Genomic DNA, 88,652 nt, shown 5'->3' on the forward strand with positions numbered 1-88,652 from the left:
GGTTCTTGCTCTTCTTGGTCACTGTTGTTTCGGTCATTGGACGTTATTTCCGTTATCGTCTCATGACCTCGACACACTAAAAATCTGACAGGCTCGCTGCGGCAGTTCGGTCAGCACGTGCAGCAGATAGGCATGCGGCTCGACGCCACAGGCTCGACACGTGAGCATCAAGCTGTAGATCATCGCGCTCGCTTTCGCGCCGTCGACCGTATCGCTGAAGAGCCACGATTTTCTCGCGGTGGCAAACGGCCTGATGTCCCGCTCTTATCCACGTAACCGAATTATGCAGAGTCCTACTTTCTGCGCCTTGCCGTCAGTCGTGCGTCCGACCGCCCTGGGGCCGGACGTCTCTCTTGAGGAGCTTCAGCAACGCAATACGTTCATGCTGTACGGTTAATGAGGGCGACCCACCAAGCAAGCATAATTACAGTCCGTCAAGAAAGTCGAGAATGTCTTTCGGCGGACAAAACCGGTGCTGTTTGAATTGCGGTGCTTGAATGGAGTTCAGTGCCCGCTGTTTCATGGCGAGATCGGCTTCGATGTACATATGGGTGGTGGCGGTACTTTCATGGCCAAGCCACAAGGCAATCAACGTGACGTCTACACCAGACTGAAGCATATGCATGGCCGTGGCGTGTCGCCAATGTCGTTGAAGACATTGAGCAGAGATTTTTTTGGTTGGCGGTCGCGGCAACCAGCGCATCGCCATGTCGTCGGACCTGATCCGCGACCGGTAATCAAAAAAATGTTTGTGCTAAACCGCTCCACAGGCGGTGGCCGCTATGGGCATTGAATGACCGCCGCAGTAATTTGTGATGTCTTGCAGGGGCGACCACACACGGACTTCCGGAGAGAGTGGGAAGCATCACGTGTAAAGGAAGCGGGAATGTGCGGGTGAATTGGCAAATCACCCGCCATTTTGGAGTACGCTGGTGCGCGAGCAGATCGAAGGCACGAGTGCAGCCGCGTTGGCCTCGTCAGGAAAGGCGAACGTGTACGGAAACAGGTGCGGTGGCAACTAGCGCGCATGGGTGGGACCTGGCGGGGCTCGTGGAAGGCTGCCGGGTATGTCTTCGATGCGGAGCATGTGTCCCTTGCCACATACGGGACAGTCGCGCAGTGACTTTCCGGTGAGTCGCTGGTAGCGGTCACGGTAGTCTTCCCGGGGCTCGGCTGCGGCAGCGGCGGGAGCCTCGATACCGAGCATCTGCCTGCAGGTGGCGAGCTTGTCGGCACGGTGGCAGTTGGCGAGCCACCCGTAGCTGCGAATGCGCTTGAAGCCGTCAGGCAGCACATGCAGCAGGAAACGACGGATGAACTCGTCGGCCGTGAGCGTCATGGTCCTTTGTCTGGACTCGTGCCGGTAGTCCTTCCAGCGGAACTGCACGGTGTGCCCGTCGAAGGCGAGCAGCCGGTTGTTGGAGATGGCGACGCGGTGGGTGTAGCGGCCCAGGTAATCGAGCACGTGTTCGGCACCGCCAAAGGGTGGCTTGGCGTAGACCACCCACTCCGCCCGTGCCGCGGGTGCAAGCCAGGTTGCGAATTCGACGGGATCGCTCAGGGATTCGAACTGACCGTGCAGGCGCAGCCCGCCGGCGTCATAAGCGCGGCGCAGCTGTTCGAGAAACAGGCGGCGAAAGAGCCGTGACAGGACCCGCACGGACAGGAAGAAGCCGGGACTGCAGGCGATCCAGCGCTCGCCGTCCGGGGAGATGCCGCCGCCCGGCACAACACAATGCACATGAGGGTGATGCTGCAGATTCTGTCCCCACGTATGCAGGATCGTGAGGAAGCCGATCTCGGCGCCCAGGTGCTTCGGATCGGCGGCGATCGTGCGCAACGTTTCGGCGCTGGCGCGAAACAGCAGATCGTAGAGCGTCCTCTTGTTCTGGAACGCGAGAGCGGCGATGGATTCGGGAAGCGTGAAGACGACATGGAAATACTCGGTCGAGGGGAGGAGCTCCCCATGCCGGCGTTCGAGCCATTGCGCGCGGGCGAGTGACTGGCACTTCGGGCAGTGCCGGTTACGACACGAGTCGTAACTGATGCGCTGATGGCCGCATGCATCGCACTGCTCGAGATGGGCGCCAAGCGCTGCGGTACGACACAGCTCGATGGCACTCATCACGCGTCGCTGTACACGACTGAGCCCCTCGGCATGGGATAGCCGAAAACTGGGCCCACACTGGCGGAAAATGTCCGCCACTTCGAGCGCCGGCCGCATGACTGCGCTCAGAAGTACTCGGGCGCAGGTGGCGGGGATGGAATGGGTGCAGGGTGCGGCAGCAGATCGAAGGGACTGGTGGTGGCGCACACAGTGCTGGTGGCCAACTTCAGGTACCGGGACGTTGTCGAAAGGGACCTATGGCCCATCAGCAGCTGGATCCGGCGCACGTCAGTACCGGCTTCCAGCAGATGCGTGGCGAACGCGTGTCGCAAAGAATGGGGTGTCACGGGTTTGGTGATGCCGCTGCGCTTGCGTGCAAGCCCGCATGCGTCGCCCACGGCATGGCGGGTAATGGCCCGCCCCGGAATGCTGCCTGGAAAGAGCCATTCCTTCGGATGGGCGTCCTGCCAGTACAGCCTCAGGATCTCGAGTAGCCTCGGCGAGAGCATTACATGCCATCCTTATGGTTCTTCCCCTGGTTCACACGAATAACCATGCGCTTGCTGTCGATATCGGTGACCTTCAGATGCACGACTTCCGACACCCGCAGTCCGGCGGCGTACGCGGTCATCAGGATGGTGCGGTGCTTGAGACTGGCGATCGACTCGAAGAAGGTGGTGATCTCCTCCAGGCTGAGGACGACTGGCAGTCGGAACGGCGTCCTCGGCAAGGGAAAGTCCTCGTCACTCCAGTCGCGTTTGAGCGTCACGCGGTAAAGAAAACGCAGTGCACCGATCGTTGCGCCGAGACTGGCGGGTGCCAGCTTGCGCTCTTCGAGGAGGTAGACGAGCCAGGCCCGGATCTCGTCGGGACCCAGCAGTTCGGGCGAGCGGCGGAAGTGCCGGGCGAAACTGCGTACCTGAATCAGATAGGACTTCTGGGTATTATCCGCAAGGTTGCGGATCTGCATGTCATGCAGCATGCGTTGGCGCAGTGGTGTCATGGCGAGCCTCCTGGAAGCAGTGGGTGGAATGCCCAACCGGGCGTTCACATACTGCTCCTGGCGACACCGCTCACCACCTCGCTGGGGTTCAGCGTCAGACAACCCTCTTCATGAAACGCCAGCCATAGACCTGTGCCCACCTCCCCCTACCGCGTCAGCGGTTTAGTACTATACGGAATATGTGATTTGGCTCATATCCCTTATTCCGAGTCGCTGTTCAAGACCCTGGAAGACCGGCCCGCTTACCCGCTCAAGGCGTTCGACACCTTGTTTGCAGCACGCGCCTGGGTGGGCGCACTTGTGCGTTGGTACAACCACGAACATCGTCACAGTGCGATCCGGTTTGTGACGCCGGCGCAGCGTCATGCCAACCTCGACCAGGACATTCTTGATCGACGCGTAGCGCTCTACGAGAGCGCCCGGCAGCGCAACCCGCTTCGATGGAAGGGACGCACGCGCAACTGGCAGCGTGTAGATGCCGTGCGTCTGAACCCGGATAGCATTGACAACCAGGGTGTCGCCCCGCAACGCCCTAACCAGGAGAGAAAGGCCGCCTGAAAATTTACTCGTTGAGGCGACAACTAGCTTGAAAATTTCCGGTCATGCAGCCAGAGTGCAGTCCCAGTCAAACGCGTTCGGTCGAGACAACGTCCCTGATAAGGTCCATGCCGACAAGGGCTACGACTACACTCGTTGCAGGCAGGCCGGTTTCGGCAAGCTGCAATCCGGTTCGAGCGAAGTCTCGATACCCACGTGGAATTGCTCTCATTCGCTTGCGCCATCATCTGCTCGAGATTCCTCGATCAGTTTTGTTGGAGACACCAAATGCCAGACGATCAAACGGGGATTCCGAGACTCCAAAGAACGAGAGCGATGGGTTGTCTGTCATTAGCTGATATGCGCGTCGGAGCGTCGGGAATCCGTCAGAGATTCCGAATGTAACCTTCGCCTCATCCGACGCAGGGCATGCGCCTACAAGCAATTTCACCTCGTCGAACTGTACTCCTTGTCCACGCAGCACCTCGCCAACCGACTTTCCCTCAAGTTCGTCAACTATTTTATCGCCAAAACAAAGTGGCACGTAAAGAACGTCATGAATGGTCGGCATTCCGTCGACCGCTATCATACTTCTCACACAGCGCATAGTTTCGTTTGGCGTGTCAAACTCGCGTAAAATCGGAATGGCGATTTTCCCTCGTGTCACCGAGGCTGCTGTAACCGATCGTTCAAGAGTATATCGCGACTCATCTTTGAAATTCGAAAATAAAAAGTCCTCAATATCAAAAACAAATCGTCGACTCTCTCGCACAAAAGTTCCACGCCCGGGCACCGCGTCGACGACGCCGGCGGACTGGAGATCGCACAATGCGCGTGCTATGGTTATCAAACTTACGCCGAATTCTTTTGCAAGTTCGGAAGCTGACGGCAAACGATCCCCCATCTCATATTGATGCTCCGCAACTCGCCGCTTTATCTCTTTTCGAATCCTTTCGTGCAATGCCCCAGCTATCGTCGTTCCAGGCATTCAGCTGTCCCCCAGAATGCGCAATACGGACCGCGAGTGCGGTCAAGGTCGGCCACTCCATTCGCGGAACACCTAGTCAACCATGCAGGAAGAATGAGGCGCTCTGTCGCATCCATGTGACGTGGCACTTCACGCGGCAAACCAATTAGAATTTCAACATTTACTAAAGACTCGTTCATTTAACATGTCTCTTCTGCTACTGGCGACCTGTCGGGCGCCGAATTCGACGAAATAGCGCGCATTTCTCTCACCCAACCTTATATTCGAGAATGTTTTGAATACCAATTGGGCCGCAGTATGTACCGCCTGTGTCTTGGAAGCCAGAGCTAAGATAAGCGCTTCTGGCTAGCACGTTGCGCGCATTGACGGCAAGCATGAGTCGGTCGATGGATGGTCGGTTCGACGCGATCCACCGAGCAGCCAGTTTGGTTGCTGCCTTACCGTATCCATTGCCTTGATATGATCGACCGATACGCAGGCTGTGCAACGTCACGACATTTGACGGTGCCCAATCCGGCAACGCGGCCTTTTCACGGAGGACAAAAAAACCAACTATTTCGTTCCGGGCCGCAATTGAAAACGGGTGCTCGAACTCGAGGTTTCGGCTGGTCTTTAGCTCCGAAAACACCACGTACAACGGATCCACAAACTGACTTTGCTCATGCTCCAGTGCGAGATGGGCGACGGTGCCCCCGTCAAAGCGAGATAATGCTATCAGCCTCGTTTCACCTGCTTCGATGACAGCAGTAGTAGCCTCTCGAGACACTCCCTCTGGAGTACGTCTGCCTGCGTGCAGGAACGTCGACTGTTGGCGGGACTCGCTACAGATCGGAGACGACTTTTCAATAAGGCCAGAAAGAACCTCATCGAGGGTTCGCCTCCCCCAAGCGTAGCGCGACCAGCCACTCAATTTCTGTGTTGGCACCACAACCGTTGGTTCTTGCCGAATTTGCTCGGACCAGCCGCCTATGGATGAGAGCCTGTTCTTTTCATTGTCGTAGACGGTTTCGACATAGCGGCTCCCCTCGTCGGGGAAAATCGCCAAGACCTTCTTGCCAGGGTTCTTACGTGCCCACCAATCGGCCACTTTATATGCTGCACCACTGGTTGGGCCCATAAACAGAGCGTGTTCACGATGTAATCGACGAGTTGCATCAAGCACCTCTGCGGCCGTCAGCCAATGAACCTCATCAAACTGACGGTGATCTAAGCTGCCAGGAACAATTTCGCCGCCTAGCCCGCTGCCATCCTCTAGATCTCCACCGGGCTGCCCAAACAAAACAGAATTTGGAGTATCGATACCAATGACATGCAATTCATGGAATTGTTCTCTTAGAAATCTAGCTGTACCGCACATTGACCAATCTGATTCAATGGCAACTACCAAACAGTCAAGCTTTCCCACTCTGTCGATTAGCAAGTCCGCGAATTTCCTATAAGCGAGTGAATTGACCGAGTCGGAGTATTGTGACGGCCAAAATCCGTCGGGGAGCTCCTTCAGATACTGGGCCAGCCTGTTTAACCGGGCCTGCAGAAGTCGCCCGCGGGTCGCTGGTTCATTGACAATGTCTACATGCGCACCAAGCTCGATAAGGCGCCTTTTAAGATGTGGATCAATCGTCCAGTCGCTTATCAATATGAGTTTGTAACCATATTTCTCAGCCAACATCGCCAACGCAAGACCGAAAGTACCAGAAGGAGACTCGCAGATGGTGGTGCACGGCTTCAACAGTCCCTGCTCCGCGGCCCATTCCAGCATGAACCGTGTCGGCAAAAGTTTCATAAAGAAAAAACTGGCGCCGGATAGGTTGTCGCTCAACTCAACGATTCGAGGATTTTCAAAATCCTCCTGATTGTGCGCTACAGTTCCATTAGACATTTCTTTCCCAGAGTACGCTCATTCAGTATTAAAGTCAAAATATAGCCGATCGTGCTTTTCCGAAAGGAGTTTTTTGGATTCCACTCGCTTATAAATCAAGCATCAATCAAAAATCGCTCCACAATGGGCAATCTGTAATCCGGCCGCACCGTGCCGAATGCCAATTTTATAAAAGTCGTGCAGTTGCGCCTTGGGAAGTAATTTTTCGCTAAGCCGAATGCTTACCGTCGAATCGCGACCAAGTAACGTACTATCGGACAGTTCGACCGCCGTGCGTAACAGAGCTCGGAGCAAGCGAAACGTTCGAACTCCATAGGACGGTGGCAAAGCATAGAAACCACACCACAATGCATCAAACCAATCTTCTCTTCAAAGTCCCGTGGAGCAACTCCTGCGAAATCCAATGGCTTTGCCCGTTTCCGTATTCTGTGGAGGCGACGTACGCCCTCGCTTTGGGCGCGCCGCGACGCTTCAAGGCGTGAATCGGCCGTATCTCGCACGGACGAGAGTCGGTGACCGGTCGCCACGGCACGCTTCAGTAAGTTGAGAGTCGCAAGAGGCGCGCCATGTACCGAGCGGCTAGCAGGAAACCCAAGCTGGGCTCCGTAACGTCGCAAATGCGACGAAGCAGACGGAGGACGTGGCGGTTGTCCGACAATCATCCCGACAAGGCTTCCGATCAACCTGGATGGCGATGCCGTTTCGCGCCACAGATATATACCGTATGTATGTGCGGATGTGCCGCGTGCCCCAAACGGACGCGAGCCGCTTACGGAGTGCACCGGTCGAATACTGCCATCCATGCGACTCCATAGCGGTACCGGCCCAACGCTGCAACAGCGATGCCGATTATAAGGTTTCTTAATATGGCACGATACATGCAGCCGTTTATCCGAGAACACATTACTAACCGAGGTGAAGCCATTGTCGTCCGCAAAATTAATTTCTAGTTACACCGTAGTCAAAGTGCCTGTGCCGCAACTTCGACCAAGCGAGAACATTAATCCCGGCCGTGCTAGCACGCTAACCAAAATGATCGCCGAAAGCGGGCGGTGGACCGAGCCCATTCTGGTCGAACACCGCCATCTTGTTGTCATGGATGGCCATCATCGCCATTTTTGCGCCAAGGCACTAAGCCTATCGTATATTCCGTGCATCCTGCTTTCCTACGATGATCCAAATTTGGACGTGACCTACTGGTCCGATCCTGCGCCCGTTGCTGTCGACCAAATCATCCAGGCTGGCCTCTCCGGGAATCTGATGAGCTTCAAGACCACTCGACACAGGGTAAAGATCCCACTGCCAAGCTGCTCAATCGAGCTAGATGACCTGAGATGAGGGACCACCCATGATCCAAGAATACTTTGTCGACAGACCGGAACCCCTATTCAGCAAGTGGATGCGCGATTTGCTGAACGGCCAATCCGAACCAAGGCTTGGGTCGACGGGTTCCAACCGCCGTTGCGTATCGTATATCCAGACCAACCCACCAAAAACTACCTCCAATAGCGGAACGAATTGCGCGAAAGCTATAGGAACAGTCACGTCCAGTTTGCGCCTAAGGCATGCAAGTCCAATTCGTTCCTGCGAGCAGCCGCAGTGGCTGGCGCCGGGGCTGACGCCTCATCGACCGAGGGAGATAATTTCGGCCGTTGTGAACTTGACTTCCGCGGAGCGTATGTCAATGACCGGTCCTGCAAAGTCCAATTATGAAAACAGTCTCCGCATATGTCATAAAGTGACGATTCACGTCGACCGCATCGGAGATGCTAAACGCATTCCCGTATTGACCGGCAAGGTTGGAACTGCCCGTTCGTTTGAATCCGTCCCGAAGGCGAACCAAGCTCGCGGTTTGGAATGTCCGCGGATTAACGGCCTGACGCCCGGTGGCATCGACATCGGCAAGGGATGCCAGATGTGCTTGTTCATGAACTCGGGACGGAGCGAAACACCCAGCTGCAGTGACCCAAACCGCGCATACCGAGTCGTCAGATCAAAGCTTTCTGCAGTACCACCTGCTCCCGGTCCTACTGTAGCCAGGACGACCACTTCTCGACCCGTGTGTGATCTGTGCCTTCGATGTGACCGACGTCGGGAATCTTGGAGGCAGTCGATTCGCAGAGGTTCTTGATGGCATGGTTCGGAAACTTGGTTTGGTGGCGGTTTCGTGCCTGTTCTGCGGCGAAGAAGCGAGCGGTGCCGCCATAAGACGCATCACTTTCTTGCCGGACGCAGTTGTCTGGAATCCGACATCATTCCGTGGCGCGGGCTGGCAATCTGGGGTGGCGTTGCCCCGAGCGATCTCGTCAGCTTCACGACACCGCCGACTATCAATGGATTCGAATGAAAATTCGTTTCACCAGATTCTCGTACTAAAAAAGGATAACCGCTTTCCGCCTCTTTTGAATTTTGAGTGGGTAGGTTTGGCGGGTGAAGGACGGACGTAAGGCCGGCGAAGCGAATCCTTGAGGCGCCCAGAATTGATAAGCTGAGCCGTGGCTGGTTGCGGCAGAATGCGGCAACCAGCCACGCAAGACAAAGCAACCATGACGAATCAACTGTTCGAATCCGCTCTTGGAATAACCGCGCCCTGGTACGTTCAAGGCGTTGACTTTGATGCCGCCCAGCATCAACTCACCATTGCCGTGGACTTCGTCGCGGGCACCCGGTTTGCCTATGCTGGAGTTGCCGGTGAGCATGCTGTCCACGACACGCAAATCAAGCGTCTGCGTCACCTGAATTTCTTTCAACACGAGTGCTTCCTGGAAGTGCGGGTGCCGCGTGTGCGCTTGCCCGATGGCTCCGTGCGGTTGGTCGAACCTGACTGGGTCGGTCAACTCAGCGGCTTTACGCTGCTGTTCGAGGCACTTGTACTGATGCTCGCCCAGCAGATGCCGTTTGCCGCTGTCGCGCGTGCCGTCAACCTGTCGTGGCATCGAGTACACACCATCTGTTCGCGGTATGTGGAGCTGGCACTCGCGGCGGCTGACCTGTCTGAGGTGACGGCAGTGGCGATTGACGAAACCTCGTATCGGCGCGGTCATGAGTATCTGACGCTGGTAGCCGATATGCAGGCGCGGCGGGTCGTGTTCGCCACGACCGGCAAGGATGCCAGCACGATTGAACGCTTTGCGGCCTATCTGGGCGAACACCGTGGCACGTCCGAACAAATCTGCTCAGTCAGCATCGACATGTCGCCGGCTTTCATCAAAGGCGTCAATGAACATCTGCCCGACGCGCGAGTGACCTTCGACAAGTTTCACGTCGTTGCTCACGCGTCCAAGGCGCTCGACACGGTGCGCAGGCAGCAACAGAAGGTCGACCCGCAACTCAAAGGCTTGCGCTGGACGCTGCTCAAAGACGCGAACAAACTGAATCTCGCCCAACTGACCGACCTCGAGGCGCTCGTCAGTCAGTACACCACCAAGCGCACGGCCCGGGCGTGGCTGTACCGAGAGCAGCTGCGCGACATTCTCGAGCGCAAGCAAATCAATGTCGTGTCGGCGATGTTGCACCAGTGGTGTACGAATGTCATGCGCTCGAAGGTCGAACCGATGAAGGACGTCGCGCGACTGATTCGCCGACACTTCGAGGGCATTGTTGCCTGGACTCAGACGCGCCAGACCAACGGCTTCATCGAAGCCATCAACGGCCTGTTTCAGGCCGCCAAACGCAAAGCACGCGGGTACGCTCGCTTCGAAACCATGCGTACTGTCCTGTTCCTCATCGCCGGGAAACTCGACTTATCGCGCTTTAACGAGCATGCCCGTTGAGCCCCGTTACCCACTCCGTTTTCAAAAGAGTCCGCTTCCGGCATCCGGTCGGATGGCATTTAGTAGTCGACAAAAACTTCCTCAAAGGGAGGATAAACAGATGATCGTTAATAGCATCCTTGATACTATCGGAAACACGCCGCTGCTGTTCATCTCTTTACGCGGCGGTGAGATCGATCTCTATCTCAAACTGGAAATGTTTAACCCAACTGGCTCTATGAAGGACCGCATGGCGCTAAGCATGATCAACAGCCGCCCAAATGAGGCCGTTGTTGACATTGTGGAATCCTCATCAGGAAATACGGCGAGTGCGTTGGCCATGATCTCAGCGGTACGCGGAATCAACTTCACCGCATTGATGGACTCCCATGCTAGCCCCGATAAGATCCTTACCGTGCGTGCATTGGGCAGCAACGTCCGGACGGTTGGCAGTGGCGATGGTGCCCTAGCCACGGACGTACGTGACCGAGAAGCTATGCGAATGTCGGCGGAAGAGGACGCCTACTGGACTGAACAACACAACAATCCGGCTAACTCTGCCGGTTACGTCGGGCTAGCCGCTGAATTGCTCGACGATCTCGGCCCAACAATTTCGCATCTTGTGTGCGCTATCGGTACCGGTGGGTCGCTTTGCGGTACTGCGCGTCACCTGAGGCGGCATATTCCTAGCATCCAAGTAATTGGTGTTGAACCAGCTGGAAGTGTCATTTTTGGCGGTCAGGGTGCGCAATACCACCAATCGGGCACTGGCACGCCTGAAGGCGCGGAAGTGGGCGTGGTGATTGACTACAACGTAATAGATTCGGGTCGAAAAGTGAGAGACGACATGGCCTTCTCGATTTGCCATCATTTGGCCCAGCGGCATGGCTTACTGGTCGGCGGATCGACCGGGGGGGCGATCTACGAGGCGCTTAGCGTGGCTCGCGAAGCACCGATAGGATCGCGCATCGTAACACTAGCGTGCGACAGTGGCACGAAGTACTTGGACACTATTTTCAATCAGGATTGGCTGTCAACTCACGATATTCAAATAATCGACGTTGAGAAGCACTTTGCAGATCTTTTCGCGGACGCGCCATCTTCACCGTAGTCCTAAACTGCAATAGCCTAGACTAAATCTGACAGTGGTCGGTTTCTGGTGCTGTTGCGCGTGGGCGCGGAGGACGTAGTCCGAAGCGGCGACGCGCGCGGCGAACCGCATGGAGTCCACCATGACTCAGGAACAGAAAGTCATCCGCGCCAAGGTCGGCATGCTCGAACTGGCGTGGCAACTGGGCAATGTCAGTCAGGCATGCCGGGTACCTGAACTGGTACAAGTGCGTTTCATACTGCCCAACCTCGCTATGTTATTGATAAATCTAGAGAGCCCTCGTTGGTATTGTGGAGTGTCCGCGCCGTGCGCGAGCCCGCCCGACGAGTTCCGTAACTGCGTCCCCGGTCAGCGGAGCGCGATTGAAGATCCACGGCCCGTTGGGGGTTCTGGTGCAGATAGGCGGTGCAGACGAGACTTTGTTATAAATAGGCTACCTAATCAAACAGACAGGACGGCCTCCCAGACTGCGGGCGCAGCGGTATCTTTGAGGCCGAGCTTCGCGAGACTGAATTGGCCTTTGCGAATACGATGTACCAACTCAATACCTGAGAGAGTGATCGCTGCGTTCCTGAAACGTTTGAAACCAAGCATGACTTTCGTCCGGGACTTGACGTTGCGGTGGTCCTGCTCGACCAGATTATTGAGATATTTTGAGGATCGGACCTTCGTGTCCTCAGGCAGCAAGCCATCGGCCTTCATCTCGCGCACGGCGCGGTGCGAGGCCGCATAGCCGTCAAGCGTGATGGTCTTCGGTGGCTGGCCTTGATGTTTGATCGCCTTCCTGAAAAAGGCTTTTGCTGCCTCCACGTCGCGCTTTGCACGGAGCATGAAGTCAACCGTCAGGCCAGCGCGATCAACCGCTCGATAAAGGTAAACCACTTACCACGAATCTTCAGGTAGGTCTCATCGACACGCCACGACTGGCCAGTGGGCCTGCCAAAGCGGTTCCACCGTTTGACGAACTCCGGCGCAAAGTGCCGCACCCAACGCAGGATCGTCGTGTGCGCCAGCGCCACGCCCCGTTCCGCCATCATTTCGACCAGATCGCGCAGGCTAAGCTTGTAGCGCAGGTACCAGCGAACACACAGAATGATCACATCGCGGTCAAAGTGGCGGCCGGCGAACAGTTCGTCCAGCCCCTTCAGCTTGCTCATCGTCGGTTCTCAATTCGTTCAGCCCCACACCTTAACCGATTCGCCCCCGCGCCATTTGCACCGGAGCCAGCTCAGGCGCCCGCCCGGCGCTGCGGTACTGCCTTTGATGTTCGGCGCGGTCGCCAGAGAGATCTGACAGTTAGTTGCGTCTAGTCCTCTTTTGCCGATCGACAACGGCGAGATCTTCCCCGGATCGGGCAGGGCATCCACCACATTCGTAGCATGGTTTATTAGGCCGACGACCTGCGGAATTCGAGAATTGCGCTTTCCATTCGCAAGCGGCAAGCCCCTGCGCGGCATCGAATCCGTCATCGGCAGATCAATGCCGTCATCAAGCAGTAGCGCATTGATGAGGGACCCGAGATGAGCCTTGCGCGCCTATGTAGGCGCAAACGCCGTTGGGTCCATCGTCGACCGCCCGTCGCGCGTTGGGCCTTTTCGTACGCCGCCACCGCTTGTCGTGAGCGGGTCATCAAAAAGGGGGCGATTACAGATCACCCGCCGCATTCTGAGCCACGTTCTACCGTGGGGCCTCCAGCGGATCCCGCACCACGGTTTGTGGAGTGCACGTAGGCAGCAGCCCCAATTCGTCGTTTTCCTGCAACTGCCCGACGCGCCACCAATACCGCCCAATGTCCGCGTCGATCGCGTGACGGACTACCGCAACTGCCAGGGATCACTCACCAAGCAGGTCTTCGCGCGACTGATCGCTAATGCCCGTTGGAAAGTAGTGAAAAGAAACAGTGATTAAGAACCGACACTTATTGCTCGATTGCCCCGACACTTATTCGACTTTGCATGACTGTTGATGTGGACAAGGTTGCCCGACGACGCGCGCGAACACCGCAATACTGCGGATTTCTGCGTTTGGATGTGCTGGATACGCGCTCACCGTGCCAGTCGGCCGCTGCACGGCCCATCCGGACGTGCCCGTTCCTCGCGGCAAGCGGGTCGTCAGAGAAAACACGTGAAGATAGAACTATCGGGGAGGTACCAGCTGCTGGCGCGCAAGCCTGAAACAAGCGTCACGGTCGAGGGAAGGATTGTTCTGCTTGATCTGGCCGGCCCGGATCTGAACCTGGCGCTCGAACTCGGCGGCAAGACCGGCGTCTCCGTCATCCGGCGCCGACCGCGCCGGGTCGGGGCATTTTGACACGCGATTTTTCAGGCTTTCGAGCCACAATTGGCCACGCGCATTTTCGCGCGTGTTGCGACGGCACTGTTTGGCGTCAGCGGCTGTACGCAGTTGCTGGCGCAGCGCAGCCTTGCTGCGCTCGTGCCGCAACCACTTGGCGAGGCCGAATGCGCCAAACAGTGCTTCCGATAGATATCTGATTGCGGCAAGCCCTTTAAAGCTACCGTCCTCCCCGCGCTCGCAGCGTGATCGCGCCGAGGTCAACCCCGCTGCCTGCAGGTCACGCGTCGCGCGCTCCGCACGACGCATATCAAGCCCGGCTTGCCCGGCGAGAAAGCGCAGCGTCACGTTCTGCATCCCGCGTCCCACTGACGGGACACCTACGCGCATGGTCACCAGATCGAGGTATTTGAGACTCGCGCGCAGCAGCTGCACGCAGGCAACGCTTCGTTCAGTCCGTTGCTGGCGTGTCGAGCCGTTTGCCCGGTTCAGACTCGGCAACCAGTCATCCGGCGCGTCGAGATAGCGTCCAAGGCGGTGCATGAGTTCGGTCAGCACACGTGGAATCCCGCCCGCCCCTGTCCTCGGAGGGGTGGGTAGCCCGGGCGGGAGTGCCGCGACCCGACGAGCATGCAGGTGACCGGACATTCCGGGGCAGATGCAGCGTAGGATCAGAAAACCGGGCAGCGAAACGCCCTTCGCCGGCGTCGCCTCATCGAGCGCAGTGTCGCAGACATTGCGTCAGGAACGGAAAGGCACCGTCTGGCCCCTTTGGGAAGTCGTCGATTCATGGGTCACTCATCTTTTGCGATCAAACGCTCACCGACGACGCTTGACACCGAATGAGTAATTGCTAGAATCGACTTCAGTCACTGAAGTTGATGCATCTAGCACTCTTTTCGGTGCTGGCTGTCGTCAAGAACTACCCTCGCTGCCAGGCGAGGGTTTTTCTTTTGTGAGTTCCGATTTGTCGTGCGCTATGCACTCCTGCTGAACATAGAAATAATTTCCGGTCGATGCGGAGTCAGCAAGCCGCTTCTCACCTTGCAGTCTCCTGTTTCGATGACGATGCGCCCGCGGACGCATAGACTTCGTCCAAAGCATCGGCTGGACGGCCTAACGGTTTCGTAGCCTGACCCAACGACGGCGGCGGCAACTCCGGCATCTCTTCGCCGGCACGCCAGATCCATGACGGCATATCGCTGTTGTCGAGCAAGCTCGACAAAGCATCCTCGTCTTCCTGTTCCACGCCGGGCGGCTGCACATACAGCGCAACGGGCTTCGGTAACACATCAGCCAGCACCGCGCAGGCGAGCGGCTTGTTTTCCTCCAGGTTGTAACGAAGGCCCTTTACGAAGCGGCGCTTGTGCGCCGTGAGCGCATCGAGCATCAGCTTGTCGTAAGCGTGCTCGAATGGAATCCAGTTGGACGACACGACCATGAGGGCCAGCGTCTCGATCGTTGCGATCCCGGTCGGACTTAGCCCGAACGTTGCAATTAACACGAGGTGCGCCTCCTCAATGCTGTCCCACAGCGCCAGTTCATTCGCAAAACGCTTCTGCAGTCGCCGATGCAGATCCTCACTCAGCATGAACGGAAAGTCAGGAAGGTGTTTTGCGACGATCTTGAAGCCATAGCGCGACTCCACAATCTCCTTCACTTCTCCGATCGCGATCATCAGTTTGCGGGCTTTCCTGTTGATGGCCAGCTCTGCCATGTGAGCGATGCGGCGCTGTGCAATGCCTTCCGCATGCTCCAGCGAGAACGACTCTGGCACATACAGTGACCGCCCCAGCGGCTCCCCCCTGGACACCTTGCCGGCCGCAGCCTGCAGCAGAAATTTGCGCACGACGTACCATCTGCGCTTGCCCTCCATCGCCGGATACCAGCGATTCAGCCCAGCTTCTTCCCAGAGGTAGTGCAAGGTGCCGCGCAACGTCAGCTTTGCGCCGTCTGTGCGAACCGTGTCGGCCGCTACGCCTGAAGGTGCCGCCGCCGTTTTACCACCGGACTTCGACAGGCTGAAATCGAGCCTGAGCGTGGTAATACCGTCCTCGATGTTCTCCCGAATAGCCTCACCTTTCACCTCGCCCAGTCCGGAGAGTTCCGCCGGCGGCTCGTAGGACGCACAGTCCGGCGCATGTGCACCTCCCGTATTCGGCATGCGCTTGATCACATAGTGTGCGCCGACTTTTGCGACATACATCGGGACGCCGACCGGCGTACACATGCACAGTGGCCGAACCTTCTCGCCGTGCGCATCGGCAAGATACGTCTGCAGGTCGCCGGCATCAGCCGCAACAATCACGTCGTCGAATCGAAACTCGCTCATGGCGTTACCTCTGTCGATGTCTCTACGACTGCGTTGAAGGAAGGGGCGCGCCGATGATGATTGCATTCGCCCAGGGTTCACCCTGCGAAGCAGGCGCTGGATTAACAGCTTCGGGAACAGCGGTTGACGGAAGAACGTCGCGCCGGAGTGCCTCGATGTAAGCAGGCACACGCACCGGATAGTCGCGCGCGCCGAACCGGATCTTTGCAAGAGGCCAATCCTTGCCGTATTTCAGGTAGCCGTTCAGGTCGGGCAGGTTCGATATCTGCGACGACGTGACGACATGCTCCGACTCTCGCCGGCGCTCGCGCGTATTGATACGCAGCTGTCCCTGCACGCCGATCGGATGGCGCTCCACTTCGTGCGTGCCGATCATCTCGGACATGCGTCTGGTCGTCAGGGCATTGGCGCCGCCCATCGCAAGCAGGCTGCGGAAGCACGACAGCACAGCCTTCGCGGGAAGTTCGCCCAGCTGCATGTCCATCTGGACGAGATCCTGAACACCTCCAACCACACACAGTCCATGTTTGCGCCCCTTCGAGACCGCAGCCTCGAAACTGTAGAGGCGGCCGAGCGAGGCGAGTTCGTCCTTGTATACCCACAGTCGCCGGTCGAAAGTCGGCGCTTCGCTGAGGATCATCGCGTAGATCAGATCGAGCCAAACCGGGATCGTCGGACCCAGCGCCGTGCGCTGATCCTCGCGCCACGTAAGCCAGATGTTCCCGCCGTTTTCATTGCCCATCCAGCGCCGGATTGAGAAATCGCCATCGGGAATGCGCCGCAGTGGCCGGATGTACCTGTTCAGCGTAAAGATGATGCTGGCCGTCGCCCGGTCTGCATCTTTCGCGAAGAACCCCACCGAATCCGTGTCTTCGAGATACTTCTGCAACACAGGGCGCTGCTCACGCACAAGCAGATCCGTCAGCGTCACCATGTCGCGCATGTCGTCCTGGTCAAGCTTGTTCATCGTGTCAGCGAGCACTGCACGCGCATACCCTGCCCATTCTTCGGCCTGATCCCCGTTCTGAGGCGGAATCGCCGAATGCGCGAGGCGTTCGAAGTCGAAGCCGTGATCGACCTCGTTGAACAGCGACCAGCCGACGCATCGAGCGTCGTACGGGTTGATCACCACATCGCCAGGCAGATAGAAACGCGACATGAGCGAACCGTTCGGATCGACCACCACCATGCGGTCACCACGGTGCAGTGCCGACGCGACCAGGCCATTGATTGCCTGACTCTTCCCGGTGCCGGGCGCGCCCACGATGATCAGGTTCTGCGTTTCCAGATCCGTCGGCATCTCGACACCACACACCGCGACTGGCGCGCGCGGTGCATCGCCATGCTTCACGGCCTGTTTGCGGTACTGGTTGTTATGTCGCGTGATCCGGTTGCTCAGCTGATGCCGGTTTTCCATCTTCGTGCCACGGATAAATCTGGCGTACCGGTAGCCTTCAAAGCCGTTGAACAGGTATTCATGGCACGCCCATGCGGCACCCGCTGCAAGAGCCACACCCGGCACAGCACCCCAGAAAAGCAGAGGATCACGCACGGCCGCCATGAAGCCATTGATGATTCCGGCCGGGAACGGAAACGGCGAATGACCTGCCAGGGTGAAGGACACGCAAAGGCCAAGAACGAGCGCGAGCACCGCGCCCGTCCACTGCATCATCACGATTTCGTGCTTTTGCATGATCAGCCGATCCCGTGCCCTTCACGTTGCTTTCCCGGCCTGACGGCCTCCTTGGCCCGTTCCGAGACTGCCTGCTTGCCATCGCGCGTAAAGCCGGCCGACTCGCGCAGGTTCCCGAAGAACTCGGCGCGACGCTCAATCTTTTCATGCGCATTTAACTCCGCAAATTTCTTACGCGGGCCCGTCTCTGCACGCACGACGCGGGCACCTTCCGCCTGCTGCGTCTTGCCAGCGTCAACCGAATTGCCGGCATCAGGAGCGCCCCGGTCGGCGGCGTCCTTCGTTTTGTTACGACCAGGTTTCCTGAAACCCGCAACCCCGTCGACGGACTTCTTGGCCTCCGGTGTCTGGCCGCTATTCTCAACTGGCGCAGCTGACGGCGTTCGCTTGCCGGCTCCCATTTCGATGACATTCGACTTTTGCGCCGCCGGCTTCTCCGCGGCCTTCGCTGCTACCTTCTCGACCGGCGCCGTGCTCTTCCCACTGCCGCGCGAGAAGAACGCATTGCGCGCAGCTTCGATCGCGGCCTTGTCAGGCGTCCCCACTGCAGGCGCCCTGCCCGCGTTGGCTTCCCTCATTTCGCGCAGCATTTCAAGTGTGGCTTTGGCCTGTTCCGCACTGACCCCCGAGGTCTTCGCGACCGTATCGACAGTCGCCGCAAATTTAGCCGGATCTTTCAGGGTCTCCAGCGACGTATCAATACTGATGCTCTCTCTCTCGCCCGCCGCTACTTCGACGGTGCGGTCTGCGGTCTTCTGCGCGGCCTGCTCCGCGACGGGCTGGGCTGCGGTCTTCTCCGGTCCCTCGATCGCACGGCGCGCCTGCGCCCGCAATGCCTGCTCCTGCGCATCGAGCTTGATCTCGGCAAGCTCCAGCTCACGATTGCGGGCTTCCAGCGATTTCGCCCAGCCATCGAGCGTCTTGGGGTAGGTGTGCGTGGCGCCCTTGGCGTCGACGCGCGCCTGCGCTTTCGCGAACATGTCGGCAACTTCCTGCCGGCTCCACTCACGCTGCACATTCAGATCCCTGTTCGCGTGCAGGATCTCGGCGGTCTTCTTCGCGTCGATCAACGCCAGCTTGTTCAGACCCGACAGAAGCGACGCCCGATCGGTAATCTGCTCGGCCCGCTGTGCCTGCTCGACTTCTTTTTCGGCTAACGCCTGCTCGAGCGCACCCCGCATCGCGGCCGTGTCGATCAGATCACCTTCCTTCAGGCCGAAGCGTGTCTTGAGCGCCTTGGCATCCGTCGCGAGCTGCCTGTCTTCACGGCGCTGCTGGTCCTCGCGCTCGACCGCCTGCGCGACTGCGTGCGGCTCCCTTTTCAGCCAGTCCTGCCGGTATGCAAGATTCTTCTGACGCGCCTCGAGGCTCGCGCGACGCTGCGCAAGCGCCTGTTCCTGCTCCGCAAGCTGTTGCTGACGCTCCTTGTCGCTAAACCGCAATACGGTGTCTTCAAACATAAAAACCTCCGTCAGTTCGACGCCTGCCCGGACCAGGGGCGCCCTTGGTTAAACCGGCTTTGCCAGTGCTGCTGATACGCCCGTGCGACCACCGGCACATGCCACATCACCACAGCGTTTTCGCTGTTGTACCTGGCCGCCGACGTCGTGTAATTGAAGCTGCCCGTCTCGACCGATTCACCGTCGATCACCATGAATTTGTCGTGATGAATGGGATAGATATCGATCGTGCGCACAGGAACACCTGCGCCGGATAGCAGGTTGAGCGCCATGCGACCTTTGCCGCTGCGATCCTCAACGAGATTGCTTTTCTCATCCGCGACCACGGCCACATCGACGCCTCGCCCGTGCGCGGCGATCAACGCGCGAACTATCGCTGACGACGTGAAGCTATAGGCCGCGATGCGGATCGAGTGGCGTGCCGAACAGATGGCATCGAGCACCAGCCGCCCGGCGGAACCCTCCGGCGAAAAGCCCGTGTCGATCGCAGGACCGTCAGGGGCTATACATGCGGCCTGGGCATTGCTCGAGTAGGTCAGAAGGGGAAAGGCAAGAACCGCCAGGGCCGACGTGACGGCTGCACATCTGAGAGAACGATAGAGTCTGCTCATCCTCGCCCTCACCGGCCCTGACCCAATAACTCGACGTGCTTTGCGACGGCGACGTCAACACTACGAAAATTGCCATGCGTCTCGCCACCGTGCCAGAGCATGTGTCGAGGCTTACCCTGGATAATGCAGCTGGCAATCCGCCATCCGGTTGGATGAACCGGTTCATACGGACCCACCCGTGTCCAACCATGCGCTGCCGCGTAAGTCATCCCCGTCACCCAACTAGTAATGAATGCGTGTCTGGAACTGGCCGGCCTCGTACACGTCGACCGCATTCGGCGACTGCGGCGGTTGCCAGACGATGTGGTCATACACCGTGACGGTGACGGAATCGCCGTCGTCTCCGCCACCGTCACGCCCGCTTCGCCCATCTCGCCTGCTCACAGCGGATGCATCACCCGAGGGATCGCCGTACACCTGATACGCACCGACCTGGCTGCCTACACAGGCCTGCGACCCGTAATACGCGTTATCGCTGCTGAGATCCGCCACGGAAGGCCTCGGCGTTCCGACCAGTGCGAAACCACTCGTGCCACTATATGGACGAGCTCCGGCCTTGCGTTGCCCTTCGGCCACCCAGGCGCCGGCCGCCGCGGCCGTCGTGCCCGCAGGGCATGGATCGTACGGCGTGTTGTCCTGACGGACGGTCATGTCCGAGTCTTTACATTGCGGCCAGCCGCGCCCGTGGCGGAGATCGTTCATCAGATGATCCATTGCCGGCCCGCAGGTGGCGGGTGCCCACGGCCCGCCATTCGATGACGGGTTGCCCAGGCAGATCACAATGCGGCATCCGTAGTCGTCGTCGGCACGGGCCATACTGGCGTGACCGCCTGAAGCGAGAATCGACATGACCAGCATCAGCCTGCTTCCGTTTTTCATCGTCATACCCCACCTCCTTCCCAGGTAAGCGCCCTGCGTCCGACCCTCATCTATCGCCAGGCACCCCACGTGTTGCGCACGGCCAGACCCAGCAAACAGAACGGCGACGCGGCCACCGCACCCAACCACATCAAGACAAGCGCGGGCGGCAGCAGGACCCAGCCACTGCCCTCGCGCACCAGTCGCGCGATCAGATAAAAGGACATTGGCACCATGAGCGCCGCGAACTGCCCTCCGGCCCCAGGCTGGTGACGCCACCATTGCGACGCCGCCACGGCCGCCGTGACGGCATAGCCGTCCAGCACCAGGGCCGCAGCGAGCAGCCGATACCGGTTACTGATCATCAACGGCTCCGGTTGCCCGCACTGCCTTGCGCGTATCGCTCGCCTGGCCGTTGACCTGTCCATTGGGCTGCCCGTCTTCATCGTCCTCCCCGTAGGTCGTGAACCAGTCGTCTTTGGCCGCAGACCTTGCGGCGCGCCCCGGCCGTGCCGCCGCGCGTCGTGCGGCTCCGCCTGCAGGACGAACGTCGGGAACAACCTCGATCGGCTGCGCCTCCTGCACATCGGAGGCCGGGACGGCAGCCGCCACCTTTTGTGCATAGGCGGCGCCCCGAGTCAGATCGCCGGTGTAATAACAGGACAGCGCCGCACGTACCGCGCCATCAGCCTGCGCAAATTGCGGCTTCGCGCGGGCATAGCACGCCTTAAGAATCGCGGCGCCGGTCCTGAGGTTCGTGCAGGGCTCGAAAATGCTCTCTGCGGTCTGTCCGTAACGCTCCAGAGTGTGTACGTTGACCTGCACCAGTCCCATGCTGTAATTCCAGCCGCCGGCGTCAAGCGCCTTGACGGTGGCCAGGGCTTCCAGAAGGTTCTTTGGCTGTCGCGCAAGATGTCCACCGACGACGCCGATCGCGAACGGATTGCCGCTGCTCTCAACGGTGGCCACACGACCCAGCAGCGCGTGATGAACGTCAGCGGCGCACTCCTGGGCCAGCGATACAAAGGACGCCGGAACCGATGAAGACGCGGCCTGCGTATCCGCTTGTGACGCCTGAGCGGACAGCAGCATCAGGCTTAGCGACAGAGGTGCAACAAGCGATTTAATGGGCGACATAGAGCACCTTGCTGATTCCCCGCACCCCATCGTCATAGCGATGCATCTGCACCACGACGTCGATGAGACTGCGGGCATAGTCAATAATCTCGGCGCGCTGCAAGGTCGAACCAAAGCGCATGACCATCTGCGCTAGCCGTTCGAACATGTGCTCGGGGCTCGTTGCGTGCAGCGTCGTCATCCAGCCACCGTGACCGGAATTGAGCATTTCGAGTGCGACGTATGCTTCAGCGCCGCGCAGTTCGCCCGGGATCACGCGATCAGGCGACAGCCGCAATGCCCCTTCCATCAATTCAACTGGCGTTACCTGTGTCGTACCCTGATTACCACGCGAATACACCAGGTGCACCGCGTTCTGTTGCGGCGGCCTCAGCTCGAGCGCATCTTGAATGGTGACGATCCGTTCATGCGGCGAGATCTCCTTGAGGAGCATGTTGATGAGCTCGGTCTTGCCGGCGAAAGTCGGCGCGCTCACCACGATGTTCTTTTTCGTCTGGACTGCGAGCCGCAGGAAGGCGGGCCAATCGCCGTCGCGATACAGCATTGACAGCTTCCTCGCCGTGTCCTCAGAATCGGGCAATGGTTCATTGACCCGATCGAAGGCTCCCGTGTCGATGTAGTGCTGCATCGTCAGATCGAGCGTCGACGGTTTGCGAATCGCGATCGCGATCGTGCCGGGCGGCACAGCGGGCGGCTGAACCACCTGAATCCGGAAGTCGCGATTGCCTGCTCCCGTCAGCTCCGAGGGGATCGAGGCCGCAAGCAGCGGGCGCCTCGCGTCCGTCTCCTGGTCCGAGTGATGCGCGACCAGCTCGGCGAAGTCCCGCAACGTGCTCTCAGTCAGAACGGGGGTGTCTACGCGTTCCATGAAACGCTTGCCCCGCCTGGACACCCATACGGCGCCGGGCCCATTGACCACGATCTCCGAGACATCGGCGTCATCGAAGAGTGGCCGGATGGACGCAGTGCGATTAAAAAATGCCGGCACGATCGACATGTCAGCGCCCCCGGATGCGTTCGGCGCGAGCCACCGCGCCGGCCTGCTGAACGGCGGGACGATCCAGACACACCTGCGCATCGAAACATTGGCGGGCAACGGCCTTCAGCTTCGCCTGTGCGAGCATCAGATACCGTCCGCCATCCCGGGTGAAGTCCCTGAAGATCTGTGCCTGCAACGCGTCGGCAACCGCGTCGTCCAGCTGGCGGCGCAGTTCGTTAGCGGCGGCTTCACATTGAACGTGCGAGAGATCCGTTGCCATCAATCCTCCTCGGAACCTGGCTTGCAATAGTCGGAGAAGTCCAGCTCATGCTCCACCTGAATGCGAACGCGCGTGCCCTGGTCATTCCTGAGCGTCGGCGGGATGTTGACGTAACCGCCCAGTAACTGCTGCGACGACTGGGCCATCGACGACTGAACGTTCTCACGGTACATCGAAGATGAGTTATTGCGGTCCGAGGACGACACCCCATAATTCGATGCACCGGCGCCAAGGATTGCCAGCGCCGCGCTCATGCCGAGAATCTGGCCAACGTGGTTATCAACGTCGGCATCGATGCCAGCCGATCCGAGCTGATCGGCAACCGGAGAGTCCACACGGATCTTGACGCCGTCCGGACGCAAGGCGACGGCGCTCGCAATGAAGGTTCGCTCCTGCCCCTTGCGCACGGACGAATTGGGTTTGCCTGTAATGCGCGTGCCCCACGGCAGCAGTGGAATCCGGCCCTTCTCCCCAAAAGCGTCCCGATCCAGCATGATCGTGATTGAGCCTGGCAGGTCGGAGATAATTCGGGGCAGCAGGTGGCCTTCAAGGATGGCCCCCGGCTCCATCCTGCATTGCAGGTTCTCGATCTTTTGCGCCTTCACAGTCGAATCGTCGGCGTTCGCAACACCGCGCGCGAAAGCCGAATTCGGATCGGTCGGCCCGTCGCCGCCAGAACGACGGCCGAGGCCAGCCTCACCTTGCTGAGCATCAGCGGAAGCGGCACCTGCATCGTCCGAACCATCGCCTCCCGTGTCTGAACCAAACAGACCCGACTTCATCCGCGCCTCGCGCATTGCCTCGGCTTTTCTGCGAGCCTGCTCAGCCGCTGCGGCCGCCTGACGTTGACGCTCCGCAGCCCATCGCGCTTCGTCCGGATCAACGCCCGAGCTTGCCGCCGGTGCCGACGCAGCTGCCGCCATCGACGCGGGAAGTTTCTGCCGGCCAGCATCCAGCGGCGCGGCCTTCGTCGTGTCTTCGTCAATCTTCGGCTTGTCGGAACTGCCCGACGGCGCCGGCGCGTCATGCTTTATCGCGTAGAACCCACCGGCACACAGCAGGAACAGAATCACGCCGGCGACCGTAAAGAAGGTCTGGCGCCGGCCGCGCGCAGGATCGGCCGCGAGCGACGTCTGCCGCAGCGCGTCAGCTGCGCGCCGGCGCTCGTTCAGGCTGTCGCCTCCATCGCCCGGCTCGCCTCCTGGCCGCCCGTTGCCACGAGGCAGATCATTCGGGTTATCAGGCGTATTCAATTTCCGCCTCCCCAGGGTGAACGCTGCGCCTGCGTCGCCATACCCTGTTGCGACCGGATCACGCACAAGGTGCGATCGCCATCACGCAGCGTGAACTTGTCGGCCATCTGCTCGACCACCAGGTACGGCCCTTCCCTGCGCATGGGTGCAAGCGCCTCGGTACCGTCCCGGTCCACTACGTAGATGCTCGGCTTGGGCTTGCCGATCGTGGTCAGAAAGTAAGTGAACTGCCCGTCGTCAAACACGCGCTGCAGCCCGAACGAACTCTCGTCACCCGACACCTGATAATTCCTGTTGACCATGCGGGGTTGCGAATAGGTTGTGTCGGAAACACCGCCAGAATCGTCGCTCCATACGTCGCTTCCGTCAGCCGGATAGATGAAGCGGACCGCATAGGTCGCGCGCTCCGGATTCTTCGAACTGGACAGGCGGAAGTAATAGACGTGATTGCTGGTCGTGACCGTCAGATTGGTTCTTGCATCAGGCTCGACCGGTTTGAGCACAAGATGATTGCGAAACTTCAGGACCTGCCAGCCAATTGAATCGCCGATCGCCTTGTTAAGGATCTTCTCCCCAGGCGCGAATTCGATCGTCGTCGCGTATCCATAGACACCGGTGATTTCGTAGACCTGGTTCGGATCGAACTGAAGCTGGCATACCCGGTTGTCCGTGATCACGCAGCGTGGATTTTTCGCCGCCTGTGCATTCACACCCACAAAGGCGCACGCAATCCCAATTGACCATCCCAGCATGCCGTGGCGAATCGCTTTCATGTCGTTCCCTCTCCTGGTTAGTACGCCGAGGGCGTCACGAAATGCACGATATGCGCGGCGCGCAACGCATCGTCGATCGACGCTATCTGCAGGTGATAAGTGCCGCGCGTCGTCGTGACGTTCAGTCCCATCTTTTCGCCCGGCCGGTCTGCCGTCACCTGCAGCGTGTCGCCCGTTCGTTGAACATGAAAGACCGGGGCCGTGCTTTGCGCGATGGCCTTGATGTGTTCGTCGCGCGGAAAGTCAATCGCCAGCAAGGTCCTGTCAGCAACCGTCAGGTCGTAGATCTGGTCCGGCATGTACGGCAGGCGCTGCACGTTGCCCTCCGTACCCCGCAGGACAGGATCAGCAGCGGTTACTGCATGAGCCACGGCCGACAGCGCCGCCGCTACCGCCACTGCCGTCAAGGCGCTCCTGACTGTTCGCATCTCAACCTCCAGATGGGGCCGGCGCTCCCGGCTCTGTGTTCGGCTCGAAGCCGGTCACCATGAATCCCGTCCCGTTGATGTAGCGGTTCTGCGGCGTCAGTGCCTGCTTCACGAAGTCGTAGCGGAACAGCACATGCCAGTACACCGTCCTGTTGTCGCCGTTCCCGTCGTTGCAGGTCGTGAACGTTGCTTCTGCCTTGTGATCATCCCTGTCGAGAATCCGCACGCGAACGTCCTTGACCCGGCGCACCGTCGTTTCGGCGATGCTGTAGTACGGGTTGTCCCTGTTCTTCGCGTCCATCTCGTGGTTGAAGCTATCCGCCACGTTCGATGCCGAATGCAGCCTGACGTAATCAATATGGTCCTGACGAAACGCGCGATCGAGCGTGTAGCGTTCCGTCACGTATCGGGCAAGTTCGCTTTCGATCACGGCATCTTTCGAACTGAGCACCGCAGGTGTGCCGATCTCGCTTTTTGCGACGTGGTTGTGCGCGTCAAGGGTGAGCACCACGGGCGGCACATACGCCTGATTGGCCTTGTCGTAGGCCAGCGAAGCCAGTGCGAGGCCCGCGATCGGCCACGCCACCAACGCAAGCAGATAGGCACGATTCCGGGATAAGCGAATCGCCTCATAGGATTCGGCTGGCGGTGCGTCAGGCGCTGGCACCTTGAGTACCCTGGATGATTTCTGGATCATCGCGCTCACCATTGACCTCCCTCAGATGTGCCGCTCGATGGCGCTGTGCCGCCTGGGCCGCCCGGTTGACCGGCACCCGATGGGCTCGACATGCCTGAAGGGCTCGTAGCGCCGCCCGAGGACAACGCCCGCTCGATTCGCGCAAGCTGGGTGCCGTGAGCAGTCTGGGTGTTGCTGATACTGGTCAGTGCAGTCGCCGCGCCTGGATTCGCGCCGGCGCTGCCTCGCCCACCACCGGAAAACTTCGACATGATCTGGGACATCATGAAGCCGCCGATCATGTCCGCCATGCCGCTGCCGGCGGCGCCGCTCGATGTCAGGGCGGACGCGAGGGGGCGAATCGTAAAGGCCATGAAAAGTGTGATGGCGCCGGCGATGACGATGGCGGCGAAAGCATCGTTGGCCGTCATCGCATTGGGATCCATCTTCGAGACAAACTGGTCGGTGATATCAAAGCTGAATTTCACGATGACACCGAGCAGGATGCCGACCAGTGCGAACTTCGCCATCGCCGCGAACCAGCTCATGCCGAATCCGCGCGTGCTGCTCCACATCAACGTTGGCACGAGCAGCGGAAAGAGCAGCATCGTGACCGCAAAGCCCATGTCTGAACCGACCTTCAGAACAAGCGCGACCAGGACCATCGCTGTATTGACCATCTGCAACACGAGCCCAAGAAGCACGATGCCAATCTTGAGCATCGACTGCTTCATCATCTGGCCAGATGCATCGGAAAACTTGTTGTAGTCGTTCTCCAGATACTGTGTCATCGACTGCCCGCCCATCAGCGAACTTACGGTGTCGTCGCGCAGCTCCTGGAATGAATGAAAAATCTGTCCGGCAAGCCCGCCCCAATTCAATGCCGCGAACACGAACATGATCGTCAGAAGCATTCTGACGAGAGGCCACACGTCCGCTGGATCCCGTCCGGAATGAACCCGGATTACCTTCACTGCCACCCAGATCATCGCGAGGTAGAGCGCCGGTTGCGTAACTGCGTGCCCCAGCACCGGGTAATTGGTGGACAGAAACGCTTCCGTTCGCGATGGGATGCTGTCGAACAATGTCTGAATGAATTGATCTACCGGATCAGCCATGTCACTTCCCCGGGCCAAAAAATATCTGCTTGGAGGCCTCCGCGGCGGCGTTGCAGTCGCGTGCTTCCGGGGTGTCAGCAAAGGGACTAATGCCGCGGTTTGTGCAATCGTCTTCGCGCGCTTTCATCTCAGCGCGATGCGCAAGGTAATACGCTTCCGTCTTCGGCTCGAACGCCGGCACAGTCTGCGCAGGGGGTTCGACAGTGCCGCCTCCCGTGCTGCTCGTATGCACGACGTACACGATCAACCCGCCGCTTCCAACAACTGCGACTGCGAGAAGGAACCAACTGAGTTTGCCTGTCCACGTCATATGCCTGTCTCCAGTTTCTTCACCCGTGAGCCAGCAGGCCCACGGCGCGCTGTCACGCCTGCTTCCCGATAGAATGAAAATCGCAGGCGCACGGTGACTTCGATATCGCGCCGGAATGTGCACAACCAGCCAGACACGCAGCGCCGGCGAACAGGAGGTAAAAAACGATACGTCGCATGTCACGCCTCACTTCGAAACGTTGCTGAAAAACTTCTCGCGCTCTGCGGTGGCCTGGTTACTCTCGTTGAGCTGGTTCGCCGTCAGATTCGCGTTGATGGCCTGCAATTTCGTCTGCGCGGACTGCGCCATGCCCAGCTCCGCCGACATGCGGTTCTGCAGATCGGCAGCGTCCTTGACGTTCTGCGTCGTGTCGACCTGCTGCGACAGGTTCTGGAAATTACGCAGGTGCGTTTGCGCCTCGTCGTACAGCGACTCTCCGCCAGCCAGTGCTGAGCGAACCGAGTCGGTACTCATCCTGTAGTTCGCGCCCTCGCTCTTGTCCGCGAAGTCATCGGGTGACATCGTGTTCATCACCTTTTCATACGTCGCCTGCCGGCTGCCGTAGATGCCACTCTTCTGCTGCGATACAACGTCCTGCCAGCTGCCAGGAACAATTGACGACGCGTCAATTGCATCGCTCAACCCCTGCCCGCCGCGCCCGTATGAACCGGTTACCGCGCCGTATTGCTGCTTGAGCGTGTCGTATTCCTGCTTGAGCTGGGCCAGCTGCGCGGCCAGCGCGGTCCACGTCCCGGCGTCACCGACGGGAACGCCCGTTGCAAACGCTGACGTCGATATGGCCATCGCCGCGGTGGCCGCCACAAATGCACCTTTCATCTCTGCACCTCCGTTTCCTGTTGCACGGTCGACACCCGGACGAAAACGCGCAAAGCATCACGCTGCAGGTCGTCGAGTTCGTTATCCGCCACCACGCGATGGTCAGCGATCGTCTCGCCGTAAAGTCGCGCCAGCGCACATCCCACGGCGCTGCCGGCAAACCCGGCATCCGATGACGCGCGCACACGCCACCAGTGGATCGCCCCTTCGATTTCACCGAGCGTGAACTGCATGCCGCCGCTCCTGGTTGTCCATCCAGTACATCCTGAAGCCTCGCGCCCACGACCATGCATACACAAAACAAAGCGCGAGTACGCCGTACTGCTGCGATTCCCACGCCATCCAGAACCAAAACGGTTGCCCTGCAAGTCCACAGATGCAGGCCCACTTCCGCCAGTGTTCGCGCCGGTCCTGCGACAGGAAAACGCTCGCGGCACCAAGTACGCCGATTGCAATCTGTCCGATCACAGGGTCACCTCCACGTCTCAGGTCAAACGTTGTGCGTCCGTTCAGCGAGCGCCCGCGCCATGAACACCGGAACCCACCGGCTCGGGTCCGTTGTGCCCAACTCGGCGCGAACACGATTCATCAGTTCAACCGACCTGTCATTCGACGACAGCACGGCAACGAGCTCAGGCATGTCCGACATATCAAACGAGGCGCGCACACTGACTCCGTTGCCCTTCTTGATAAGCACCTTGAACTCCTCCGGCACGGCGCGCTCGATAAACTCGAACTCGCTCTGCGAAAAGTCGAGGTTATCGATGTAGTCCCGTCGATCGGCCTTGTCGTTCGCCAGATAGAAACTCGTCACCGCCTGGTTCTTCACAGCCGCCACGGGTCGATAGAGCGCGCTGGGCTCCGGCGTAATGAAGAGCGTCGCACAGTTGCGCCGGCGGAATGTTTCCCGGTATGTTTCGATCTTCTGTTGCCAGAATGCGTTACGGATCAGCATCTGGGCTTCGTCCCACACGATGATTGCGGGTGATCCATCGAGCGACTGTTCGATACGATGCGTCAGATAGTTGAGCAGGACAGGAAGCTCCGGCTTCGCTTCCTTATCCTTCATCAGTTCCCGCATCTCATACCGGTAGTGACGGTGCGTTGTCACGTCGAGCGTGTCATGCTCGTTATCGAACACTGCGGCATTCGCGCCACCGCTGTGCCATACCGCAATCGCCTGGTACAGGGCTGAATTCTTCGCGCCGAACCGCCAGGCGAGATTCCGCAGGCGCCGGTCTTCGAATCTGGTCAAGTGGTCGTTGAAGTTGTCATTGACCGCCGTCGCAATGCGTTCGATATCATCGACAGTAAGCACATAGCCGTAGCACGTCGCCATCATCTGCAGCAGCTCGCGCAGCATCGCGCGGTTCTGTTCGATGTCGGGCATCTTGCAGGGATTGCCAAGGGATCGTGACAGGCTGAGTACGATGTCGGCGCCGCCCATCGCCTGCATGAACACGGTGCTCCCGTTCTCCCGGTCGAACCAGTGCACCCGCGGCTCGAACTTGTCGGCCTGGCTGGTGATCGTCGCGACAAGCAACGTTTTACCGGTCCCCGTTTTCGCGCCGAAGTTGCCGTGCGCGGGCACCATTCCTGGGCGCTCCTCATGCAGATTGAGGAAGTACCCGGTCTGCCCTTCCGTCGGCAGGACCATGAGGCATTCGCCCCAGAGGTTTCCGTCGAAACGCCCTTGCGGAAAGCTGTGCAGCGATGCAAAGCAGGCGAACTCGATCGTCTCGATCTTGCCGACGCGGCCGTTATGACGCTTCGTGGCGCCCGGTATCTGCGACCAAACGGCACGCTCCATGCCGGTCGTCTCGACAACCGGTTTCACGCCCCAGCTCTTGAAACACTCGCCGGTTTTTCCCACGGCATCGTCCAGCGCTTCGAGCGCCTTCAATGCGGCCGCCTGCGAGCGCCCTTCTACCGGCACGTGAACGAGGACACTCATGTGATGCGTGCCGAGCACGGCCTTGTTGGCCGCCTGCCGCATGCGCAGCGCGGTAATTTCCGCCGACATGCTGGCGGTCGTCCGGTCATGCGACAGCCGGGCCTCACTGGTCGACGTCGCCATGCTGGCGTCAAGCTTGTCGATCGGGAAAAACTTCTGCGTAACGATCAGTTCGGCGGGCAGCCGCTGGAACCGGTCAGCCATCCCGGCGACCGCGCCATCGGGCCAGCGCGACATGGCGAGCACCTGTCCGATGCGTCGATGGTTGATCCCGTTGACCTCAAAAACGTCTTTCCCCAGGATCGGATTGCGGCCGAAGTGCAGATACGAACTTGCAATCGCCTGGGCCAGGTTATATGAATCAACAAGCACGGGGCCGTCTTCCTGCGTGAGCAGATAACGCAGGAAACGCGCCATCTCACAGCAGGGTCCGATGTCCGTTTCGACGCGGCCCAGCCGGCGAGGCGCGTAGTGCGCCAGCGATTTCATCAGTGAGTTGACCTTCTCTTCGAGGTCACGTACCTGCCGCGACTCCGTTTCAAGCTTGTCGTTGGCGCCGGAGGGATTGAACGCATTGAATACGCGATCGAGCTGCCCCACTACTCCGCTGTAGTGCCGGTAGCGCACGATGGCGATATAGATTTCGTGCTGATACAACGACCGCGTCTGGAAACGCGCCTTCAGCTTTTCATTGAGGAAATTCGGAAACCAGTTCGAATACTTGCCGGCGGGCCACCGGTTGGCCTTGCGCCGGATCTCGTACACGTAGATGCCCACGTTGCTGTCAGCGATCGACTCCAGCGCAGTGTTCCGCTGATGCTTGTACGCATCGACGCCGATGTCATCCAGCATTTCCGCGTAGAGCCCCTGCAGACGCACAATCTGCACCAGTCCGCTGTCGAGCGTGCGCAACGTATGGGCGTTGTAGTACGCGTTCAGGCCGAACGGAAGTTCGCGCGAGGCGTGCAGATCGGCCGCATCATCCTTGTCTGCCTCGCTCCGCTGAACGAATGGCGACGCGCCGAAATGACGATCAAGAAAGTCACCGAGGGGCATAGGTCTTCGCTCCGCCCCAGTATTTGAGGCTACGTGGCTTCGCCGTCGCGCCAAAACTCTGATACGCGACCGAGAACGCGAACATATCTTTCGCGGTGATCAGATAGGCGCCGATGACCAGGAAGGGCACGGCGAGCATCACCGGCCACCATTTGAGGAACATGAAGACAACCGCGGGCAATACGAACGAGCCGAGGAACAGCTCAGCCAGGCAGCCCCATATCATCCAGGGTTGCACCATGCCTTTCGGGATTTCGTGAACTTCACGCATGACCTCACCTTAGATCTGCGAGGAAGCGACCGATGCCGCATAGCGGACGATGGAAGGGACCGCGAAGAATACAAATGAGCAGATAACTGCGATTACGGCACCCTTCATCGGAATCCAACCCTTCGGCACCCCGAGCACGCAGATGCCGAGAATCGCCATGAAGACATAGGGACCCGCGTCGACGAACAGCCAGCTAACGAAATCGCGAACCAGGCCAGTGCCGGTGCTGTAGTCCATCGCATAGGCAAATTCAGGGAAAGTAACTGCGCACAGCAGAGTAATCAGCAATGACATGCGCCGCGATGTGCTCGCTTCGACACTGCAGAAAACCGCCTGCGCGTCGCGCGTCTTCGCGCAAATGAAGGACAACAGGCTCTTCGCAACACCCTTACCCGCAACGGCATCTGCCATATCAAGCCTCTTCAGTGATTCGTGGTTAGGCGGATACCGCGCCTTAACTCCTACCTCCGCGCGTCATCCAATGGGATGAAGATTACCTACTGCGTCACTTTACTAGCCATATAGCGCGTGTCAAGTCATGTTTTGCAAAGAATTACTCAAACATTGCGTGTCAGGTCAGTTATGGATAAAGTCAGCAACCAAAGGAGGGTATCGAGATATGCCTGATAACGACATTCAGACGGATTCAATGGCCATTGCCAGCCGCGTTCGCAATTTGATGGAGCGGCACGGCGTCACAAAACGGGCCCAGGCAAGCGAGCTAAGCCGGATACTTAATCTCAGCTTCTCGGCTGCGAGCCGCAAGATGAAAGGCCAATTGCCGTGGGATCTGAAGCAACTCGGGGCGGTTGCTACGCACTTCGGTGAAACGCCGAGCGTTCTGGTGGAAAGCAACGAAGGTTTTGAAGATTCGATTGCGGGAGAAGGGATGCTGATGGTGAGCCCGCGCCCGCTGCCCTGCTCAGTGTGGATTGGCGCCGAGCTGAGCGGTGATCGATCAGCCGATCTGGTAGCGATCCAGTCGGGCAACGCATGGAATATCTACCCGGCCGAAATTGCTCCGGCCGGCCGGATCTTCAATGTGCTGTCGGTCGAAATACGCCCCAACCTGCCGCATCTTGAGAAGCCGGCTATCGCGGTCCTCGACGACGATACTGAAACGCAGGCGGCCAACAACGTTTGTGACTATCTCAACGACCACGGCTTGAACGCCACGCCGTTTTACGATCTGGCCAGCTTTCGCGAGAGCCTGAAGAGCAATGCGTTCGACGCTTTTATAATCGACTGGCTCGTCAACGATGACACCGCCGAGGCCGCGATTCTCGATATCCGGAAGGCGGAGAATGCAACGGCGCCGATTTACCTGCTGACCGGGCAGTTGCAAAGCGGGAAAGCCCGCGTTGATGACATCGCTAGGGTGATTAAGCAGTTTGGCTGCAAGTGGATCGAAAAACCGGTCCGTATGCCCATCTTATTTTCGGAAATCTCTCACGAGCTGAGCCGCTCATCGAGCTAATCGCGAAGGTGCAGCGCCCAGTTGCTCGCAATCAACTTCTGATACGCGCGGTCGACAATCTCAAGATCGCCGGCTCGCCCACTTGCCTGGATTCCCTGAATTTCCGGAAGAGGAAGGTTTATAGCTTTGCACGACGGATAGTCGCGCACGCGCAACTCAGACGCGATCGTAGTGAAAAATGCCACTGTCGGCACGTCAAATCCAGCTGCGATGTGAACGGCGGCCGTGTCAGACGTCACAACAAAGCGGGCATTTTTCACCCATGCAAGAAAGGTGGCCGTGTCCGTCGATAGGCTCTTAATGTCTGTGTAGTGCTGGTGGTCGACCTTGCCGAAGCCAAGTACGGGAACGTGAAACCTTTCCCACAGCCGATTTACAGCCTCGGCTCGAAACGAGTGCGGAATGCTGCGCACAGGCGTGCTGGCTGTCGGACAGAGCAACGTATATTCCTTCGATGACCCCTCCGCGCCCAACGCCGGCAGAGCTACACGCTGAAGCCAGTCATTCGACTTGTGGTCCGGGTCAACGTCAGCCGGTGTGATCCCGAGCGCCCACAGGAAAAAATCTATCATGGGCATCGCCGAGAAGTTCGGCCAGAACAGATGGTTACCCAGATCGACCCGGAGTTCATCGTCGGGCAGAGAATCGATATCGACTGGAAGATCCAAAACAGCCCCAAAGATCGGCGCCGCCAGTTCGTATAGCTGCCTGACGTACGCAGGGGCGCAACTCGGACGGTAGATAACAAAGGAAATTTCCGGGTGCCGCCTCTTGATCGCCGCTAGCGCCGTTAGTCCAATAATCGAGTCCCCCAGCGTGACGCCCATTCCGTTGATGACATGAACATGCGTTAAACGCGAGTAGTCGACTTCAAACGGTGCAACGTTTGCATTCTTGATTGCCTGCACGGCAGAAAGCGCGCGAAAGCCTTCTGCCGCCACGTCGGATACCTCAAGGTCATAGGAGGCAACAATCTCACCATCGCGCGATAGCAGGGAACCCGCATTCGTAAGCGCCGATACCTCATCTAGGATAGTCATTGATCAATCACGTTCGGTTGAATTCAGTGTGGCTTGTCAGCTGCAAGCGCATCCAGTAGCGCCTGCTTTAATACCGAGTTTCGCACAGGCTTGTGCAGGTGTTGGGTGAAGAGTTCGGCTCCACCGTCTTTCAGCAGCTCCCTGGAAAACGCACTGATGCCGATGATAGGAACATCCCTATTCGGTCCCGGCGTCGCTCGCACCTTTCGAGCGACGGCAATCCCGTCTTCGCCTGGCATCTGCACATCCAGCAATACTGCGTCATACGTAGCCTCACTCAATGCAGCCAAAGCTTCGCCCGCGTCGGCAGCAACATCCACATGCGCGCCAAACGATGACAGCACATCCGCAAATGACTCTCTTGCAGATTCCTGGTCATCTACGATAAGTACCCTCTTCCGTTCGATGATCGCCGTAACTTGCAGCTCTGTTCCATCGGCCTCTGTAGCAGCCGCGGCTGCCTTGACGGGCAGCGACACTGAGACTTTCGTTCCGCGCCCCGGTTCAGTGTCGATGTTGATCGATCCGCCGAGCAGATCGACCAGCCCCTTGACGATCGCGAGGCCAATGCCTGCGCCGTCGTGTTTCCTCGTATTGGACTGGTCCAGTTGCGTGAAAGGCTGAAAGAGCTGACTAGCGGACGCCGCAGGTATGCCGGGCCCGGTGTCTTCAACGGTGATGTCCAGGACGGCCCCATCCCTGGACGGCGTCACGTCGAGACGCACAAGAATTCGACCGGCATCCGTATACCGGACCGCATTTGATAACAGGTTTCCAACTATTTGCCTGATGCGATCGGGGTCCGACAGATACCAGCCATCACCATTGTTGACCAGCGCGACGACCTCCAACCCCTTGCTCCTGGCAGACGTCGTCACGTCGTCAATCATCGATCCAATAACGTCGGCGGGTTGAAATTCCCGCTCCCTCAACGTGAGGCCTCCGGCGTCCAGTCGAGCGAAGTCGGTAAGATCTTTCATCTGTGTTTCTAGCCTACTTGCAGCCACCGCCAGCCGCTTGATCAACGTCGCGTCTCTTTCGGCAAATCGCCGATCCAAAAGGGTATCGGCCACACTAACGATACTTTGCAGAGGCGTCCGCAGTTCGTGCCCGATCATTCCGAGGAATGCATTTTTGGCGCGTACCGCGTCCTGTTCTGCTTTCATCGCGGCGTGTTGCTGGCGCGCCAGCCGTTTGCGATCGACGCCCAGTGTCAAGGCGAGGACAGCCGCTCCCGCCAAGAGTAGCAACAGCAGCAGGCTGCTCAGGAAAAAAAGGTGCCGCTTTTCGATCAGGTCGTCGTAGACGGTATCACGCCGGGCTATCTCGGCCTCACTCACGTGATCCGTGATGACTGCCATAGGGTCGTCTATTTGTCCCAGACGAAGCGACAGGTCCACAGCCTTGCCAGGATCTTGCGGTAGCTGTTCGATAGCAGGCTTCGCCTTCTCGATCACAGCACCTATTTGGACGATCGCATCTCGAAAGGAAACATTACCGCTGAAAATCTGGGTGGAATCGGATGGTGCGGCCAACACGGCGTATTTCGACTGCAGCACATCGAAGCGCAGTTGCACCGATCGGTAATCCGATCGGCCTGCGCCGTACAGGAGAAGGGTGTTTTTTGCCTTGTTGACCGCGATTTCCAGTTGTGCCACGGGCCAGTAGTAATTCTCTTGAGGACCAGTCAGCGCCTTGAGACTCGCTGGCGACAGGAGCAGCGAATACGCGAAATAGAGCCATACCCCGGATACGGACAGTAGGAGAGCGATCGCGACGCCGAGGACTCTTTTGACACCAAGTCGGCGAAGGAAAATCATTCAACGACAATCTTATAAATTTGCCACACAAATCGAGCCTCGATCGACGCCCGGTTCAGGTCCTCCTGATGGTCATCGCGCGGATAGATCAGCATCAGCGGCCCAAAACCCTTGGGTTCCAGGGCCTTCCCATCCCGCTCATACGCCATGACCACTCCGTACTGCACGGCGTCGCTCACGGGAATATCGTGGCGGTAGTCATCTAAAGCGTAGACGTGCAGTACCTTTCCTTGCACGCCGACCTTTTCGAGGATGCTCTGCAGTGTCGGACCGCGCCATGTACAGACGGGCGTCCAGTTGGTGGAGGTTTTGATCGTCTTGCTGCCGAGCGCGAGCAGATCCTTCCGTTTGAAATGATATGTATGCGTTGCCGGATCGGTGAAATTCTTGATGTTTCCACTGACGTCGAGAGAGAAATCCATCTCCTGGGCGTAAGCAGATGACATGCACACAAGCGCCAGCGTTGCTATGATCGGTCGCAGCGTTCTCAATGTTCGCTCCGGTTACGGTATTCTTCGAACTTCCGGTCAGAAAATCATTTTCTCTTAGTGACGACCGCAGGTCGAAGCAAATTTACTTTTTTCAAGTATGACAAACGATAAACCTTCTACCGTCGCGCGCCTAACCGACCTCCTTCAGGCGCTCCACCGGTGCCAGGAAGTTATCCAGTCCGGTAGCCTCGCGACAGATGGCGCGCAGAAATCATCGATGCTTTCGCGTATCGATGAACTCGCGCGTGAGGCGCACTCGCTCTGGCCGCAGGGCACTGAGGACGCCGATCCCGAGTTTCTGGAAATCATGCGCGTAAAGCAGGCGATCCAGAATCTGGTAGTCAATTGCCGAGCGTCGCTCGCATCCTGATTTGGGGCCGGATGATTCAGGTCAAGAACCTATAATACCGTACGGCTGAAACGCGAGTCATCCCACAGCGCATTGGTTACCGCGCCGTCACGCTCGGGGACAGCTGTATCCCGACGTCCGATCAGAACATTCGATAACCGCTACCAGCGGCAGGCTCGCCGCGGAACATTTCCTTATGAAGTATTTCTCGATCGCTCTCGCCTGCAGCCTCCTGTCTGTGGGCGCCGTGCAAGCCGATCAATTCATGCCGCTGATCATTAACGGCAAAGTTTCCAACGTCAACGATCCGGCCACGCATGGCTACCGCTTTTCGCAAGCAGAATTGATGTCAACGGCTTCCGCGACCATCGTTACTTCGACAAACTGGACGAAGAGGGAATCGTTTTCCGGCCCTCTGCTCTCCGCGCTTTTGAAGCGCGTCGGGGCCGGGGGTTCAATGTTGTCAGTCTGTGCGGTTGACGATTACTGTCACGATGTGCCCGTAGCAGATGCTGAGAAATACGGGGTTATCCTCGCGCTGACAGCTGATGGCAAGCCGCTGCCTCCTTCGACCTTTGGACCGGCTTGGCTTATCTATCCTCGCGACAAATACCCTGGCGAACTAAACACTGCAACCTACGATGCACGCTTCGTCTGGCAAGTCACCCGGATAACCGTTAAATGAACCCGGCGCCCGGTGTTCGTCGGGGCAATCGTGTCCTCGCATTTCTGTTGCCTTGCGTTCTGGTCGCGGCTGCTGGATGGACATACGCGTTGTACGACCTGTTGCTCTCGCCTAGCAGCATCATCTCTACACTGGGTCCGCAGGAGAATCATTACTGGACAGTTGCAAGGTTCCAGATCGCGGCACTCAACACTGAACAGCAGGTGCTCCTTTACGAGCGGGGCACCGCACCAGACTTCGATGCCGTCACAGCGAAATTCAATGTACTGCGCTCCCGCTATGCGCTAATGGCGCATCGCTCCGAAGCCGCAGATATGCTCGCCGGGCTGCCTTCGTTCCAACCGGCCATGGAGCGACTCGGCACCGCGTTGAGACAGATGGAGCCACTTCTGCTGCAGCTGCATACCGATCGCCGCTCGGCCGATGAGCTTATCCCGTTGTTCGAAAATATGAAGGTGGATAGTGGGCAGCTGGCATACGAAATCGGCGATCTCGAAGTCGCCCACCGCGATAGCGTCTACGGGGACTTCGTCCGCAAACGCAGAAACATCTTTATCGCCAGCGTTGGTGTCGCCGTGCTGGCTTCGATGATGGGTGTACTCGCCGTCGTCTATGACAGGAGACGCCGCGCGTTTGTCGCACAGCAATCCGCTGCTCTTGCGGCGGAGCAGCGAGCGAACCATGCGGCAGCCGAAGCCATCGGCGCAAAGAACGCTTTTCTCGGCGCGGTAGGGCATGAGTTGCGAACTCCGCTTCAGTCCATCACGTCATCCATCGAGTTGCTGGTCGCCAGCAACCCCGATGAGGCGAATGCACGGGTAATGAGCCGTCTTGACCGCGCCGCGAGACAGCTCGAATCACAGATGCGTGACCTGACCGACTACGCTCGGCTTGATTCGGGAAAACTGGCGCTTTGTCCGGCGCGTTTCGATGCGGCCGAGGTTCTCTACAGTGTCTGTGACGATATGTTGCCGCTGGCCACGGGCAAGGGGCTAGAGCTCACAGTCGGTGCCGACGTAGAGGCGGATGAGTACATGGCGGATGCGGCGCGCCTGCGTCAGATCATTGTTAATCTCATTTCGAATGCGATCAAATACACTAACAAGGGAACAATTGATGTTGCAATGACATCGAGATCTAAATGGGACCACTCCGTCCTGCATATCAGGGTGAGCGATAGCGGTGTAGGCATCCCGGCTGATCGCATTGACGACGTATTCAATGCCTTTACACAGATCAGGCCCGAAGGCGCCGCCCGTCAAGATGGTGTAGGCATGGGTCTCACCATCGTCAAGGGTCTAGTTGACCTGATGGGTGGAGAGATCAGCGTGACAAGCGAATTCGGGCGCGGAACAGTATTTTCCGCATCGCTCCCGGTCGCGCATGTCGAGCACCAAGCCCCTACGACGCCTGCTCGCATGCGGCCGATGAGTGCAGCAGGAAAGCCGCGCCGCGCCATGGTTGTCGACGATCAGGAATTCGCGCGTGAAGCCATTCGTGATTTGCTGGTAGCGCTGAATTACGAATGTGCTGTTGCCTCCAATGGTATCGAGGCAATGATCAATCTTGCGACCATCCGCCAAGACGTTCTTCTGTTTGACATCCAGATGCCCAGCATGGACGGCCCCGAGCTTGCACGTAAACTTCGAACGACGCCGGGCCCCAATCAGCATACTCCGATCGTATGGATCAGCGCTATGCCGCGGGAGACGATTACGCCGTCAGACGCTGAGAGTTTCCGTCACTACCTGATGAAGCCTGTGCGCGTCGATCGTTTGAGATCGACGCTCGAGGATGTGCTTCGGTCCAGCGCGGTCGACCTACTCTGAAAAGGAGGTCGGAACCCGTGGATGTCAACGAGTTAGGCCGCGGACTGATTTAGAAAGTAGCGCTGGGTGAATGCTCCAGGCGACAGGTAGTCTACTCGCGCCTGCGCGTGTTGCCGGTTGCCGGTGGCAGAACCTCTTGAAGTATTCGCTGCTCTCGCAGCCGTTGACTCACGGCGACGAGACGATGACGCAGATGTCGTTACTCAGTCGCCACGATTGGCTGATCGTCTTTTACAGTGATCTGGTTGAGCGTCGGGTCCGCAGTATGCACGGCAATGATGTTCAAGCGACCGGCCGGAAAAACACGGTAGCCGAGGCCTACAAGAAATTTCTCGATTGCCACCCTATCGGATTTGAGAATTTCGACGATCATGATCGGACGGTGCTTCGCCAGCATCGACCGGCCACCGTCCAACACCTCGAGCTCCATTCCTTCGATATCCAGCTTCAGCAGGTCCAGACGCTCTAAACAAAGGGAATCGAGGCTCATCATCGGAATGATATTGCAGGACGCGGCATCGTAGGCAATGTGCTGTCCGATGAATTCGTTGTCAGGCTTCGGACGCAGTTCCAGACTGCCGAAGCTCGCCGGCGTGAAATAGTCCGGCTGCGGTACAACCAGTTCCCCGCACTGCGCGCCGAGAGCGGCAAGCCTCACGCGCGCATTCATGCAGTTATTCAACGCCACGTTCCCCGCCAAGGCGTAGTACAAAGCCTCTTGGGCTTCGAAGCCTAGAACGTGCCCCCAGCCGTACATGTGTCGCGCCCACTCAATCGTATGCACGCCGATATTGGCCCCTCCATCTATCGCGACAACATCGTTACCGAAATGTTTGCGACGGCAGTCGAGCAATGCCAGCACCAAGCTTACTTCGCTCTCGTCAAAGCTTGAAGTGTCGAATATCTGGAAGCCAACCCCGTAGGGGCGGCTACTGGAGTCAATGTGATGGTCATTGCGATTCACAATCATGCTCCCATGATTCGATGCAGCCAGAACGAAGGCAATGGGGCGGAGTGGCAAGGGCATGACTTGTGATCCTGAAAATGTTCTCGTGATGAGGCGCTGATCTGGTGGCAACATTATCGCGGTGCCGTCAGGACTTGCGCTTACGTACGCCAGCTGTGGGCGTTTGCGTTCGAAGCGCCGCACTCACTTGGGCTACCGTTCTCTGACGTCTTCGGTCGCCATTGGGAAACGCCGACGCGCGAATTCAGTCTGGCGCGCGTTGGCTGTGTACACCTGTTTGTTGGCGAGTCGCAAGGTTTCGTGCCGGTCGCACAAGATCAGTCCACATCAGAAGCGCGAGCAGTTCCAACGCTGCGCCTGTCCAGTTCGGCCCGTGTCCGCTCCAGTTCATGCGCGATTAGTTTCTCATCTGGCAGCACGGTCTGGTACTCCGCTGCGAGAATTTTGTTCGACAGGTTGTCGAGCGCATAGTGCGCTTCGGCAGCGCCCTTCTCCGCACACAGAATCAGACCTACTGGCGGGTTTTCACCAGGCTTCATCCAGTGTTCACGTGCGTAGTTCAGATAGAGGTGCATCTGTCCGGCATCCGCGTAGCTGAATCGGCCCACCTTCAGGTCGATCACCACGAGACATCTGAGTCGCCGGTGAAAAAACAGCAGATCCACCCTGAACCAAGCGTCGTCGATCCGCAACCGTCGCTGTCGACCGAGAAAGGCGAAGTCGTCACCAAGCTCCAACAGGAAGTCAGTCAGATGACGGATCAGGCCGTCTTCGAGGTCGGATTCCGAGTACTCGTCCTTCAGGTCCAGAAACTCCAGCACGAACGGATCCCGAATGGCCTGTTCAGGCGTAGGAGCGTCGTCAGCATCGGCCTGCCCTGCCTTTCGCAGCATCGCCGCCTTGTTGTGCGAGAGGGCGACGCGCTCGTAGAACTGACTGCCGATCTGCCGATCAAGCTGCCGGACTGACCAGCCGCAGCGCAGCGCTTCGGCTTCGTAGAAGCTGCGGGCCGCGGGATTCCTGAGCGACAGCAGGCGCACGTAGGCCGACCAAGGCAAGGGAAACGCCTGTGCCACGGCGGTCAGGTCAGGAGAGTTCCGCGCAGGTGATTCAGAAAAGTGTCGTCCGGCAGAAATTGCAGACAGTGTCGGGACTATTTTTGAGGACGGGGATTTTGCAGACAGCGTCTGCAAAATCTGCTCCGCCGGTCTGCTCAGATAAAACGCGCGCATCTGCGAAAGGTTGCGCCAGCCGAAACCTCGCCCGAACCTCTGGGACAGATCGGCGCCGAGTCGCTTGATCAGTGCTTCGCCGTAAGCGGCCCGGCCCTCACCACCCTGCTCGAATTCCACGATGCGTCGGCCAATCTCCCAATAGGTTGCCGTCATCAACGCGTTGATACTGCGGGCTGTCGCTTCGCGCGTGGACTCCACCACGTCAGCAATTTCGCGTTGCAGGCCCGCATAAACGGCTGCCGCGATGTCGGACTTCGTCATGACGCGTTCACCGCCTCCCTGAACATCTTGCAGGCCGTGAACTTGGCCGTCTTCGCAGCTGGAATCTGGATTGCTTTGCCGCTTGCCGGCCTACGCCCCACGCGCGGGGCGCGCTCACCACTCGAGAACGAACCGAAACCGATCAGTTGCACGATTCCGCTCCCTGCCACCGCAGTGGTCACCGCATCGATAAGCGAGTCGATCGCCATCTTGCTTTCACTTTTCGCGGCGACGACCGTATCAACCAGTTCCTGCTCAGTCATCGTTTATGCCTTTCGAGTCGTAATGGACCGTTCCCGCGGACCGCAGCCGCCGGTTACGCCCACCCTACCGCATGGCGCCGCATCCGCGCAAACGGGACGCTTCCTTTAACCCCAGATATCCCACAGGCTGCCGGTGATTCAAAAAGGTCGTGAGCGCGGACCGCTTCGAAACGCGCAGATGTCCATGCTGACACTCACGCCGATGAGCGAGACGAATTCATGCGCCCAAATACGAATTGCCCCAGGTACCAAACCAATTCCGTATTCGCAACGATGTCCTCCTCCACTACAGCTGCGGCCTCGAGCTTCATACGACGCAGCATCAGCTTGCCCTCCCTCGACGCAACCCACGCGCGGACCAGTTCCTTGCGGGTTTTGGCGTCCGCCGCGTTGAAGTGTTCGCGGCCCTTACGCGACTCCTCATTCATGCGTGCACGGACTTCTTCTTCGCGCGAAGCGAGGCTGCGTGCGACCGAACTCTGGGTTTCGGCTTTTACGACATCCGCTTCAGTTTCTTCGGTAAGTAGCTTCGCCTGAACCTCGACCATCTTGCGCTCGGCTTCAGACATCTTCCAGTTATCGCGTAGGGCTCGCATCAGGTAGCCGGCGGGACTCCGTTTTATCTGTCCACGATTGAGCTTGAATCGCGTGTATTCGACAGCCTGCTGGATGTGCGCATCGGTCCAGACTTCGCGGTTCTCGGAAATCTCGCTGAACTGCTTGGTAGACAGGTTGAATTCTTCGTTGAGAATTTTGTACAGATGACTGGCGTCAGCCAAGCTGGCCAGCGCAGCGTCGGCGGTATCCTTGCGCTTGAGCAGGAACCTTATACGGTCGATTTTTTTCGACGTGCTGGACTCGGTCCTGGTCTCGTAGGACAGCTCGATGTCCGACACCTCATTGATTTCACGCACAGCTGGTTCTAGCCAGTCGCGCTTGAAGTATTTAAAGATGGCAGCGTTCGCTCCCATTCTGCCGGGCCAATTTCGCATGTCTTCCAGCGGTATCCATTCCGTTCGGCCATTTGGGACACTGGGGAGGACCTGGTCATAGATCGCGCGCGCTAGGCTGCGTGTAAAAGCCGTCGATATGCGTAGGCTCAACCAGTGGGATTTTTTTGGGTCACGGATTTGCGGGACCAGCCGAGGGTGCACGTCGAATCGAATGCGCCCCCTGTGGAAGCCGACCATGCCCATCAACTGGACTGATACCCACAGATCGTTTTCGGTGGGGTCCCGATCGATCGGTGTATCGGTAACCTGGATTTTCGCGTCTTGAGCTTCTTCCGCGATAGTGCGCAAGTGCTTGAGATTGCGGCTGTCATAGCGCATTAACCACTTGAAGTAGTTCAGCTCAACGTCGTACTGGTCTCGTGCTTCCTGCTCCTGGGCGACAATGAAATACGCGGCGTCAAGAAAGCGCCGCGCTGGCAGCCCCATGTTAACGACTTGGGTGAAGAAGTTGTTACGCTGGTATCCGATTTCACGATTGGCTTCGCTGATGGGCAAGCCCAAGTCGAACATGTCCTCGAACAGCGCGAGCGCCATCTGTCGCGGTGTCACCTTCGACTTGCCTTCCTCCGGATTGTCCTCCGCCGCCATATTCTCATCCGCTCTTCATTTTCGCTTTCGGAAATGTAGCATTCGTGGGTGAGCTGTCAACACATACAACCTCACCATCATCCGATCGTACTGGCTGTCTGCCGGCTTCGCTCATCTGCCATGCACAATGAACCTCACCCCAGCACAATCAACCTCACCACGATGAACCGTATTTCCCCTCAAACCCTTGCCCCGAGTGATTGGAGTTAGATCCTGCGCGACTATGCACAACTAACCTCACCTTGGTACGCGCGAGCGAATCTCGCACATCTAACCTCACCTTCGTGTGGAACCGGCCTCACCTTGCCCACACAACGAAACTCACCTTCGTGCACATCCGACCTCACCTTTGTCACAACGAACCTCACCTTTTGAAGGTTAAGTGTTTGAAAATAAACTAAGTCACATGCCTCTGTTGGTTTGTTGGGTTGTTTGATTTTTAGAAAAAGCAAACCAACCCGTTACCAGGAGGTAACTTGGCGAGCGTCCCTTAAGGTGAGGTTGATTGTGCGAAGCAGCAGTTTCGCTCCAGCTTGTGTTCCGCTTCAGCAGAAACACGTTTTAGATCCGCAAAGAAGCATCCGATTGAAGGTGAGGTCCATTGTGCAAGCCTGTGCACAGACACCAGTATAAAAACCTCTGCTCGTGCGAGGCGGTGAAAATTGGAGAGGAAGGTGAGGTCAATTGTGCTGCGTGAGAAAGCTCGTAACGCGCCGATGTGTTCGTAGCACAATGAACCTCACCATTTGCCGTATTTTTGTGCAAAGGCCGTTTGGGGGGCGATCCTTCTTTCAGAATTAGCACAAGCGACCTCACCATGAACGACCGTCTGGCGACCGGCTCGGGAATAACAGTGCCCAATCGACGAGAATGCGGCAGAGTGACAGCGGTCGGGGAAGAGCAGGAAATGCCTCCTCTAAGTTTGTCGGCCGTACTCCAGTCAACCGGAAACGTGCAATCACGTGCGATTTTTCAGAAAGTCTTCACGAAAACAGTCATTTATAGAGTAAATTTCATGTAATTCATGTATTCTGAGGTTCATCGAAATTTACGGACAAACCTCAGAATGGTGAAAACGAGCCAACTTCCCGCTGTAGACCGAACGGTCCCTCTTGAGCAGATTAGCCAGTTCGCTGAAAAGGTCTCAATTTTTACGGATGAGCTGCGTAACACCATTCTTGCACCTCGCCCGCGAAAAGCTGCTCCTGTTTTCAAAACAGGGGAAATTGCTGAGATGTGCAACATCTCTCATTCCCAGGTCCAATACCTCGCAACCAAGAGCGACGGAGAGTTGCCGGCAGGTACTGCTGCCGGTACCGGTAGGACCCGCACATTCACTCTGGAGGAAGCACGCCTTTGGGTCCAGAAAGTCTCCGACATCTATCAGACTCCACTCGTTACGGGAACGCGTGAACCGGAAGGGAAAATCGTCATTACCGCCCAATTGAAGGGCGGCTCGGCCAAGACAACCACAACTATGTGTCTCGCACAAGGGCTGACGTTGCGCGGGCGCAAGGTGCTTGTCATCGACCTCGACCCTCAGGCCTCGCTTTCCGAACTATGCGGCTTGTACGCGGAAAAGGATGTGACGCCGGACGACACCGTGTTGCCGTATATCTACGATCAGGACGTCGAGGGTGGCCTGGAAACAAGGGTTCAGTCGACTTACTGGGATGGGCTTGACGTGATCCCTGCTCACACCGAATTGATTGGTGCGGAGTTCCATCTGCCGGCGATGCAGAAGATGCGGCCTGGCTTCCGGTTCTGGACGGTGCTTCGGCAAGGTCTCGAGCCATTGCGCAAGCGCTACGACTACATCCTCATGGACACGTCGCCTTCGCTGTCCTACCTCAACCTGAATGCACTGTTGGCGGCGGATGCCATGGTCATGCCGATGGTTCCCGAAAATCTGGACTTCATCAGCTCGCTATCGTTCTGGCGACTGTTTTCAGATGTATCCAAGAGTTTCATCAAGTATGAGCAGGACAAGAAGTACGACTTTATTTCGCTCATGCTTTCGAGGGTCGACTACGGGCGCACCTCGTCCGCACCTATCGTGCGCGCATGGGCACAGAGCGCATACGAGAGTTGGCTGCATTCGATTGAAGTGCCGGCCAGTTCAGTGATGAGCACAGGAGCGCTGGCATTTTCGACGGTATTCGACGTAAGCAGTACCCATAGTGCGGCCAAGTCGTTGCAGCGTGTACGACAGCCCCTTGTCGATTACTGCCGATGGGTGGACGAAATCTATGCAGAAAAATGGAGGAACGCGCAATGAGCAACATGCGAGAGCAGCTGCTGGCCAAGACGTCCGGTATCCGGACGACCTCATCTATCAAGGAAGAAGAGGTCAAGCGTAGCAACCGAACGCAGACGGCACCGGGCCTTGCGGGTGCGCTTGCGGTAGCGCAACTACGTGTCCAAGAGCTGGAGTCCACTGGCGCCGCGTCGCAATTGTCTGTGTCTGACATCGTACCGAACCCCTGGCAGCCGCGGAGAGTATTCAACGAGGCAAAGCTGTCGGAACTGGCCGAGTCCATTCGCGAAGTCGGGCTTATGCAGCCGATCGTGGTCCGCCGAGCCGACGATATCTATCAGATTGTGGCGGGCGAACGTCGGTGGCGCGCACATAAGATGGTGGGACTCGATGCCATCAAGGCTGTCGTGGTGGAGTGCTCCGACGAAGACATGGCTGTGCTAGCCCTAGTGGAAAATGTTAGTCGTGACGACCTATCCGACTATGAAGTTGCAATGTCCATGCGGCAGACGGAGAAGGAGTTTCCTGACCGTAAACGGATGGCCGAGGCCCTAGGTATGTCCCGCAGCGGGCTGTACCAATTCCTCTCGTTTGAAAATCTGCCGGACTTCATCAGGAAGGACCTCGACATACAGCCGCGGCTGCTTGGCGGGACTGCTGCTCAAGCGATTGTTGCGGCCATCAAGAAACACGGCGAAGACGGTGTTAGCGCAGCAATGGAACTCTGGCCGCTGGTTGTGAAGGGCGACATGGACCAGGGGAAGGTGGCCGCGGCGATTAAGGCGTTGGCAACTCGCCGAACGACAACGTCGAATTCTGCACGCGAGCGGAGCATCGACAAGTTTTTCTCTGGCAAGGAACACGCCGGTTCCATTACCAAGGACATCAGTGGTATCACGGTGAAGATTAAGGCCGGCGCGCTCACCGACGCGCAGGAGACGCAGATTCGGGAGCTTATCAGCCAGATGTTCCACGCTCATCCGAAAACAAACTGAGGAGCGCTTCACCCTTAAGCCCGCCTTGCGCGGGCTTTTTTTCGTCCAGCCGTTCCCAAAGTGTCTAGAGTCTAGACACACCGCTGGCTGGGTCGCTATCCTTCCAAGAGCATGCGTGTCTAGACTCTAGACACGAGATTGGGCAGCGGTTAGCGGCTTCATGCGGCCACCTCGATGCCCGTCCAGAGTCTAGAGACGCAGGAGAATCGCGGTCGAAATCTCAGCAGTTCACGGCTCCTGAAGCGACGATCGAGGTGGACGAGGTGTGAACATGTCTAGACTCTAGACACGCATCCGATGGAATCAGACAGGCAGGAGCTAAGCTGCTATAGAGCAGCGTGGCACGGAAGTCAGCGCTGGCGCCACAGCCTGTCAATTTGAATGCGAAAAGACTGGAACTCGGACGCTCTTCGTGCCAGACCCAAAGCCCGCGACAAGCATTCATCTCAACGGCAAGTAAGCATCCCTGTTCACCTTCGGCCTGAAAAATCGCTACTTGTTAAGCAAAACTAGCTCTAATAACAGGCGTCAGATGCGAGAAGATGTATCAGTGCGAACATCCATTACAACATGTACGTCCGGTGCCCTTGCACCTTTTGACGGACGAAACCTCGCCTCACGGCAGCCCCTACGGTCGAGGCGAACCACACCGTAGGGGTCACCAATGTGACTAGTATCTCCGCGGCGCGCGCGACCATCTTCCTGATGTTGTTCCATGTCATGGTATTTCCTCTTGCAATTGCGCCCCTCGCCTGTGTGGTCCACAGAGGCGTGATCGTTTGGCGACGTGTCTATATCTCGGCGTGCTCAAGTGGCATTGCGCTAGAACTCCCCTACTTCCTCTCGCCGCCGCCGCTACCTGACAGATCACCTCACACTGGGTCTATACGCCAATCAACTTCCTCTCGAAGCACGGCCGATTTCAGTCATCAGGTACAGGCCGGGCAGATTGCTGCCCAACAGGCGAGGCGCCAGCAGCGGGACGCTTCCGCGGTGTTCAGCGCACTGGCTAGTTGCGCGGGGGACGGTTTCTTCGACGGAAGCGGTGAGCGCCGGATCGTGATCGGCGAGGGCATCCCGGAAATGACAGTTCGTGACTGCCCTGCGTGCCAGCCGTATTCGCAGCGCTGATCATCGCGATGAGGAGACCTTGATCGGCGCGACGGCACCCGGCAGTCTCGCAAACGCGCCGAACGTTAGCGTGTCACGCGCGTACGGGCCAGTTGCGTCGCCAGCGCGCGTCTCAGTGGTTCGTCGTCGACGTACTGGCGAAAGGTACGCAGATCACTGTGGCCCATGTTCTCGAGCGCCGCAGAGGCGTCCAGACCATCGCGGACCGCCTGCGCGAGCCCTTTGGCGTAGGTATGGCGCAGCCAGTGCGTGGATGCGCGTTCAAACCGGTCGGCGTCGACGCGCCGGCCGTGAGCGCGTGCGTAGGCGAGTGCCTCGCTGCACAGCCCAGTGACCAGTTTCCAGATCGCAGTGCGGCTGCGGACGCCCTTGAGTTCACCCCAGCGGGAGCGTCGCACCGACAGCAGCAGCGGCAGGTCTTCGTCCGGCAGCGGCACAGGTGGCAGGCCAAACGCGATCCGGTAGGCTTGCAGCGACAGTGAAATCTCGTCGCATGGTACCCAACGGGCCTTGCCGCCCTTGCCGCGCTCGACGCGCAGCAGCCACTGGAAGGGCGGGGCGTCCGGAAACTCGCGGCGCAGTGCCTGCGGCACCGGTTCGATGCGTACATGGCCCATCCGGCATTGCACCACCTCGGTGGTGCGCAGGCCGGTCCGTTCAAACAGGTCCACCGCGAACAGGTCGCGCGCATTCGTCAGGCGCGCCTCGCGGCCGGACTCGGCGCCCGAGCGGGCAGCAATCGTCTCGCGCAGCAGCGCCGTGTCGTCCGGGGACAGAAAACGCGCCTGCTTTTCCGGCTCGCGCCGGCCGACCTTCGGCAGCCCGGTGGCCGGATTCAGTTGCAGGTAGCCGACGTCGCGCAGCCAGTCGAACAGCGATGTGACGATTTTCTGGGTCTGGCCGGCCGAGCGGTCGCTGAGTGGTCGGAGAAAAGGTCGCCAGCCGGGTGAGCCGCGCCGTACGCCAGGCTTGCGAATCGCCCACGGGGCCGGCGCCTGCAGGAAGCCGATGTAGGCGGAAAACTCATCCAGCCCCCAGCACGAGATCGGCGTGCCGGTCTGTCGCGCAAACCAGAACAGACGCTCGGCCTCGGTGCGGTACTGCGCAAGTGTGGTTGTGGCAAGCCGCCCGCGACCGGTCGCCTTGGCCGCAAGCCAGCGGCCGACCACCTCCTCGTCGGACAGGCACGGCGGCAGGATCGGGCTCTCGAGCCGATTGGGCCGGTGGCCGACGACCGCCTGCGGAACGTTGGCCGGGACGACGGAGTCCGGCTCGATGCGGCCCACCGCGTTCATCGGAATCCTCCTGCGCGAACATGAGTGCCGCGCACGACGCAACTAACGGTCTGCGCGCAATCCGCCCGCCCTTGCCCGCTCGCGCGGGCGAACGGCGATTTGTAGGGGAGGGCGGTCGGTTCGGACCGCGGGACACAAGCGCTCACGACGCGTCCTCCGGCGTGGTGGCGGTGACATACACCTGCAGCGAGTTCGCCAACGGCGGACTGCAGAGAATCCCGAAGAAGCCGCACACGTTGTACGGATGCACGAGAAAACGCCGCGGCCGTTCGTTTGACGGCAGTGTCACGTCAAGCATCCGGCCGAGCGTGGTCAGCACGACCGAGTGGGCGACGAAGCGATAGGGGCGGTGCGTGTCCGGATCGCCCTCGGCATCGAGCAGCCAGCCGCGCAGAACCAAGTCGCCCCGGTGATCGTTCACCCAGCGGTCGGCATTGTCGTGACACTGGTTCGGCACTGGATGGAAACCGAGCAGCTGGTCGCCGCACAGCATCGGAAAATCCGCCTGCTCCGTAGCCAGCCTGGCGAGCAGGGCGGCGCCCAGCGCGTCGAACGGATTGCCGGGCGGGGTGGTGCGTAGGAGAGGGGTCACGGCGATTCCCCGCTCGCGGGCGCCGCGCTGACGTTGTCGTCAAGCTCGAGTGGCAGCTGTCGGTCGTCGGTGGCCTCGACCTCGATGGAGGCGAGTGCTTCGGAGTTCAGGGACGTAATGCAGGCATTCGCGGCGAGCTGCTTCTGCTGCAGGGTTGTCAGCAATGCAGTTCCCCGGCCAATGTTGTCTCGCGCGTAGCGTCTGCCTTTCAGCCACTTGATGTTCAGGTTCGCAATGAAGAGCCCCGACGTGACCGCGGCAATCGCCGAGCTGATGGCCGCGCCGGAGTCACCGCGGACCGTACCCCAGCCGTTTTTGAACACAGTCACGCCGTGGTCGATCAGCGGCAGGCACAGGTCGATAATCGCGAACACGTTGTCCGTTGCACCTTCGAGCATGGCGTTGATCTGCCGGGACAGGGCGCCTTTCGCTTCCGGTGTGGTTGCGCTTTCCCGCTCGCCGATGAGCCGGATGACCTCTTCGAATTCGCGCGCATCCTTTTCGAACAGCACGCGCAACAGGGGATCGATCTCGACCATGCGGTCGCGGATGTGGCGCAGCGTCGCTTCCGCAGAGCGGCAGCTTTCCTTTTCGAGGCTCTTGAGACACACCGTGCAGATCAGCTTCACGGCGAGCAGCCCCATCATGGCGGCCGCGCTTCCGGAGCCGGGCGACGCCCTGCCGGAGCCGAATGCGTCGAGCAGTTGATTGGCCGACTGGGCCAGCAGTGTCGGTCGTCGGTTGAAGTAATAGAAACAGCACCGTCGGAAGCGCGACCGTCCTATTTATATGGCTTCGGCGGCACCTTGCTTCCAGATTTGCCTGCGGTCGAAACGAAGCAAAAGTTCGAAATCGCAAACAGTCGAAGTAAATGTTATAAAGTTAGGACTATTAAATGCCGGTTGCCGAGCGATGACCTCGACTCGCGCCTCCGCCCGCATTGCTCCAGACGGCTCGCGGGCCCGTGAAACATTGGTGAACAAAAGATGTATCCGCCAGATCGCCGTCGATCAAGGCTTTGCCGGGCGATCGCGTGAAAATGTTTCACGGAAAAATCGGCATACCGCCACCTGGACGCGTTTAGTTGCGGACTTTCCGGCGAGCACAAGCTATGCGGCGGGAGTCGTCACACCGAACGTATGATTCATTACGTAAAGTGTAGTATCCGTACATCAATGCTTTTTGCACCTTCCGGGATATAGGAGGGTCCGCGCGCTGCCGGCAGCGCGAGTGCGCGCGCTATCGGCGGGGCGGGGCGTCGACTCACTCCTTCTCGCTTTCCCTCGTTTTTGTACTACAACTCCATAGTCGTCTCAGGAAACTGGGGGCCGCAATGGCCAACCCGCGGTACGTCTGTCCGGTCGACGATGCGCGTCCCTACGGAGTGCATCGCTACGATGTCTATGGCCTGAAGATTGACCGTCGCCTGACACTGTTCGGCCATCGAGCGTTGAACGCGTGGCTGCAGCTTGAGTTCGATCCCGATATCGTCAGCTATTGCGAACGCCCGCTGCGTGCTCGTGGTGCGTTCCCGGCTCGTCGGATAGATTTCTGGGCGAAAGCCAATGACACCGAGCGCCTCGTCATCCTGCTTCGGACTTCGGAACTGCAATGGGCCACGATGCCCCCGCGCTGGTTCGCGGCGTTCGAAGCGTGGGCCGCGAAGTCCCGAATGGAGGTTTGTCTTGTCGAGCCGGAAGAAGCTGCGACAGGTGAGGTACTGCGTCGCAATCAGGCCGCCATACTTCACCACGTTGCGGCAGGGCACGCTTTCGTCTCGGAGAGGATGAAGCAGCACGCGCTTGACTCGAGCGGGGGAGGCGCGAGCCTGCTTGAGCTCGAAGGCAGACTGTGCCCCCAAGACCCCGTGCTGGCACGGACTGTCGCATTCATGCTGGTCCTCGACGGTCGCCTACGCTGTCCAACTCTTGCCCTTGAGCCAATCGGTCGACATACCCTGCTGGTGCGCGGATGAAGATGATGGCCTTCGGCGACCTTCGCTTCGACCGGCAATCGATACCAGAGGAATTGAGCGATATTGCGAAGTGGCCATCCGCAGATGACAGCGGCTTGTCCAGTGCCGATCGTGATCTGCTGCGAAGGCGCATTCAGGCGATAACGCTCTTTATTGACCGGCAGACGTCGTTGCGCGAAATCGGTCGCTTGACTGGAGTACGGTTCAACGACCTCTACAGGCTGTTCGAGCGGTGCACTGCGGTCCATGACGACGGAAGGATTTTCGGTGTGCGCGCGCTGATCCCCTACAGCCATATTCGCGGGTACCAGCGCACGGCCGTTGTCGTTCTTTCCCGCGATGGTGTCCGAGGCGGGGCGACCGGGGCGTTCGCACAACTGTTGCAACGATATCCGGTGATCTCGCAATGGATCGAGCGCAAAGTCGACGAGCGTGGCCGAAAGAACGGCGGACGACGCGAGGTACTGAGAAGTCTCCGGCGTCTGCATCGCGACTTTCTCGACCAGTGTCGGCGGTCAGGTGTCGGCGCAAACGACTATCCGTTTAACCAGCAGCATCTCGGCGAGCGTTCGCTGGCGACTCACATTCGACGCCTCGCAGACCGGCATTTTGATGGGTCGGCGCAGGCAGCCGGCGCAGCACAGATCGGCCATCCCTGGAACGATACTGGCGAACATGTGCGCAAGTCCGCTGCCCGGCCATTTGATGTTGTCGAATTCGACGGTCACAGGATCGACCTGCGCATCACGCTAAGAATCGATGACCCGCTCGGCTTCGAAACCCTTCTCGCGCTTCACCGGATCTGGATCCTGATTCTGCTTGATGTCGCGACGCGTGCAGTGATCGGCTACAGCCTTGCGTTAGGTAGGGAATACAACAAGGACGATATTGCTGAAGCGTTGCAGGCGACCCTGAAGCCGCACGAAACGCGGGCGTACCGCATTCCCGGCCTGCGCGTGCGCGCAGGCGGCGGGTTCCCCTCAGAAACCATCCCCGCGACTGCGTGGGCGTGCTGGAGCACCTTGCGATTCGACGCTGCAAAGGCGCATTTCGCGAAGGCGACGCTTGATCGACTGACTGGCGTGGTCGGCTGCTGGACCGATAACGGGCCGCTTTGCGAAAAAAATGAGCGGGCGTTCGTCGAGCGGTTCTTTGACCACATCGCGTCTCACTTTGCGCATCGGCTGCCCGGAACAACGGGACGGGCGCCGCAGGCGGTGGAACGCGCGCTCAATGACGTGGGCGGGAATTTGTCGTTGCTGATGAGCCTTGATGAACTCGAAGATGTCATTGATGTGGTGCTCGCCGATTACAATGGCGAGCCGCACACCGGCCTGGGTGGTCGCACACCGCTCGAGGCGATGCGTTTTCTTCTTGAACGCGGTTCCGGTCTCATCCAGACCTTACCCATTGCCCGCCGCAGCACATTGTGCCTGCTGCAGGAGGCTCGGGTCGTCACGATACGCGGCAGTGCGAAGCGGGGCGTGCGTCCGCACATCAACTTCGAGTATGTACGCTACTCCAACAGTGTCCTCTCAAGTAATGCATCGCTGATCGGTCAGCAATTGCGTGTCTACTTCAATGTGAAGGACATCCGGCATATCCATGCCTTTTTCATGGATGGTTCTGAAGTGGGCATGCTGACCGCAGTACGGCCATGGTGTTTTTCCCAGCACTCGTTGCGTGTGCGACAGGAGATCTTCAGGCTCGTCCATCAGCGCAAGATGGCGTACCGGGATGGAGAAGACCCGGTCGAGGCGTGGTTCGCCTACAAGAAGTCCGAAGCGACCCATCACCAGCGCAGTGCAAACGATCTTGCCCGCATGCTTACGGATCGGGCGAAGTCACACACGACGGGAACGGCTTTCTCCGCCCCCCCATCACCGGACACGCTGCCGCAACCTTTGGCGACTGAGAGGCAAAGGCAATCACGTATCGCCCGGCCAGCGCTCCGACTGACGCAGATCTTCACGTTTTCCTGACGGCATGCTTCTCTCGACGACGCGTCCTCTTGCGCCCGACGCCCATCCGCTGCTGAACAGGGGCTACATGGTGCCGACGCCGTCGATCGGCGCGATGTACATGTGTATTCTCCGTTGCATCCGGCGTGGCGTATCCGGCGCCATGATCTACGGGCATACCCGTTGGGGGAAAACGTACGCGATCCGGTATTGCGAGCGCCTGCTGCGCGACGAGTTACCCCGAGTCGCGATCTTCCATCTGGGCATGCCGCAAAACCCAAGCCGTTCAGAAAGCCTGTTTTTCGGGATGCTTCTGGCGGCCGCCCGGCATGAACGTCCCGATAGTGGCTCGGCCCTGCAGCGACGTTTCCGTCTTTACAACAGGTTGACCGAAATCGTGGAGCGTGCATCGGGCAAGTCGCTTGTCGTGTTCGTTGACGAGGCCCAACGTCTTGAACTCGAACACTATGAGTGGCTGCGCGACGTGCAGGACGAGATGGAGCGCCGGGGCATCCGGATGTACACGTTCCTGGTGGGTCAGCCGAGCATCCTGAATCGCAAGACTTCATTCCGACAGAGCATCGATACATCGCAGATCGTGTCGCGGTTCATGATCGAGGAGATGCGCTTCCAGGGCTTCCAGTCCGCCGCTGATCTCGAAGTATCGCTCAGCGCGTACGACGAGTCGGTGTTTCCGGAAGGAAGCGACTGGACGTTCACCAGGTTTTTCCTGCAGCATGCGTACGACTCAGGCTTCCGGCTCGGACACCAGAGTGAACTGGTTTGGGAAGCGTTCGGTCAGGCGCACAGGAACGCGCGCTTCGACTTCACGATGGAACTGCCGATGGAATATGTCGCCCGTGCGGTGGAAATCGTGCTTGGCGATAACCTGGAACATGATGCGCCGGGATTCGCGCTTAGTCCGGCGTTGTGGGCGCTGGCCGTGGAGGAGTCGGATTATGCCGCGGCGCTGGAGGATCTGCGCATCGTGTTCGTTGACAGCCCGGCCGGTCCATGAAACGGCGCTTCGAGATCCTGCTACCACTCGCCAATGAAACCTCGTCGGCGGAATGGTGCTGGCGGGACGACTGGAATGTATCCGGACAGTCAGCCTTCATGCTGCTCGCCAAATTCCAGCAGCTCAACAGCCTGTCATGTACAGCGGTCGCGATGATGTTCCTGCGTAACCCTGGTACAACGGGACTTCAGCGTGATGTCGATTTACACGATGCGGAGAAGTTCGATCTCGTTCAGATGTCGAACCTGATGCACATGTCCCTATCGGATGTCGCCGCTGCCTTTCCGCCACGCTTTCAACGGACCGGTGCGACGCGCGGTCCGTCACTGCGCTGGTGTACGCAGTGCGCGTCGAAAGGTGTCCACCTTACCGCATTCCAGTTCAGCGGCTGCAATACGTGTCCTCTTCACGGTTGCGCCCTTCGTGATCGCTGTGCGCAATGTGGGGAGGCGATGGCCGTGTATCGCCTGCGGGCCAGCCTTTTTCGTGCGCCGTTCAGTTGTCCGTCGTGCGGACATGATTGGGCGCCGGCGCTTCGTAGGCTTGACGACCACGCTTTACGATTGTCTTCCGCCTATCGGCAGAGCCTGGCACAGGGTCTCTGCCGGGGCTGGTTTGGACGCCGGTCTCCAAACGTAGTGCGACTGTTGCGATTGCCCGGTCAAACCGCGGAACGGCTTTCATGGCTCGCTTCAGCGCCGCATTGTGGGAGCCGCCTGGATACCGGTGGGGACTTCTGCGAGCGGCTCATTCGGGACGATACAGACGCCAGCCTGCATGTACTGGCACGATATTACGACCGTGACGGCGCGTCCGGGAGCGGCGCGCCTCGCTCACATCCCGGCGAGGACATTACGATCGACGCGCTCGCCTGCTATAAGGCGATAAAGCGGTACGTCGTTCGCTGTGTCGGAGGCGGGCATCGCTCCTGTTCTGTCAGCGCAGCCCGCCATTTGACCTGGTGCCTTGATGCCAGAACAACGACACTATTCTGTCCGGTTGCGCACGCGATGCTCAGATGGCGAACAAAATGGGAAGGCGTTCGCATTCCATCCCATCTGTTAGCTCGGAGTGAACACGGGCCGCTGGGAATTCTGGCCTGGCTCTCGCTTCTTGCGCCAGTCGGCCTCGCACATTGGAGCACGGCGGCAGATCGCTGGGTAATTCTCCATGCGCTCGCTCGCGCGTGTCTTGACAGCTTTTTTTGCTATCTGCGTGAAGCCGACGACGTCACCGGCAGATCGAGGCCTGTGTGGATGCCGTTTCCCGTGGTGGACTTTCCGGAACGGGAATGGGTGGTGCTGGACCGGGATTCGGAAGGGAAGGCCGAGCCTCTACGATTAGTCGTCGCCCGTGGTCGAACGGACCGCATCGTTAAAAAAGCACAGCCACAGCTCAATGGCGAACATCACCGGCAGCGGCATCTGTGCGTGCTGAATGAAAACTTGGCGCCATCAGAACGGCTGACGCCCACGGGGCGCAGGCGCGATGTGAGTTCTGATAGCGACCTTGCAGTGACCGACCCCTTGCGTGTGCATCGTAGTGGCGACATCAGTGTTACTGCGATGGTGGTCGCAGTCCTGTTGGCATCAGATACCGAATAGGGCAGGCGGGGAGACTGCCTGGACGCCGTGCCTTTTTTTGCTTCCAGGGCGGAGAGATGAGCGCTGGAGCAATCGGTCGCTGAGATCGACACCGATTGCCGGCTCGGGGAGCGGTACCAATCATACTGAACAATCTGCACGCCGACCGTATTGGCATTGCACGGCAGTCATAATTAAGGATTCCGAATTATTTGCATGGTCGTTCGTGCTTACACGGATAGTCCAGATAGTCGGCCCCAAGCCTATCCTTTCCGCAGCGGCACGCACAGAGGTCCGGCCGGAGCCGTCTCGCTTTACCGTGAAACTGCTGTCCGGCCCGAAATCCGCACTTCACCAGTCCAGACGATGCTTCTCTTCTGTCTCGCGGTGACGGGTATCGTCGTCGCTATGAAGATAGATGCTCGTCGTCGAAATCGATGCATGTCCAAGGTTGTCTCGCACGAGTCGCAGATCGAGGTTGCCGTCGGCCATGTGCGACCCGGCACTGTGCCTCAGCCAGTGTGCGGATGCGCGCTCGAGATGCGTAGCACGCGCGGCATAGTCTTCACCGCGAAGCCTTAATTTGTCCGCTGCGCCAGCAAAGATGCCTTTGATGATCGAGTGCAGCGCGGCCCGCGTGAGAGGCTTCATGGATTTGCCGAGCGGCAACACCAGCGGCGTGTCCTCGCGCGAGGACGGGAGCGGTGCGAGCCCGCGCGCGCGCCTATAGCGCGCGAGTTCGACCATCATCTCGACGGAGGCGGGGACGAGTCGCTCCTTGTCACCTTTGCCAAGCACCTCCAGCCACCACCGTTCGCGCCCCTCGTTGTCACGCCGGCAAAAAAACTTGCCCATCGTGTTGCCACCGACCTCCGAAATCCGCAGGCCGCCCAGGTAGAGCAAAGTAAAGAGCCATCGAGCGCGCCAGTAACGTTCCTGTTCCCGATCGCTATCACGGGGCAGGCCGTCGATATAGACCTTGACCTCCTGCCAGAGGTCGCGTTCGAGGTATCGGGTGATGCGAGGCGCCAGACGACGGGACCGCTGGCGCGATAGCGACAGCGGGTTGCCGGCCAGGTAGCCAGCTTCGACCAGCCACGCAAACAGCGCATTGAGGATCACCATCGCCTGGCGCTGGCTTGAGATTGCCAGCGGCCCGTAAAACGGCCGCCAGCGCGGATCGTGACGCGGGAACTTGCGCCCGCCATCCGACACCCAGCGCGAACACGGTTGTGGATCCTCCAGGAACAGCCTGTAGGCGAGCAGGTCCTCGTGCGTGAGCGATGACAAAGGCTTGCCCAGCTGTACGATGGACCACAACAGGAGCCGCTCGGCTTCCTTCCGGTAGTTTTCGAAAGTGGTCTTCGTATCGACGACACGGGCGAGCCACGCACGTATCGCGCTCAGGTCGTCTGCTGCGGTGATCTGCTTACGACCGTTCGCCCGGTTGACGCCGTGGCGACCGTCAAGGTCGGGCGGCAGGTCGAGCGCGTCGAGCGGGCGCGGAGCGATCAGGGTCGTCGTCATGGTCTGAACGTGGATCGGGTGGGAGCACAGGTCACCGCAATTGTCGCACGCGCGGAAGAGCCTTTGACACTACAGCCATAATGTCCAAAAATCGAAACGTAGCATCGAGCCGTCAGTGGGCAGCGTGAGCGACTCCTACGATAACGCACTGGCTGAAACGATCAACGGCTTGTACAAGGCAGACGTGATCCATCGCCTCGGACCGTGGCGCAATCTGCAGGCCGTTGAAATCGCGACGCTCGAATGTGCGGACTGGTTCAACAATCGTCGACTCTTCGGTCCCATCGGCAACATTCCACCTGCCGAGGCAGAAGCCGCTTATGATTCAAAACTTGCTTGGTCCGCCATCGGGGCGTGACTCAGGCCGTTTATAGGCATGCAGTCTGTCTCGCCGCCGTCCACACCACCAACGTCTCGAAGGACACCGGAGCTTGACCAGTGACGCATTAAAACCCGCTTGTCAAAATGGGGAAGTCCTTATAGGCGGTTCAAGTTTGCCACCAATTTTGACGTCAACTGATATAAGCGTCGAGTTGCTTCTGATCCATGTTGGCGAGGAACACGCGGCCGCTGGACGTGCAGTGTAAAGGCGTACGATGCCCTTTCTGGAAATTGAGTGTCAGAGGCGAGTTGCCGATTGCGCTATCGACGTAGACCACCTCCGAGCCGCGCATGACGCCAAGACTCACGGTCTCCGAAGTCCGCCTTGAAAGCTCCATGAGAAGTGCGTGGACGGGGCCGTGCGAAAACGCAGTGGTGAGTACGTTGGTCGCGAGTTCCAGCAATCGCGGACCAACCTGATAGCGCCCGCGTTCGATGCCGTGCTCGAGAAAGCCGAGTTCCTCAAGATTGCTCACGAGACGGTGAGCCGTCGTCTTCGGGATGCCGAGTGCAGTGATGATATCCACGGTCGACACACGTCCCAGTTGAGCCGTCATCTCGATGATGTGGAAAGCTCTCTCGGTAGGGGAGACCTCGGGTTCTGCCATTTTCGGAACGGGGATTTCAACCTTGCGCATGGCTGCCTTACGCCGTTTGCCAGACGTCGACGCCTGGTACGAGACTGGCTAATGTGAGGATAGGGACGCGTAAGGATACATGAATCAACTGGGTCACGTAGAACGTATTAAATCTGTCTCTATTGCGTAATTAAAAGTGTCACTTTGCGTTGGCGACGCTTTAACGCAACTAACCGTCAGCCGGCACAGGGCGTTTCAACTGCTTCGCTATAAACCGTTTGGCAAAAGGGAGGTGCAGCCCGCCACCCCGCGGCCGGCACCGAAATGCGACTATTACCCGTTCGACCCACGCGAGGCATCACTGCGTAGTCGTAGAAGCACTCGATCCTGGAGCGCGAGGCGGTCCCGCCGTCGCATCGCCGGCACCGTTGAACGGACCGGGAGGAGCCCATAGCAGAAATGTGAACGACACCAGACGCAGCGAAATGGCGCTTCGATCACACTGCTTGGTGCGCGACAATTGGAAAGTCCGCTCGTGTTGCCTCACGGGATAATGTTACTCCCGGCTAATTGTCATCGACGAATCGTTTGTTGGTGAAGGCTGGCGCTGCGTAGCAGCGTCAGCCTTCACCACTTCAACGTCGGCGCCGCTGAGTATTCGGGTCACCAGTTCCCTCGCTCGATCTGCGCGCCACACTTTTACCCGGCGCTGCAGGGTGCGCAGCTGAGCGCCGGAATACAGGGTGGGAGCCATCGCGGTGAGGCGCTGATATAGCTGCTTTCCTGTAATGCTCGGCTCGTTTTCGAGCCATTCCAGTATCTTGGGCCAGGCATGTTCGAACGGATCTTCGCGAGTACGCCAGTCATGTGGGACGCGCGCTTTGCGGTGATGCGTCGGTCTTATCTCGCCGGCCTGCCACGCTGTGCCTAGACTCGACAGGAATTCCGAGAGCGGGACTTCGCCTGTCGTCGCCGGCGCGGGCAGACCACCGGAAGCGCTGCATTGCGCGACCCGCTGTTGTGCTTCGCGAATCCGATGCAACAAATCCAATGGATCGAGCCGACGGAACCGCGCGCGAAGGCTACGTTTAGTCGCCTCGGGAATAGATGCGGACTGCAGGACGCGCTCAAGCGGCGTCAACGGAACTTCATAGCACTTCGTTACCTTGGCGCCGTGACGAGTCTTCGATTTCAATTTGAATGACGGCTGAAAGAAGTTGATGTACAGCCGTGACACTTGATAAAGAGAGGCAAGCGCTTCAGTGGCTTCAAGACCTCGTAACTTGCCGTAGCCCACGAGACGACGCACGACGGAGCCATTCTTCTGCTCAACCCATGCCTGATCGTTCTTTTTATAAGCACGAGAACGGGTCAGCTCGATCCCGGTTGCTTTGCAGAAGTCAAAGACAGAAGCGTTCATGAAGGCGCTATCGTTATCACAATCCAGGCCGCGTAGCGGAAACGGCAAGGCACCGCGAACCTGTTCGACGTGCTCAAGAACGAACGACGCGCTGCGAAACGGCATAGCGAGACACTCCGTCCAACCTGTGGCGATATCTGTCATCACGAAACTGTGTACAAACTCACCGTCAATCTTGGTGCCTCCGCAATGCTCAACGAAATCGACCTCCAGAAAACCGGGCAGCGGGTTATTCCAATCGGTGAAGGTTCGAATGGGCACTGCGCGGCGAATCGCATTGCCAATTCCACCAGCTCGGCGGCGCTGGCCGCTGAAAGCTTGCTCGCGCACATCTCGCAGAAGCCGATCAATGGTAGCGGCGCTGATCTGCTTGAGCCGCTGGCGCAAGTCCTTCGATAGCGATAGATGCCCATGCCGTGTCATCGAGTCGATCAACGTAGGGATGAGCGCTTTCAGCCGCTTGCCGCAGATCCGATCGGCGGCCTCCCATAGCAGGATCAGTGCGGCATGAACGTCATCGTCATAGCGTCGCTGTGGGCCGGGCTTCGTCTTCGCCGGCTGCTGCTCCCGGCAAAGCACTCGGATTGCGTGCTTACGATGATAGCCCGTCAATTCAACGAACTCGTCCAGGATCTGCCGCTTGTCGTTCCGTTCAGAACGGCGGTACCGTTCGCCGACTGCCTCGATCAATTCCCGCCTTGTTGTCATTCTGAGCCTCGTCATAAGTCGCTCCCGCCAGCCGTCTGACAGGTAGCAAAATACTTGAGGCAACGAGCCTAGCTCGGTAACAAAAAACCTGAGTCAATGCGCCGGCCATCATAGTTGTCGCGCAATCGGACGTTGTAGTTGACGTTATCCACTGCTGTTGATCATGAACGGACTTTGCCGACTGCATTGCGGACAGCGAGTGCGAAGTCTTTCCTGATGGGCTGCACACCAATCTTCCTCCGCAAGTTGATGCAGCACACTATGGTAGCCGTGAGCCGCACACTGTCGGCAATACCTGAAAGCCGCGTGGTACCGGTCGCCCGGCGTCCTGTCGAGCAACGATGTGCGCAACACGGGCTCGGGCAGACGCAGCAGCCGGCGAAGTTGAGTGAGAGCGAGCGCGCTTCGCAGCGGGACCACCCCTGCGAGTGGATCAGCGTCGGGGCACATCAGGCGCATCAGTACATCGCCTGGCAGGGCATTGGCGCACGCAAATTTCCACAGAATCGAAACGAGCGATTCGCCCGGCAGGAGCCAATCGATCCTGAACTCGCAGTCCGCTGGCCTTCCGGACCGCCATTCGTCAAAGGTCAGAATCGGATAGCGCAGCGTCTGATGTGCCTTACAACTACGCTGTTGCGAGCACGCGTCCGGTTGCATGGCGGGACTGGATATAGCCGCAATGATGAACAGCGTGGGTCCACAAAGCCGGCTCCGGGCAGTAACCCGGCGCATCCTTGATTTCGCTTTCCTTGAGGACAATCTCGACGGCGCGGACGAACGACTCCATCGGCAAATCGAGGTTGCCGGGAAGCTCGCCTTGTGATGTGCGGCCTCGAACGTCTGCCACAGCTGACGGGCGTCGCTCACCAGGCGATAGCCGGCGTCAAACGCCTCTGGCAAGTAAAAGCGTGTGAAGCTCCAGGGCGTGCCGTCGGGGTAGGCCGTCTGATCGTACCCATTCAGGCATGTCGCGACGTCCTGGGCATTGCGGATGCCATAGAACGCGAGTTCGTCGACCATGAGGCGCGCGACGATCTGCGTCTTGCCCGCAAGCTGCAATGCGGTCTTCTGCGCGAGTAGTTCTTCCTGCCCGACGAGAAACGTGAAGAGCTTGATCTGCTGGCGATCAAGTACGTCATGCACGTCTCGCAACCACTCGTATTCATTTTCATTGAACCTCTGGGCCTCGTCGAGGAACATGAACACAGCATTGCTTCCCGAGCGCGCGGCTGCCTCGCGAATACGCAATGACAGGCGCGAACGTTTGGCCGAACTGGTGCCGGCGTTGGGTGCGTGATCGCCCGCCGCCTCCAGCAGAGTCGCGAAGAAGGGCCCCTCTGCATGCCGCGGCTTGTGCTCGCACTGCGCATGATAAGTTGTTATCTTTGGGTACTGACGCGCGAGGAGCAGCCGCACGTATTCAATGGCCCGCGTTTTGCCAACCCGCGATGGCCCATAGATGAGCGCGCCCATGATGCGATAGCGCAGGCAGCGCGTGACGAGCTCATAGAACGCCTCGATCGCAGGGGTGGCAAGGCGATAGTTGCCGGTGACGAGTGGGTGCAGCGATGGATCGACCGGACGCGGAATCTGAAGCGACATGACACACCTCGCAGCTAGAACAGCGGAGTTAAAAGACCTGACCAGTACCGATCGAAAGCTTTCGCGGGCGAACCAGGGTGCATTGCTTAAAATCGTTGACCGTGGTCGCTTGCGTATCCATCCCTGGCGCTGTGTCCGAGATGACGGAATCTGTCCCGGGCGGGCGGGGCGGACCGACGGGAGTACGCACAGTCGGTGCCGATCTGAGCAATTGCGCCGCATGAGCGAGTTCCGTCGCAGCCTTGCGGGTCTTCTTCGCCTGTCTCATCTTCTCGTCGACGTAGGCTTCAATCGGGTTGAGGCCGAGGCTGGCGTTGCGTCGCCGACTGCCCGATTGTTTGAGAATCTGCTGACGCAGCTTGAGGTTGTGCGGCACCACACGCCACGCGCCTTGCACCTCGAGTACACCGAGCTCCATGCCGTCGGAGAGGAAAGCGCGCACGGAGCGCAGGTCGTCGGCGTTCATGTAGATCAGCAGATGCTGACCGATGAGGTGCGCACTCGTTGCAAGAACACTGTTGGTGTAGCGCACGCCATACAGGTTGATGTGCGGGCGCACGCCCTGTTGAAGGTAGGCCCGCACGCGGCACTGCCGTGCCGACTGCATCAGGCAGAGCGTCCTGCGCTGGTGTTCGGCCAGCCAGACGAGCATCATTTCGCGGCCGCGCACGAGGTACTCCATCGCTTCAAGCGGAGTCGCGTTGTTGAGTCCGCGGTGCGGTGTGCCGTTGTAGCTCGAGATGGCGTACTCAACGAGTTCCGCCAGTTCATCAAGGGAGGCGTAGAGACGCAGATCGCCTTTGGGATCCGACAGCGCCCGGCGAAGGTCGCGTATATGAGAACCCGTGTATCCCGGCAACCGTGAAGACAGCCGACTGGCAATCGTGCCGAAAAAGCGTTCAATATAGGGCCGCTCGTCCGGGCAGTGTTTCGGTCCGGCATCAGCGAGGCAGCCGACGAATTCGCACAACGCCGTCATCGTTTCGTCGGCGAGGTTGGCCTTCGCGTTGTCGAGCCTGATCCACTCCCAGGTCACGTAGCCCAGTTCAGGCATCTTCCCTGACGGAAAGCCGTCCTGCGGTCCATAGGTGAGGCCTGGTATTGTGAACGTTCGCGGGCAGTGAGGCGTCAATGCATTCTCGATAGTCTTGATGACGTCGTAGCGGCTGTATTCTGTGGCTAATGCTATGTGATACCCAATCACGGCACGCGTGCAAATGTCGATGATCACCAGCAGCCAGACTCTTTCCATCTCGAATTCATGCGCGAAACCCAGCGGATCACGTACCACCACCTTGAGGCGTACGTCCAGCCGGTGACCGTCGAACTCGACGACCTGATATGGTCGGACCGCTGCGGGTGGACCGGAGTCGTCAACACGCGGCAGGCCTTTGAGATGCGTGGCGCCGGCGGAGTGTGCAGCGGCCCCGAAGCTTCGCAGCAGCTCCGCCTTCACCCGTCGCGAAAGCGAGCGGATCGCATGGTCGGCCGTGTTCAGCGGGTAGTCGGCCGCCGTCAACCCGACTGACCGGCATTGCCGCAGGAAATTGTCGTGTAGAGACTGCAGGCCGCGCAGACGCGTGCGCAGGTGCCCGTCGGTATGGACCTGCTCGAGCCACACCTTGCGTTGCTTTACCTGAAGCAGCAGCCACCCTGTCAACGTCGGGTAGCGTTCGAGAAGCTGGGCGAGCGCGCCAGCTGCCCCGCGGCTGCCACACTCGCCGCGCACCTGCACATCACGCACTCGCGCATATTCCGCGATGCGCACGTAGTGGATGAGCGCGCGGAAGCCGAAGGGGCGGCCGTCAGGGTGAACTGTCTGGGCGCGCTCAAGCCAGCGGTACAACTGCCGCCGATTGAAGTGAGTCGAAACTTCGATGGCCCTGATCGGCTCGCCGGCGATGTAGCGCAGTATGGCTTGCCGCCGCGCCTCGAACTTGCGGCGGACCGGTTCGTCAAGCTCGGTATGGGCGACAGCGGGCCAGGCGTTGACATCAATCGTCTGCAACTCCGGCTTGCGGCGACTCATGATGACGCCTCCAACGCTACGAAGGAAGTGAGCAGTGACAGTGGTTGCGTCTGAAGTGCCGACGCGGTGACGTGACCGCTGTGCAGCAGGCCGAACAAGGCAGCGCGAACGATCACCGGGTCGCTCGTCACGAACTCGCGCTCAATATCGAGCAGTCGGCGTGGCTCCTCCACGAATTGCACGATGACCGGCGGTAACGTTGCCGGAACAACGCCCCGGTTCGCAACGAGGTATGGGAGGATGCGCTGCCAGTTGTCCGTCCACGCACGGGCCGCAGCGAGTTCAGCCGATGCGACCAGCCTGACTTCTGCGGTGCCAGCGTCAACCTTAGCGTGTGATGCGTCCAAATCGGATCCCCAAAGCAGTTCGCTTAGTACAACCAACTCCTCGCGATCAACGTAGCGCACCCAGAAATCAGCGAGATGACGGTCTTCGTTGATCAGCACGTAGCCAGGTCGCTCGCAGAAGGTGATCACCTTCGGGTTTGCCTCGAACAATAACCATTGTTCAAGCAACGCACGACGGTAGAACATGACCCGGCGCGCGAGCTTGGGGCTGAATGCTTCGAATCGGTGTGCGCCGCGTGGACGACCAAGCGCGACCGGCCCGGTCGCGTGAAGGGTATCCGCCATGAGATCGGCCTCCTACCGACGGGATCTGAAGTGTAGGAGGCGAGTTGGCAAATTTAATACGGACATACGTGAGTTGACACTTTCATGCCGATTCAAAGGGCAATAAAAGTGTCAACATGCGCGCGTTCTTGCCCCCGGTTGCTGGGGAGGGCCGGTGACAGATTTATTACGTCCTACGACTGCCTGCAATACCGGAAGACCGTGTGATACCGCTCATGCACAGTCGAATCGATCAACGATGCATCCAATACCTTTCTGGGTAGCCTCGCCAGGTGGCGCAGGAGCGCAATATCGATAGCGTCCGGCCGTGGTGCGACGCCGTCACGCGGATCAACATCGGGGCTCATCATACGGAGGAGCACATCCCCAGGCAGCGCGTTGGCGCATGCGAACTTCCACAGAATCGAAACGAGGGACTCACCCGGCATCAACCATGCGATGTTGAAGTCACTGCCCAGCGCGAGCCGCGCGGTTTCTACGAGCGGCTGTACATCTACGTGCACAGCGATCGTGCGCGCAAGCGTCGCTACTGTGATTACTTAGAAGTGCGTAACATCGGCCGTTCGTGCGGTCCGGGATAACGAAATGCTGCCTGAATAGGCGCTCGGACTCACATAACCCTTCCTCGGTAAAGACCACCGACTTCGTCTTGTTGACCGGGTCGCAGATGAGGCCCTTTTCGTAAAGGCGATTCAGCACCTCCCAGTCGAAGCCCTTCCAGGCGCGGTACTGATCGTGCAGCGTCAAGTAGAGAAGTGCCAAGGCGACTTCGTCGATTGCGTCGGTATCGATATTCATGACATTCATCCTGCGGCCTTCTGAACCCGCACACAAAACCGCTCGAGACTAGCCAGGATCCCGTCGGCACGCGCTCTGATGAAGGGTTGGGGTTTGGCGTTGTAGACGTCAAGGTATTGCCGGATTGCATCTTCGAGCCGGCGCGTCGAACCAGGCGTGCCGCGACGAAGACACCTTTCGGTAAGCGTAGCGAACCACCGTTCGACCTGGTTGAGCCACCGCAATAGCCGCGCCGACATGCATGTTTCCATTGTCCTGGGTGCACCGGGGTGTGGCGCGTGAAACAGTCCGTCCACACGGTCAGCGACAATTCGCGCGCGACGTTTAGAGACAGTATGCAGGGTAAGTTGCAGTTTCGCCGCGACCGTCTTGTTTTCCATCCCTTCAGCACAGGCCAGCACGATACGCGCTCGCAACGTCAGCGCCTTCCCGTTTGGGCCGTCCGCTTCCGCTCATCACCCGTCCTCGTGTCCGTGCCACACATAGCACTTTATTGCGCGGCGAAAATAATTCAATGAATTTGTAACTCACCACATTACGCCAGCGTCGTCCCCCGGATAAGGTCTGCTCGGGTAGCACGGACTATCGCGGAGAGAAGACGGAAGGCGAGAGACTCGCGACGCCAGAATCGCCGATCGCGGAGAAGACCTCGTTAGAATAGTCGCACTGTCACACATACATTTTCAGACGACATGAGTTCAAGGCGAGGCGGGCCAGGTGTTCCGCGACCACGAAAACATCTCACGAAAGCGATGTTATTGCCGATGGACCAGGCGTCGGTTCGGGAGCAATCGTTGACCTCCCATCTTGCGCTTGTTGCCTGCCGCGACGGTCATGGCAACGGACACCTGTTTAATGAACTGATGCGAACCGTGTACCTCGCATGGTTTCTCCAGGAGGACGGTTACGGAAACGAACCGGTCCGACGCTTCAAGACTGCGGAACATGCCGTGGAGGCCGCCCTGGAACTGGCCCATGCAGCAAACGAGTGGGTGCTCGCTAAAGACGCCGTTCCCATTTTTGAGAGCCTGCTGGCTTTGCGCGATGCGCAACTCGCCACCGCACCCCTCCACAAAATAATCAGCGCAGAACGCCGCCTCCGGCAATTCCTCGCCGGCACTGCCAGCTCGCCTGTTCCAGACGCAGATCCGGAGCAATTTTCATAGCAACCTTTGTCGGGACAGTGCGAAAAGACTGTAGGTGTAAAGTAAGGATACCTGATCGTTGATGGCCGTCTTCATCTCGGAGTGCGGTGAGCATGTTTTCTAACCTTGTCGCGGTCGATGAGGCGCTCGATGCACACTTGCCGCGTAAGCGCAGGTGCTCCGGACGCGTTCCGCGCTCAAAACAGCGCCCGACCATACGTTCGAGGAGCAGGGCACAAAGCTCGACCTGGCACGCGGACGGATCCGGCAGATCGAAAGCAGGTGGTCTGAAAACGGATGCTCCCGGGTCGGGTCGACAAGCTCAGGCAATTTCTCGACCATTGAGCTACGGTCCACCGTCGTTCAGGAACAGGGCGATTCCTCGCGCACCGGGGCCAGGCTATCCCGATGCGCTTCACGCGTCATTGCAGAATCTGTCGTAGCACGCTACCGCCGACTCACAGGAGCACTGCCTGCTGCAAAAGCTGCAGCGCCTTCAGTTCGTCCAGTCGACCCGTGCGCGCCTTACCTGCCAGCGTCTTGATCAATGCTTCCGCGATCGGCGCGATACCCTGAAGATTCTCAAGGCTGGTCACGGAAGCAGGGAGCGGGATGGGGGATTGCTGCGGGGTTTCAGCGGCTGGAAGCGACTCAAGGCTTGCCAGTGTAGCTGCCGGCGCGTCGCCATTACCTTCTTCTGCTGGGCGCCCCACAAGCACCCCCGGAGCGTCGCTGTCATGATCCTGCTGGCTGACCGCTACCGGTTGTTTCTCTGCTGTGATCCCGGGCGAAACAGGTGAGGCGCTTTCCGGCCCGATCCGGACGCCCGCTCGTGCGCGCCCCGTGCGCGCCTTCGCATCGGCATGCTTCGCTGGCACGCCATCCGTCGTCGCGGCCGCGTGCGGCTCGTTCTGTTCAACGGAGGCACGGCCGCGCGAAGCGGGCGTGAGCAAACGCGACACCGACTCCGGAATTTCGGCTTCGGAGCGCGGCGTGTCCAGCCAGCCAGCGGGCAAACAAAGTCGCTCCGTGAAACGGTTTGCTTCGACACTGTCCAGTCGTTTCTTGCCATATAGCCGATGGGCCATGTTGGATCCGCTCATCGCCATGACTACACCCAGTCTTGCTTTCGATCCGATGCGACCCGTAAGAACATGGAGGTTGGTGCGTCGAATGTTTTCCAGCTCTTCGCTGTCGTCTAGTGCCAGGGGTCGCTGTTGGGTTGTTGCAGCCGATATCCGCTGTTTCGAGGGCAAGCTTTTTTTTGGTGCATGAGGGGCAGACGGTTCGGCCATCCGGCTTCGACTGTCCCTGACGGCCTTGGGCGACCCGCCCGTTGCTTTCTTCGGCATTTGCGCTTCCTCGGACAAACTGGTTTCAGGATCGGATTGCTGGTCGCCGCTCAGGGCGAAATCCGGTTCAGGTGTTTCCGACACTGCTTCCGGTTCGTCGTCGGTTTGAATGAAGTCGAGCGGTGATTTCAGGCGGGCGATGGTTTCGGGCGCAAGCGCTGGATTGGGCTGGTCAAAAAAGCCGTGAGGCAACCCAAGCGTGGTTTCCATGTGAAAGGCGGTCTCGGGCGTGAATCTCTCGCCCTTCGTGAGTTCGGCCACCCGCGCCATGTTCGATCCCAGTCCCAGGGCGATATTCTCTGCGCCCACCGTATCGACCAGAAACTGGAACGACCGTGTCTTGAAAATGGAGGCCGTCTGGGCAGGGTCCCGGGCAGGTGCATTGACGTATGGTTGTCTCGGCCGGGTGGACGGAGATTTTTTTGGGTGACGAGGCTGGCGCTGGCCGCTGTCCCGGGATCCCGCATATCGTCCGCGGGGTTGACTCATAAAGTAGGGCTCCTGCGATGATTGGCGTGCTGACTTTTGAATTATAAATGAGGCGATGCTGGCATTTGGCGCGTCAACGACGGTCTGCCGCGAAAATATACGCGGGAGCCGGGCCACAACACGACACTGCGCCCACGTCCCGATCTTCCAGTCTCAGTCTGATTGCGCCCGACCTGTGAGGCATCGCATCGTCTGCCTTCCGCCGGTCACCGGAAACCGTCGCATATCAGGGAGGCGATGGAAGATTGATTCGTCGGCTCTCTCACATTCAGCGCAAAGGCTCCCACCGACGGTTGATCCGTCCGCGGTCAGGGGATGGGTCAGTTGCACAGCAAGCCGCGCAAAAGCCCAGCTGGTTCTTCAGGCTCGAATGGTTCGAATTGCCAGGCATATTTGCGCTCATACCGTCGGTGACGCATTTGCCCGCCGCCATCCGACGCGCCAGGGAAGCTCACACGCGCCTCGCTGAATCGTATCGCTGGTATCGATCGGGAAAGCCTGCTCGCCGATTGACGCCGAGATCCCGTCCCCTTTCATTTCGCGCAGACCTGCGTTCAAACCATGCGCGCCCTCGCATCAGGAGGAGACTCTTCTCCGTAATGTCGGCGTATCCATTGACGGGAAAGTCTGTGGAGTGCCGGATGTCGCCAATCCCTGACGCAAGTCCCAAGGGAGAGGCCGCCGATAGTGACAGTGCCTGTGTCATCACGAAGGCGCCCGGCGGAGCGTGAGGTTCTGACTAGGTATGGATCTGAACGCTTCAGTCCGGGCGCCGGCAGACGCGGCACCAGTTTGCCTGCGGGCGCATAGGTGCGGCCATCTCAAAGCGGTTTCACCTCTTAACCTCGTCCTCCGGCTCGTCTCGCAGGCGGTGGGACTGCTTCACCGCAGCGCTGCCAGACGGCGTTGGCAACGCATGTCATCTCCACCGCGTCGATAACTTTGTATAGCCTTCGTGCGGTCCGGCATACCGCTCCGGTCTTCTGCACCCCACGCGCCCTCCCAGAACAGCCCGAGATTGTGAGCTGAGGCCTTGTGCCCCAGTTTGATGGCCTGCTCGTAAAGCGAGAGCGCGTGGCTCACGTCGGCCTGCATGCCCCGCCCGAGTCGGGCGCTATCGGCCAGCGCGGCGGCAGCCATGCCGCGAAGATGACCGTCCGCGGTCTCATCCTTCATCACATCTTCGAAAATCACATTACCCTTCTCAAGGTCCGCCTCGCCTCCCGTTGGTGTGACGAGAGAAATGGCCATTGCCATTCGCCAGGCCGGATGCCGGTTTGTGCCGATGCGCTCCAGTAGCCGGCGGCCCAGGTCCGGCGCGCGACTGAGCGTGCTGGTGAGAAGCGCATTTGCGATGGCGGCGATCGACTCGGCTGACAGGAAGCCAGTCTTGTTTGCTGCAATGACGTGACGGGAAAACTTTTCGACGTCGAGGGTGGGGTCGGCGCGGCGCAACTGATGCCATTCGCGCTCGATTGTTCCTACCCAACTTTGCATTTGCATGGTGAGCGATCCTTTGGTGAAGAATGCACCTGATTCTAGCTCACCTTTTGTGGATTGCAACTTTCAGAGTTCGAGCATCCCGTGGCATGTGTTCACCGGATGGAGGGCTGCCACCGTCGCCACGTCCTGGCGAGATGATGATTTTGAATAAAGCTTCGATCTTTTTGCTGTGATCCAGCGCGGTGCTTAGTCGTGCACAGGGTCACGAAGCGTTTGCAGGCATTGACGCCTCCTGCAACATCAAGGCGGTGGCGCAGACTGTAGTGGATGATCAGGCATAGATAGCGGCGCTATTCATATCGCGACTTGTGGCAAGATCCGAACCGGATGGCAGATACGGCTTCGCGAGGCCATAGGCAGAAATGTTCGCCGGCCTGTTTCGCACGACGTTGGAGAAGGAGAGTGTTACACGATGGCTGATGCATTTGAACTCGTTGCCCTGGCGCTGCCCGGCGACGTCGCCCCCGAGTCACTGCCCGCCACCGTCCGCCAGTTCGTCGCGGATTGCTGGCCCGGTATGCGCCGCAGCCAGTTAATCGCCCGCGCGCGACGCCTTTCACTGCGGCCGTCGCTGCGCGCCTGTCGCCCGGGTGCGCCGGGAGACATCGGACACTTTGCACTTACGCTCACGGCGGGCATGCAGACCGTGTCCCTGATCGCGCATTTGCGCCGTGTCGCCCAGCGGCGCGGGTCCGCGCGCAGTCGCAAGGCGGCTAACGCTTCGCGACCGCCCGCCCGTGATCCGCGTCAGGCATCACTGTTCTGAACGGGGCGTCAAACCAGACGACCCGCATCGAACTGAGTGTCACGCAGCTGCGCGCCACCATGAGTGCGGTTGGGGCTGTGGCGCAATGACCTATCACCGAATTCTGCACCATGCCGCGGTACGTTCGGGCGTCAGCCGACGACGAGGCACGTCGACGATCCAGACTGGGGACGCCGTCCGCAACCCGTCAAAAGGCAATTGTTTGCCGGAGTTCGCCGTTCGTTGAGAGGATCGCCTTGGCTCCATACTGCCCCATGAGGATGCCCCCGTTGCAAGCTTCGTCCTGTCTTCACGAATAGAGGCTGTTTTGCCCGTCAGATTGCGTAACGGCGGGTTTCAGAATAGGCGTATTCTTTCACGCGTCACGAAAGAACAGGCGTGATCGGGGTAGTGAGGAGAAGAGTGCGGCCCCGCGGCTTCGATATGGCCGCGGGGAATGCGCCGACTGTTTGCTCAGCCACGAAACTCGACAACCGGCGGTGCGTGCTGGCGCGCTTCATTGCGAACCGGAAACCGGTATTGCCGTCTTCTCGCGACCCATCGAGGGGTTCCTCGACAAGAGCAAACGGTTGGCCGGCGGCGTCGAACGAAAGTTCTCCATTTCCTGGCGAAGCGGTGACACATTTCCGACGGGCTACCCTAAAGCGGCCGCAATGCTCCGGAACCTGACGGACGCGCTACGCGCGCAACTCGGCCATAGCCGCCGCTGACGCGACCGTCGGTCAACGGCGGCTATGGTCGGCTTTGCTGACGTCGGACGCGCGACTAGTTCGAACGGCAGTTTTGCTCCCGTTTGGAGGACAACAAGCGATCAATCCAGTCATACGAGTTTGCGCTGGTGCGACGGCCGTTACAGGGCGTTACCGCTATCAACACCCACCCAACCGTAAGCGCTTTGGTATACGTAAGAAATTACTAGGACTTACGCGAAAAGCCACGCCTGAGCGCGGAAACGAATTATTACGAAGCCACGTAAACCATCGCGAAGCCAAAGTTCGTAATGTCGAGGGCATGCCGAAACGCCCGACCCGCCTAGATTACTGCCAGTACCTGCTGGTGAGTCCGATGAACCACGCGCTGACGAACTTCGCCGACCATGTTGAAGAGATGAGCCAAGATGCCATCAACCGGTTTTTGCGTAACGAGAAGATGACGCCGCGTCTCGTATGGGACAACGTGCGTGAACAGATCGCGGCTCACAAGGAAGGTTGCATCGCGTTCGACGACACGATCATCAATAAGGATTTCTCCCACAAAATCGAGTTGGTCCGACGTTAATACAGCGGCAATGCTCACGGTCTGATCAAGGGCATCGGCATGGTGAACTGCGTGTACGTGAATCCGTTGACGCAGGAGCATTGGATCATCGACTATCGCCTCTACGATCCGGACGGCGACGGCAAAACCAAGCTGGATCACGTGCGCGACATGCTGATTAACCTGGTTCATCATACACGCCTGCCGTTCCGGCGTATTCTGATGGATACCTGGTATGCCACGCGCGATCTGATGCTGTTCATCGAGTCGCTGGAGAAGATCTACTATTGCCCGCTGCGCGCCAATCGGCAGGTGGACGACTTCGGTGCGAAATCGCCGTACCGGCGCGTTGATTCACTGGAGTGGGATGCGGACTCTCTCGCGCACGGCAAAACCATCATGATCAAAGGCTTTCCCAAACATCACAAAGTGAAGCTGTTCCGGGTTGAGGTGTCGACACACCGCACGGACTGGGTCGTCACCAACGGCCTCACTCAGGATTCTTCTCAGGCCACACAAGACGCGTGCGGCCTACGCTGGAAGATCGAGCAGTTTCATCGCGAGGCCTAACAACTGACCGGGATCGAGCGCTGCCAATGCCTCAAAGCGCGTATCCAGCGCAATCACATTGCCTGCGTCGTACTGGTGTGGATTCGTCTCGCTGAGATTGCCAGGCAAACCTGCCGCACCCTCTATCAGGTCAAACACCAGATGCTCGACGAATTCCACCGTCAGCAGCTCAAAAATCCGACCGTTCGAATTCAATTTGCGTAAGTCCTAATTACTCTCCATCAATTACGCTAACAGGATATCTGGCGTCACCCGCTCACATACCCGGCAGCCGCCACCGATAGGACTGGGCGGTACAGTTCCGATCAGCAGAACTCGAACAGGTTTGCGCGGACGTACGTGTCGCGAAGGCCGGCACGCAGACATATCTCTTGCCGTTTTATCTCTGGACGGCGCCGTTGAAGAAAGCGGTTGTACCTGAAAGGCGCGCAGCCGAGTAAATCGCCAATGCTAGCCATGCACAGCATGAAATGTCCCTTTTGGCCGCTCGCGCCGCGCGACTGACATACGATCCGGTTGAAGAATGTGCGGCAGCACACGAATCTCATGGAATTCGTCGAGACTAAAAATAGGGCTTTTCTTGGTTTTGAGTCGAGCACCGCCTATAAATAGTATATTTGCCGGTCGCCCGCCAGGCGGCTTGAGGGAGGGAAAAGAAGGAATCAACCGCGAATAAGAAAAGACGCGGCATTTGTTTTTTCCGGTTCGGAAGCCGTTTCTGCGCTGTGTTCGTAGCGGCGTTGCGCTATGTACCTCGCATGTCCGGACCTCGCGGCGGCCGGCCTGCACCGACCGTTTGCGAGAGACAAGTCGTCACCGCGTCGCGAAGGTGTTGTCTAGCGGGCATAGTGCGTTAACTGGGCCATGGCGTTATCGGTCCGGTTTTTGGACAAGGAAATGGTGGCAATCGGGCACCGAGAGTTTTGAATATCTTACGCGAATCAAAAAGGAGATCACGATGAGCGCTGACACTCAGGGAGTGGCGAGAGTTGCGATGACGACGGTCGAACCTGGTAGGATTGAATCAGGTACCCTTTTCTGGTTGCAAAGTATCATTCCTGCGATGAAACAGGCGGCGGGATTCCGTCACATCTATGTACTCGGAGATCACAAGACGAATCGGGTAATGACTATAAGTATTTGGGACACCGAAGCGGATGCAGTCGCGTGGGATAATAGCGAAATTCAGAAATCACTTCGTGGTGGCCTCTCCAGTCATGTCAGCGATCTACCAGTCCCCGAAATGTTTCAGATCAAGCTCGAGGCGTGATCTAACAAGAGCGCGACGCTTTGGGTGTATGAGGATCCCATGACTTGTCGTCGCGTAGCGGTGTTGATTCATGGAGAGTGGGTGAACTCTCGTTGTTGGGAACACCTTATAAACACGCTTAAGGCTAGGGGCATTGCCTGCATCACACCTGACTGGCCGTACAAGGACAGTGAAGTCGGGTTACTCCGCACGGAACCCGACCCGCGGCTCGCCACGCTCGGGATAGACGACATTGTCGAGCACTATGCACGGCACGTTCGTGAATGCGATGAGCCTCCTCTTCTGATAGGGCACTCCGTCGGCGGACTTATCGCTCAGATACTGCTGGATCGCGACTTGGGATGTGGCGCAATCGCGCTCTGTCCGATACCGCCCCGCGGTATCCGGTCACTGCGCGGGCTTGTCGTACCCACAGGGACGCGGATCTTTGGGCACCGATTTGCGCGGCTGAGAACCTATCGAATGGACTACGCGGGGTGGCAGAAGGACTTCGTCGCGCAGTTGTCAGCGAACGAACAGCAAGCATCCTTCGAACGATCCGTTATCTCCGAGTCCGGCCGTGTCTTGTCCCGATTGAGCATGTCATATGTAACGGGACTCCCCGACGTATCGCTTCGCGCGCTCGAGCGTGCGCCATTACTACTTGTGGCGGGCTCCGTGGATCGTCTTACCCCAATCGCCATCGTCGAGGCCAATCAGCGGGCCTATAGGGTGCCCGCTGAACTTTGCGTGCTTGAGGGACGTGGCCATTGGGTACTCGCAGAGCAAGATGCGAGCGAGGTCGCTCGACTGATCGAGCGCTTCGCAGTCCCGCTTCGGGACGCGTCGCCACGGCGGCTTGCTCTCCAGCCGCTACCGCGATCTAGACGCCTCCGAGTCGCGATCGTGGGAGCGGGGCCCGCAGGACTGGCGAATGGGGCGGCTCTTGCACAGCGCGGCGTTGAGACTGTAATCTTCGAGCGAGCAACCAATGTCGGCCAGTGCTGGCGAAGCCACTACCATCGGTTGCGTTTGCATACGACGCGAGCGCTGTCCGGGCTTGCGGGATTACCTATTCCACGAGCTTGGGGCCAGTGGGTTGCAGCAAACGACTTTGCTAGATACCTTCAACGTTACGCGCGGCACCACGGGCTCCACATCGTCGCAGAGACGACGGTATCTGGTGTTCATCGAGAAGGAAAGATCTGGCGCGTCGACACCGATCAGGGGTCGTGGCATGCCGATCGAGTCATTTTGGCCACGGGTCTTAACCGCACGCCTTACCTGCCGGAATGGGCGCAGCAGGGTCGCTTTCGCGGCGTCGTAATGCACTCCAGCGAATACCGCGATCCTGCGGCATTTCGCGGACTCGATGTTCTAGTGGTCGGCGCAGGTAACTCGGGCGCCGAAATCGCAGCCGATCTCGCGTTCGGCGGTGCTTCGCGGGTGCGTATTGCTGTGCGCGACCGGTCCAACATTCTCCCGCGCTCGCTTTTTGGAGTGCCCGTCCAGGTCGCGAGCGTGCTTCTTGGAATAATGCCCGCTTCGGGGTTGGACGTTCTGGTCCGTTGTCTGCAGCGAATTTGCTTCGGCGACTTAACCTGGCTAGGACTCCCGCGGCCGTCGCGTGGACTGTTCACGCAGATCACGCGAGATCAGACTGCGCCGGTAGTCGACGTCGGCTTGATCGCGGCGATGGCTGAGGGGCAGGTTGAGGCGGTGGCGGCGGTGACGTCGATCGACGGGGATGTGGTTAAAGTCGCGCACGGCCCCGCAATCGAGCCGGACGTCGTGATCGCAGCAACCGGTTTCCGTCCCGGGCTTTCCGAGCTGCTCGGTCCGGCGCTCGCGCTCGACGAGCGAGGCCTGCCGCGGCTCTCGGCTGCAGCGGAAGCGCTCGACGCACCCGGGCTTTACTTTGCAGGGTATCTAGTTTCTCCCGAAGGCGTCCTGCGGGCCATTGCTCGTCAATCGGAGCAGATCGCTGACGCCATTGCCAACCTCGAGCGGAGCGCCGATGTCGAGAAATCCTGAACCTCTGGCTATCGTCGGTCTGGGCTGCCGTTTTCCGGGCGGTTCAGACGGCCCCGAAGCGTTTTGGCAAATGCTCTGCGATGGAATCGACGCGATCTGCGACGTCCCCACCGATCGTTGGGATATCCGTAAGTTCTATGACCCGGATCCCGCTTCGCCAGGGCGTATGTGCACCCGCCAAGGCGGCTTCCTGCGGGAGTCGATCTGGGACTTCGACGCGGCGTTTTTTGGTATATCGCCACGCGAGGCAGCGGTGATGGATCCGCAACAACGACTCCTACTTGAGACAACTTGGGATGCTTTCGAGCACGCCGGTCTGGCGCTCGAGGAAGCGCAGCGGCGGCGTATGGGTGTCTACGTCGGAGCGTTCTGTTTTGACAACGCACTCCAACAGATGGGTGTACTCAGTCGCGACTCGATCTCCTCCAACTCGGCGGCCAGCGCCTCTATGGTAATGCTGTCCAATCGCATCTCGCACGTCTTCGATCTACAGGGCCCATCCTTCACTGTCGACACCGCGTGTTCGTCGTCGCTCGTCGCCGCGCATCTCGGGTGCCGATCGCTATGGGATGGCGAGTGCGACATCGCCGTGATTGCCGGTGTGAATATCATGTTGAGGCCGGAATCGACGATCATCGAAGCCAAGGGCGGATTCTTAGCTCGCGACGCCCGTTGTCGGGCCTTCGACTCTGCTGCCAGTGGCTACGCGAGGGGCGAAGGTGCCGGGGTGGTGGTCGTGCGACCGCTTTCGGTTGCGCTAGCTGCCGGGGACCGCATCATAGCACTCGTCCGCGGGAGCGGCATAAATCAAGATGGCAGGACCCCGGGCATAACAGTGCCGAACGGCACTGCCCAGGAAAATTTGATCGGCGAGGTCTGCGCTTACGCCGGAATCGATCCAGGAGAAATTGGGTATGTCGAGGCGCACGGGACGGGCACACAGGTTGGCGATCCTATAGAGGCCAACGCAATCGGCCACGCGATTGGCCAGCGTAAACGTGACGAGCCTGTATGGGTTGGATCCGTAAAGACAATTATCGGTCATTTAGAAGCGGGCGCCGGCGTCGCCGGGATGATGAAAGCTGCCCTATGCCTCGCGCATCAGCAGGTCCCGCCTCATTTGCACTTGGTAAACTCAAACGCGAAAATAGATTTTTCCGCGCTCGGCTTACGCGTACCGAACCGACTTGAAAAACTTTCCCCGATTCTTGGCCGATTTGCAGCGATAAACTCATTCGGCTATGGAGGCACCAACGCCCACATGATCCTCGAGCGTGCCCCGGCAATCGAGGCGAAACGGGTGAACTCAGGCGTGGGGCCGTGGCTGCTGCCACTATCGGCGCGCGCCAACGGCGCCCGGGACGAGTTCGCATTGGCTTTAGCTCAGCAAGTCATTAGCAGTCCCGACGTGGATCTAGCGGCTTTCGGCCATGCCCTTGGGGTGAGGCGCCCCCATCACGATCATCGCGTAGTCGTCATTGCACGTAACCGCGATCACTTCGTTGAACAACTTCGTCGGCTCCCCAAGGGTGGTCGCGACCCCGCGCTTCGCGTTGGTCAAGTCGTTGGAAGCGCACGGCTGGTCTGGGTATTCGCAGGAATGGGCGCGCAGTGGTGGGGAATGGGCCGGGGCCTATTCCGCGACTCTTCGGTATTCCGCGAGGCGATTGTAGCCTGTGACGCGGCGTGGCGTCGTACCGGCGGCGTTGACGAACTGCAGGCGATGTTCAATCCTGCTATAGAGTTGTCAGCAACCTTTGGCGATCCGATGCTTGAGCCTCGACATGCGCAGCCCGCCAATCTCGCACTGCAGGTGGGTGTAACGACGGTCCTCCGCTCCCTTGGGATGGAAGCCGACGCAATCGTCGGGCACAGCGTAGGAGAAATCGGCGCTGCGTGGGCGGCGGGAGTATTTACTCTCGATGACGCCTTCACACTGATCTATCACCGCTCGCGTCTACAGCAAGAGCATTTGGGGCGCGGGACGATGTTGTTCATAGCTCTCCAGGCCGCGACGGCGCGTCAAAAGATCCTCGAGCTTGCGCCCGATGTCGAGATTGCCGCTTTTAACGACGAGGAGTCGGTTACGCTAGGCGGCGCCGCGGAGCAACTTCGCCGCATCTCCGCGTGGGCGGACGAGAACTCCGTCAGGGCGCAGATGATACAGGTCGGCGTTGCATACCACACGCGACAGATGGAGCCGATGCACGAGCGGTTCATGGCGGCGCTGAGCGGACTCCGGGCCGCCCCACCGTGCTCGCCCCTTTATTCAACCGTTACCGGCAGGCGGGTTTATGGCGGGGAACTCACCGCGGAGTACTGGTGGCGAAACGTCCGCGAGCCAGTGCTGCTTACTGACGCGCTCGAGCAGTTGCGACGGGACGGCTGCACGGCGTTCCTTGAAGTTGGACCCCATGCGGCATTGACAGGGTCGATCATCCGCAGCGTTCCAGGAGCACACGCGTGGCCGAGCCAGCGGCGCGGCAGCGAAGAGTTACCGACCCTCTTGGCGGGCGTCGGTGACTGCTACTGCGCTGGTGTCGCGCTTGACTGGCGGCAGATGTATCCACACCACGCTCCGGAACTTCGCGCACCTCGCTACCCGTTTCAACGGCAGACCCTGTGGCGCGAGACACCCGAATCCCGAGCTGATCGATTGGTCGAAGAGTTTCACCCGCTACTCCACCAACGGCTGGCGGGGCCGCAGCCAGTCTGGAAGACTACACTGAACGAACGCTTCTTGCCATGGCTGCCCGATCACAAAGTCTTGGGCGTGACGATCTTTCCAGGCGCAGGATATGCGGTAGCGGCGCTCGCAGCCGCGGACCAATGCGAGCGCGGTAATTCGGTCGAGGATCTGACCTTCCACCGCGCGCTCTATCCTCAATCGCAAACGGAGTTGCGGATCGAGCTCGATCCGCGCGACGGTTACATCACGTTGAATGCGCTGGCACCGGAAGAGGACGCGAGGTGGCAGATGCATGCCACCGGGAGACTTCCGGAAGGTCGGTTCGCCGCTGGCACGCCCTTAGACGTAGCAGCCATTCGTGCGCGCTGTGCGGTTGACGTGGACGTCACTGCACTGTACCGCCAGCTTGCAATTCTGGGTCTGCAATACGGCCCGCGTTTCCAGTGCATCCGCTCCATCCGAGCCGGTGTCGACGAGGCTCTTGTTGAGCTTTACTGTGACGATCCCGATAGCGGGCAATATCCGCTACACCCAGCGCTGCTTGATGCCGCGTTTCATGCGGCGCTCGCGATCTCGTCCGGAGAAGCTCCGGTGGGCACATACGTGCCGGTGCACATCCGAGCGGTAAGGCAGCACGCGCCCACCCGCGCGACAATATTCGCCCAAGTGAAGGTGATGCAGCGGCACACTTCAAGCCTCCTGTGCGATATCCGACTTGTCGACAGCGAAGGCGCGGCTGTGGCAGAGGTTGAGGGCGTTAGGTTTCAGCAGCTCGCGACGGAGCAGCAAGACACTGAAACGAGCGCGCCGCTCTACGCCTGGAGTTGGGAGCAAGTCGCCACTCGGGAGTCATCGCCGCCGACGGACGAGCAGTGGCTACTGATCTCAGGGCGCCCCAACCTCGCAGCGAGCCTCAGCGCCGCTGCCCGCGACCTTGCTGGACTCAGTCTCGCCGTGGTGGCAGAGGGAGAGGCCAGTGCACGCCTGTGTGATTCCACCTCATGGACAGGTGTAGTCGACCTCCGCGCTTTTGATCTCGATGTTGCGGGCGACCCCACCGGCGAATTGGCGTGCAACGCGCTCCTTCAGCTCGTACGAGAAGTCGCTTCGTCCGGATTGGCCATGCCGCCGCGACTTGTCATCGTCACCCGAGGTGCTGTCCCGGTTGGCTCTCAATTGGTTGAACCTGCGGCCGGCGCGCTGTGGGCGCTCGGGCGCGTGGCAATGACCGAGCGACCGGAACTTCGCGTCAAGCTCATCGATGTCGACGAGCACAAATTGGATGCCAACCGGTTGCTTGCTGAAACACGCGAAGTTGACGAGGAGGAGGTCGCCCTGCGCGCCGCGACCCGTTATGTCCCGCGCCTCGACCGCTGGCGACCTAAGCCGGCAAAACCCACCACTACTTCGCTCAACATGCCGCTGCGGCTTAAGCTCGGCACGCCCGGTGTGATCGACAGCTTGCACTGGATCCCCGATAGTCGACACCCGCCGGAACAGGGCCAAGTTGAAATCAGGGTTCACTCCGCGTCCCTTAATTTCAAGGACTTGCTGAAAGCACTCAACATGCTTTCAGCAAGTTATGTCGAGAAAACATTCATCGGCAATCACATCGGTATGGAATGCGCTGGCACAGTCGTCGCTGTCGGCGAGGGAGTGGACGATTACAAGCCCGGCGATCAAGTCATCGTGATTGATACTGGAGGCTGTTTCCGCACCTACCGCACTGTTTCGACTTGCTACATGGCGCACAAGCCGGCATCTCTTAGCTTCGCCGCGGCACCCTCACTGATCGCGTATGTTACGCCTTATTACGCGATGCACTATCTCGCCCATGTGCAACAAGGTGAGACCGTGCTAATCCACTCGGCCTCGGGTGGTGTTGGGCAGGCAGGCATACAGATCGCCCGTTCGCTCGGTGCCAAGATAATAGCCACGGCCGGCTCCGACGCCAAGCGGGAGTTCCTGCGCACTCTGGGCGTCGAGCACGTGCTTGATTCTCGCAGTCTAGAGTTCGTGAAAGGTGTCCGTGCTATTACCGGCGGTAGCGGCGTCGACGTAGTCCTCAATTCGCTGTCTGGCGAAGCCGCGCGGCAGAGTCTCGGGCTTTTGGCACCGTATGGCCGCTTCCTTGAGATCGGCAAGAAGGACATCGGCATAGGTAACACACTGGGTCTTGCGGACTTCGAACGCAGTCTGATGTACGTGGCCATCGACACTGATCGAATGGGTCGCGAACGACCGGCCCTGTTCCGTAAACTGATAAACGAGGTCATCGCGATGATCGCCGGTGGCAAGTTCGGCCCTGTTACGACAGAAGGTTTCGCCGCGAGCGAGATACAAGAGGCATTTCGGACAATGGCGCGCGCGCGCCACATCGGGAAAATCAGTATCGACCTTGAGTCGGGTGAGACGCCAGTTTTGTGCGACCACGGTGTCGTTATCGACCCAAACCGGACTTGGTTAGTCACGGGAGGCCTCGGTGGATTCGGCCTGAAGACCGCCGAATGGTTAGTGGAACAAGGTTGTCGGGCGCTGGTGCTCATCGGACGCAGCGGCGCGAGTCGGCCCGAAGCACATGTCGCTATTGAACGCATGCGCGCGGGAGGCGCCGTCGTAGAGGCACTCGCACTCGACATAGCCGATCGGACGGCGGTGGACGCGTTGCTGGCCCGATTTTCTGCGTGCTCTCAGCCATTGCAGGGAATCGTTCACGCGGCGACTATTTTGGATGACGGTCCGATTGAGTCTCTTGACCCAAATCGGCTCGCCGCCGTGATGGGCCCGAAGGCGCGCGGCGCATGGAACCTGCACGAGGCGAGTAAGAGTACCGCAGTCGAGGCGTTTGTAATGTTCTCCTCGATCGCCACGTACATCGGCAACGCTGGCCAAGCGTCTTATATAGCTGCCAATGGGTTCCTCGACGCCCTAGCTTGGCACCGGCGTGCACTTGGTCTCCCGGCACTCACGGTCAACTGGGGGGCGATCGGGGACGTCGGGCTTGTGGCCCGCAGTCAAGCTACCGCTGCCTACCTCGATAGAATTGGCGTCCTTACAATAAATTCCGCCAATTGCGTTGAGGTTCTCGGCACCCTGCTCCGACACGACGCAGTGCAGGTCGGTGTGGCCCAGATGAACTGGGAGCGCTGGGCTGATTCATCCGTCCACGTAGCCAGCTCACCACGCTTCAGCAAAGTCGTTGCAGCTGGCCGGGGCTCAACTGCGGAGCATCCAGCCATTAAGGAGTTGCGTTCGCTGAACAATGAAGAGCGCCTCGCGCGTGTGCAGTCGCGGATCCGTGACCAGTTGGGACGCGTCACGCATCAAGACTGTGAGCTCATTGACGTTAACATGAGCCTAGACAATATGGGAGTTGATTCACTGATGGGGGTTGAGCTAACCCTCAATCTCCGGAGAGAGCTTGGTGTGGATCTATCCATTCTACCCCTAATTATGCGGGAATTGACCGTGTCGACGTTGGCCGGACACGTGCTCGCGTCGCTCTCCGCGGATGGATCACAAGCCATCGTTGGCGCCTCCCCCCCGAGCGATGAGCCAAACTTAAATGTCGACACGATGTCGGAGGCTGAGCTAGACAGATTGCTCGCCGCGGGAGGTGATGCATGACCGATGACCTCGGGAGCCTTTCGATCGACGAGAAACGTCGACGCGTGCGTGAGAAGCTTCGCAAACAGGCCAAGGTCAGTACTCAGCCTACGGCAAACGGATTCGACCTCACTGCCTTGCCTGAGTATGCGCGCCTCACTTACGATTTGGCCGCTACCAGCACGAGCATTGAGCACGCCGAGTCGCGGCGGTTTTCGAGCTGGCTCGACGACATCCAGGCCGACGACGCCTATTCATTTGAGGTCCCCAGGCTCGGAGGTCAGACGCCCGAGGTCGAGGTAGAACGCACGAATGGTCTGCGGCTGCGCCTGCTCAACTGCGGCAGCTACAACTATCTAGGGTACTCGATGCACCCCGCGGTGATCGAAGCGGCGAAGGCGGCCCTAGATCGGTACGGCATCGGCGCGGCAAGCTCGCCCATCCTCAGCGGTACCCTTGCACTCCACCGCGAACTCGAACAGTCCTTGCTTGATTTCTATGGGCTTGTCGACCATGGGGTGTCGATTTTTTCGTCCGGTTACGGCGCCAATATGGGAACTATCCCCGCCTTTATCAAGCAAGGACACTATGTCATTCTCGATCGATCGGCGCACATGTCGATCCAGGAAGGGGCGCAGCTGTCTAAGGCTCGGATCCTCTACTTTCGCCACAACGATCCCGAAAACCTCAACGCGGTACTCACAAGCATCGCCCCAGAGCGTGTAAGAAAGTTGGTCTGCACCGAGGGATTGTTCAGCGCCGATGGAGACTTCGGCCGCCTCCGTGAAATTGTTGCCGTTTGCAAGCGTCATGGCGCAGCAGTTATGGTGGACGAGGCACATTCAATTCTTGTCGCCGGCCAGCGAGGCCGCGGCGTTTGCGAGGCAGAAGAGGTACTCAACGAAGTCGATCTCATCGTCATCACCTTCAGCAAGGGTTTTGGCGGCATTGGCGGGGCGCTGATCGCCCGTCGCGAGTTGGCCCGCTACGTCAACTGGTATGCGAAGGACCGCATGTTCTCCTGTGCACTCGACCCGGCCGTCACGGGCGGAATGATCAAGGTTCTCGAATTGGCCCGTTCGGACGATGGGACCGCGCGGCGCAAGCGCATCCATGAAAATGCGAAGCTACTGCGCGAGCTCCTTTGTCCCTATGTCGATATAGGCGATACCGAGAGTTGGATCGTGCCGGTTTTCTATCGCCACGGCGAATTGACGTTCGTCCTAAACGATTTCCTCCAGCGCCGAGGGCTAGACAGCAGCATCATGCAGTTTCCGGCCGTCCCAAAGGGTGAGGCGCGTGTTCGCCTGTTCGTAACATCGGAGCACACCGGCGAACAACTACGCCGAGTGGCGCGAATTATTCGCGAGGCGGCTGAACACTTCGAATTCACACGCGGGAACGCCCGATGAGCACCAATATCAGCCTTGCCGGTATGAGTCTGACGGCGGAATACGTGATCGACGAACACGTCAATTACATATTCGAAATCGATACGGCGCGAGTTCGCAATTATCTGCCGACCTACCTGTGCTCGAAAGAACCGCGGCACGGCGTCTCATTAATCAACATCGGCTACATGAAGTTCGATGCCACGCAGATCGGCGGACTGGCAGAGACCATCGAACTGACACTCTCTATCGTTGTTGATCCGGACCTGTCGCTGGAGATGGCAGTGCCGCGAATTTCCGTCTATGACATTACAATCGCATCTAATTGCCCGACCTTCCTTGCACATGAGGATCGGCTACAAAGGCTCAATGGAATTTATTTGCCTGGGCTTTCGCGCTCACTCCGCGGCCCTGGTGACCTGGAAGTCTGGGATGAAGACGGAACTATTCTTGAATTCCGAAATCCGAGCCCAAATCCAATCTACAAGTACGAGTACGTTACCGGACAATACGTCTCCGCTCATCCGTCAGGCCTATATCACGGCGTTTTTTCGTGGGAGGGTGTCGGCTGTGAGCAGCAGGTTGAAGGCGACTGCGGCGGCTCGCTTCCGCATCGCTTCTACCATGATCTAGACGTCGGATCGTTCGGCAACTGTTATATGCAGATGTTCCTTCCCGATGCAGGCCAGGCACTTTTCAGTAGCTTCTATCCGCGGAGGCTCCGTTGAGACATGTCTACGATGCTATCGTAATCGGTGCGGGTCCGACCGGCTCGGTTGTCTCGCTGGAGATGGCCCGAGCCGGGCTTAACGTGGTGGTCTTGGAAAAGGGCCATCACCCGCGGCACCGTATCGGAGAGTCGTTTATGCCTCGTGCTCTCCAGATAATCCGCGAACTCGGTCTTGAAGGCGAGCTGCGCAGGCTGCCACACATCCGTAAGTTTGGCGCGGAGTTTCTTCTTGGCCACGAGGTCGAAGGTTTCATCGCTCGCTTCAAGGAGGCTTGGCCAATCGGGGAGCTCGAGGCTTTCAACCTCGAGCGGGCACCATTCGACGAGATGCTGTGCCGCGTCGCCAGAGACGCCGGGGCCGAGATCCGATTCGGGGAATCGGTCGAAAGAATCGATCGTCTTGAAGACGGCGACGTAGTCGTGACAAGCACTGCGGGTGAACTTCGCGGCAAGTGGTTGGTCGACTGCAGCGGTCAGGCGACTGTACTCGGTCGGCATCTAAAGACGCGCAAGATCACCCAAGGTTTGAACCGGGTTGCGTATTTTGCGATCGCTTCAGGCGTTTCGCGGAGGCCCTATCCTGACGACGGCTCGGTAATTGGCGTTATACACGAAGACGGGTGGTTCTGGGTCATACCGCTTGATGCCAAACGCACCAGCGTCGGAGTCGTCCTTGACCGTGACGTTTCTACGAAGATCGGAGTCAGCGCGAATAAGTTGTTGCAATGGGCTATCCAGCGCAGTCCGCAGATGACGGAGCGCTGTCGCAACGCGGTGTTCCCCGAGAAGAACGACGTTATCGCCAATTTCACTTATACCTGTGCGCCCTGGGCTGGATCCGGTTACTTTATGGTCGGGGACGCAGCGACCTTCCTCGATCCGATCTTCTCAACCGGAGTCACGCTGGGAATGGAGAGTGCCCGTCACGCCGCACAACTGATCACTTCTCTGGTCCGCGGGCAAGTGGCGGCCGCAAGTGCGCGTAAGGCGTATATATCGCGTGTCGAAAAGGTCACAGGCATCTTTTTCGGCTTGGTCAATGCGTTCTATGATCACGAATTTCGCGACCTATTCCTTTCTGGTCGCAACCCCCTGAATATACGTCGGGCAATTCTCACGCTACTCGCTGGCCATGCATTTGAGGCACCGCTGTTCCTGCGGTGGCGCCTTTCGTTGCTGTATGTATTAGTTTGGGTGCATCGCTATGTGCCGCTCGTCGAGCGAAAACAGCAACAAGCGCTTTTGGACACGGAATCGAAAACCTAATCGCGCCTCGTCAGCGCGCGAGCCTCCGGACTAGCAACATCCGAGCTTGGGAATGGCGAGTTCATCCATGACCTTCTTGTCCGGCCGAAGTATCGCAACAAGGGCTACGCGACATGTGCCCTACATGCAGCGGAAGCGTGGGCGAGCGCGTTGGGTATGCTACCCATCGACCTTGGACACGACACGGGTGCTCATCGTCTTTACGAGAAAGCTAGATATCAGGCGACGCGTATCCGTATGACGAAGGCGCTTTCTTAGATGCCGTAATAGTAAATGACCCCTCTGCCAACGTCCGCCGTCGAGAAAGTGGATTCGCCTCTACGAGAATACGCATCCGCCGACAGTGAAACCTGACGCTCGCGATCGCAGCGGTCTGGTCCGGACGGCAGAAAAGTAACCTAAAACTGCCTCACTGGCGGCGACACACGAACGTCAACTATGGCCGATCAATTGTCCTCGAGCGGCGTTACCGAGCGTCTGCTCGACTTTGATACCCGCCTGCGCCTCAGCAGGAACCGGCAGGGGTGGACCGCACCGCCGAGGCAGCGTATTTGACCGAAGTATTCGTTATCGCCCGGCACTGGCTGCAGGTCGCGTCCTCGCAGAACGCAGCGAGATCAACGCGAATGCCCTGCACACGAAAGATTCTCCGCACGGAGGTTCGTCGCTACCGCTTACCTACGCGGGCGGCGACGCCGACCGGTCACGCTACGCTTCAATCCGCGAGTCGGATCGCAGGACCTTGCCGCTCGTCAGGTCTCGACGTGTTTCAACGTCTCCGGTATCGGGCGGTGGTCGGGCATTGCGGTCAATCATGTTTGAGCGCCGAAACCCTGCGCAACTATCGGCTCTGTCGAATGAAGGGACTTCCCCGTCCCGAGGCTGCGGCGGAAGCCGCGAATCGGCATCCACGTGCCATGATGAAGTCTCAACCTTCATCAACACCATAGGAGGGGAAGTCCATGTCCATTGTCACCGTCGGAATTGATCTCGCCAAGAACGTCTTTGCGGTTCACGGAGTGGATGAAGCCGGCAAGGCGAAATTAATCAAACCGCGTGTTCCACGCGATCAACTGGTCACGCTGATTGCCCAGTTACCGCCTTGTCTCATTGGCATGGAAGCCTGCTCGGGTGCACATCACTGGGCGCGGATGTTCCAGCAGTACGCCCACACGGTAAAGCTGATGGCACCGAAACTCGTGGCACCGTACCGGACGTCAGGCAAGCGCGGAAAAAACGATGCAGCCGATGCAGCGGCCATCTGCGAAGCGGTCACACGTCCGAGCATGCGTTTTGTGCCACTGAAGGACGAACATCAGCAGGCCACGCTGTGCCTGCATCGAACACGGCAGGGTTTCATCGAGGAGCGCACAGCAATCTACAACCGCATACGAGGCCTACTCTCTGAGTTCGGCGTAGTCCTGCCGCAAAGTCCGGTGCGCTTGCGAAGAGAAATAACGGCCCATCTTGAGGTCTTGCCTGGCTGGGCCAGACGTTGCGTTAACGATCTGCTCGAGCACGCGAGCCTCCTTGAGGACCGGCTGGTCGAATATGACCGGGCGATCGGCGAAATCGCGCGCGAAGACGAGCGCAGCAAACGACTCATGCAGCTGCGCGGCATCGGCCCGACCACGGCGAGCGCACTACTTGCAAGCCTTGGTGCCGGACATGATTTCCGGAACGGTCGCCAGGTGGCCGCGTGGATCGGACTGACGCCGGGACAGCACAGCAGCGGCGGGAAACAGCGACTGGGCAGTATCACGAAGGCAGGCGACGCCTATCTGCGCAGCCTGCTGGTGCTGGGTGCTCGCTCCGTCATCGCCAATCTCGGCGAGAAACAGGATCGGTTCAGCCGGTGGGTGCGCAGCCTGGTGGAGCGCCCTAACGCGCGTCCGTCGCGATCGCGGCGAAGAATGCCAGGATGGCATGGGCGAGCCTGAAATACGGCGATGATTTTAGGTACGAACCGACTGCCGCGTGAACACATCGCAACACAACACCTTCGACGACCAACAACATCCATCATGAGCAAATAGAGATCACTTTGCACTGCCAGCGGTGATGTGAAGCGGGTTGGGCAAGCACGGGGTATATCTGGCTTATCGCGTGGGATTGCATTCCCGAATGTCGAATGAGATCCCCGTGCGCGTCTTTCATCAGGGTCCGGGCAATCATGCCCAACATGACCGTTTGTAGCATCGCAGTCCTTCACCTTTTCACGTCGCAACGGCAATGCAGCACGTCACAACACGTAGGCGCGATTGAGCTTGTGCTCAGCGGGGAAGTCCTTGTAGCGATAAGGATGGCAGGATGAGAAAGTGCCGATATGATAAGGATGACTTAGATGACCAGCGAATAGAATTGCTCTGCAGCAGTCAACTGGATCCCAGCGGGTTTCATCTGCCCC

69 protein-coding genes and 6 pseudogenes are annotated in these 88,652 nt (G+C 59.0%); 27 read left to right on the forward strand and 48 right to left on the reverse strand.

All coding sequences use genetic code 11. From position 1 onward, the window contains the following. Positions 1-60: 60 nt before the first annotated feature. From B0G75_RS35170 to B0G75_RS41645, 5 genes and pseudogenes are all read right to left on the reverse strand, one after another. Positions 61-264: pseudogene (locus B0G75_RS35170) on the reverse strand (transposase domain-containing protein); the annotation flags it as partial. 160 nt (positions 265-424) lie between these two features. After that, on the reverse strand, positions 425-709 hold the full coding sequence (locus B0G75_RS35175; protein ID WP_106285465.1) for a tyrosine-type recombinase/integrase: 285 nt from the start codon (positions 707-709) through the stop codon (positions 425-427). A 309-nt stretch (positions 710-1,018) separates the two neighbouring features. Then, positions 1,019-2,224: an IS91 family transposase gene (locus B0G75_RS35180; protein ID WP_106285466.1), complete on the reverse strand. Its 1,206-nt coding sequence runs from the start codon at positions 2,222-2,224 to the stop codon at positions 1,019-1,021. 8 nt (positions 2,225-2,232) lie between these two features. Then, the gene (locus tag B0G75_RS41640) at positions 2,233-2,616 is read right to left on the reverse strand and encodes a tyrosine-type recombinase/integrase (RefSeq protein WP_258194092.1); all 384 of its coding nucleotides are present in this window, start codon (positions 2,614-2,616) and stop codon (positions 2,233-2,235) included. Continuing rightward, positions 2,616-3,110, reverse strand: a complete 495-nt coding sequence (locus tag B0G75_RS41645) for a site-specific integrase (RefSeq protein ID WP_258194093.1) — start codon at positions 3,108-3,110, stop codon at positions 2,616-2,618. The genes B0G75_RS41640 and B0G75_RS41645 overlap by 1 nt, the downstream gene beginning before the upstream one ends. Before the next feature lie 198 nt (positions 3,111-3,308). On the opposite strand from B0G75_RS41645, the pseudogene B0G75_RS35190 reads away from it, so the two are divergent. Beyond that, positions 3,309-3,668: pseudogene (locus tag B0G75_RS35190) on the forward strand (integrase core domain-containing protein); the annotation flags it as partial. A 223-nt stretch (positions 3,669-3,891) separates the two neighbouring features. On the opposite strand, the gene B0G75_RS35200 reads toward B0G75_RS35190, so the two are convergent. Next, positions 3,892-4,635 carry a GntR family transcriptional regulator gene (locus tag B0G75_RS35200; protein ID WP_106285468.1) on the reverse strand — a complete coding sequence of 248 codons (744 nt, stop codon included), beginning with the start codon at positions 4,633-4,635 and terminating at the stop codon, positions 3,892-3,894. 247 nt (positions 4,636-4,882) lie between these two features. Then, positions 4,883-6,514, reverse strand: a complete 1,632-nt coding sequence (locus B0G75_RS35205) for a pyridoxal-phosphate dependent enzyme (RefSeq protein ID WP_106285469.1) — start codon at positions 6,512-6,514, stop codon at positions 4,883-4,885. Between the two features lie 972 nt (positions 6,515-7,486). On the opposite strand from B0G75_RS35205, the gene B0G75_RS42105 reads away from it, so the two are divergent. The 3 genes from B0G75_RS42105 (at position 7,487) to B0G75_RS35220 (ending at position 11,377) form a co-directional block, all read left to right on the forward strand. After that, positions 7,487-7,852, forward strand: a complete 366-nt coding sequence (locus tag B0G75_RS42105) for a ParB N-terminal domain-containing protein (protein WP_374956943.1) — start codon at positions 7,487-7,489, stop codon at positions 7,850-7,852. A gap of 1,208 nt (positions 7,853-9,060) precedes the next feature. Then, positions 9,061-10,287: an ISL3 family transposase gene (locus B0G75_RS35215; protein ID WP_106285471.1), complete on the forward strand. Its 1,227-nt coding sequence runs from the start codon at positions 9,061-9,063 to the stop codon at positions 10,285-10,287. A 100-nt stretch (positions 10,288-10,387) separates the two neighbouring features. Continuing rightward, positions 10,388-11,377 carry a PLP-dependent cysteine synthase family protein gene (locus tag B0G75_RS35220; RefSeq protein WP_106285472.1) on the forward strand — a complete coding sequence of 330 codons (990 nt, stop codon included), beginning with the start codon at positions 10,388-10,390 and terminating at the stop codon, positions 11,375-11,377. Positions 11,378-11,818: 441 nt separating this feature from the next. On the opposite strand, the gene B0G75_RS35225 is transcribed toward B0G75_RS35220, so the two are convergent. The 21 genes from B0G75_RS35225 to B0G75_RS40915 all read right to left on the reverse strand — a co-directional run bounded on the left by B0G75_RS35225 (position 11,819) and on the right by B0G75_RS40915 (position 32,106). Then, positions 11,819-12,525 (reverse strand): IS6 family transposase gene (locus B0G75_RS35225; protein WP_374956944.1). Its coding sequence is split into 2 segments (ribosomal slippage): positions 11,819-12,255 and positions 12,255-12,525, totalling 708 coding nucleotides; the frame shifts between segments, so codons are not numbered across the junction. Positions 12,526-13,513: 988 nt separating this feature from the next. Beyond that, a complete protein-coding gene (locus B0G75_RS35230) occupies positions 13,514-14,227 on the reverse strand; it encodes a hypothetical protein (protein WP_258194097.1) in 714 nt (237 codons plus the stop codon). A gap of 481 nt (positions 14,228-14,708) precedes the next feature. After that, complete coding sequence (locus B0G75_RS35235; protein ID WP_106285474.1) at positions 14,709-16,001, reverse strand: DUF1173 domain-containing protein; 1,293 nt, start codon at positions 15,999-16,001, stop codon at positions 14,709-14,711. Positions 16,002-16,023: 22 nt separating this feature from the next. Beyond that, positions 16,024-17,694, reverse strand: a complete 1,671-nt coding sequence (locus B0G75_RS35240) for a type IV secretion system DNA-binding domain-containing protein (protein WP_106314418.1) — start codon at positions 17,692-17,694, stop codon at positions 16,024-16,026. Positions 17,695-17,696: 2 nt separating this feature from the next. Further along, on the reverse strand, positions 17,697-19,154 hold the full coding sequence (locus B0G75_RS35245) for a hypothetical protein (RefSeq protein WP_106314419.1): 1,458 nt from the start codon (positions 19,152-19,154) through the stop codon (positions 17,697-17,699). 11 nt (positions 19,155-19,165) lie between these two features. Next, the gene (locus B0G75_RS35250) at positions 19,166-19,765 is read right to left on the reverse strand and encodes a phospholipase D family protein (protein WP_106285477.1); all 600 of its coding nucleotides are present in this window, start codon (positions 19,763-19,765) and stop codon (positions 19,166-19,168) included. A 222-nt stretch (positions 19,766-19,987) separates the two neighbouring features. Then, positions 19,988-20,650, reverse strand: a complete 663-nt coding sequence (locus B0G75_RS35255; RefSeq protein WP_106285478.1) for a hypothetical protein — start codon at positions 20,648-20,650, stop codon at positions 19,988-19,990. 44 nt (positions 20,651-20,694) lie between these two features. Further along, positions 20,695-20,988: a hypothetical protein gene (locus B0G75_RS35260; protein ID WP_106285479.1), complete on the reverse strand. Its 294-nt coding sequence runs from the start codon at positions 20,986-20,988 to the stop codon at positions 20,695-20,697. After that, on the reverse strand, positions 20,978-21,760 hold the full coding sequence (locus tag B0G75_RS35265; RefSeq protein ID WP_106285480.1) for a lytic transglycosylase domain-containing protein: 783 nt from the start codon (positions 21,758-21,760) through the stop codon (positions 20,978-20,980). The genes B0G75_RS35260 and B0G75_RS35265 overlap by 11 nt, the downstream gene beginning before the upstream one ends. Then, positions 21,747-22,757 (reverse strand): P-type DNA transfer ATPase VirB11, encoded by a 1,011-nt coding sequence (gene virB11, locus B0G75_RS35270; RefSeq protein ID WP_106285481.1) that lies wholly within the window; start codon positions 22,755-22,757, stop codon positions 21,747-21,749. The genes B0G75_RS35265 and virB11 overlap by 14 nt, the downstream gene beginning before the upstream one ends. A 1-nt stretch (position 22,758) precedes the next feature. Beyond that, positions 22,759-23,019 (reverse strand): hypothetical protein, encoded by a 261-nt coding sequence (locus tag B0G75_RS35275; protein WP_106285482.1) that lies wholly within the window; start codon positions 23,017-23,019, stop codon positions 22,759-22,761. Then, positions 23,019-24,272, reverse strand: coding sequence for a TrbI/VirB10 family protein (locus B0G75_RS35280; protein WP_106314420.1), 1,254 nt, complete (start codon positions 24,270-24,272; stop codon positions 23,019-23,021). Before B0G75_RS35280 ends, B0G75_RS35275 begins: the two co-directional genes overlap by 1 nt. Beyond that, the gene (locus B0G75_RS35285) at positions 24,269-25,045 is read right to left on the reverse strand and encodes a TrbG/VirB9 family P-type conjugative transfer protein (protein ID WP_106285484.1); all 777 of its coding nucleotides are present in this window, start codon (positions 25,043-25,045) and stop codon (positions 24,269-24,271) included. Before B0G75_RS35285 ends, B0G75_RS35280 begins: the two co-directional genes overlap by 4 nt. Before the next feature lie 17 nt (positions 25,046-25,062). Further along, positions 25,063-25,473 carry a TrbG/VirB9 family P-type conjugative transfer protein gene (locus tag B0G75_RS35290; protein WP_106285485.1) on the reverse strand — a complete coding sequence of 137 codons (411 nt, stop codon included), beginning with the start codon at positions 25,471-25,473 and terminating at the stop codon, positions 25,063-25,065. Position 25,474: 1 nt separating this feature from the next. Next, positions 25,475-26,170: a type IV secretion system protein gene (locus tag B0G75_RS35295; protein ID WP_258194100.1), complete on the reverse strand. Its 696-nt coding sequence runs from the start codon at positions 26,168-26,170 to the stop codon at positions 25,475-25,477. A gap of 5 nt (positions 26,171-26,175) precedes the next feature. Further along, on the reverse strand, positions 26,176-27,267 hold the full coding sequence (locus B0G75_RS35300; protein ID WP_106285487.1) for a type IV secretion system protein: 1,092 nt from the start codon (positions 27,265-27,267) through the stop codon (positions 26,176-26,178). A 496-nt stretch (positions 27,268-27,763) separates the two neighbouring features. Beyond that, positions 27,764-28,399 carry a type IV secretion system protein gene (locus tag B0G75_RS35310; RefSeq protein WP_308705947.1) on the reverse strand — a complete coding sequence of 212 codons (636 nt, stop codon included), beginning with the start codon at positions 28,397-28,399 and terminating at the stop codon, positions 27,764-27,766. A gap of 11 nt (positions 28,400-28,410) precedes the next feature. Next, positions 28,411-28,647, reverse strand: coding sequence for a DUF3717 domain-containing protein (locus B0G75_RS35315; protein WP_106285490.1), 237 nt, complete (start codon positions 28,645-28,647; stop codon positions 28,411-28,413). A gap of 257 nt (positions 28,648-28,904) precedes the next feature. Next, positions 28,905-31,424 (reverse strand): hypothetical protein, encoded by a 2,520-nt coding sequence (locus tag B0G75_RS35325; RefSeq protein WP_106285492.1) that lies wholly within the window; start codon positions 31,422-31,424, stop codon positions 28,905-28,907. Next, positions 31,411-31,695, reverse strand: coding sequence for a VirB3 family type IV secretion system protein (locus B0G75_RS35330; RefSeq protein ID WP_091810183.1), 285 nt, complete (start codon positions 31,693-31,695; stop codon positions 31,411-31,413). Before B0G75_RS35330 ends, B0G75_RS35325 begins: the two co-directional genes overlap by 14 nt. Before the next feature lie 9 nt (positions 31,696-31,704). Further along, complete coding sequence (locus tag B0G75_RS40915) at positions 31,705-32,106, reverse strand: mating pair formation protein (RefSeq protein WP_181196707.1); 402 nt, start codon at positions 32,104-32,106, stop codon at positions 31,705-31,707. A gap of 208 nt (positions 32,107-32,314) precedes the next feature. Here B0G75_RS40915 and B0G75_RS35340 point away from each other — a divergent pair, with 208 nt between their 5' ends. Then, complete coding sequence (locus B0G75_RS35340; RefSeq protein ID WP_181196708.1) at positions 32,315-33,172, forward strand: helix-turn-helix domain-containing protein; 858 nt, start codon at positions 32,315-32,317, stop codon at positions 33,170-33,172. On the opposite strand, the gene B0G75_RS35345 is transcribed toward B0G75_RS35340, so the two are convergent. Genes B0G75_RS35345 through B0G75_RS35355 form a run of 3 tightly spaced genes read right to left on the reverse strand, consistent with a single transcriptional unit; the run spans position 33,169 to position 36,478 of the window. Continuing rightward, the gene (locus B0G75_RS35345) at positions 33,169-34,212 is read right to left on the reverse strand and encodes a glycosyltransferase family 9 protein (protein WP_106285494.1); all 1,044 of its coding nucleotides are present in this window, start codon (positions 34,210-34,212) and stop codon (positions 33,169-33,171) included. The two genes, B0G75_RS35340 and B0G75_RS35345, sit on opposite strands and share 4 nt — an antisense overlap. Before the next feature lie 23 nt (positions 34,213-34,235). Then, positions 34,236-36,032, reverse strand: a complete 1,797-nt coding sequence (locus tag B0G75_RS35350; RefSeq protein ID WP_106285495.1) for a hybrid sensor histidine kinase/response regulator — start codon at positions 36,030-36,032, stop codon at positions 34,236-34,238. Beyond that, positions 36,029-36,478, reverse strand: a complete 450-nt coding sequence (locus B0G75_RS35355; protein ID WP_106285496.1) for a molybdopterin-dependent oxidoreductase — start codon at positions 36,476-36,478, stop codon at positions 36,029-36,031. The genes B0G75_RS35350 and B0G75_RS35355 overlap by 4 nt, the downstream gene beginning before the upstream one ends. A gap of 262 nt (positions 36,479-36,740) precedes the next feature. On the opposite strand from B0G75_RS35355, the gene B0G75_RS40920 reads away from it, so the two are divergent. From B0G75_RS40920 to B0G75_RS35365, 3 genes are all read left to right on the forward strand, one after another. Next, positions 36,741-36,893, forward strand: coding sequence for a hypothetical protein (locus B0G75_RS40920; protein WP_166679222.1), 153 nt, complete (start codon positions 36,741-36,743; stop codon positions 36,891-36,893). 175 nt (positions 36,894-37,068) lie between these two features. Continuing rightward, positions 37,069-37,557 carry a molybdopterin-dependent oxidoreductase gene (locus B0G75_RS35360; protein ID WP_106285497.1) on the forward strand — a complete coding sequence of 163 codons (489 nt, stop codon included), beginning with the start codon at positions 37,069-37,071 and terminating at the stop codon, positions 37,555-37,557. Between the two features lie 89 nt (positions 37,558-37,646). Next, positions 37,647-39,386: a hybrid sensor histidine kinase/response regulator gene (locus tag B0G75_RS35365; RefSeq protein ID WP_166679223.1), complete on the forward strand. Its 1,740-nt coding sequence runs from the start codon at positions 37,647-37,649 to the stop codon at positions 39,384-39,386. 199 nt (positions 39,387-39,585) lie between these two features. Here B0G75_RS35365 and B0G75_RS35370 read toward each other — a convergent pair whose 3' ends face one another. The 4 genes from B0G75_RS35370 to B0G75_RS35385 form a co-directional block, all read right to left on the reverse strand. Beyond that, positions 39,586-40,413, reverse strand: a complete 828-nt coding sequence (locus B0G75_RS35370) for an FkbM family methyltransferase (RefSeq protein WP_106285499.1) — start codon at positions 40,411-40,413, stop codon at positions 39,586-39,588. A 257-nt stretch (positions 40,414-40,670) separates the two neighbouring features. Beyond that, entirely contained in the window at positions 40,671-41,849 is a 1,179-nt protein-coding gene (locus B0G75_RS35375) for a YhcG family protein (protein ID WP_106285500.1), read from the reverse strand. After that, a complete protein-coding gene (locus B0G75_RS35380; protein ID WP_106285501.1) occupies positions 41,846-42,112 on the reverse strand; it encodes an HU family DNA-binding protein in 267 nt (88 codons plus the stop codon). Before B0G75_RS35380 ends, B0G75_RS35375 begins: the two co-directional genes overlap by 4 nt. A gap of 194 nt (positions 42,113-42,306) precedes the next feature. Further along, positions 42,307-43,713: a replication initiation protein gene (locus B0G75_RS35385; RefSeq protein WP_106285502.1), complete on the reverse strand. Its 1,407-nt coding sequence runs from the start codon at positions 43,711-43,713 to the stop codon at positions 42,307-42,309. A gap of 1,066 nt (positions 43,714-44,779) precedes the next feature. Here B0G75_RS35385 and B0G75_RS35390 point away from each other — a divergent pair. Together B0G75_RS35390 and B0G75_RS35395 are read left to right on the forward strand one after the other, a co-directional pair. Next, positions 44,780-45,991 carry a ParA family protein gene (locus tag B0G75_RS35390; RefSeq protein ID WP_165848159.1) on the forward strand — a complete coding sequence of 404 codons (1,212 nt, stop codon included), beginning with the start codon at positions 44,780-44,782 and terminating at the stop codon, positions 45,989-45,991. Beyond that, positions 45,988-46,965, forward strand: a complete 978-nt coding sequence (locus B0G75_RS35395) for a ParB/RepB/Spo0J family partition protein (RefSeq protein ID WP_106285503.1) — start codon at positions 45,988-45,990, stop codon at positions 46,963-46,965. The genes B0G75_RS35390 and B0G75_RS35395 overlap by 4 nt, the downstream gene beginning before the upstream one ends. A gap of 1,196 nt (positions 46,966-48,161) precedes the next feature. Here the strand turns inward: B0G75_RS35395 and B0G75_RS35400 are convergent. The 3 genes from B0G75_RS35400 to B0G75_RS35410 all read right to left on the reverse strand — a co-directional run bounded on the left by B0G75_RS35400 (position 48,162) and on the right by B0G75_RS35410 (position 50,768). Further along, complete coding sequence (locus B0G75_RS35400; RefSeq protein ID WP_258194855.1) at positions 48,162-49,391, reverse strand: site-specific integrase; 1,230 nt, start codon at positions 49,389-49,391, stop codon at positions 48,162-48,164. A gap of 142 nt (positions 49,392-49,533) precedes the next feature. Continuing rightward, positions 49,534-49,983 carry a hypothetical protein gene (locus B0G75_RS35405; protein WP_106285506.1) on the reverse strand — a complete coding sequence of 150 codons (450 nt, stop codon included), beginning with the start codon at positions 49,981-49,983 and terminating at the stop codon, positions 49,534-49,536. Continuing rightward, entirely contained in the window at positions 49,980-50,768 is a 789-nt protein-coding gene (locus B0G75_RS35410; RefSeq protein WP_106314421.1) for a cyclodeaminase/cyclohydrolase family protein, read from the reverse strand. The genes B0G75_RS35405 and B0G75_RS35410 overlap by 4 nt, the downstream gene beginning before the upstream one ends. A gap of 548 nt (positions 50,769-51,316) precedes the next feature. On the opposite strand from B0G75_RS35410, the gene B0G75_RS35415 reads away from it, so the two are divergent. Genes B0G75_RS35415 through B0G75_RS40365 form a run of 4 tightly spaced genes read left to right on the forward strand, consistent with a single transcriptional unit; the run spans position 51,317 to position 56,541 of the window. Beyond that, positions 51,317-51,958, forward strand: coding sequence for a hypothetical protein (locus B0G75_RS35415; protein ID WP_106285508.1), 642 nt, complete (start codon positions 51,317-51,319; stop codon positions 51,956-51,958). Next, positions 51,955-53,940: a hypothetical protein gene (locus B0G75_RS35420; RefSeq protein WP_181309420.1), complete on the forward strand. Its 1,986-nt coding sequence runs from the start codon at positions 51,955-51,957 to the stop codon at positions 53,938-53,940. The genes B0G75_RS35415 and B0G75_RS35420 overlap by 4 nt, the downstream gene beginning before the upstream one ends. A gap of 4 nt (positions 53,941-53,944) precedes the next feature. Continuing rightward, a complete protein-coding gene (locus tag B0G75_RS35425; protein ID WP_106285509.1) occupies positions 53,945-54,937 on the forward strand; it encodes an ATP-binding protein in 993 nt (330 codons plus the stop codon). Continuing rightward, entirely contained in the window at positions 54,934-56,541 is a 1,608-nt protein-coding gene (locus B0G75_RS40365) for a hypothetical protein (RefSeq protein WP_146142578.1), read from the forward strand. Before B0G75_RS35425 ends, B0G75_RS40365 begins: the two co-directional genes overlap by 4 nt. A gap of 330 nt (positions 56,542-56,871) precedes the next feature. Here the strand turns inward: B0G75_RS40365 and B0G75_RS35430 are convergent, their stop codons facing one another. Continuing rightward, positions 56,872-58,047 (reverse strand): tyrosine-type recombinase/integrase, encoded by a 1,176-nt coding sequence (locus B0G75_RS35430; protein WP_106285510.1) that lies wholly within the window; start codon positions 58,045-58,047, stop codon positions 56,872-56,874. Between the two features lie 91 nt (positions 58,048-58,138). Between B0G75_RS35430 and B0G75_RS35435 the strand changes: the two are divergent. Further along, a pseudogene (locus tag B0G75_RS35435) lies at positions 58,139-58,405 on the forward strand (integrase core domain-containing protein); the annotation flags it as partial. A 154-nt stretch (positions 58,406-58,559) separates the two neighbouring features. Here the strand turns inward: B0G75_RS35435 and B0G75_RS35440 are convergent. The 7 genes and pseudogenes from B0G75_RS35440 to B0G75_RS35475 form a co-directional block, all read right to left on the reverse strand. After that, positions 58,560-59,036, reverse strand: a complete 477-nt coding sequence (locus tag B0G75_RS35440; RefSeq protein WP_106285519.1) for an IclR family transcriptional regulator — start codon at positions 59,034-59,036, stop codon at positions 58,560-58,562. A 526-nt stretch (positions 59,037-59,562) separates the two neighbouring features. Further along, complete coding sequence (locus tag B0G75_RS35445) at positions 59,563-61,149, reverse strand: transposase (protein WP_258194193.1); 1,587 nt, start codon at positions 61,147-61,149, stop codon at positions 59,563-59,565. A 129-nt stretch (positions 61,150-61,278) separates the two neighbouring features. Beyond that, positions 61,279-62,739 carry an ATP-binding protein gene (locus B0G75_RS35450; protein WP_258194173.1) on the reverse strand — a complete coding sequence of 487 codons (1,461 nt, stop codon included), beginning with the start codon at positions 62,737-62,739 and terminating at the stop codon, positions 61,279-61,281. Positions 62,740-62,767: 28 nt separating this feature from the next. Further along, positions 62,768-64,768: an integrase gene (locus tag B0G75_RS35455; RefSeq protein WP_106314422.1), complete on the reverse strand. Its 2,001-nt coding sequence runs from the start codon at positions 64,766-64,768 to the stop codon at positions 62,768-62,770. After that, positions 64,765-65,400, reverse strand: a complete 636-nt coding sequence (locus B0G75_RS35460) for a hypothetical protein (protein ID WP_106286375.1) — start codon at positions 65,398-65,400, stop codon at positions 64,765-64,767. Before B0G75_RS35460 ends, B0G75_RS35455 begins: the two co-directional genes overlap by 4 nt. Before the next feature lie 567 nt (positions 65,401-65,967). Continuing rightward, positions 65,968-66,198, reverse strand: a pseudogene (locus tag B0G75_RS41655) (DUF6429 family protein); the annotation flags it as partial. Positions 66,199-66,203: 5 nt separating this feature from the next. Further along, positions 66,204-66,614 carry a helix-turn-helix domain-containing protein gene (locus tag B0G75_RS35475; protein WP_374956942.1) on the reverse strand — a complete coding sequence of 137 codons (411 nt, stop codon included), beginning with the start codon at positions 66,612-66,614 and terminating at the stop codon, positions 66,204-66,206. A 378-nt stretch (positions 66,615-66,992) separates the two neighbouring features. On the opposite strand from B0G75_RS35475, the gene B0G75_RS35480 reads away from it, so the two are divergent. Continuing rightward, complete coding sequence (locus B0G75_RS35480; RefSeq protein WP_258194175.1) at positions 66,993-67,364, forward strand: hypothetical protein; 372 nt, start codon at positions 66,993-66,995, stop codon at positions 67,362-67,364. A 437-nt stretch (positions 67,365-67,801) separates the two neighbouring features. Here B0G75_RS35480 and B0G75_RS35485 read toward each other — a convergent pair whose 3' ends face one another. Both B0G75_RS35485 and B0G75_RS35490 read right to left on the reverse strand, forming a co-directional pair. Continuing rightward, the gene (locus B0G75_RS35485) at positions 67,802-69,184 is read right to left on the reverse strand and encodes a hypothetical protein (protein WP_106286377.1); all 1,383 of its coding nucleotides are present in this window, start codon (positions 69,182-69,184) and stop codon (positions 67,802-67,804) included. Between the two features lie 882 nt (positions 69,185-70,066). Beyond that, positions 70,067-70,687, reverse strand: coding sequence for a hypothetical protein (locus B0G75_RS35490; RefSeq protein WP_106286378.1), 621 nt, complete (start codon positions 70,685-70,687; stop codon positions 70,067-70,069). Positions 70,688-71,099: 412 nt separating this feature from the next. Here B0G75_RS35490 and B0G75_RS35495 point away from each other — a divergent pair, with 412 nt between their 5' ends. The 11 genes and pseudogenes from B0G75_RS35495 to B0G75_RS35550 all read left to right on the forward strand — a co-directional run bounded on the left by B0G75_RS35495 (position 71,100) and on the right by B0G75_RS35550 (position 88,226). Beyond that, a complete protein-coding gene (locus B0G75_RS35495; protein ID WP_106286379.1) occupies positions 71,100-71,453 on the forward strand; it encodes a hypothetical protein in 354 nt (117 codons plus the stop codon). A gap of 449 nt (positions 71,454-71,902) precedes the next feature. After that, positions 71,903-72,163: a hypothetical protein gene (locus tag B0G75_RS35500; RefSeq protein ID WP_146142579.1), complete on the forward strand. Its 261-nt coding sequence runs from the start codon at positions 71,903-71,905 to the stop codon at positions 72,161-72,163. Between the two features lie 301 nt (positions 72,164-72,464). Then, positions 72,465-73,484: pseudogene (locus B0G75_RS35505) on the forward strand (transposase). Positions 73,485-74,238: 754 nt separating this feature from the next. Further along, positions 74,239-74,550, forward strand: coding sequence for an antibiotic biosynthesis monooxygenase (locus B0G75_RS35510; protein WP_106286386.1), 312 nt, complete (start codon positions 74,239-74,241; stop codon positions 74,548-74,550). Between the two features lie 39 nt (positions 74,551-74,589). Then, positions 74,590-76,563: an alpha/beta fold hydrolase gene (locus B0G75_RS35515; RefSeq protein ID WP_106286385.1), complete on the forward strand. Its 1,974-nt coding sequence runs from the start codon at positions 74,590-74,592 to the stop codon at positions 76,561-76,563. Continuing rightward, positions 76,547-82,879, forward strand: a complete 6,333-nt coding sequence (locus B0G75_RS35520; protein ID WP_106286384.1) for a type I polyketide synthase — start codon at positions 76,547-76,549, stop codon at positions 82,877-82,879. Before B0G75_RS35515 ends, B0G75_RS35520 begins: the two co-directional genes overlap by 17 nt. Further along, positions 82,876-84,270: an aminotransferase class I/II-fold pyridoxal phosphate-dependent enzyme gene (locus B0G75_RS35525; RefSeq protein ID WP_106286383.1), complete on the forward strand. Its 1,395-nt coding sequence runs from the start codon at positions 82,876-82,878 to the stop codon at positions 84,268-84,270. Before B0G75_RS35520 ends, B0G75_RS35525 begins: the two co-directional genes overlap by 4 nt. Beyond that, positions 84,267-84,977 (forward strand): hypothetical protein, encoded by a 711-nt coding sequence (locus tag B0G75_RS35530; RefSeq protein ID WP_106286382.1) that lies wholly within the window; start codon positions 84,267-84,269, stop codon positions 84,975-84,977. Before B0G75_RS35525 ends, B0G75_RS35530 begins: the two co-directional genes overlap by 4 nt. Beyond that, positions 84,974-86,245: an NAD(P)/FAD-dependent oxidoreductase gene (locus B0G75_RS35535; RefSeq protein WP_106286381.1), complete on the forward strand. Its 1,272-nt coding sequence runs from the start codon at positions 84,974-84,976 to the stop codon at positions 86,243-86,245. Before B0G75_RS35530 ends, B0G75_RS35535 begins: the two co-directional genes overlap by 4 nt. A 63-nt stretch (positions 86,246-86,308) precedes the next feature. Continuing rightward, positions 86,309-86,503, forward strand: coding sequence for a GNAT family N-acetyltransferase (locus B0G75_RS42110; protein WP_106286380.1), 195 nt, complete (start codon positions 86,309-86,311; stop codon positions 86,501-86,503). A 704-nt stretch (positions 86,504-87,207) separates the two neighbouring features. Further along, positions 87,208-88,226 (forward strand): annotated as a pseudogene (locus tag B0G75_RS35550) (IS110 family transposase). Positions 88,227-88,652: the final 426 nt, after the last annotated feature.

It is taken from the genome of Paraburkholderia sp. BL18I3N2 (genome assembly GCF_003001875.1).
Lineage (GTDB): Bacteria > Pseudomonadota > Gammaproteobacteria > Burkholderiales > Burkholderiaceae > Paraburkholderia > Paraburkholderia phytofirmans.

What these genes read in the sequence shown, in the direction of transcription:
- B0G75_RS35175 (WP_106285465.1), bottom strand. Translation starts at nt 709, where the DNA reads ATGGCGATGCGCTGGTTGCCGCGACCGCCAACCAAAAAAATCTCTGCT.
- B0G75_RS35180 (WP_106285466.1), bottom strand. Translation starts at nt 2,224, where the DNA reads ATGCGGCCGGCGCTCGAAGTGGCGGACATTTTCCGCCAGTGTGGGCCC.
- B0G75_RS41640 (WP_258194092.1), bottom strand. Translation starts at nt 2,616, where the DNA reads ATGCTCTCGCCGAGGCTACTCGAGATCCTGAGGCTGTACTGGCAGGAC.
- B0G75_RS41645 (WP_258194093.1), bottom strand. Translation starts at nt 3,110, where the DNA reads ATGACACCACTGCGCCAACGCATGCTGCATGACATGCAGATCCGCAAC.
- B0G75_RS35200 (WP_106285468.1), bottom strand. Translation starts at nt 4,635, where the DNA reads ATGCCTGGAACGACGATAGCTGGGGCATTGCACGAAAGGATTCGAAAA.
- B0G75_RS35205 (WP_106285469.1), bottom strand. Translation starts at nt 6,514, where the DNA reads ATGTCTAATGGAACTGTAGCGCACAATCAGGAGGATTTTGAAAATCCT.
- B0G75_RS35215 (WP_106285471.1), top strand. Translation starts at nt 9,061, where the DNA reads ATGACGAATCAACTGTTCGAATCCGCTCTTGGAATAACCGCGCCCTGG.
- B0G75_RS35220 (WP_106285472.1), top strand. Translation starts at nt 10,388, where the DNA reads ATGATCGTTAATAGCATCCTTGATACTATCGGAAACACGCCGCTGCTG.
- B0G75_RS35235 (WP_106285474.1), bottom strand. Translation starts at nt 16,001, where the DNA reads ATGAGCGAGTTTCGATTCGACGACGTGATTGTTGCGGCTGATGCCGGC.
- B0G75_RS35240 (WP_106314418.1), bottom strand. Translation starts at nt 17,694, where the DNA reads ATGCAAAAGCACGAAATCGTGATGATGCAGTGGACGGGCGCGGTGCTC.
- B0G75_RS35245 (WP_106314419.1), bottom strand. Translation starts at nt 19,154, where the DNA reads ATGTTTGAAGACACCGTATTGCGGTTTAGCGACAAGGAGCGTCAGCAA.
- B0G75_RS35250 (WP_106285477.1), bottom strand. Translation starts at nt 19,765, where the DNA reads ATGAGCAGACTCTATCGTTCTCTCAGATGTGCAGCCGTCACGTCGGCC.
- B0G75_RS35255 (WP_106285478.1), bottom strand. Translation starts at nt 20,650, where the DNA reads ATGACGATGAAAAACGGAAGCAGGCTGATGCTGGTCATGTCGATTCTC.
- B0G75_RS35260 (WP_106285479.1), bottom strand. Translation starts at nt 20,988, where the DNA reads ATGATCAGTAACCGGTATCGGCTGCTCGCTGCGGCCCTGGTGCTGGAC.
- B0G75_RS35265 (WP_106285480.1), bottom strand. Translation starts at nt 21,760, where the DNA reads ATGTCGCCCATTAAATCGCTTGTTGCACCTCTGTCGCTAAGCCTGATG.
- virB11 (WP_106285481.1), bottom strand. Translation starts at nt 22,757, where the DNA reads ATGTCGATCGTGCCGGCATTTTTTAATCGCACTGCGTCCATCCGGCCA.
- B0G75_RS35275 (WP_106285482.1), bottom strand. Translation starts at nt 23,019, where the DNA reads ATGGCAACGGATCTCTCGCACGTTCAATGTGAAGCCGCCGCTAACGAA.
- B0G75_RS35285 (WP_106285484.1), bottom strand. Translation starts at nt 25,045, where the DNA reads ATGAAAGCGATTCGCCACGGCATGCTGGGATGGTCAATTGGGATTGCG.
- B0G75_RS35290 (WP_106285485.1), bottom strand. Translation starts at nt 25,473, where the DNA reads ATGCGAACAGTCAGGAGCGCCTTGACGGCAGTGGCGGTAGCGGCGGCG.
- B0G75_RS35295 (WP_258194100.1), bottom strand. Translation starts at nt 26,170, where the DNA reads ATGATCCAGAAATCATCCAGGGTACTCAAGGTGCCAGCGCCTGACGCA.
- B0G75_RS35300 (WP_106285487.1), bottom strand. Translation starts at nt 27,267, where the DNA reads ATGGCTGATCCGGTAGATCAATTCATTCAGACATTGTTCGACAGCATC.
- B0G75_RS35315 (WP_106285490.1), bottom strand. Translation starts at nt 28,647, where the DNA reads ATGCAGTTCACGCTCGGTGAAATCGAAGGGGCGATCCACTGGTGGCGT.
- B0G75_RS35325 (WP_106285492.1), bottom strand. Translation starts at nt 31,424, where the DNA reads ATGCCCCTCGGTGACTTTCTTGATCGTCATTTCGGCGCGTCGCCATTC.
- B0G75_RS35330 (WP_091810183.1), bottom strand. Translation starts at nt 31,695, where the DNA reads ATGCGTGAAGTTCACGAAATCCCGAAAGGCATGGTGCAACCCTGGATG.
- B0G75_RS40915 (WP_181196707.1), bottom strand. Translation starts at nt 32,106, where the DNA reads ATGGCAGATGCCGTTGCGGGTAAGGGTGTTGCGAAGAGCCTGTTGTCC.
- B0G75_RS35340 (WP_181196708.1), top strand. Translation starts at nt 32,315, where the DNA reads ATGCCTGATAACGACATTCAGACGGATTCAATGGCCATTGCCAGCCGC.
- B0G75_RS35345 (WP_106285494.1), bottom strand. Translation starts at nt 34,212, where the DNA reads ATGACTATCCTAGATGAGGTATCGGCGCTTACGAATGCGGGTTCCCTG.
- B0G75_RS35350 (WP_106285495.1), bottom strand. Translation starts at nt 36,032, where the DNA reads ATGATTTTCCTTCGCCGACTTGGTGTCAAAAGAGTCCTCGGCGTCGCG.
- B0G75_RS35355 (WP_106285496.1), bottom strand. Translation starts at nt 36,478, where the DNA reads ATGTCATCTGCTTACGCCCAGGAGATGGATTTCTCTCTCGACGTCAGT.
- B0G75_RS40920 (WP_166679222.1), top strand. Translation starts at nt 36,741, where the DNA reads ATGCTTTCGCGTATCGATGAACTCGCGCGTGAGGCGCACTCGCTCTGG.
- B0G75_RS35360 (WP_106285497.1), top strand. Translation starts at nt 37,069, where the DNA reads ATGAAGTATTTCTCGATCGCTCTCGCCTGCAGCCTCCTGTCTGTGGGC.
- B0G75_RS35370 (WP_106285499.1), bottom strand. Translation starts at nt 40,413, where the DNA reads ATGCCCTTGCCACTCCGCCCCATTGCCTTCGTTCTGGCTGCATCGAAT.
- B0G75_RS35375 (WP_106285500.1), bottom strand. Translation starts at nt 41,849, where the DNA reads ATGACGAAGTCCGACATCGCGGCAGCCGTTTATGCGGGCCTGCAACGC.
- B0G75_RS35380 (WP_106285501.1), bottom strand. Translation starts at nt 42,112, where the DNA reads ATGACTGAGCAGGAACTGGTTGATACGGTCGTCGCCGCGAAAAGTGAA.
- B0G75_RS35385 (WP_106285502.1), bottom strand. Translation starts at nt 43,713, where the DNA reads ATGGCGGCGGAGGACAATCCGGAGGAAGGCAAGTCGAAGGTGACACCG.
- B0G75_RS35390 (WP_165848159.1), top strand. Translation starts at nt 44,780, where the DNA reads ATGGTGAAAACGAGCCAACTTCCCGCTGTAGACCGAACGGTCCCTCTT.
- B0G75_RS35395 (WP_106285503.1), top strand. Translation starts at nt 45,988, where the DNA reads ATGAGCAACATGCGAGAGCAGCTGCTGGCCAAGACGTCCGGTATCCGG.
- B0G75_RS35400 (WP_258194855.1), bottom strand. Translation starts at nt 49,391, where the DNA reads ATGAACGCGGTGGGCCGCATCGAGCCGGACTCCGTCGTCCCGGCCAAC.
- B0G75_RS35415 (WP_106285508.1), top strand. Translation starts at nt 51,317, where the DNA reads ATGGCCAACCCGCGGTACGTCTGTCCGGTCGACGATGCGCGTCCCTAC.
- B0G75_RS35420 (WP_181309420.1), top strand. Translation starts at nt 51,955, where the DNA reads ATGAAGATGATGGCCTTCGGCGACCTTCGCTTCGACCGGCAATCGATA.
- B0G75_RS35425 (WP_106285509.1), top strand. Translation starts at nt 53,945, where the DNA reads ATGCTTCTCTCGACGACGCGTCCTCTTGCGCCCGACGCCCATCCGCTG.
- B0G75_RS40365 (WP_146142578.1), top strand. Translation starts at nt 54,934, where the DNA reads ATGAAACGGCGCTTCGAGATCCTGCTACCACTCGCCAATGAAACCTCG.
- B0G75_RS35430 (WP_106285510.1), bottom strand. Translation starts at nt 58,047, where the DNA reads ATGACGACGACCCTGATCGCTCCGCGCCCGCTCGACGCGCTCGACCTG.
- B0G75_RS35440 (WP_106285519.1), bottom strand. Translation starts at nt 59,036, where the DNA reads ATGGCAGAACCCGAGGTCTCCCCTACCGAGAGAGCTTTCCACATCATC.
- B0G75_RS35445 (WP_258194193.1), bottom strand. Translation starts at nt 61,149, where the DNA reads ATGACGAGGCTCAGAATGACAACAAGGCGGGAATTGATCGAGGCAGTC.
- B0G75_RS35450 (WP_258194173.1), bottom strand. Translation starts at nt 62,739, where the DNA reads ATGTCGCTTCAGATTCCGCGTCCGGTCGATCCATCGCTGCACCCACTC.
- B0G75_RS35455 (WP_106314422.1), bottom strand. Translation starts at nt 64,768, where the DNA reads ATGAGTCGCCGCAAGCCGGAGTTGCAGACGATTGATGTCAACGCCTGG.
- B0G75_RS35460 (WP_106286375.1), bottom strand. Translation starts at nt 65,400, where the DNA reads ATGGCGGATACCCTTCACGCGACCGGGCCGGTCGCGCTTGGTCGTCCA.
- B0G75_RS35485 (WP_106286377.1), bottom strand. Translation starts at nt 69,184, where the DNA reads ATGAGTCAACCCCGCGGACGATATGCGGGATCCCGGGACAGCGGCCAG.
- B0G75_RS35490 (WP_106286378.1), bottom strand. Translation starts at nt 70,687, where the DNA reads ATGCAAATGCAAAGTTGGGTAGGAACAATCGAGCGCGAATGGCATCAG.
- B0G75_RS35495 (WP_106286379.1), top strand. Translation starts at nt 71,100, where the DNA reads ATGGCTGATGCATTTGAACTCGTTGCCCTGGCGCTGCCCGGCGACGTC.
- B0G75_RS35510 (WP_106286386.1), top strand. Translation starts at nt 74,239, where the DNA reads ATGAGCGCTGACACTCAGGGAGTGGCGAGAGTTGCGATGACGACGGTC.
- B0G75_RS35515 (WP_106286385.1), top strand. Translation starts at nt 74,590, where the DNA reads ATGACTTGTCGTCGCGTAGCGGTGTTGATTCATGGAGAGTGGGTGAAC.
- B0G75_RS35520 (WP_106286384.1), top strand. Translation starts at nt 76,547, where the DNA reads ATGTCGAGAAATCCTGAACCTCTGGCTATCGTCGGTCTGGGCTGCCGT.
- B0G75_RS35525 (WP_106286383.1), top strand. Translation starts at nt 82,876, where the DNA reads ATGACCGATGACCTCGGGAGCCTTTCGATCGACGAGAAACGTCGACGC.
- B0G75_RS35530 (WP_106286382.1), top strand. Translation starts at nt 84,267, where the DNA reads ATGAGCACCAATATCAGCCTTGCCGGTATGAGTCTGACGGCGGAATAC.